At 67.8% G+C, this 111,085-nt stretch carries 103 protein-coding genes and 1 tRNA gene; 51 read left to right on the top strand and 53 right to left on the bottom strand.

Annotation, left to right across the window (positions count from 1 at the left end):
• Nucleotides 1-89: MmpS family transport accessory protein (locus BR47_RS33270; RefSeq protein ID WP_036427671.1), on the bottom strand; the 89-nt coding region annotated here is incomplete at its 3' end.
• 307 nt (nt 90-396) lie between these two features.
• On the opposite strand from BR47_RS33270, the gene BR47_RS0122560 reads away from it, so the two are divergent.
• Complete coding sequence (locus BR47_RS0122560; RefSeq protein ID WP_029105784.1) at nt 397-978, top strand: TetR/AcrR family transcriptional regulator; 582 nt, start codon at nt 397-399, stop codon at nt 976-978.
• Here the strand turns inward: BR47_RS0122560 and BR47_RS0122565 are convergent.
• Nucleotides 965-1,384 (bottom strand): nitroreductase family deazaflavin-dependent oxidoreductase, encoded by a 420-nt coding sequence (locus tag BR47_RS0122565; protein ID WP_020103868.1) that lies wholly within the window; start codon nt 1,382-1,384, stop codon nt 965-967. The two genes, BR47_RS0122560 and BR47_RS0122565, sit on opposite strands and share 14 nt — an antisense overlap.
• A gap of 149 nt (nt 1,385-1,533) precedes the next feature.
• Between BR47_RS0122565 and BR47_RS31180 the strand changes: the two genes are divergently transcribed.
• Entirely contained in the window at nt 1,534-2,940 is a 1,407-nt protein-coding gene (locus BR47_RS31180) for a PPE family protein (RefSeq protein WP_141772286.1), read from the top strand.
• Here BR47_RS31180 and BR47_RS32225 read toward each other — a convergent pair.
• On the bottom strand, nt 2,937-4,109 hold the full coding sequence (locus BR47_RS32225; protein ID WP_141772287.1) for a hypothetical protein: 1,173 nt from the start codon (nt 4,107-4,109) through the stop codon (nt 2,937-2,939). The two genes, BR47_RS31180 and BR47_RS32225, sit on opposite strands and share 4 nt — an antisense overlap.
• Nucleotides 4,110-4,536: 427 nt before the next feature.
• Here BR47_RS32225 and BR47_RS32230 point away from each other — a divergent pair, with 427 nt between their 5' ends.
• The gene (locus tag BR47_RS32230) at nt 4,537-5,403 is read left to right on the top strand and encodes a DUF732 domain-containing protein (RefSeq protein ID WP_090562925.1); all 867 of its coding nucleotides are present in this window, start codon (nt 4,537-4,539) and stop codon (nt 5,401-5,403) included.
• A gap of 90 nt (nt 5,404-5,493) precedes the next feature.
• Here the strand turns inward: BR47_RS32230 and BR47_RS0122585 are convergent, their stop codons facing one another.
• On the bottom strand, nt 5,494-6,654 hold the full coding sequence (locus BR47_RS0122585; protein WP_141772288.1) for a hypothetical protein: 1,161 nt from the start codon (nt 6,652-6,654) through the stop codon (nt 5,494-5,496).
• 416 nt (nt 6,655-7,070) lie between these two features.
• Between BR47_RS0122585 and BR47_RS0122590 the strand changes: the two genes are divergently transcribed.
• Nucleotides 7,071-7,622, top strand: coding sequence for a hypothetical protein (locus tag BR47_RS0122590; RefSeq protein WP_029120851.1), 552 nt, complete (start codon nt 7,071-7,073; stop codon nt 7,620-7,622).
• A 14-nt stretch (nt 7,623-7,636) separates the two neighbouring features.
• Here the strand turns inward: BR47_RS0122590 and BR47_RS0122595 are convergent, their stop codons facing one another.
• Entirely contained in the window at nt 7,637-8,038 is a 402-nt protein-coding gene (locus tag BR47_RS0122595) for a MerR family transcriptional regulator (protein ID WP_020103874.1), read from the bottom strand.
• A gap of 55 nt (nt 8,039-8,093) precedes the next feature.
• On the opposite strand from BR47_RS0122595, the gene BR47_RS0122600 reads away from it, so the two are divergent.
• The gene (locus BR47_RS0122600; protein WP_020103875.1) at nt 8,094-8,555 is read left to right on the top strand and encodes a PPOX class F420-dependent oxidoreductase; all 462 of its coding nucleotides are present in this window, start codon (nt 8,094-8,096) and stop codon (nt 8,553-8,555) included.
• A gap of 189 nt (nt 8,556-8,744) precedes the next feature.
• Here the strand turns inward: BR47_RS0122600 and BR47_RS0122605 are convergent, their stop codons facing one another.
• Nucleotides 8,745-9,203, bottom strand: coding sequence for an STAS domain-containing protein (locus tag BR47_RS0122605; protein ID WP_029120852.1), 459 nt, complete (start codon nt 9,201-9,203; stop codon nt 8,745-8,747).
• A 165-nt stretch (nt 9,204-9,368) separates the two neighbouring features.
• Nucleotides 9,369-10,607, bottom strand: coding sequence for a non-homologous end-joining DNA ligase (gene ligD / locus BR47_RS0122610; RefSeq protein WP_029120853.1), 1,239 nt, complete (start codon nt 10,605-10,607; stop codon nt 9,369-9,371).
• A gap of 77 nt (nt 10,608-10,684) precedes the next feature.
• Here ligD and fadD2 point away from each other — a divergent pair, with 77 nt between their 5' ends.
• A complete protein-coding gene (gene fadD2, locus BR47_RS0122615; RefSeq protein WP_029120854.1) occupies nt 10,685-12,385 on the top strand; it encodes a long-chain-fatty-acid--CoA ligase FadD2 in 1,701 nt (566 codons plus the stop codon).
• A gap of 4 nt (nt 12,386-12,389) precedes the next feature.
• Here the strand turns inward: fadD2 and BR47_RS33580 are convergent, their stop codons facing one another.
• From BR47_RS33580 to BR47_RS0122640, 5 genes are all read right to left on the bottom strand, one after another.
• Nucleotides 12,390-12,635, bottom strand: coding sequence for a hypothetical protein (locus BR47_RS33580; RefSeq protein ID WP_353582960.1), 246 nt, complete (start codon nt 12,633-12,635; stop codon nt 12,390-12,392).
• Nucleotides 12,636-12,808: 173 nt separating this feature from the next.
• Nucleotides 12,809-15,019, bottom strand: a complete 2,211-nt coding sequence (locus BR47_RS0122625; RefSeq protein WP_029120856.1) for an acyl-CoA dehydrogenase family protein — start codon at nt 15,017-15,019, stop codon at nt 12,809-12,811.
• 90 nt (nt 15,020-15,109) lie between these two features.
• Nucleotides 15,110-16,078, bottom strand: coding sequence for a 2-hydroxyacid dehydrogenase (locus BR47_RS0122630; RefSeq protein ID WP_029120857.1), 969 nt, complete (start codon nt 16,076-16,078; stop codon nt 15,110-15,112).
• The gene (locus BR47_RS0122635) at nt 16,069-17,208 is read right to left on the bottom strand and encodes an alpha/beta hydrolase (RefSeq protein ID WP_029120858.1); all 1,140 of its coding nucleotides are present in this window, start codon (nt 17,206-17,208) and stop codon (nt 16,069-16,071) included. Before BR47_RS0122635 ends, BR47_RS0122630 begins: the two co-directional genes overlap by 10 nt.
• On the bottom strand, nt 17,205-17,834 hold the full coding sequence (locus BR47_RS0122640; protein WP_029105786.1) for a TetR/AcrR family transcriptional regulator: 630 nt from the start codon (nt 17,832-17,834) through the stop codon (nt 17,205-17,207). Before BR47_RS0122640 ends, BR47_RS0122635 begins: the two co-directional genes overlap by 4 nt.
• Nucleotides 17,835-17,929: 95 nt before the next feature.
• Here BR47_RS0122640 and BR47_RS0122645 point away from each other — a divergent pair, with 95 nt between their 5' ends.
• Complete coding sequence (locus BR47_RS0122645; protein ID WP_020103884.1) at nt 17,930-18,508, top strand: VOC family protein; 579 nt, start codon at nt 17,930-17,932, stop codon at nt 18,506-18,508.
• 119 nt (nt 18,509-18,627) lie between these two features.
• Nucleotides 18,628-19,455: an MBL fold metallo-hydrolase gene (locus BR47_RS0122650; protein ID WP_029120859.1), complete on the top strand. Its 828-nt coding sequence runs from the start codon at nt 18,628-18,630 to the stop codon at nt 19,453-19,455.
• 19 nt (nt 19,456-19,474) lie between these two features.
• On the opposite strand, the gene BR47_RS0122655 is transcribed toward BR47_RS0122650, so the two are convergent.
• The 3 genes from BR47_RS0122655 to BR47_RS0122665 are packed head-to-tail and all read right to left on the bottom strand — an operon-like array spanning nt 19,475 to nt 21,778.
• On the bottom strand, nt 19,475-20,296 hold the full coding sequence (locus BR47_RS0122655) for an SAM-dependent methyltransferase (protein ID WP_036427672.1): 822 nt from the start codon (nt 20,294-20,296) through the stop codon (nt 19,475-19,477).
• A 58-nt stretch (nt 20,297-20,354) separates the two neighbouring features.
• The gene (locus BR47_RS0122660; protein WP_029120861.1) at nt 20,355-21,164 is read right to left on the bottom strand and encodes a helix-turn-helix domain-containing protein; all 810 of its coding nucleotides are present in this window, start codon (nt 21,162-21,164) and stop codon (nt 20,355-20,357) included.
• Nucleotides 21,161-21,778, bottom strand: coding sequence for a TetR/AcrR family transcriptional regulator (locus BR47_RS0122665; RefSeq protein WP_029120862.1), 618 nt, complete (start codon nt 21,776-21,778; stop codon nt 21,161-21,163). The genes BR47_RS0122660 and BR47_RS0122665 overlap by 4 nt, the downstream gene beginning before the upstream one ends.
• Nucleotides 21,779-21,855: 77 nt before the next feature.
• Between BR47_RS0122665 and BR47_RS0122670 the strand changes: the two genes are divergently transcribed.
• The 13 genes from BR47_RS0122670 to eccE all read left to right on the top strand — a co-directional run bounded on the left by BR47_RS0122670 (nt 21,856) and on the right by eccE (nt 38,550).
• The gene (locus tag BR47_RS0122670; protein ID WP_029120863.1) at nt 21,856-22,734 is read left to right on the top strand and encodes an oxygenase MpaB family protein; all 879 of its coding nucleotides are present in this window, start codon (nt 21,856-21,858) and stop codon (nt 22,732-22,734) included.
• Between the two features lie 46 nt (nt 22,735-22,780).
• On the top strand, nt 22,781-23,668 hold the full coding sequence (locus BR47_RS0122675) for a class I SAM-dependent methyltransferase (protein WP_029120864.1): 888 nt from the start codon (nt 22,781-22,783) through the stop codon (nt 23,666-23,668).
• A 317-nt stretch (nt 23,669-23,985) separates the two neighbouring features.
• Nucleotides 23,986-25,839, top strand: coding sequence for a type VII secretion AAA-ATPase EccA (eccA, locus tag BR47_RS0122680; protein ID WP_286154351.1), 1,854 nt, complete (start codon nt 23,986-23,988; stop codon nt 25,837-25,839).
• On the top strand, nt 25,836-27,425 hold the full coding sequence (gene eccB, locus BR47_RS0122685; RefSeq protein WP_029105790.1) for a type VII secretion protein EccB: 1,590 nt from the start codon (nt 25,836-25,838) through the stop codon (nt 27,423-27,425). Before eccA ends, eccB begins: the two co-directional genes overlap by 4 nt.
• Nucleotides 27,422-31,423 carry a type VII secretion protein EccC gene (locus BR47_RS0122690; protein ID WP_029120866.1) on the top strand — a complete coding sequence of 1,334 codons (4,002 nt, stop codon included), beginning with the start codon at nt 27,422-27,424 and terminating at the stop codon, nt 31,421-31,423. The genes eccB and BR47_RS0122690 overlap by 4 nt, the downstream gene beginning before the upstream one ends.
• Complete coding sequence (locus BR47_RS0122695; RefSeq protein WP_020103894.1) at nt 31,423-31,731, top strand: PE family protein; 309 nt, start codon at nt 31,423-31,425, stop codon at nt 31,729-31,731. The genes BR47_RS0122690 and BR47_RS0122695 overlap by 1 nt, the downstream gene beginning before the upstream one ends.
• A 1-nt stretch (nt 31,732) precedes the next feature.
• Nucleotides 31,733-33,274, top strand: a complete 1,542-nt coding sequence (locus BR47_RS0122700; RefSeq protein ID WP_029120867.1) for a PPE family protein — start codon at nt 31,733-31,735, stop codon at nt 33,272-33,274.
• A 61-nt stretch (nt 33,275-33,335) separates the two neighbouring features.
• On the top strand, nt 33,336-33,629 hold the full coding sequence (locus tag BR47_RS0122705) for a WXG100 family type VII secretion target (protein WP_020103896.1): 294 nt from the start codon (nt 33,336-33,338) through the stop codon (nt 33,627-33,629).
• Between the two features lie 42 nt (nt 33,630-33,671).
• Nucleotides 33,672-33,959, top strand: coding sequence for a WXG100 family type VII secretion target (locus BR47_RS0122710; RefSeq protein ID WP_029120868.1), 288 nt, complete (start codon nt 33,672-33,674; stop codon nt 33,957-33,959).
• 53 nt (nt 33,960-34,012) lie between these two features.
• Nucleotides 34,013-34,885: an ESX secretion-associated protein EspG gene (locus tag BR47_RS0122715; RefSeq protein ID WP_029120869.1), complete on the top strand. Its 873-nt coding sequence runs from the start codon at nt 34,013-34,015 to the stop codon at nt 34,883-34,885.
• Nucleotides 34,863-36,272, top strand: coding sequence for a type VII secretion integral membrane protein EccD (gene eccD, locus BR47_RS0122720; protein WP_286154352.1), 1,410 nt, complete (start codon nt 34,863-34,865; stop codon nt 36,270-36,272). Before BR47_RS0122715 ends, eccD begins: the two co-directional genes overlap by 23 nt.
• Nucleotides 36,272-37,651: a type VII secretion-associated serine protease mycosin gene (gene mycP, locus BR47_RS0122725; protein ID WP_036427673.1), complete on the top strand. Its 1,380-nt coding sequence runs from the start codon at nt 36,272-36,274 to the stop codon at nt 37,649-37,651. The genes eccD and mycP overlap by 1 nt, the downstream gene beginning before the upstream one ends.
• Nucleotides 37,648-38,550 (top strand): type VII secretion protein EccE, encoded by a 903-nt coding sequence (eccE, locus tag BR47_RS0122730; protein WP_029120872.1) that lies wholly within the window; start codon nt 37,648-37,650, stop codon nt 38,548-38,550. The genes mycP and eccE overlap by 4 nt, the downstream gene beginning before the upstream one ends.
• Before the next feature lie 21 nt (nt 38,551-38,571).
• Here eccE and BR47_RS0122735 read toward each other — a convergent pair whose 3' ends face one another.
• Nucleotides 38,572-39,807 (bottom strand): alpha/beta hydrolase family protein, encoded by a 1,236-nt coding sequence (locus BR47_RS0122735; protein ID WP_029120873.1) that lies wholly within the window; start codon nt 39,805-39,807, stop codon nt 38,572-38,574.
• Nucleotides 39,808-39,816: 9 nt separating this feature from the next.
• Nucleotides 39,817-40,716, bottom strand: a complete 900-nt coding sequence (locus BR47_RS0122740; RefSeq protein WP_029120874.1) for an amidohydrolase family protein — start codon at nt 40,714-40,716, stop codon at nt 39,817-39,819.
• A 51-nt stretch (nt 40,717-40,767) separates the two neighbouring features.
• Between BR47_RS0122740 and BR47_RS0122745 the strand changes: the two genes are divergently transcribed.
• The gene (locus BR47_RS0122745; protein WP_020103904.1) at nt 40,768-41,529 is read left to right on the top strand and encodes a trans-aconitate 2-methyltransferase; all 762 of its coding nucleotides are present in this window, start codon (nt 40,768-40,770) and stop codon (nt 41,527-41,529) included.
• 1 nt (nt 41,530) lies between these two features.
• Here the strand turns inward: BR47_RS0122745 and BR47_RS0122750 are convergent, their stop codons facing one another.
• The 8 genes from BR47_RS0122750 to BR47_RS0122785 all read right to left on the bottom strand — a co-directional run bounded on the left by BR47_RS0122750 (nt 41,531) and on the right by BR47_RS0122785 (nt 50,043).
• The gene (locus BR47_RS0122750) at nt 41,531-41,737 is read right to left on the bottom strand and encodes a hypothetical protein (protein ID WP_029120875.1); all 207 of its coding nucleotides are present in this window, start codon (nt 41,735-41,737) and stop codon (nt 41,531-41,533) included.
• A gap of 208 nt (nt 41,738-41,945) precedes the next feature.
• A complete protein-coding gene (gene cysC / locus BR47_RS0122755; RefSeq protein ID WP_020103906.1) occupies nt 41,946-43,805 on the bottom strand; it encodes an adenylyl-sulfate kinase in 1,860 nt (619 codons plus the stop codon).
• A complete protein-coding gene (gene cysD / locus BR47_RS0122760) occupies nt 43,805-44,716 on the bottom strand; it encodes a sulfate adenylyltransferase subunit CysD (protein WP_029120876.1) in 912 nt (303 codons plus the stop codon). The genes cysC and cysD overlap by 1 nt, the downstream gene beginning before the upstream one ends.
• A complete protein-coding gene (gene stf0 / locus BR47_RS0122765; RefSeq protein WP_020103908.1) occupies nt 44,713-45,513 on the bottom strand; it encodes a trehalose 2-sulfotransferase in 801 nt (266 codons plus the stop codon). The genes cysD and stf0 overlap by 4 nt, the downstream gene beginning before the upstream one ends.
• Nucleotides 45,514-45,574: 61 nt before the next feature.
• Nucleotides 45,575-46,948, bottom strand: a complete 1,374-nt coding sequence (locus tag BR47_RS0122770; RefSeq protein WP_029120877.1) for a sulfatase family protein — start codon at nt 46,946-46,948, stop codon at nt 45,575-45,577.
• Between the two features lie 100 nt (nt 46,949-47,048).
• Nucleotides 47,049-47,768, bottom strand: a complete 720-nt coding sequence (locus BR47_RS0122775; RefSeq protein ID WP_029120878.1) for an NUDIX hydrolase — start codon at nt 47,766-47,768, stop codon at nt 47,049-47,051.
• A gap of 25 nt (nt 47,769-47,793) precedes the next feature.
• Entirely contained in the window at nt 47,794-48,279 is a 486-nt protein-coding gene (locus tag BR47_RS0122780; RefSeq protein WP_020103911.1) for a hypothetical protein, read from the bottom strand.
• Between the two features lie 99 nt (nt 48,280-48,378).
• On the bottom strand, nt 48,379-50,043 hold the full coding sequence (locus BR47_RS0122785) for a purine-cytosine permease family protein (RefSeq protein ID WP_020103912.1): 1,665 nt from the start codon (nt 50,041-50,043) through the stop codon (nt 48,379-48,381).
• Nucleotides 50,044-50,141: 98 nt separating this feature from the next.
• Between BR47_RS0122785 and BR47_RS0122790 the strand changes: the two genes are divergently transcribed.
• The 5 genes from BR47_RS0122790 to BR47_RS0122810 all read left to right on the top strand — a co-directional run bounded on the left by BR47_RS0122790 (nt 50,142) and on the right by BR47_RS0122810 (nt 55,636).
• Nucleotides 50,142-50,801, top strand: a complete 660-nt coding sequence (locus BR47_RS0122790) for a phosphatase PAP2 family protein (RefSeq protein ID WP_029120879.1) — start codon at nt 50,142-50,144, stop codon at nt 50,799-50,801.
• 47 nt (nt 50,802-50,848) lie between these two features.
• Nucleotides 50,849-51,499 carry a L,D-transpeptidase family protein gene (locus BR47_RS0122795; protein WP_020103914.1) on the top strand — a complete coding sequence of 217 codons (651 nt, stop codon included), beginning with the start codon at nt 50,849-50,851 and terminating at the stop codon, nt 51,497-51,499.
• A 224-nt stretch (nt 51,500-51,723) separates the two neighbouring features.
• Nucleotides 51,724-53,658, top strand: coding sequence for an Hsp70 family protein (locus tag BR47_RS0122800; RefSeq protein ID WP_029120880.1), 1,935 nt, complete (start codon nt 51,724-51,726; stop codon nt 53,656-53,658).
• Nucleotides 53,659-54,104: 446 nt separating this feature from the next.
• The gene (locus BR47_RS31195) at nt 54,105-54,515 is read left to right on the top strand and encodes a PASTA domain-containing protein (protein ID WP_177127420.1); all 411 of its coding nucleotides are present in this window, start codon (nt 54,105-54,107) and stop codon (nt 54,513-54,515) included.
• Nucleotides 54,516-54,787: 272 nt separating this feature from the next.
• Nucleotides 54,788-55,636, top strand: coding sequence for a glycoside hydrolase family 16 protein (locus tag BR47_RS0122810; protein ID WP_029120881.1), 849 nt, complete (start codon nt 54,788-54,790; stop codon nt 55,634-55,636).
• 66 nt (nt 55,637-55,702) lie between these two features.
• On the opposite strand, the gene BR47_RS0122815 is transcribed toward BR47_RS0122810, so the two are convergent.
• From BR47_RS0122815 to BR47_RS0122830, 4 genes are all read right to left on the bottom strand, one after another.
• Nucleotides 55,703-56,566, bottom strand: coding sequence for an MT-A70 family methyltransferase (locus tag BR47_RS0122815; protein WP_081831370.1), 864 nt, complete (start codon nt 56,564-56,566; stop codon nt 55,703-55,705).
• A gap of 79 nt (nt 56,567-56,645) precedes the next feature.
• A complete protein-coding gene (locus BR47_RS0122820; RefSeq protein WP_029120883.1) occupies nt 56,646-57,386 on the bottom strand; it encodes a BglII/BstYI family type II restriction endonuclease in 741 nt (246 codons plus the stop codon).
• 21 nt (nt 57,387-57,407) lie between these two features.
• Nucleotides 57,408-57,848 (bottom strand): SRPBCC family protein, encoded by a 441-nt coding sequence (locus BR47_RS0122825; RefSeq protein WP_029120884.1) that lies wholly within the window; start codon nt 57,846-57,848, stop codon nt 57,408-57,410.
• Entirely contained in the window at nt 57,845-58,177 is a 333-nt protein-coding gene (locus BR47_RS0122830) for an ArsR/SmtB family transcription factor (protein ID WP_020103921.1), read from the bottom strand. Before BR47_RS0122830 ends, BR47_RS0122825 begins: the two co-directional genes overlap by 4 nt.
• Before the next feature lie 86 nt (nt 58,178-58,263).
• Between BR47_RS0122830 and BR47_RS0122835 the strand changes: the two genes are divergently transcribed.
• Together BR47_RS0122835 and BR47_RS0122840 are read left to right on the top strand one after the other, a co-directional pair.
• On the top strand, nt 58,264-59,022 hold the full coding sequence (locus BR47_RS0122835) for a DUF899 domain-containing protein (RefSeq protein WP_029120885.1): 759 nt from the start codon (nt 58,264-58,266) through the stop codon (nt 59,020-59,022).
• Nucleotides 59,012-59,668 carry a maleylpyruvate isomerase N-terminal domain-containing protein gene (locus BR47_RS0122840; protein ID WP_029120886.1) on the top strand — a complete coding sequence of 219 codons (657 nt, stop codon included), beginning with the start codon at nt 59,012-59,014 and terminating at the stop codon, nt 59,666-59,668. The genes BR47_RS0122835 and BR47_RS0122840 overlap by 11 nt, the downstream gene beginning before the upstream one ends.
• Here BR47_RS0122840 and BR47_RS0122845 read toward each other — a convergent pair whose 3' ends face one another.
• The 4 genes from BR47_RS0122845 to BR47_RS0122855 form a co-directional block, all read right to left on the bottom strand.
• Complete coding sequence (locus tag BR47_RS0122845; protein ID WP_029120887.1) at nt 59,669-60,358, bottom strand: TetR/AcrR family transcriptional regulator; 690 nt, start codon at nt 60,356-60,358, stop codon at nt 59,669-59,671.
• Nucleotides 60,351-61,442 (bottom strand): TIGR03857 family LLM class F420-dependent oxidoreductase, encoded by a 1,092-nt coding sequence (locus BR47_RS0122850; protein ID WP_029120888.1) that lies wholly within the window; start codon nt 61,440-61,442, stop codon nt 60,351-60,353. The genes BR47_RS0122845 and BR47_RS0122850 overlap by 8 nt, the downstream gene beginning before the upstream one ends.
• Nucleotides 61,443-61,509: 67 nt before the next feature.
• Nucleotides 61,510-61,773 (bottom strand): hypothetical protein, encoded by a 264-nt coding sequence (locus BR47_RS33280; RefSeq protein WP_141772289.1) that lies wholly within the window; start codon nt 61,771-61,773, stop codon nt 61,510-61,512.
• A gap of 45 nt (nt 61,774-61,818) precedes the next feature.
• Nucleotides 61,819-62,439 (bottom strand): TetR/AcrR family transcriptional regulator, encoded by a 621-nt coding sequence (locus BR47_RS0122855; RefSeq protein ID WP_029120889.1) that lies wholly within the window; start codon nt 62,437-62,439, stop codon nt 61,819-61,821.
• Between the two features lie 62 nt (nt 62,440-62,501).
• Between BR47_RS0122855 and BR47_RS0122860 the strand changes: the two genes are divergently transcribed.
• Nucleotides 62,502-63,140 (top strand): O-methyltransferase, encoded by a 639-nt coding sequence (locus tag BR47_RS0122860; RefSeq protein ID WP_029120890.1) that lies wholly within the window; start codon nt 62,502-62,504, stop codon nt 63,138-63,140.
• Between the two features lie 6 nt (nt 63,141-63,146).
• On the opposite strand, the gene BR47_RS0122865 is transcribed toward BR47_RS0122860, so the two are convergent.
• Entirely contained in the window at nt 63,147-63,704 is a 558-nt protein-coding gene (locus tag BR47_RS0122865) for a sugar O-acetyltransferase (protein ID WP_029120891.1), read from the bottom strand.
• A 61-nt stretch (nt 63,705-63,765) separates the two neighbouring features.
• Here BR47_RS0122865 and BR47_RS0122870 point away from each other — a divergent pair, with 61 nt between their 5' ends.
• From BR47_RS0122870 to BR47_RS0122880, 3 genes are all read left to right on the top strand, one after another.
• Nucleotides 63,766-64,014, top strand: coding sequence for an Rv2628 protein family (locus tag BR47_RS0122870; RefSeq protein ID WP_036427674.1), 249 nt, complete (start codon nt 63,766-63,768; stop codon nt 64,012-64,014).
• Between the two features lie 111 nt (nt 64,015-64,125).
• Nucleotides 64,126-65,352, top strand: coding sequence for an EstA family serine hydrolase (locus BR47_RS0122875; RefSeq protein ID WP_029120893.1), 1,227 nt, complete (start codon nt 64,126-64,128; stop codon nt 65,350-65,352).
• Between the two features lie 37 nt (nt 65,353-65,389).
• Nucleotides 65,390-65,839 (top strand): cupin domain-containing protein, encoded by a 450-nt coding sequence (locus tag BR47_RS0122880; RefSeq protein ID WP_029120894.1) that lies wholly within the window; start codon nt 65,390-65,392, stop codon nt 65,837-65,839.
• Nucleotides 65,840-65,841: 2 nt separating this feature from the next.
• Here BR47_RS0122880 and BR47_RS0122885 read toward each other — a convergent pair whose 3' ends face one another.
• Entirely contained in the window at nt 65,842-66,387 is a 546-nt protein-coding gene (locus tag BR47_RS0122885) for a pyridoxamine 5'-phosphate oxidase family protein (protein ID WP_029120895.1), read from the bottom strand.
• Between the two features lie 50 nt (nt 66,388-66,437).
• Nucleotides 66,438-67,058, bottom strand: a complete 621-nt coding sequence (locus BR47_RS0122890) for a TetR/AcrR family transcriptional regulator (protein ID WP_029120896.1) — start codon at nt 67,056-67,058, stop codon at nt 66,438-66,440.
• A 111-nt stretch (nt 67,059-67,169) separates the two neighbouring features.
• Here BR47_RS0122890 and BR47_RS0122895 point away from each other — a divergent pair, with 111 nt between their 5' ends.
• A complete protein-coding gene (locus BR47_RS0122895) occupies nt 67,170-68,342 on the top strand; it encodes an aromatic ring-hydroxylating oxygenase subunit alpha (RefSeq protein ID WP_029120897.1) in 1,173 nt (390 codons plus the stop codon).
• Between the two features lie 74 nt (nt 68,343-68,416).
• On the top strand, nt 68,417-70,150 hold the full coding sequence (locus tag BR47_RS0122900; protein ID WP_029120898.1) for an acyl-CoA dehydrogenase family protein: 1,734 nt from the start codon (nt 68,417-68,419) through the stop codon (nt 70,148-70,150).
• Here the strand turns inward: BR47_RS0122900 and BR47_RS0122905 are convergent.
• Complete coding sequence (locus BR47_RS0122905; protein ID WP_029120899.1) at nt 70,147-71,607, bottom strand: bifunctional phosphatase PAP2/diacylglycerol kinase family protein; 1,461 nt, start codon at nt 71,605-71,607, stop codon at nt 70,147-70,149. The two genes, BR47_RS0122900 and BR47_RS0122905, sit on opposite strands and share 4 nt — an antisense overlap.
• Nucleotides 71,608-71,647: 40 nt before the next feature.
• Nucleotides 71,648-71,721: transfer RNA gene (locus BR47_RS0122910), tRNA-Gly, on the bottom strand.
• Nucleotides 71,722-71,766: 45 nt separating this feature from the next.
• Between BR47_RS0122910 and dcd the strand changes: the two genes are divergently transcribed.
• Nucleotides 71,767-72,336 (top strand): dCTP deaminase, encoded by a 570-nt coding sequence (dcd, locus tag BR47_RS0122915; RefSeq protein ID WP_029105797.1) that lies wholly within the window; start codon nt 71,767-71,769, stop codon nt 72,334-72,336.
• Nucleotides 72,337-72,568: 232 nt separating this feature from the next.
• Here dcd and BR47_RS0122920 read toward each other — a convergent pair whose 3' ends face one another.
• Nucleotides 72,569-73,426, bottom strand: coding sequence for a superoxide dismutase family protein (locus BR47_RS0122920; RefSeq protein ID WP_029120900.1), 858 nt, complete (start codon nt 73,424-73,426; stop codon nt 72,569-72,571).
• A 165-nt stretch (nt 73,427-73,591) separates the two neighbouring features.
• On the opposite strand from BR47_RS0122920, the gene BR47_RS31200 reads away from it, so the two are divergent.
• The 6 genes from BR47_RS31200 to BR47_RS0122950 all read left to right on the top strand — a co-directional run bounded on the left by BR47_RS31200 (nt 73,592) and on the right by BR47_RS0122950 (nt 80,615).
• Nucleotides 73,592-74,902: an ammonium transporter gene (locus BR47_RS31200; RefSeq protein WP_036427675.1), complete on the top strand. Its 1,311-nt coding sequence runs from the start codon at nt 73,592-73,594 to the stop codon at nt 74,900-74,902.
• Between the two features lie 224 nt (nt 74,903-75,126).
• Entirely contained in the window at nt 75,127-76,689 is a 1,563-nt protein-coding gene (locus tag BR47_RS31205; protein WP_177127421.1) for a DUF7159 family protein, read from the top strand.
• Nucleotides 76,690-76,784: 95 nt separating this feature from the next.
• A complete protein-coding gene (locus BR47_RS0122935) occupies nt 76,785-78,113 on the top strand; it encodes a UDP-glucose dehydrogenase family protein (protein WP_029120901.1) in 1,329 nt (442 codons plus the stop codon).
• 54 nt (nt 78,114-78,167) lie between these two features.
• The gene (locus BR47_RS0122940) at nt 78,168-79,481 is read left to right on the top strand and encodes a cytochrome P450 (protein WP_036427676.1); all 1,314 of its coding nucleotides are present in this window, start codon (nt 78,168-78,170) and stop codon (nt 79,479-79,481) included.
• Between the two features lies 1 nt (nt 79,482).
• Nucleotides 79,483-80,232, top strand: a complete 750-nt coding sequence (locus BR47_RS0122945; protein ID WP_029120903.1) for a maleylpyruvate isomerase family mycothiol-dependent enzyme — start codon at nt 79,483-79,485, stop codon at nt 80,230-80,232.
• A 20-nt stretch (nt 80,233-80,252) separates the two neighbouring features.
• The gene (locus BR47_RS0122950; protein WP_020103952.1) at nt 80,253-80,615 is read left to right on the top strand and encodes a nuclear transport factor 2 family protein; all 363 of its coding nucleotides are present in this window, start codon (nt 80,253-80,255) and stop codon (nt 80,613-80,615) included.
• Between the two features lie 91 nt (nt 80,616-80,706).
• Here BR47_RS0122950 and BR47_RS0122955 read toward each other — a convergent pair whose 3' ends face one another.
• Both BR47_RS0122955 and BR47_RS0122960 read right to left on the bottom strand, forming a co-directional pair.
• Complete coding sequence (locus BR47_RS0122955) at nt 80,707-81,933, bottom strand: YibE/F family protein (protein WP_029120904.1); 1,227 nt, start codon at nt 81,931-81,933, stop codon at nt 80,707-80,709.
• A gap of 35 nt (nt 81,934-81,968) precedes the next feature.
• The gene (locus BR47_RS0122960) at nt 81,969-82,430 is read right to left on the bottom strand and encodes an SRPBCC family protein (RefSeq protein WP_029120905.1); all 462 of its coding nucleotides are present in this window, start codon (nt 82,428-82,430) and stop codon (nt 81,969-81,971) included.
• A gap of 36 nt (nt 82,431-82,466) precedes the next feature.
• Here BR47_RS0122960 and BR47_RS0122965 point away from each other — a divergent pair, with 36 nt between their 5' ends.
• A complete protein-coding gene (locus BR47_RS0122965; RefSeq protein WP_029120906.1) occupies nt 82,467-83,096 on the top strand; it encodes a TetR/AcrR family transcriptional regulator in 630 nt (209 codons plus the stop codon).
• A gap of 55 nt (nt 83,097-83,151) precedes the next feature.
• Here the strand turns inward: BR47_RS0122965 and BR47_RS0122970 are convergent, their stop codons facing one another.
• From BR47_RS0122970 to BR47_RS31210, 4 genes are all read right to left on the bottom strand, one after another.
• Entirely contained in the window at nt 83,152-84,435 is a 1,284-nt protein-coding gene (locus tag BR47_RS0122970; protein ID WP_029120907.1) for a pyridoxal phosphate-dependent aminotransferase, read from the bottom strand.
• Nucleotides 84,436-84,550: 115 nt separating this feature from the next.
• Nucleotides 84,551-87,439, bottom strand: a complete 2,889-nt coding sequence (locus BR47_RS0122975) for a heterodisulfide reductase-related iron-sulfur binding cluster (protein ID WP_029120908.1) — start codon at nt 87,437-87,439, stop codon at nt 84,551-84,553.
• A 212-nt stretch (nt 87,440-87,651) separates the two neighbouring features.
• Nucleotides 87,652-90,141: an isoniazid response ATPase/transcriptional regulator IniR gene (gene iniR, locus BR47_RS0122980; RefSeq protein ID WP_029120909.1), complete on the bottom strand. Its 2,490-nt coding sequence runs from the start codon at nt 90,139-90,141 to the stop codon at nt 87,652-87,654.
• Nucleotides 90,138-92,114 carry an Hsp70 family protein gene (locus BR47_RS31210; protein ID WP_036427677.1) on the bottom strand — a complete coding sequence of 659 codons (1,977 nt, stop codon included), beginning with the start codon at nt 92,112-92,114 and terminating at the stop codon, nt 90,138-90,140. Before BR47_RS31210 ends, iniR begins: the two co-directional genes overlap by 4 nt.
• A gap of 244 nt (nt 92,115-92,358) precedes the next feature.
• Between BR47_RS31210 and BR47_RS33585 the strand changes: the two genes are divergently transcribed.
• From BR47_RS33585 to BR47_RS0123015, 6 genes are all read left to right on the top strand, one after another.
• Nucleotides 92,359-92,895 (top strand): Rv0340 family IniB-related protein, encoded by a 537-nt coding sequence (locus BR47_RS33585; protein WP_029120910.1) that lies wholly within the window; start codon nt 92,359-92,361, stop codon nt 92,893-92,895.
• A gap of 256 nt (nt 92,896-93,151) precedes the next feature.
• Complete coding sequence (locus BR47_RS0122995) at nt 93,152-94,264, top strand: IniB N-terminal domain-containing protein (RefSeq protein ID WP_020103961.1); 1,113 nt, start codon at nt 93,152-93,154, stop codon at nt 94,262-94,264.
• Between the two features lie 96 nt (nt 94,265-94,360).
• Complete coding sequence (locus tag BR47_RS0123000; RefSeq protein WP_029120911.1) at nt 94,361-96,202, top strand: dynamin family protein; 1,842 nt, start codon at nt 94,361-94,363, stop codon at nt 96,200-96,202.
• Nucleotides 96,199-97,713: a dynamin family protein gene (locus tag BR47_RS0123005; RefSeq protein WP_029120912.1), complete on the top strand. Its 1,515-nt coding sequence runs from the start codon at nt 96,199-96,201 to the stop codon at nt 97,711-97,713. The genes BR47_RS0123000 and BR47_RS0123005 overlap by 4 nt, the downstream gene beginning before the upstream one ends.
• Before the next feature lie 93 nt (nt 97,714-97,806).
• The gene (locus BR47_RS0123010; protein WP_020103964.1) at nt 97,807-98,439 is read left to right on the top strand and encodes an Abi-alpha family protein; all 633 of its coding nucleotides are present in this window, start codon (nt 97,807-97,809) and stop codon (nt 98,437-98,439) included.
• Nucleotides 98,439-99,680: a DUF445 domain-containing protein gene (locus tag BR47_RS0123015; RefSeq protein WP_036421636.1), complete on the top strand. Its 1,242-nt coding sequence runs from the start codon at nt 98,439-98,441 to the stop codon at nt 99,678-99,680. The genes BR47_RS0123010 and BR47_RS0123015 overlap by 1 nt, the downstream gene beginning before the upstream one ends.
• Here the strand turns inward: BR47_RS0123015 and BR47_RS32240 are convergent.
• From BR47_RS32240 to BR47_RS0123030, 3 genes are all read right to left on the bottom strand, one after another.
• Nucleotides 99,677-100,066, bottom strand: coding sequence for a hypothetical protein (locus BR47_RS32240; protein ID WP_051634951.1), 390 nt, complete (start codon nt 100,064-100,066; stop codon nt 99,677-99,679). The genes BR47_RS0123015 and BR47_RS32240 overlap by 4 nt on opposite strands.
• 6 nt (nt 100,067-100,072) lie before the next feature.
• Nucleotides 100,073-101,002: an LLM class F420-dependent oxidoreductase gene (locus BR47_RS0123025; protein ID WP_029120913.1), complete on the bottom strand. Its 930-nt coding sequence runs from the start codon at nt 101,000-101,002 to the stop codon at nt 100,073-100,075.
• A 76-nt stretch (nt 101,003-101,078) separates the two neighbouring features.
• On the bottom strand, nt 101,079-101,630 hold the full coding sequence (locus BR47_RS0123030; RefSeq protein WP_029120914.1) for a hypothetical protein: 552 nt from the start codon (nt 101,628-101,630) through the stop codon (nt 101,079-101,081).
• 101 nt (nt 101,631-101,731) lie between these two features.
• On the opposite strand from BR47_RS0123030, the gene BR47_RS31220 reads away from it, so the two are divergent.
• Both BR47_RS31220 and BR47_RS0123040 read left to right on the top strand, forming a co-directional pair.
• Nucleotides 101,732-102,781, top strand: coding sequence for a sulfate ABC transporter substrate-binding protein (locus tag BR47_RS31220; protein WP_036427678.1), 1,050 nt, complete (start codon nt 101,732-101,734; stop codon nt 102,779-102,781).
• Nucleotides 102,778-104,535 (top strand): SulP family inorganic anion transporter, encoded by a 1,758-nt coding sequence (locus tag BR47_RS0123040; protein WP_029120915.1) that lies wholly within the window; start codon nt 102,778-102,780, stop codon nt 104,533-104,535. The genes BR47_RS31220 and BR47_RS0123040 overlap by 4 nt, the downstream gene beginning before the upstream one ends.
• A gap of 9 nt (nt 104,536-104,544) precedes the next feature.
• Here the strand turns inward: BR47_RS0123040 and BR47_RS0123045 are convergent, their stop codons facing one another.
• From BR47_RS0123045 to BR47_RS0123065, 5 genes are read right to left on the bottom strand one after another with little or no spacing between them, the layout of a single operon-like run.
• Nucleotides 104,545-104,841, bottom strand: coding sequence for a hypothetical protein (locus BR47_RS0123045; protein WP_020103971.1), 297 nt, complete (start codon nt 104,839-104,841; stop codon nt 104,545-104,547).
• Nucleotides 104,842-104,860: 19 nt separating this feature from the next.
• The gene (locus tag BR47_RS0123050) at nt 104,861-105,127 is read right to left on the bottom strand and encodes a hypothetical protein (protein ID WP_036427679.1); all 267 of its coding nucleotides are present in this window, start codon (nt 105,125-105,127) and stop codon (nt 104,861-104,863) included.
• Between the two features lie 33 nt (nt 105,128-105,160).
• On the bottom strand, nt 105,161-108,007 hold the full coding sequence (locus BR47_RS0123055) for an AMP-binding protein (RefSeq protein ID WP_036427680.1): 2,847 nt from the start codon (nt 108,005-108,007) through the stop codon (nt 105,161-105,163).
• A 53-nt stretch (nt 108,008-108,060) separates the two neighbouring features.
• The gene (locus BR47_RS0123060; protein ID WP_029120918.1) at nt 108,061-109,038 is read right to left on the bottom strand and encodes an alpha/beta hydrolase; all 978 of its coding nucleotides are present in this window, start codon (nt 109,036-109,038) and stop codon (nt 108,061-108,063) included.
• A gap of 14 nt (nt 109,039-109,052) precedes the next feature.
• The gene (locus BR47_RS0123065; protein WP_051634952.1) at nt 109,053-110,528 is read right to left on the bottom strand and encodes a flavin-containing monooxygenase; all 1,476 of its coding nucleotides are present in this window, start codon (nt 110,526-110,528) and stop codon (nt 109,053-109,055) included.
• Nucleotides 110,529-111,085: the final 557 nt, after the last annotated feature.

The following is a 111,085-nucleotide window of genomic DNA, read 5'->3' on the forward strand; positions in this document are numbered from 1 at the left end:
CGCACGCGTTGCACGGTGAAGCCGGCGACCAGGGCCACGGCGAGGATGAGCAACGGGATCCACGCCTTCTTGAGCGCATTGCCGATCACGCTGCGATCTCCTTGGTCACGCTGACCCTCCCCGTCCTTCGATTGCTCGACATGCCCTGGCGGACCGTGTGAGCTGGGGCGTTGCGCACCGCTTGTGTAGCGCCGCCACCTGTGTCACATTTCAATCTGCCGATCGGCAGACTCAGCGTATCCACCAAGGTAAACTTAGACAAGTTAAGCGAATCAATTGATGCAGGTCGGTGCCCACATCGGGGCATCCCGTGTGACGCAGGTGACGTGACCGCGAGTGCGGTGACCACGGCTACACGGCGACCGATTCGGGTCGCCGGTGAACAGGGAGCGGGGATTGGCCAAATCGGTGGGGCCACGCGGATCGGCGCGGGCACGGGTGATCGAAGCCGCCCTGGCGTTGTTTGCGGACCACGGCGTGAACGGCACATCGCTGCAGATGATCGCGGATCACCTCGGGGTCAGCAAGGCTTCCGTGTACTACCAGTTCCATTCGAAGGACGACATCGTGCTCGCCGTGATCCGGCCGGTGTTCGCCGAACTCGATCAGCTGGCCACGGCGATCGAGGCGCAAGAGAACGCGGCGGCCCGCCAGGAAGCCGCGATCACCGGATTCGTCGAGCTCGCGGTCCGGCACCGGCGCGTGACGGCCGTCTTCTATCGCGACCCGGCCATCGACACCCTGGTCAAAACCCACGAGGAGTGCAGCGCGATCAACCAGCGCCTCCGCAAGGTGCTGGGAATGGACAGCGCAGATACCGAGACCCGGGTGACCATGTCGCTGGTCACCTCGGGCGTCTACGGCAGTGCGATGGATCCCGACCTACAGGACATCCCCGACGATGAACTCCACCGCATCCTGCTGCAGTCCGCGCGGCGGCTGCTTGCGGTGGAGGAGCGGGACGCTATTCGGCGATGAAGACGGGGATCAGGCGGTCGGTCTTGGTCTGGTACTCGGCGTACGGCGGGTAGGCCTCGACGGCCCGGTCCCACCACTCCTGCCGTTCGTCGCCCTCGAGCTCACGAGTCGTCAGCTCGAAGACCTTGTCGCCGTCCTGCGCCGTGATCTGCGGGTTGGCCTTGACGTTGTGGTACCACGACGGGTGCTCGGGGGCACCGCCCTTGGACGCCACGAGGGCGTAGCGGCCGTTGTGCTCGACCCGCATCAACGGCACGAGACGCTTCTTGCCGGACTTGGCTCCGGTGGTGGTGAACAGGACCACCGGCCGATCGAGGATCTGCACCCCGTCGGTGGTGCCCTGCGCCAGAATCTGTTCGGTCTGCTTGCGCACCCAGTCGGTGGGGCTCAGTTCATGTTCGGTCACTTTGTTCCCAACGGATTGAGGAAGCCGGGTTATTCCGGTCGCGACCGATTCTTCCCGGTCTGCAGGCATCCGGGGGAGTGCTCGGCCGAAATCCCGTGGCCGCAGAGGTAGCCACCCCCAGAGTCGTTAGTTAGGTTAGCCTAAGTTGTGTGTCGACGATATGGGAGACGCTGCCGCCGGAGGTGAGTTCGGCGATGCTCTCGACCGGGCCGGGGCCCGGTTCATTGCTGGCAGCCGGCGCCGCGTGGCGGGCGTTGGCTGTCCAATATGCCGACGCCGCAACGCAATTGGCGGGGATCCTGGCAACGGTCCAGGGCGGGGCGTGGGACGGTCCGACCGCCCAGCAGTATGTGGCCGCGCATGGTCCGTTCCTCGACTGGCTGACCTCGATGAGCGCCGTTGCCGAGGCGATCGCCGAGCGGCACGACACCGTTGTCGCCGCTTATTCGGCGGCTGTCGCGGCGATGCCGACGTTGGCCGAACTCGCCGCCAATCACGCCGTGCACACCAGTCTGCTCGCGACGAATTTCCTTGGCCTCAACACCATTCCGATAGCGCTGAATGAAGCCGACTACGGCCGGATGTGGCTGCAGGCGGCCGCGACCATGCGGGTCTACGAGGGCGTCTCCACGGTAAGTCTCGAGTCGTCACCGACCGCATCGCCGGCGCCGGCCATCACGTCTGCGGAAGCCGGTGTGTCGGTCCGTGCGGCCTCGTCGGCCTCGGGCCAATTCACGTTCCGCGATCCCGCGGGCGTCGTCGTCGAGCAGATTCGAAAGCTCGTCAACGCGCTGGCCGAGTGGGCCCGCGATCTGCCGGAACCGTTGCGCAGCATCGCCACTCAGGTGTTGGACGGCGCGGCGGCGGCGGTCAACGCCAAACTCTTCAGCATCCTGACCTACTCCGTGCTGGATCCGCTCATCTACTTCGGCCCGTTCGCCGCGATACCCGCACCCGCGGCGGCTGCTGCGGCGTCCGCCGCAGCAAGCGCCGCAGCCCCGGCCGAGCCGGCTCCGGAGCTGACGCCGGGTCGGGTCGCCGAATCAGTTCCTGTGAGCGACAACCACGTTCAGGATCGCGGCGAAGTGCCGGCGGTCGGCACTGCCGCGCCGGCGGCCACTGCGTCCGCGCCCGCGCCACAATCGGGTTCGGCGCTGATCCCGTCGTCGTCCCCCGCGCCGATGGCTCCCATGCCCGACGCGCCTTACCTGTACGCCGTCGGCGTCGGCCCGGACGGGGAGGGTTCGGCGCCGACCGTGCGCGGTGCGGCCACCCAGGCGGTATCTGCGCCGGTTCAGGAACCTGTGGCGGCAAGTGCGGCCGTCGCCGAGCGTCGCGCGGCGCGACGGCGCCGGAAATCGCGGCAACACCGGCACGAGCCGATGGCGGCCGATGGCCGGATGACGCTACCCATGCCGGGCGAGCCCGAGGTCAGCGCTTCCGGCAGCCATGCCGAACTCGATGCCACGGCACGTGGGCTGGTTGGTTCGCGGGCGACGGTGCCGAGCGAGGTGGTGCGGAAGCCGATGCTGCCGTCGACCTGGGCCAGGGCCTAGTTGACGAATCGCTGGGCGCGAGCGGGCGCCGACGAGGTGGCGCGCGCCTGCCGGTATCCGACCAACCCGCCGGCGGCGGTCAGGGTGATGATGCCGGCGAATCCGGGGACGGCGACCGCCGCGACCTCGCTGAGGCCGGCGGCCCGCAGGTAGTCCGGATAGCCCGGCCGGAAGTCCTTCGCTGCGAGGAGGTGGGTCTCGGCGGCGAAGACATCCCGGGGCTGGACCGGCGGGACCGGTTTGTCGGTGGTGCCCGGAGCGCCCGGCGAGATGTCGCGCGGCAACGAATCAGCGCTCGCGGCAAAGGTTTTCGGCAGCTGGTTCGAGTTCTGCGGGAAGGCCCGGCTGTCCGGTGGCAACTGGATGGCGGGCATGCCCGGCGTGTATTGCAGGAACGGCAGGTTGGAAGCCGCCGTCGCCAACTCGCGGACGGTGGTCTCGATGGGGTTGATCAGCGCGTCGGCGAAGACGGGCAGGGCGGCAAGACCTGGAATCGGGACGGCGTCGACGACCGTCGGGATGGTGGTCTTGACGAGGTCGAGCGCGGTCAACGGAACCTGGGCCACGGCCAGCGGCAGCTGCGCCAGCGGGGGCTTGGGATCGGTCGCGACGCCGGTGTCCTGGCTGTTCTTCGTGGGTTCCGGCGTCAGGGCGGCCGACGGTTGGGGTGTCCCGTTGTTCGCCGGCGTCGGCACTGACGCGGAGAACGTCGCCGAGCCGCCGGGCGTGAGCAGCGGAGGGTTCTGGCCGGGCTTGGGCTTGACGCCCGGCACGAGGCCGGTCAGCGGTGCGCCGCCGATGATGCTGGTCGGATGCTGGATGATGCGGGTGAACTGGCCGACCATTCCGCCCAGGGTGGTTTGCAGGTTCGAGGACGAGCTGCTGCCGGTCGTGGAGCCGGTAGTCGACGATCCTGTCGTCGTCGTGGCGCCGGTGGTGCTGCCACCGGTCGTCGTGGACGTGTCCGAGCCGGTGGTCGTGCCGCCGGTCGACGAGCCCGTCGAAGTGCCGGTGGTGCTCGAGGTGCCAGTGGTCGAGCCGCCCGAGGTGCCAGTGCTGGAACTGCCGGTGTCGGTGTCGGCCAACGCCACGACGGCTTCGGGACCCAACGCCAGCAACCCCGCGGTAACGAGGCTGGAGGCGGCGAGGAGCCGCGCGTGGGGCATCACGCGGAGATCACCTCCCCTTTTCTGACCAAAGTGCAGTATGTCACACGCGTCTGACCATTACCTATGAACAAAGTAAGCCCTACTCCGGCGTCAATTGATGCGGCGTTTTCTCGACGTCCGACGGCGGGTTGAACCGGCCGTGGCGGGACCGGAACAGGTCGACGATCGGCCACTTATTGACGCCTCTTCCGATTTGTGTCAGAAGGTGTTAATGGGGCAAATGTGACTACTGGTGTTATTGAGTTGAAGCTCCCGTAAGAAAAGGAGGCAGAATTTCAGTCTGGTCTCAGAGATCAAGGTAGCGAAACGCATAGGGTTCGAACGGTTATCGGTCCGTGTTGTATTTGTGACTTTTGTAGCCCACCGTTACCGAAGTGAAACCAGTGCCCAGTGTGGCGCCGAGCACTCAGGAACAGGGAGCGTGCTGATGACCGCAACTACTGAAGTGACGTACCGCAGACGATCGGTGGCCGCCCGCCCGGGCCGGCCGAAGACCGGGAGGACACAGGTCGGCTCGGTGGATGTCATCGCGACGTCAGCCGCGGTGCTGCGGCCTGTCGTGGTGGCCGGGGCGATCGTGGCCGCCGCCCTCATGTGGGGACCGCGCGCCCAGGCCGACGTCGTCCATGACGCGCTCAATGACGTCGGTATCGGCAACAACGGACCCGTCAGCAACGCCATCGCCGAGGTGGGTACCTCGATCTGCCCGCTGCTGGTGCAGCCGGGCAGCCAGATGGCCAGCACGGCAACCCAGATGAGCGGCAACGGCGGCATCGCGCCGCCGCTTGCCGGGTTCGCCACGCAGGTTGCGATCCAGACCCAGTGCCCCGCCTTCATGACAGCACTCGCAAACGGAAACATCCCGGCGCTGATGAACGGCGGCCTGCCGGTGACACCGCCGGGGCTGCCCGCTATGCCGTCCGTCGGGTTGCCGGACCTGTCGGGCGCGACGGCCGCGGTTCCCGGCACGCTGGGGGCGGTGCCGGGCACGCTTGGTGCGGTGCCGGGCACGCTGGGCACGGCCACAACCCCCGTTTCGAGCGTCTTGGGCGCGGCCACCGCTCCGGTGCCGGGCACATTGGGTGCGGTGACGGCACCGTTGCCCGGCACGTTGGGGGCCGCGACGGCTCCGGTCTCCGGTGCGCTCGGTGCGGCGACCGCCCCGGTGGCTTCGGCGCCGGGCCTTACCGCGCCGTCGGTCGCGGTGCCCGCACCCGGTCTGTTGGCGCCCGCGACGCAGGCACCGTTGCAGCTGGCCTCGTCGCCGGTCGTCCCGGCGATTCCCGGCTACTGAGGTCTGACCCCGCCGACGGGACATCGGCGGGAGTGCATTGAGGGCTGTGGCTTCGAAAAGCCACAGCCCTCAATGTTGTTGCGCTACTTGTCAGCTGTCGTGGCTGCTGCTGCCGCCGCTGCTGCTGGTGCTCGACGCGTGCGACGCGCCGCCGCCCTCGGGCGCACGGTGCTTGCCGCCGGTCGAACCCGCGGGCACGGAGACCGAACCGCTCGCGCCTTCGGGAGCGCTGTGTTTGCCGCTCTTCGAGGACTTGTCGGCCTTCTTGGACTTGCCCGAGTCGGCCTTCGTGGACTTGTCGTCGGTCGACTTGTCGGCACCGGCCTTGTCGTCCGACTTGCTGCCGGCCTTGGTGTCCGGCTTGTCGGTGCTCTTGGTGTCGGTGTCCTTGGCGCCCGAGTCCTTGGCGTCGGTGTCCTTGGTCTCGGTCGACTTGGTGTCGGTGCCCGTGGTCTCGGTCTTCTCGTCGGTCTTGCCGGCGGGCTTGCTGGTGTCCTTGGCGTCGGTCGGGCTGTCGGTGGCGGTGCTGCCCGTCGTCTTACCGGTGTCGGTACTCGTCGGCGTCGTGCCCGGCGTGCCGGACTCGGGTGACGTCGCACCGGTGGCCTTCGGCGTCTCCGTCTCGGCGGAGGCGGGCTTGGCCGTCAGCGACAGCGTCTGGGTGGTCGGCAGCGTCGTGGTCGAGGCCAGCGTCTTCAGCGAGGTCGTGGCGGCCAACGGCGTTGCGGCCAGCGGGAACCCGGAGAAGATCGCGCCCGGCAGGGCCTGCAGTCCGGCGATGAGGGCGCCCGGCAAAGCGCTGATGCCCTTGATGATGGTGGCCGGCAGGGTGGACAGGTTCTGCAACGCGGCGATCGCGGTGTTGATCGCGGTGGTGATGAGCACCGGGATTTTCGCGGTCGTGCCGTTGAAGAAGGTGGCGTTGATCGCGTTGATGCCCTTGATGATGGCGTTCGGTGCCGCGATGAGGGTATTGACGATCGGCAGCAGCGTCTGGTTGTAGATCGCCTTGTTGATGTTGTTGAGGCCGGTGATGATCGCGTTCGGACCCTGGATCAACTGCGCGACGAACGGCCCGACGGTCTGGGCGTAGATCGCTGCGTTGAGCGTGTTGATGGCCTTGATGAACTCGTTCGGGCCGGCGATGAGGTTGTTCAGGAACGTCTGGTATGCCGTGAACGGCAGTGAGATCAGCTGGAGCAGATCGGCCGGGAAGGCGGTCAGGTAGTACTTCTCCGCGTAGGTGGACACGTGGGACACGGTGGCCACAGCGGAATGTGCCGCTTGCAGGGAGTGCGGCGCGGGCAGCGGTGCCGCGGCTCCTACCGAGGCGACGACGCACACCGAGCACATTCCGGCAACGAGAGACGAAGGCAGTGCGTTGTGCCGAACAGCGATTTGCATGATGGACCCCGGATTCAGTGAGGCAGAGCGGAATTAGGCGGTCTGAAAGTAGCGGAAACCGGCATGTGCCACTAGCTGAGCAAATTCCCTCATCGGCCGCCTGACCAGGCAATACGTGCACTATTTCCCCGCCGGGGTAAATAAATCAAGCTGAAGTTTTCCAAGAATTCATCCGGGCCCGGCCGCTGTGACGGCCACATCATTTGCCAGCGGTGCGGTGTGGGCGCTCGCCGAACCGGTCCGGGTGTGATGGGGTGGTGACGATGTCCGACTTCACATTCCGTGCTGCGGGGCTGGCTGCCGCAACCCTGACGGGTGCGGTGTTGGCGCTGGCCGGAAGCCCGTTGGCGGCAGCCGATCCCACAACGGACGCCCAGGGATTCGTCGACTCGACGGCGCGCTGCCCGACCGGCGATACCGCGGTGGCGTTCGGCAGCACCGCGTCGTCACGGGTCGCCGTCTGCAAGAGCGCCGGCGGAGAGTACCAATATCGCGGTGTCCGGATCAGCGACGGTGCGAAGCTGATCGCCACCGCGACCGCGGACGGCCGGGGCGGCTACACCGCGACGAGCGACGGCATCACCTATACCGTCACCGCGAAATCGCTTGATATCAGCGCCGGCTCGCAGTCCATCCGGTCCGAGCCGATGACGTTCTTCCGCGGCGGTGGGCCGCTGCCCGCAACCGCGCCTGCGCCGGCACCGGCGGGTACGCCGTCCACGCCGGTCACCGGAGCCCCTGCGCCCGTACCGACCACGCCGCTGCCGCCGCCGTTGCCGGCGGAGGTCGGCGGCACCCGTCAGAGCGGGCACTGACCTGACCGCAGGCGTCAGGCCGTCCGGGTGTCCCCGGGCTTGGCGGGGTGAATGCCGCAGCTGCACGCGCTGATCGACGGGCAGGTGCACTGCATGCCCCATTCGACGACCGCTCGCGCGAGATGCAGCTCGGCGATCTTGGCGTCGATCTCGGCCAGCTTGGTCTCTGCCAGGGCGCGGCTGGCCGGGCGCCCGGGGGCGTCGTCGGCGAACAGCAGCTGGATCTCATCGAGTGAGAACCCGGCGGTCTTGCACACCCGGATGACGTTGAGGCGATCGATGACGGTGTCGTCGTAGCGGCGTTGACCGCCGACCCGGGCCGGCGCCGGGATGAGACCGATCTGTTCGTAGTAGCGCAGCGTCGTCGCGGCGACGTCCGTGCGTGCCGACACTTCGCCGATGGTGAACGTGGCCATGACACTCCTGATTCGGCCTTGACTTGAAGCCAACTCTAAGTCGTTGACTGTACGCATGGCTACCAACACACAGCGATCAGACATCAGTGAATTGGGTAGGACCCGCTACGCGCTGCTCCGGAGCTACCGGCGTGACGGCGAGCCGGTCGATACGCCGATCTGGTTCGCCGTCGAGCAGGACGCGATCGTGTTCCGGACCAAGCGTGGTCCGAAAACCGCACGGCTGCGCGCACATCCGCGTGTCGAACTGACGGCGTGCGACTACCGAGGCCGAAAGCTAAGCGGCGCAACCGTATTCACAGGCACGGCGACGATCCTCGAGGGTGGGGCCGCGGCGGAGGCGAACCGGGTGTTGCACCGGCGCTACGGGTGGCAGTGGAATCTGGTGCCGCTGATCAGGATTCCGGGGGTGACTCAGGTGCACGCCGGGTTGCCGTTGCGGGAGAAGTGGCACAAGGCACGGAACCGCGGTGTCTGGGACGACAGCGCCATCGTGCGCATCGACTTCGGCTCCTGACGTTTGATCCTGTGCCCAGGTAGGAGTCAACACCGACAAAAAGCACGGTGCCGACACCAGATTGGTGTCGGCACCGTGTTGGAGGTCGAAGGTGCGGTCAGAAAGCCGGCGTCGCCATGTGCGTCTTGCGACGGTGGTGGAGCAGGGCACTCAGCCAGCGGAGATCGATCAACATGTTCAGTTCCTGTCTTACGCGGACTTCTTGGTGAGGAACGGCAGCAACCGGCGACGCTCGTACATGCTGTCCGAGAAGTGGTGCAGCGCTTCGGAGACGGAGGTTGCGGTCGGGAAGGCGGACTCTGCACCGCAGGCCAGCAGTGCGGTCGAAACCGGCTGGGATGCAATGAGGGACCACTCGTTGCCTGCTGCGATGCAGCTGTCGTTGACCTTGTCGAGCAGTTCGACGCAGGACACTGCGAACGAGGTGACCCCGCTCAGGTCCAGGATGAACGGCTTCTCTGGGAGTACGCAGCGCCGTGCCTGCGCTGCAACCAGGTCCACATCGGTTTCGTCGATGACTCCGGTGACGGTGAGTACCGTCGCCAGTTGACGGCACTGGGCGCGCACCTCGGCGTCGCCGCAGGCGACCGCCGGATTGCCATAGCGGAAAGCGGCTGTCGATGCCGAGTCGCTGGTGACCATAGCCATGTGATGCCTCCCTTCGATGTTGCCGAACGCCCGACAGCTGTGTCGTTTCTCCGGCTCGAGATCGAAGTTATGTGGCCAAGTTAAGGTACCGGGGAGTAAGTCCTAAATCATCGCTAAGAAGTGTGATTGCTTCAGCTAGCAAACATGGTCTCAGCGGGGTAACGGTCACGGTCGGCGCAACTGATGGCCCTGGTAGCCCACCCACGGCGAATAGTCGGCGATGAGTGGCTCCTGCGGCGGCCGCAATTCTTCCGGCACGTGCTGCAAATTGATCCGGATGCGGTACCAGATCGAGCTGGGTCCACGCATGCCGTCGACCAGAACATCTATGGCTTCCAGGGCAGATGCCGCCTCCGGATGCTTCGCCCGCCACTCGTCGAGCGCGGCCATCGCCTCGTCGCGCGTCTTCGTTCGAGCAACCTCGATGAGCGGCATCTGCGACGCCCGCCGCCCATCGGCGGACGTGCCACCCTCGGTTTTGTCGGTTTTGGGCATCGGACCCAGTTCTTCGGCCAACGCCAGCAACCCCTCGAGGCCGCCGGCGGCGTCGTCCATGCCGGCCCACGGGTCACCGAATTGCGCGTACCGGGCGGGCACCGTCGCCACCGTGAATTCCTCCGGACGGCAGCCGGGGACCTCGTCCCAGAACAGCGGTGTCGAGACGCGGGCGTCGGGCCGCGACCGCACCGAGTACGCCGACGCGACCGTCCGGTCTTTGGCGTTCTGGTTGAAGTCGACGAACACGCCCTGGCGTTCCTCTTTCCACCACCGGCTGGTCGCCAGTTCGGGCGCTCGCCGCTCCACCTCGCGGGCCACGGTCTGGGCGGCCAACCGCACCTGCTTGTACGGCCAGTTCCGCTCGATCCGGGCGTAGATGTGGAAACCCCGCGAGCCGGACGTCTTGGGCCAGGCCGTCAGTCCGTAGTCGGTGAGCACGTCGCGGACTACGGCTGCGACGTCGAGAATCTGCGGCCACTCGACACCCGGCATGGGGTCGAGGTCCACGCGTAGCTCGTCGGGGTGTTCCAGGTCGTCGGCCCGGACCGGATGCGGATTGAAGTCGATGCAGCCCAGGCTCACCGCCCACACCAGCCCGGCCGCCTCGTCGATGACGGCTTCCTTCGCGGAGGTGCCGGAGGCGTATTTCAGTTCGGCGACGTCGATCCAGTCGGGTCGCTTCTCCGGTGCGCGTTTCTGAAAGATCGCTTCCTGGGCAATGCCTTTCACGAACCGCTTCAGGATCATGGGCCGCCGCGCGACGCCGCGCAGCGCACCGTCGGCGACGGCGAGGTAGTAGTTGACCAGGTCGAGCTTGGTCACTCCCGGTTCCGGAAAGATCACCTTGTCCGGGTTGCTCACGACAACCTCGCGCCCGCCCACTTCGAGGGACCGCGAGTCACCCATGAAGTCATCGTAATTGGCCCGAGAATTGGGGCCGGAGTTCCGGCCGCGTTACCCGCGGTGTCACCTATGGTTGGCTCATGGCGAAGCTGACTGACCTCCCGTCGCAGGTGGCAAACAAGGTTCAGGAAACTTTGGAGAAGTCGGTCGGTAAATACGTCGACCGCGGCGCCGCCGAACTGCACTACGCCCGGAAGATGTTCGAAGCGGGTGCGCTCAAACTCGAATCGCCACAGCACATCGCCGCGATGCTCGCCGACATCGTCCGCTGGGGTGAGATCGGTATGGTCCCGGCGCTCAACGCGCGTCGTACCCCGCACCGCACCGCCGTCATCGACGACGACGGCGACATCACCTTCCAGGAGTTCGACGACGCCGTGAACGCGACGGCCAACGCGTTGCGCGCCAAGGGCATTCAGGCCGGTGAAGGCGTGGCGATCCTGGCCCGCAACCACCGGTGGTTCCTGATCTCGGTATACGGCGCGGCGCGGGTCGGCGCGCGAATCATCCTGATGAACACCGAATTCTCGGGTCCGCAGATCAAAGAGGTCTCCGAGCGCGAGGGCGCGCAGCTCATCATCTACGACGACGAATACGCCGACGCCGTCGCGTTGTCCGAGCCGCCCCTGGGCAAGTTGCGGGCGCTGGGGTACAACCCGGACAAGCCGGAACCGTCGGGCAGCATCGACGAATCCCTGGCCGATGTCATCGCCCGGACCAGCAGCCTCGCGCCGCCGAAGGTCGCCAAGCCGGCGTCCATCATCATTCTGACCAGCGGCACCACGGGAACTCCCAAGGGCGCCAACCGAAGTGCCCCGCCGTCGCTGGCCCCGGTGGGCGGCGTGCTGTCGTCGGTGCCGTTCAAATCCGGCGAGGTCACCAGCCTGCCCGCGCCGATGTTCCACGCGCTGGGCTACCTGCATTCGACCATCGCCATGCTGCTGGGCAGCACGTTGGTGTTGCGGCGCCGTTTCAAGCCGGCCACCGTGCTCGCCGACATCGAGCGGCACCGGGTCACCGCCATGGTGGTGGTGCCGGTGATGTTGTCGCGCATCCTCGACGAACTGGACAAGACGTCGCCGAAGCCGAACCTGTCGAGCCTGCGCATCGTCTTCGTGTCGGGTTCGCAGCTGGGATCCGAGCTCGCGACGCGGGCGCTCAAGGATCTGGGCCCGGTGATCTACAACCTGTACGGGTCGACCGAGATCTCGTTCGCCACCATCGCGCGTCCGCAGGATCTGTCGATCAACCCGGCGACGGTCGGCCCGGTGGTCAAGGGCGTCCGCGTGAAGATCTTCGACGACAACGGCAAGGAACTGCCGCAGGGCAGCGTCGGGCGCATCTTCGTCGGCACCACCTTCCCGTTCGAGGGGTACACCGGCGGCGGTGGCAAGGAGATCATCGACGGGATGCTGTCTTCCGGCGACGTCGGTTATTTCGACGAACGCGGACTCCTGTACGTCAGCGGCCGCGACGACGAGATGATCGTCTCCGGCGGCGAGAACGTGTTCCCCGCCGAGGTCGAGGACCTGATCAGCGGGCACCCCGAGGTGGTGGAGGCGACCGCTATCGGCGTCGACGACAAGGACTTCGGCGCGCGGCTGCGGGCCTTCGTCGTCACGACCGAGGGCGCGACGGTCAGCGAGGACGACATCAAGGCCTACGTCCGAGATCACCTGGCGCGCTACAAAGTTCCGCGCGAGGTCGTCTTCCTCGACGAGTTGCCGCGTAACCCCACCGGCAAGATCCTCAAGCGCGCGCTGCGCGACATGGACGTCTAGACACCTAGTTGTTGACGTACCAGGACAGACATGCCGGCCTGCCGCGGCACGCGATGATGGCGCCCGCGTCGGGAGCCGCGCCGCGCACCTTCGGGGTGTTCCGGTCGGGCAGGTTGCAGTTCACGACGTACGGGTTCCACGGGACAACGCCGTTGACGCACGGATCGCCCGTGGCCTGCAGCGTCGTGGTCGGGCTGCGCAGTGTCGTCGGCAGGATCGTGAACGCGATCGCGACGGCCCCGATCAACATCGGCCGTAGCATGCGCGCCGCTCGTGTAGTCGGCTCGTGCGTGGTCATGATCATCACCACCAAAATGTGCTTTCGCCTACCTCGACGGTACACCCGTACCAGTGCTGCCGATAACGCGGAAAACCCCCATTTCTATTCCGAAATGGGGGTTCCGCGGCGCTCCGGCGAGGTGCTTACGGGTCGCGGGGCAGGCCCAGCAACCGCTCGGCGATGATGTTCAGCTGCACCTCGGAAGTGCCGCCGTAGATGGTCGTCGCGCGGCCGGCCAAAAGGTATTCGTCCCACCGGCCGGAGGGCTGCTGAGGGTCACCGACGACGGCGTCGCTGCCGAATGACGCGACCCCGAATTCGGCGTAGCCCTGGCCGGTCTTCATGGACAGCAGCTTGGAGATCGCGGCGGCCGGCATCGGATCGCCACCGGCGAGCGTCAGCAGCGTCGAGCGCATGTTGAGCAGCTTGGCGGCATGGCCCTCGGCGATCAGCTTGCCGGCCTCGTGGCGCTGCAACTCGTCGAATTCGCCGCCGCGCAGGAACTCGACGAATTGGTCCAGGCTGGCCAGGAACGGCGGCTCGCTGCTGCCGATCGACACCCGCTCGTTGGTCAGGGTGTTGCGGCTGACCTCCCACCCGCGGTTCACCTCGCCGAGCACCATGTCGTCGGGGACGAACACGTCGTCGATGAAGACGGTGTTGAACATCGCGTTACCGGTGAGCTCACGCAGCGGCTTGACCTCGACACCCGGACTCTTCATGTCGAGCAGGAAGTACGTGATGCCTTGATGTTTCGGTGCATTGGGGTCGGTACGGGCCAGCAGCGCACCCCACGCGGAGAACTGGGCGCCCGTGGTCCAGATCTTCTGGCCGGTGATGCGCCAGCCGCCGTCGACCTTGACGGCCTTGGTGGTCAGGCTGGCCAGGTCGCTGCCGGCACCCGGCTCGGAGAACAGCTGGCACCAGATCATGTCGCCGCGGAACGTCGGCGGCAGGAAGTCCTGCTGCTGCTTGTTGGTACCGAACGCCACGATCGACGGGATGATCCACGCCGCGATGCCCATCTGCGGGCGCCGCACCTTTCCGGTGCTGAACTCCTGGGCGATGATGATCTGCTCGATCGGTGACGCCGCCCGGCCCCACGGCGTCGGCAGGTGCGGCTGCACCCAGCCGCCCTCGGCGATCGCGGCGTTGCGCTCCGGTCCGCTCGGAAGTGCTTTCAGCGCAGCCACTTCCGCACGAATCTCGGCGCGCAGCTTCTCGGTGTCCGGGTCCAGATCGATGTCGATGGACCGCATGCCGGAGGTGGTGGCCAGGTCCACGACCTGCCGCGGGTACTCGGCGGCGCGGCCGAACCCGGCCACCAGCGCGATGGCGTGCCGGTAGTACACGTTGGTGTCGTGCTCCCAGGTGAAGCCGATGCCGCCATGCACCTGGATGCAGTCCTGCGCACAGTGCTGGGCGGCGACGGGCGCCAGCGTGGCGGCCACCGCGGCGGCGAACAGGTAGTCGGAGTCTTGCTCTTCCCCCGTCGCTCCGCTCGCCCCGGCGTCGCCCGACGCATGCTCGTCGAGCGCGCGGGCGGCATCCCAGACCGCACCCGTGGCGCGCTCGGTCTCGGCAATCATGTTGGCGCACTTGTGCTTGATGGCCTGGAACTGTCCGATGGGCCGGCCGAACTGCTCACGGATCTTGGCGTATTCGGCGGCGGTGTCGGTGGCCCACCGTGCGACGCCGACGCATTCGGCCGACAGCAGCGTCGTGATCAAGGCCCGTGCGTGCGGGTGCGTCAGGCCGGTGAGGACGCGGTCGGCGGCCACCTCGACGGCGTCGGCGCGCACGTGCGCGACGGGATGCAGCGGGTCGACGCTCTGAACCGGGTCGATCTGCAGGGTTGCCGTGTCGAGCACGACCCACCGGTCGTCGACGGGCACCACCAGAAGGGTGGCTTGCGCGGCCGCCGGGACGGCGCGAATCTCACCGCTGACGACGAGCCCGTCGCCCTGGGTGGTGGCGGTCAGGCCTGAGGTCAAGGCGTAGGCGGCGATGGTCTCGCCGGAGGCCAGGCCGGGCAGCAGGGGCGACTTGGGGTCGTGTGCGGCGATGAGCGCACTGGCGATGGCCGACGGGACGAACGGCCCGGGGACGGCGCCATAGCCGAACTCGGCCAGGGTGATCGCGAGTTCGAGGATGCCGAAGCCCTGTCCGCCAACGGCTTCCGACAGGTGCAGGCCCTGCAGGCCCTGGTCGGCGGCGGCACTCCAGTACGGCGGTGGGTTGCTGATCGGGGTCTCGAGGGCCTCGTGCAGCACCTCGGACGGCGCGACCCGCGCCACCAGGGACCGGACCGAATCGGCCAGATCGTTGTGCTCGGATGTGATCGCGATGGGCATCGTTGCCTCCTGTGACCGGCTGCGGGCTTGTGGCGCACCCGACCAAATAACTGGTCGGTTGGTTCCGAGAGTAACCCACTTGACGGGTGTTTAGAGGTTCACTCCGTTAACCACGTTGGCCAGCTGCCGTCCGGCGGCGAGTCGCTCGCAGTTGTCCACCGCTTCGGCCAGGTAGCGGCGCATGGTGTCGGCGGTGTACCAGGTGGTGTGCGGGCTGACGACGACGTTGTCCAGGGCCAGCAGCGGATTGCCGGGATCGACGGGCTCGGTGGCGAAGACGTCGAGGCCCGCGGCCTGCAACGGCCCGTCGCGCAGGGCGGCGACCAGTGCGGGTTCGTCGATGACGGCGCCGCGTGACGTGTTGACCAGGACCGCACCCGGTTTCATCCGTCCCAGTGGGTCGGCATCGAGCAGTCCCTCGGTGTGCTCGGTGAGCGGCAGGTGCAGCGAGACGACGTCGCTGACGGCGAGCAGGTCGGGGAGCGTCCGCCAGCCGGGGTGGCCCTGTGCGCCACGGGTATTGGTGTGCACGACGGTCGCGCCCATGGCGGTGACGATGGTCTCGACCCGCTTGGCGATGTTGCCGTACCCGATCAGCCCGACGGTGCAGCTGCCGATGTCCCGGACCGTCTCGCCGAGCGTCGGGTCGGTGGGCCAGCCGTCGCCGGCGCGCGTGGCGCGGTCGAGTTCCGGCAGCCGTCGCAGGGCGGCCAGCATCAGCATGACCGTGCCCTCGGCGACCGAAGGGGCGTTGGCGCCGGGCATGTTGGCCACGGCGATGCCGAGGCGGGTCGCGGCATCGACGTCGATGGTGTTGACGCCCGCGCCCATCTTGTGGACCAGCTTGAGGCGCCGGCCCCGTTCGAGATCGTCGGCGCTGACGGGCCGCAGGACGTGCCACAGCACGTCGGCGTCCGGCAGCTCCCGGTAGAACGTCGCGTCGTCGTCCTCCGCGCAGAACCGCACATCGACCAGACCACCCAGCGGGGCAAGGAATTCGGTGACCCTCGGGCCGGGCGTGAAGTGCGCCAGCACCCGGACCGCCGGATTCACCGCCACCGCTTGGCGATCCACTTGGCGATGAGGTCGGCCTGTTCGCTGCGGGCGCCCGGGGTCGTGAAGTAGTGGTCGGAGTCGATGGCGTGCAGCGTCTTGTCCGTCGATGCCAGTGCGTCGAAGATGCGTTGCGCGTCAGAGGGATAGACGCCCGAATCCTGCTCGGCGTTGATCACCAGCGCGGGGTTGTCGATGAGGGCCAGGTGCGGCTCGGCCCGGGTCTGGGCGTGCCGCAGGCTCCACATCGTCAGCCAGCTGCGCAGCGTGCACGCGGCGGCGATGCCGTTGGCGGAGCGGTTGGCCTGGACGGGGGTGCCCGCATAGCACTGATTGGCCGGGCGCTTCGTGGGTTCGAGGGTGGGGTCGATCATGCGCAGGTCGGCCCAAGTCCGCATGACGGTGAAGGGGCGGTCCCGGAAGCCCGCGGCGCGAACGCGCGCGTACTCGGTTTCCACCCAGTCGGTGATCGCATGGTTGCGGGCGACCTGCGCGTCGCGGTATCGCTGGACGAACTCCGGGGAGAAGGGCGGGCCGTTGTGCGCGGCGAACGGGTCGAGATCGGGATCGGTTGCCAGGGCATCGGTTTCGTCGGTCACCGAGCCGTCCATCCAGTTGGTGAGTACGTCCGGTCGGCCCGGGTGGGCGGCGCTGGAGATGTAGCCGTCCGCCGGCACCAGGTCGTAGACGCCCGCGGCCGGGCGCATGCCGTCCAGCGGCGTGATGTGCGGTGAGAGCGCCTGGGCCTGGTAGGCGGCCATGAGCGAGCCGCCACCGGAATTGCCCAGCAGAACAACGGTTTCCACGCCGGCGACCTCGCGCAGCCAGCGCACCCCGACGCCGATGTCCACAAGTGCGTGATCGAGCAGGAAGCTGGATTCGTAGCCGCGGAATCGGGTGTTCCAGCCGAGGAACCCGATACCGCGGGTAGCCATGTAGTCGGCGAGATAGTGCTCGGCGAAATCGATCTGGTAGTGCGCGGCGATCATCGCCACCTTGGGTTTGCGGCCCATTCCTCGGTAGTAGATGCCCTGGCAGGGATGGCCACCGGACCCGGCGCGCAGCGCGGTCGGCGAGTCCATTCCGATGAATTCTCGGGTGACTCCCGCGGCGGACGAACTTCCGGGTTTGTTCATGTACGCGGATTCCCCTCGTGGTAGATGGTCCGGTAGAAGATGTTGGCCAGGGTGGTGACGCAGGCTTCGTCGTCTGCGGTGGTGGCGCCGTCGCCTGACAATTGGGTATAGCAGAACTGGTTCAGCATCGATACCAGAGCCACGGCAACGAGCCGCGGATTGTCATCCGGGCAGAAGCCTTGCTGCTGAGCGTGTTTGACCATCGACACGATGAGCGAGATGGGCAGCTCGCAGATTTCGGCCCAGTACTGCGCGAAATCGTCGTTGATCATCGCCAGTTGGTAGATGGCGATGACCTCGGCAAGCCGATGCCGATAGGTCTCCCAGTGGGCGGCGGCGGCCTGGTGGGAGCGTTCCCAATTGGTCAGCTCGGGGCCGGTGGCCGGCAGGGCCCGCTCGCGGGCCTCGTCGCGGAAGCGCTGTGCCCATTCATGGACCATCGCCTCTTTCGAGTCGTAGTAGTTGTAGAACGACGCGGTGGACCGGCCGGCCTCTGCGGCGATGTCCGAAATGGTGGTCGCCAGAATGCCTTTGCGGGCAATGACGGCGCGGGCGGCGCTGTCGATCGCCGCCTGCGTCTGGCGGCCCCGCACGGTGGGGAGCTGCTCGCGTGGCGCGACGGTCACGGTGGCGTCCTTCCAAAGAGTCATTGATCAAACCTAAACCTGATGTTAGATTCAGATTAGGTGATTGACCAGACCCTGTCGTCAGGAGTGGCACGATGATCAAGCCCGACAACCGCAACGCCGAATTCGAGCTGGGCGGCATCAACCATGTCGCGCTCGTCTGCGCGGACATGGCGCGGACCGTCGACTTCTACTCGGGCGTGCTGGGCATGCCGCTGGTGAAGTCGGTGGACCTGCCGGGCGACATGGGCCAGCACTTCTTCTTCGACGCCGGTAATGGTGACTGCGTGGCGTTCTTCTGGTTCGCGCAGGCACCCGACGGGGAGCCCGGCATCTCGCAGCCCGCGGCCATACCCGGGATCGGGGAGTTCGTGAGTGCCGTCGGTTCGTTGAACCACTTGGCTTTTCATGTGCCCGCGGAGAAGTTCGACGAGTACCGCAAGAGGCTCAAGGAAAAGGGCGTGCGGGTCGGCCCGGTGCTCAACCACGACGAGAGCCCGATGCAGGCGTCGGCGACGGTGCACCCCGGCGTGTACGTGCGGTCGTTCTACTTCCAGGACCCCGACGGCATCACGCTGGAATTCGCCTGCTGGACCAAGGAATTCACCGAGGCCGACGCCGTGACGGAACCGCGGACCGCCGCGGACCGGCGGCCGGCGGTCGCTCCGGCCTGACTCTGATGCCGGGGCCCGCCGTCGGTGATACGCAAGTGCATCCGGATCATCCCTGGCTGGAAGTGCTCTCGAACACTGCATCTTGATCTCAACCATGGTTGAGCTTGCAGGCTGGGTGCATGCCTACCTGGATTTGCGATGGATGTGGAGTCGAGCACGCCGACGCCGAAACGCGGCCGCCCGAGAACAGTTGTGTTTTCACCGCTGAGGTCGTTCCCATCGAGGAACGCGGACATCTGCCACCGCATGGCACCTGGACGACTCTGGAACGCCTTGCCGCGCAGCCACATCAGACCGAATACGTCGACCATGGTCGGGGTGTGCACAGCCTGCGCAGGTCACCCCGATTCGCGATCGGCCACCGGTCATATCTGGTGCAGACCGCTGCCGGCAACATGTTGTGGGACGCGCCGAGCTACCTGGACGATTCGATCGTCGGTCTGGTCAATGCGCTCGGTGGGGTCGCGGCGATCGCGGCGAGCCACCCCCACATGTTCGGCGCCCAGCTGTCCTGGAGCAAGGCGTTCGGTGGCGTGCCGGTCTACGTGAATGCTCGTGACCAGGAATGGGTTCCGGCGCCCGATCCGGTCATCGAATACTGGGACGGCGAGATCGAGCCGCTGCCGGGACTTCGGCTGGTGCACGTGGGCGGCCACATGCGGGGTAGCGCCGTGGCGGTGTGCCCGGACGGCACGCTGCTCGTCGGGGACACCATCTCGGGCGCCCTGGCCAAAGACTGGGTGTCGTTCCAGCGCATGTACCCCAAGCACTTGCCGCTGTCGGCGGCAGTGGTTCGACGTATCGTCGACCGCCTTGATGCCTACGAATACGACCGGCTCTACACCCTGGGTGGCGACGAGATCGATCACGGCGCCAAGGACGTCGTGCACCGCTCTGCCGACGCTCATATCCGCCATGTCAGCGGTGAATTCGACCACCTGACCTGACCTCACGGCGCAGGTGCGGCTACTTCGTCGCCTCGACGAAGTAGCCGCGCGGCACGTCGGGCACATCCATCGGCACCGCGGGTGCGAACCAGCGGCCCCATTCATTGCCCGGCACCGCCACGTCGGTGACGACGGCCGACCACCCGTGACGCTCCGCCAACTCACCCGGCTGGTCGGTGCCGAACAGCCATGGCGCGCCGTTGCGTGCCATCGACTGTCGTACCGCCGCGAGCAGCTGCGCGTCGAGCAGCGTCTTCCCGACGACGTCGTACAGCAGCACCGAACCGGCCGCCGACAGGGCGTCGACCCGCTCGAAGACCGTGCCGACGGCGGCTTCGTCGAGGTATTGCAGTAGGCCCTCGATCAACCACACCGTGGGCTGCCGGTCGTCAAAACCTTTGGACTGCAAGGCATCTGTCCAGTCGCCGGTGAGGTCGACGCCGACGGCAACCCGGGTGCACAACGGTTCTTCGCCTGCCAGTGCCGTGGCCTTGGCGGCGATGACCTCGGGCTGGTCCAGTTCGTAGACCGTGGTGCCATCGGGCCAGGGCAGCCGGAACGCGCGGGCGTCCATGCCCGCGGCGAGAATGACGACCTGGCGGACGGACCGTGTGCCGCGTAGCAGCGCTTCGTCCCAGAACCGGGTGCGCACCACGATCTGCCGCGTCGGCCGATCCCCGGCTTCGGCGACGGCCTCATCCAACAACCGGCGGCCCGTCTCACCGGCCAGGCGTTCGGCGAACGGATCGGTGAAAAGCCGGTCAGGGCGGCGGGATTCGTCGGCGCGGATGGCGGCGACCAGAAGGCCGGTGTTCGCGACGGCCTGTGCTCCTTCGTGCATGCCTCCATACTGCCGGTCAGCCGAGCCTGGCGCTTGGATATTTTTGCCGCCCTCGCGACTACCCCGTCAGCCCGACGTGACTGGGCAGCGCGCTGCGCCGCTGGGTGTACTGGGTCGGCGTCACCGAGGTGAACCCGCGGAACTCGCGCACGAAGTGGGGTTGATCGAAATACCCGAGAGTGGCCGCGACGTCGGCGCCGTCGCCGCTGCCGGCATCGAGCAGGCGCAGCGCGGCCTGCAGCCGCCGCACGCGCAGATAGGCCTTCGGGGTGAGTCCGATCTCGTTGCGGAATGTCGCGATCAGGCGCTTGGCGGAGAGGCCCGTCAGCTTGGCCGCCTCGGAAACCCGAAGCGACGGTTGGTGTTCGGCCGTGTGCAGGACCGGCATCAGCGTGTGGGAAATCGGCCGCAACCGGGCGAGGAGGAAGTCCTCCACGATCTCGATGCGCCGCGGCCAGCCCGGTGTCGCGATCAGTTGCTCACGCAGCAGCGCGGCATCGGCGCCCCAGAGGTCGGTCAGGTTGACGCAGGAATTCTCCAAGTCCGCCAACGGAATTCCGAAGAACGGCAGCGCGCCGCCGGGCCGGAAATGGATGGTCAGCACCGCTTCACCCGGATCGATGCGGGTCACGTACGACAGCGTGCCCGGACCGGTCAGGAATGCCGGCTCCACCGGCATTCGGGTGACGCCGTCGGCGGAGAAGAAGTCGACGCGATCGCGCCCGCCGACGTCGATCACCACGGTCGCCGCGCCGCGGGGGAGGGCCCGGCTGCGGTCGGAGGCGACGCCGCCATGCGCCCAGTAACCGAAGAAGTCGATGTGCTGGTTCAGCGGCGACCGGGGCCGGCGGAGCTGGGGTCCGTTCACCGGCGGACGGCCCGCTTGCCGAGCGTGTTCAGCAGCAGCGCCAGATGGTCGACCAATTCGTCTGGCGTGAAGGTGATTTCGCCTGACAGCCAGGCGCTCAGCGTCTGTGCGACGCCCCCTACGGCGAAATGAGTGCCGGCGCGGCGGCGGTCCCCCGCGGGCAGTTGAAGGGCGTCGCCCGCGTGCTGGCCGAGCAGCATGGCGAAGAAGGCCGTCGACTCGTTGCGTTTGCGTGCCACCACCTCGTTGGACAGCTGGGCGCTGAACAGCAGCCGGCCGACCCGGGGATCGCCGGCGATGGCGTGCACGATGTTGGCCATACCGGCGCGGCTCTGCTCGTCGGGCGGTGCGGCGGCGACCGCCGCCTGCGTCGTGGCGGCGAGGTCGGCGACCACATGATCGAAGACGGCTTCGACGAAAACGTCCTTGTCGGAGAAGCTTTCGTAGAAGTAGCGCATCGCCACGCCGGCTTCGCCGCAGATGGTCCGGACGGTGAGCTCTGGTGCCGGCGGCGTGGCACCCAATATCTCCAGTCCGGCGTCGATCAGCCGGGCCCGTCGTTGGGCCAGGCGTTCTGCCGCGTCGATCCCGCGGTACGGCCGTACCTGAGGCACCCCGCCATCTTGACACCTGCACCGTGCCGCGGGCAATATCAGGAATCAATCGTTCTCACTTTTGCGAGGAGTAACCAATGACGGTCGATCTGGTCGAGATGCCGGTCAACGCATGCGCGCCGGGCCGTCGGGTACGCCGGAATGTCCAGTACGCCGACGGATTGGTCGGTTCGGCACTGCTGGCGGGCCCGGCCAACGTCATCATGCAGCTGGCGCGGCCGGGCGTCGGTTACGGCGTCGTCGAGAGCCGGGTGGAAAGCGGCCGGACCGATCTGCACCCGATCAAGCGAGCTCGCACCACGTTCACGTATCTCGCCGTCGCGATCCTGGGGTCCGACGACCAGAAGGCGGCGTACCGCAGCGCGGTGAACACGGCGCACCGGCAGGTGTATTCGACCCGGGACAGCCCGGTGAAGTACAGCGCGATGGACAAGAACCTGCAGCTGTGGGTGGCGGCGTGCCTGTTCAAGGGCGCGCTCGACGTCTATCGCCTGGTGGTCGGCGAGTTGGACGACGAGACCGCCGAGGAGTTCTACCGGCAGGGCATGACGATGGGCACCACACTGCAGGTGACGCCGGAGATGTGGCCGGCCGACCGGGCCGCCTTCGACAAGTACTGGCAAGAGTCGCTGGACCAGGTGCACATCGACGACACGGTGCGCGAGTACCTGTATCCGATCGCCGCGGTGCGGATGAAGGGGCTGCAACTCCCCGGTCCGCTGCAGCGCTGGTTCGAGTCGTTCTCGCTCCTGCTCACCACCGGCTTTCTGCCGCAACGTTTCCGCGACGAGATGCGGTTGCCGTGGGATGCCAAGCGGCAGAAGCGCTTCAACTCGGTGATGAAGCTCGTGAAGGCGGTCAACCGGGTCCTGCCCGGACCGCTGCGGCGCTTCCCGTTCAACTGGATGCTCAGGGATCTGGACTGGCGCATCCGCACCGGGCGTCCGTTGGTCTGAATCTCGTCTCAGTCGCCGTCCATGTTGTCGGCGTACCCTCGCGCGGGTGCGGACCGACAATGACAGCTGGGACATCAATTCGAGTGTTGGATCGACTGCGGTGATGGTTGCCGCAGCACGAGCATTGGAGGCGGCGAAGCCCAATCCGCTTGTGGTGGACCAATATGCGGAGGTGTTCACCCGCGCGGTCGGCGGCGTCTGGGCCGACGTGCTGGACGGCGAGGCGCCGGAACACCCGTTGGCGACGCCCGAGTTCGGCGAACCGTTCATCAATTTCCAGGGCTCGCGAACCAAGTACTTCGACACCTACTTCCAGCGCGCCGTGGCGGCCGGCGCCCGCCAGATCGTGCTGCTGGCCGCGGGGCTCGACTCCCGCGCGTACCGCTTGGACTGGCCCGACGGCACCGTGATCTACGAGCTCGATCAGCCCCAGGTGCTCGAGTTCAAGCGGGAAGTGTTGGCCGGCAATGGGGCCGACCCGAAGGCGGAACGTCGCGAGATCGCCGTCGACCTGCGCGACGACTGGCGGACAGCGCTCACCGATGCCGGCTTCGACCCCGCGCGCCCCTCGGCGTGGATCGCCGAAGGCCTCCTGATCTATCTGCCCGCAGCAGCGCAGGACGATCTGTTCACCGGTATCGACGAGTTGTCGGCACCCGGCAGCTGGGTGGCGATCGAAGAGGGCAAGCCGATGCCCGCCGAGGTGTTCGCGGCCAAGCGTGCCGCCGGAGACGACATGGCGGAGGGCTTCTTCAAGCTGATCTACAACGAGCAGATCGCTCCCGCAGCGGATTGGTTCGGCGCGCGGGGCTGGCGAGCCGAGGCCACAGGACTCGCTGACTACTTCCGGTCGGTAGGCCGTCCGGTGCCGACGAATCCCGAAGCGGCGACCATGATCGCCTCGAACAGCCTGGTCACCGCCGTCAAGGAGTGAGCGTCGTCACCTCCTGACGCGGTGGGGTGCGTCTCGACAACTTAAGTTATGCAATGCTAACTTCGCAGTGGTTAGCTTAGGCATACTTAAGGAGATATGCGGGGACTCTAATATCCCGCGAACATCGACATGGGCACTGACACATTTGCGGTATTCGCCGCGGCGCACTTCCAGCAAGGCGCGTCCGCGCGGCGGCACAGTGCCCGTCCTTCGGCCCGTCGGGAACCAACCCGTTCCGGATGCCGACTCCTTCTTAGGGCGGCCGCCAGATGAGTGGTGGATCGTCCTCTGGCGTGTCGACGACGGAAAGGACCCACGTGCGACCGAGCACCGCGGGCAGTAACACAGTGCTCGCCGAAGTTGATGCGGCGCAGCGGGTATCACGGGTCGACCGTGACGTGTTGACCCGGTTCGCCACCGGCTGTCTTGCGCTCGGCCTGACGGTCGACGGTCGCCGTCGCCCGGCCGACCTCGACGCCGCCCTGGGCGGCTTCCTGACCTTGACGCGCATCGCCGGCGAGCACTGCGACGCCTGGACCGGCTTGGCCGCCGCGGGCGCGGCAACCCCCGACGTGGTCGAGGCCATCTGGCGGACCGTTTCGTCGGCGGGCGTATTGCAGCAGGCCCTCGACCTCGCCGACGGCGATCTGGGCTTCACCTACGACAGCGGTCTGTACCTGCAGTTCCGCGCCGCCGACCGCGACGGTTTCCAGCTGGCCTATGCCGCCACTCTCGCCGGTGCCGGCGCCTACGAAGAGGCTGACCACCTGGTGGGCGAGCTGCTCGACCGCAAGCCGGGCTGGCTGCCGGCCCGCTGGGTGCGGGTGGCCATGCATCACCGCACCCGCCGCTGGTCCGACGTCGTCCGGCAGTTGACCCCGATCGTCAACGACCCCAACCTGGACGCGAACTACGCGCATGCCGCGCGGGTGGCGCTGGGAATCGCCCTGGCGCACCTGGGCATGTTCGCTCCGGCGCTGTCGCACCTCGAGGATCCCGAGGGGCCGGTTTCCGTCGCCGCCGTGGACGGCACGTTTGTCAAGGCACTGTCGCTGCGGGCGCAGGGCGAGGACGACGAGGCCACCGACGTGCTGGCCGAGTTGTACGCCGCGCACCCCGACAATGCCGCAGCCGAACATGCGTTGACCGACACCAGCTTTGGCATCGATCCGACGACCGCCGCCAGGATCGAGGCCCGGCACAACCCGTGGGATCCCGAGACCGAGCCGACCGAGGCCGACTTCGTCGACCCGGATGCCAAGTCGCGCAAGGCTCATCTGCTCGTCGAAGCCGAGGCCGAGCTGGCCGAGTTCATCGGTCTGGAAGAGGTCAAGTATCAGGTGGCCCGGCTGAAAAGTTCTGTGGCCATGTCGATTCGGCGTCAGGAGCGCGGCCTGGCCGTGGCTCAGCGCACCAATCACCTGGTGTTCGCCGGGCCTCCCGGAACCGGTAAGACGACCATCGCCCGCGTGGTCGCCAAGATCTACTGCGGCCTGGGCCTGCTGCGCAAAGAGACGGTGCGCGAAGTGCATCGCGCCGACCTGATCGGTCAGCACATCGGTGAAACCGAGGCCAAGACCAACGCGATCATCGACAGCGCGCTCGACGGCGTGCTGTTCCTCGACGAGGCGTACGCGCTGGTGTCCACCGGTGCCAAGAACGACTTCGGTCTGGTCGCCATCGACACCCTGCTGGCCCGCATGGAGAACGACCGCAGCCGTCTGGTCGTGATCATCGCCGGTTACCGCAAGGACCTGGACATGTTCCTGGACACCAACGAAGGTCTGCGCTCGCGCTTCACCCGCAGCATCGACTTCCCGTCCTACTCGGCGACCGAACTCACCGAGATTGCGATGCGGATGGCCGAAAAGCGCGACAGCGTCTTCGAACCCGCGGCGCAGACGGAGATGGAGCAGCTGTTCGGCCACCTCGCGACGGCGACGACGCCCGACGCGGCAGGTGTCGCGCGCCGCAGCCTGGACATCGCGGGTAACGGCCGCTTCGTCCGAAACCTGGTGGAGCGCTCCGAAGAAGAACGCGAGTACCGGCTGGATCACCTTGCCGCACACGACTTCACCGACGACGAACTCATGACGATCACCGCTAGTGACGTCAGCAATTCTGCCGCGCCGTTGCTGCGTGGCCTCGGACTGGCGGTGCCTGGACAGTGAGTAGCGAAGAGCGTAAGACATTCAGCTCGCGGACTCCGGTGAACGACAACCCGGATCAGATCCACTACCGGCGCGGATTCGTCACGCGGCACCAGGTATCCGGTTGGCGATTCCTCATGCGGCGCATCGCATCTGGTGTCGCCATGCATGACACCCGGATGCTGGTCGACCCGTTGCGGACCCAGAGCCGCTCCGTTCTGGTCGGCGGGCTGGTGCTCGTCACCGGCCTGGCGGGCTGCTTCGTCTTCTCCCTGATCCGGCCCGCCGGCGTCGCGGGTAACAACGTGATCCTGGCCGACCGGGAGACCTCGGCGCTGTACGCCCGGGTGGGTGACCAACTGCACCCAGTGCTGAACCTGACGTCGGCGCGGCTCATCGCCGGGCGGCCCGACAACCCGACCCTGGTCCCGAGCGCCGAACTGGACAAGTTCCCGCGCGGAAGTCTCATCGGCATCCCGGGTGCCCCGGAACGCATGGTGCCCAACACTTCTCGTGACGCCGACTGGACCGTGTGCGACGCGGCCACCGGCGAGGTCGTCGGGGCCACCCTGATCACCGGCCCGCTCGCCGAAGGCGGATCCCGCGCGGCCGCGCTGGGCGCCAACGATGCCGTGCTGGTGCGCAACGACGGTGTCGGCTCCGCCGGCGTCAACGGCGGCAGCTGGCTGCTGTGGAACGGCAAGCGCAGCGCGGTCGACCTCAACAACCGCGCCGTGACGGCAGCACTCGGCCTGGGCGCCAACGGAACTGCGCTGCCCGCGCCCCGTGCGGTCGCCGACGGCCTGTTCAACGCGATCCCGGAATCGGCTCCGCTGGCCGCGCCGGTGATCGTCAACGCGGGCCAGCCGACGCCCTACCCGTTGCCGGTCCCGGCACCCGTCGGCGCCGTGGTCACCGCGGTCACCACCGAGGCCGCCACCGACAACGCGGTGCGCTACTACGCGGTTCTCGATGATGGCCTGCAACCGATTTCACAGGTCGTGGCCGCGATTCTGCGCAACACCGACTCGTACGGACTGGAGCAGCCGCCGCGCCTGTCCGCCGACCAGGTCGCTCGCACCCCGGTCTCCACCGCGATCAACACCGCGGCGTACCCGGAGCGCCCGCTGACCGTCGTCGACGCCGCCAAGGCGCCGCTGACCTGCGCCCGCTGGACCAAACACGATGGCGCGACGACCAATTCGCTCACCCTGCTGGCGGGCGCGACGCTGCCGCTGCCCGCCGACGCGCACACCGTGGCCCTGTCGGGACCGGCAGGTACCGCGCAGCGCGTCGCGGTCACCCCGGGCACCGGTTACTTCGTCCAGGCCACCGGCCAGGGTGGAACCCCGGCGCTGTCCGGCTACTGGATCAGCGACACCGGCGTCCGCTACGGCATCTCCACCGAGGGCGATGCCACCAATGCCAACCGGAAAACCCCTGCCGCGCTGGGACTCACCGCAGCACCGCTGCCGGTGCCGTGGTCGATCCTCAGCCAGTTCGCGCCCGGCCCGACGTTGTCGCGGAGTGACGCGTTGCAGGTCCCGGCGCTCGTGCCCAACCGGACGAGCCCGGCAGTCGAAATCGCCGTGAGGGAGAACCCGTGAGCCGTCTGATCTTCGAAGCGCGGCGCCGGCTGCCCGTCCCGGCAACCCGCGCGAGCGTCATCACCATCGAGCCGCCGCCGGAGCTGCCGCGGCTGGTGCCGCCGTCGTTGCTGCGCCGGGTGCTGCCCTACCTGATCGTCATCCTGATCGTCGGCATGATCGTCGCCCTGGTGGCCACCGGCATGCGCGTCATCTCGCCGCAGACGCTGTTCTTCCCGTTCGTGCTCCTGTTGGCCGCCACCGCGTTCTACCGCGGCTCGGACAACAAGACCCGGACCGAGGAGGTCGACGCCGAGCGCGCCGACTACCTGCGCTACCTGTCGGTGGTTCGGGACAACGTGCGCGCCCAGGCTGCCGAGCAGCGTGCCGCGCGCGAGTGGTCCCACCCCGCGCCCGACCAGCTGGCCGCCATCGCGGGTACCCGCCGCCAGTGGGAGCGCGACCCGCACGACGCCGACTACCTGGTGGTGCGTGCCGGCTTGCACGACGCCCGCCTGGAGACGGTGCTGCAGGTCAAGGACACCGCGGCCGAGATCGATCTGGAGCCGGTGTCGCACAGCGCATTACGCGGCCTGCTCGACGTGCAGCGGACGGTGCCCGCGGTGCCCGGCGGCATCGACCTGGCCAAGGTCTCGCGCATCACCGTGCTCGGCGATGCCGATGAGGTGCGGGGCGCGCTGCGGGCCTGGATCGCGCAAGCGGTGACGTGGCACGACCCGGCCCTGCTCGGGGTCGGCCTGGCCGCGGCGGACGCCGAGGCGCTGGAATCGGAGTCGTGGTCGTGGCTGAAGTGGCTGCCGCACAGCGATATTCCGGGTCAGATCGACGGTGTCGGCCCGGCGCGCTACCTCGCCGCCGGCGTCGCCGAGCTCGCCACCCTGCTGGCCGGTGAACTCAGTGACCGGCAGCCGTTCGGCGCCGCGGACACCACACCGCTGCGGCACCTGCTGATCGTCGTGGACGACCCGGACGCCGACCTCGGTGAGCTGCTGCCGCGGGCCGGCCTGGCCGGTGTCACGGTGCTGCAGCGCGGCACGGAACAGCCGGAGTACCCGGACCCCGACCGCCCGGTGCTGCGCGTGGCCAACGGCCGTATCGAGCGGTGGGCGGCGGCCGGCTGGCAGCCGTATTTCGATGTCGCCGATGACTTCTCGCCGCATGCCGCGGCACACCTGGCCCGCGGTCTCGCGCGCTGGGACTCCAACCCGAACCGGGCCCGGAGCACCGGTGCCGGACTGGCCACCTTCGGCACCCTGCTGGGCATCCCGGATGCGGCCGCGCTGGACGTCGCCGGTCTGTGGGCGCCGCGCTCGCGCGCCGAAGAGCTCCGGGTGCCCATCGGTGTCACCGCCACCGGTGAGCCGCTGATGTTCGACCTGAAGGACGAGGCCGAAGGCGGCATGGGCCCGCACGGCCTGATGATAGGTATGACGGGCTCGGGCAAGTCGCAGACCCTGATGTCGATCCTGTTGTCGCTGTTGACGACTCACTCGGCCGAGCGCCTCATCGTCATCTACGCCGACTTCAAGGGCGAGGCCGGCGCCGACATCTTCCGGGACTTCCCGCAGGTGGTCGCCGTCATCTCGAACATGGCAGAGAAGCGCTCGCTGGCCGATCGGTTCGCGGACACCCTCCGCGGTGAGGTGGCCCGGCGTGAGCAGCTGCTGATGGAGGCCGGCCGCCGCGTGCAGGGCAGCGCCTTCAACTCGGTGCTGGAGTACGAACAATCGCGGGAAAAGGCAGCCGCGGCCGGCATTGAATTGCCGCCGATCCCGACGCTGCTGGTGGTCGCCGACGAGTTCTCCCTGATGCTCGCCGACCATCCCGAATACGCCGAGCTGTTCGATTACGTTGCCCGCAAGGGCCGCTCGTTCCGCATCCACATCCTGTTCGCGTCGCAGACGCTGGACGTGGGCCGGATCAAGGACATCGACAAGAACACCTCCTACCGCATCGGTCTGAAGGTCGCGAGCCCGTCGATCAGCCGGCAGATCATCGGCGTCGAGGACGCGTACCACATCGAGGCCGGTCCGGAACACAAGGGCGAGGGCTTCCTGGTCCCCACCCCGGGCGCCGTGCCGGTCAAGTTCCGCAGCACCTACGTGGACGGCATCTATGACCCGCCACGCGCCGAGAAAGCGGTTGTGGTGCACGCGGTTCCGCAGCCGCAACTGTTCCCGGCAGGTCATGTCACGCCGGCTCCCGACACGGTGATCGTCACCGACATGGCACCCGATCTGCGGCCGCCCCGCAAGCTGGTCACCACCATCGGCGAGCAGTTGGCGCAGTACGGCCCGCAGGCGCCGCGCCTGTGGCTGGCCCCGCTCGACGAGCCGATCGCGCTGCCGGAGCTGTTGGCCGGCACCGAGATTCCCGCCGGCCACGGCCGGTGGCCGCTGGGCGAGATCGACCGGCCGTTCCAGATGCGCCGCGACCCGCTGGTGTTCGACGCCACGTCGGCCGCCGCTAACCTGGTCATCCACGGTGGGCCGAAGTCCGGTAAATCGACTGCGCTGCAGACGTTCATCCTGTCGGCGGCCGCAACCCACTCGCCGCGCGCGGTGACGTTCTACTGCCTCGACTACGGCGGCGGCGGACTGCGCTCGCTCAAGCCGCTGGCCCACGTCGGCAGCGTGGCGTCACCGCTGGAACCCGAGCGCATCCGTCGCACCTTCGGTGAGCTGGAGCAGCTGCTGGCGCACCGTCAGGCCCGCGCCGCCGCCGGTGACGGCGACCTGCGCGACGACGGTTACGGCGACGTGTTCCTGGTGATCGACAACCTGTACGCGTTCAGCCGGGACAACACCGACACCTTCAACAGCCGGAACCCGTTGCTGTCCAAGGTGACCGAATTGGTCAACAGCGGTATGGCCTACGGCATCCACGTGGTGATCACGACGCCGAACTGGCTCGAGGTGCCGCTGGCGATGCGCGACGGCCTGGGTCTGCGGCTCGAGCTCAAGCTGGCCGACTCGCGCGACAGCAATGTGCGCTTCGCCGGCAACCCGGGAGTGGCGGCCCTGTCCCGTCCCGCCGACGGTGTCCCCGCCGACCAGCCGGGCCGCGGCCTGACCATGGCGGCCGAGCACTTCCTGTTCGCCGAACCGGATCTCGGTGCGATCGCCGCCATCAACTCCCGGTACCCGGGGCAGACGGCGCCGCCCGTGCGCCTGCTGCCGACGGACCTGGCCCCGGAAACCCTTGCGCCGCTGTATCACAACCCCGAGACTGTCGTCATCGGTCAGCGCGAGCAAGACCTGGCCCCGGTAACGGTGGACTTCGCGGCCAACCCGCTGCTGATGGTGCTGGGCGACGCCAAGTCCGGCAAGACCACGCTGCTGCGGCACCTGATCCGCACGGTCCGCGACAACGCCACGCCGGAGTCGGTCGCGTTCACCGTGATCGACCGCAGGCTGCACCTGGTGGACGAGCCGTTGTTCCCGGACAACGAGTACACACCCAACGTCGACCGCGTCACCCCGGCGATGCTGGGACTGGCCGCACTGCTCGAAAAGCGCAGGCCCCCAGCGGGTCTGACGGCCGCCGAGCTGAGCGGATGGACATACCGGAACGGGCAGGGCAACCACCTGCACTACCTGATCATCGACGACGTCGACCAGATCCCGGATGCCCCCGCGGTCAGCGGTCCGTTCGTCGGCCAGCGGCCCTGGACGGCACTGCTGGGGCTGCTGTCCCAGGCGTCCGAGCTGGGTCTGCGGGTGATCGTCACCGCCCGGGCTGCCGGCTCGGCTCACGCGGTGATGACGGCTCCGTTGCTGCGCAGGCTCAATGAGCTGCAGGCGACCACCGTCATGCTGTCCGGCAACCCGCAGGACAGCGGCCGCATCCGCGGCCACCGGTTCAACCGGCTGCCGGCCGGTCGGGCCATGGTGCTCGGCGACAGCGACGAGGCCACGTACGTCCAGTTGATCAATCCGCTGGTGGCCGACCCGATCACGGGGCGGCCGACCGGAACACAACGAGGGGAGTTCCACTGATGACCTTGCGCGTCGTTCCCGAAGGACTGACCGCAGCCGGTGCCGCCGTCGAGGCGCTCACCGCTCGGCTTGCCGCGGCCCACGCCGCGGCCGCTCCCGCGGTCACCGCGGTGATCCCGCCCGCCGCGGATCCGGTGTCGTTGCAGACGGCGATCAGCCTCAGCGCCCACGGCGCCGAGCACGAGGCCGTCGCGACACAGGGCGTCACCGAACTCGGTCGGGCCGGTGGCGGTGTCACCGAAGCCGGAATCAGCTACGCGACGGGCGACGCCGAAGCCGCCGCCACGTACGTCACGGTCCTGGGCTGACATGACCGCCCCCATCTGGATGGCGCTGCCGCCGGAGGTCCATTCGACACTGCTGTCCAGTGGACCCGGTCCGGGCTCCCTGCTGGCCGCGGCGGCTGCGTGGCAGTCGCTGAGTACCGAATATGCCTCGGCCGCAGCTGAACTCACCGCGTTGTTGGGTGAGGTCCAGGCGGGGGCCTGGGAGGGTCCGAGCGCCGAGCAGTACATCGCATCCCACGCGCCGTATCTGACGTGGCTGGCCCAGGCCAGCGCCAACAGCGCGGCCAACGCGGTCCAGCACGAGACCGCCGCCGCGGCCTACACCACCGCTCTGGCCGCGATGCCGACGCTTCCCGAACTGGCCCTCAACCACGTTGTGAACGCGGCCCTGATCGCGACGAACTTCTTCGGTATCAACACGATTCCGATCGCGCTGAACGAAGCCGACTACGCCCGCATGTGGCTGCAGGCCGCGACCGTGATGGGTACGTACCAGGCGGTGTCGGGAGCGGCGGTGGCGGCGACCCCGACGACCACGCCGGCACCGATGATGCTGGCGGCCGGCGTCGGCGAGGCCGGCACCGCATCGGCCGGCGCGACGCAGGCGGGCGCCCAGCTGCAGGCGGCGGACGCCGGTTCGTCGCTCGACACGTCGAACGCGATCACCGACTATCTGTACAACTACATCAAGACGCTGCCGGGCGGCGATCTGATCTGGAAGTTCCTGCAGGACCCGCTGGGCCAGATCCAGCAGATGATCTTCGACTTCCTGACCAACCCGTCGGAGGCGCTGACCACTTGGGGGCCACTGCTTTTCGCGCTCGGGTATCAGGCGTTCTTCCAGCCAGTCGGATGGGGCACCTGGGGCGCGATGCTGTCGGCACCGTTGTGGGGGCCGGCACTGATCGCGGTCGGTCTGTCCAGCCTCGGGCTACTGGCGCTGCTGCAGCCCGACTATGTGCCGGATCCCGAAGTCGCCGATGCCTTCCCGCCGCCGCCTCAGTTGCAGGCCGCCGACCACCAGATGCCGGTCGTCAGCGTCGCCCCGACGGTGCCGGCCACCCCGGCCTCCCCGGCGAGCGCGCCTGCGCCCGCGCCGACTTCGGTCGCGGCCCCCGCACCGGCCGCACCGGCGCCGCTGATGGCGTACGCGGTGGCTGTCGACGACCCAGGCCCGGGATTCACCCCGACCCTGCGGGATGGCGCCACCGCGCCGGCACCGGCATCCGGCATCGCAGCTGCCGCCGCGGCAGCGGCCGCCGCAGCCGCCACCGAACGTCGCCGGGCCCGCCGCCGTCGCGCGGCGAAAGAGCGGGGTGTCCGCGACGAGTACATGGACATGAACTCGGAGGTCGACCCGGGCTTCGGTGATGACCCGGATCGGCGACAGGAAGTGCTGGCCTCGGCCCGCGGCGCCGGACCGATCGGCTTCAGCGGCACCGTGACCCGCCACGACCAGCAGGCGACCGGCCTGAACCGCCTGACCGGCAACGGTTTCGGTGGTGGCGTGACCGAACCCATGCTGCCCGGCAGCTGGGACACGGAAGGCGGTGCCAACCGCTGAGCCTGCGGACCAGAAGACTTGACCACCAACAGAATCCGGACGAACCCCGAGAGGAATCACTATGAGCATGCTCGACGCACACATCCCCCAGCTGGTCGCATCCGAGTCGGCCTTTTCCGCGAAGGCCGCGCTGATGCGCAGCACCATCGCCCAGGCGGAGCAGGCCGCGCAGTCGGCCCAGGGCTTCCACCAGGGTGACTCGGCCCTCGCCTTCCAGGCCGCGCACGTCCGCTTCATGGCGGTCGCCGCCAAGGTCAACGCCCTGCTCGACATCGCGCAGGCCAACCTCGGCGACGCGGCAGGCACCTACGTCGCGCAGGACACCGCCGCGGCCGGCACGTACACCTCGGTCTAGCCGCCGCACCCACACCCAGACACCTAGCAGCGAGGAGATCCCATGTCTCAGATCATGTACAACTACCCGGCGATGCTGGCCCACGCCGGTGAGATGACCGGCTACGCCGGTGCCCTGCACGCCGTCGGCCTCGACATCGCCAGCGAGCAGGCCGCCCTGGCCGGCGCCTGGCTGGGTGACACCGGAACCAGCTACCAGGCGTGGCAGGCCCAGTGGAACACCGCGATGGAAGAACTCGTCCACGCCTACCGGGCGATGGCGAGCACCCACGAGACCAACACGCTGTCGATGAGCGCACGCGACAGCGCCGAAGGCGCCAAGTGGGTTTAGGTCCAAAGGATTCGGCGCGTTCCGTGTCGCACGGCGACACGGAACGCGCCGGAATCCCGGTCTCCGCGGTCGAACTCACCGCGGAGCAAGCCTGGTTCCTCGCCGACCGTCTCGGCGCCGGGAGCTTTCCGTGGGTGCTGGCCATCACGCAGCCCTACAGCGACCCCGCCGCCAAGGACGGTTTCAATGCAGACCAGGTCACCGCGCTGACGCGGATGGGGGTGCTGTCCGCTGACGGCTCCGTCCATCCTGCTGTCGCGCAATGGATTCGGGCCGTATGCCGGCCCCGCCGCTGGCTGGAACTGCGATGGGTATCCGGATCCGGCGCCATGCTGCGCGGAATTCTCGTGCGCAGCGGCGCCCTGACCGTGGCGGTCCTGCGGAGCGAGCACCTGATGACGTGCACCGAACTGACTGTCGCATCCCCCGATGCGCTGGTACCGGTGCTCACGGCAGGGTTGTCCGGCCGCGCGCCGGCCCGGTTCGACGAATTCGCGATGCCCGCCCACATCGGGGCCAAGGCCGACGAACGACTGCGCCGCGGCGACTCGTTGGACGACGTGATGGATCACCTCGGCATTCCGCCGACCGCACATGCCGTTGTGCGGGCCGCCTTCGCGCCCGGCCGCAGCTACGTGGAGATCGTCGCCGGTGATCACCGTGACGGGCACCGGATCAGCACCGACGTCGGCGTCAGCATCGTCGACACCGCCGCCGGCCGCGTCGTCGTCGCGCCCGTCAAAGCCGCTGACGGCACTTGGATTTCACACTTCACCCCGGGCACGGACCTCGCCGTCACCGCTGCGGTGCAGCGGCTGACCGCGACACTGCCCGACGGTCCCTGGTTCCCCACGGCGAACCTGACCCGAGACTTCGAGACCTCGACTGGAGAACGGAAAGAAAATGTCCCCCAACACGTCTGGTAGTACCGCGATGCCGATTGTGCGGGTCGCGGTGCTCGCCGCCGGCGACGAGCAGGGTGGCCGCGGGCGACTCACCGACGTCGCCCTGCCGGTGGGCCTGCCCCTGCGCGAGATCGTGCCGGCGGTGCGGCGCATCGTTGCACCCGATGCGGGCACGGGCGCCGAGCTGTCACTCGCCCCGCTGGGCGGGGCGGCGTACAGCCTCGACGCCACCCTCGACACGGTCGGTGTGGTCGACGGTGACCTGCTGGCGCTGCAGCCGGTGCCCGCCGGCCCGCCGGCGCCGCGCATCGTCGAGGACATCGCCGATGCCGCGGCCATCTTCTCCGCCGCCCGCGAAAACCCCTGGGGCAACACGCACATCCGGCGTTTCGCGGCGTGGGCCGTCGTGGCCCTGACGGTGCTCGCCACCGCGCTCGCGACGCTGGTGCGGGTCCGCACCGGCCAGCCGGCCGGGCTGTTCACCGTTGTGGGCGTGGCGGTGCTGACCGTCGCGGCGGCCCTGCTGACCCGGCCCGCCATGCCGCGGCTGGCGACCGCCCTGAGCCTGGCGGCCCTGCTGCCGGTCGGCGCGGCCTTCGCGCTGGCGGTCCCCGGCCCGTCCGGTCCGGCCGGCCTGCTGCTCGGTGCGGCGGCGGTCGCGGCCTGGTCGATCGTCAGCATCACCGTCGGCGGGCAGGCCATCGCGGCCTTCACCGCCACGACCGTCCTCGGTATCGCAGGCGTGATCGTCGGTGGTGCTGCGTCGATCTGGCAGCTCGACAACACCGTGATCGGCGCTGTGCTCATCGTTTTCGCGCTGCTGGTCATGGTCCAGGCCGCGCAGCTGTCGACGCTGTGGGCCCGCTTCCCGGTGCCGAACATCCCGGCGCCGGGTGACCCGACGCCGTCGGCCCTGCCGCTGTCCGTGCTGGCCGATCTGCCGCGCCGGGTTCGTGTGTGCGACGCACACCAGACCGGCTTCCTCGCCGGTGCCGTGCTGACCCTGACCGCTGGTTCGGTGGTTCTGGTTGCGGGGGCGCACCCGTCGCCGTGGGCGTGGTACGTCGTCGGTGCCGCCGCGCTGGCGACGGCGCTTCGTGCCCGCATCTGGGACTCGGTGCCGTGCAAGGTATGGCTGCTGAGCCAGCCGTATCTCGTTGCGGCCGTGCTGCTGACGATGTTCGCCATCGGCGGCCACTACACCAACGCGTGGTGGGCCCTGGGCGTGCTCGCGGTGCTCGTGGTGGTCGGCGCGGTGGCCGCACTGAACCCTCAGGTGGCCGACCCGCAGACCTATTCGCTGCCGATGCGTCGCCTCGTCGGCTTCGCGGCGACGGCGTTGGACGCTTCGCTGATCCCGGTGCTGGCCTACCTGGTGGGTCTGTTCGCCTGGGTCATCAACCGGTGATGGTGGCCATCCGGCGCGGAATCTCCGTCCTGACAGCCGCTTTCGCCGCCACCGCCGCAGTGGTGCCGACGGCGCTGGTGCCGGCCGCCGGCGCCATCGTGCCGCCGCATGTCGACGAGCATGCGGCGCCGCCGTCGGGCAGCGTCGGTCCCGTCGCAGCGATGGGTCAGCGCGGACAGTGCGTCACCGCGGGCGTGCTGCCCGGTACCGATCCGGGCGCACCGGGTCCGGGGCACACCCTGCTCAACGTGCCGGGCGCCTGGGCGTTCAGCCGCGGTGACGGACAGACGGTGGCGGTCATCGACACCGGCGTGCATCCCGGTCCGCGGTTGCCGAATGTGGAGGCCGGCGGCGACTTCGTGGAGAACACCGACGGACTCACCGATTGCGATGGCCACGGCACTCTCGTCGCCGGACTGATCGCCGGTCAGCCGGGCGCGGACGGATTCTCCGGCGTCGCGCCGGGCGCCCGCATCCTCGCCATCCGTCAGACCTCCGAGCGGTACGCGCCCCGCGGCAACGGGGGCGACCCGGCCGCGGCGTACGCGACCATCGCCGTCGAGTCACTGGCCCGGGCCGTGGTGCATGCCGCCGACCGCGGCGCCAAGGTCATCGCCATCACGGCCGTCACCTGCCTGCCCGCCGACCGGCCGGTCGACCAGACCGAACTGGGCGCGGCACTGAAATACGCTGCGCAGGAAAAGGATGCGGTGATCGTCGCCGCCGCCGGCAATGATCGGGCCGGCCTGGCCGGCGGCCCGTCGTGCGAGGCGAACCCCCTGGACAACCCCGGGAACGCGGCCGACCCGCGCAACTGGGCCGGGGTCAAATCGGTATCCATCCCGTCCTGGTGGCAGCCGTACGTGCTGTCGGTCGGGTCGCTCGACGCCACCGGACAACCGTCGGACTTCACCACCCCCGGCCCGTGGGTCGGCATCGCGGCACCAGGTGAGAACGTCGCGTCGACGGGTGCCAACGGCCTGGCCAACGCACTGCCCAACGAACGCGGCGACCTGTTCCCGTTGCGTAGCAGCAGCTACGCGGCGGCCTACGTCGCCGGCGTCGCGGCCTTGGTGCGCAGTCGATTTCCGGCACTGAACGCGGCGGACGTGACGCACCGGCTGACGGCCACCGCGCACGGTGCCGCGCGCATGCCGTCGAACCTGGTGGGCGCCGGTGTCGTCGATCCGGTTGCGGCACTGACCTGGGACCTGCCGGCGACAACGCCGGCACCGAAATCCGTTGCGGTGGCGATGCCGCCCAAGCCGGCGCCGAAGGACACCACACCCCGGACCATCGCGTTCGCGGGTGCGGGAGTGCTGGCGATCGCCGCGCTGATCGCGCTGGTCGCGTACCGAAGAAAGGACGGCGCCCGATGACGGCCCGAATCACGTTGGCATTGCTGGCGATCATCCCGGCAGCCATGACGTACCCGTGGCACACGACGCCGCAGAAGTGGATCCTGGGCATCGCGGTCGCCGTGGTGCTACTGGTGTTCGCGTGGTGGCGCGGCATGTTTCTGACCACCATGGTCGCCCGCCGATTCGCGGTGTGGCGCCGGAACCGGCGCGGCGCCGCACATCCGGCGGCGGGTCAGGTCACGGTGGTGCTGGAAGCCGACGAATTCCCTTACGACGCACTGCCTCTCGTCGCATCCTACGTGGACCGGTACGGCGTGCGGTGCGACTCGGTACGCGTCACGGAACGCCGGCTCGACGGCGCGCGCAGCGCCTGGGTCAGCGTGACCGTGGCGGCCGCGTCGAATCTTGCTGCGCTGCAGGCGCGGTCGTCGGAGCTGCCGCTCGCGGATACCGCGGAGAAGGTGGCCCGCCGGCTGGCCGACCAGCTGCGCGAAGCCGGCGTCCTGGTCGCGGTCACTGACGCCGCGCCCACACCCAGGTCGGACGGCGCGCGCGAGACGTGGCGCGCGGTCCGTGACGACGGCTACCTGACGGCTTACGGGCTGCCCGCCGATCAGCGGCTGCCCGAATGCCTGGCCGAACTGGCCTCGACGACCGAACTGTGGACGGTGCTCGAGTTCGCTCCCGGTGCAACCATTTCCGCGGCCTGCGCGGTGCGCACGGCCAACGCTCCCGCCGCGGCGGCTGTCGCTGGCCTGGCGCGCGAGTCGGGCCGGCAGGGGCCGCTGCTCGCGGCGATGGCCCCGGCGTCGGCCGGCGGCCTCGGCACGCGCCCGGGTGTGCTGACGGCGGAGTTGCTCGCGGAGCTGTCGGGGCTCGGTGCTGACACCGCCGTCGAGTCCGCGGTGAGGGCGTAACAGCCGAGGAGCACCCCAGGGTCAACGGGCTGGGCGCACCCGGTCAGCCTGCCGGTCGCTGCCGTCGAACATGAACGGGCTCATGAACTTGGTCATGCGGCGCAGGTAGTCGGGCTGGCTGACGTGCAGGATGTGGTTGCCGGGGAACCAGTGGAAGGCACAGCGATCCCAGTGTTCCCACAGCAATTCGGACTGCTGCGGCGGAGCCAGACGGTCACCCAGACCGGCGATGATCAACCGGCGATCCCGCGGCACCAGCGGCCGGTAGTTCAGCGGTGAGTGGTACTGCCCGGCCGTGGCGACCAGGTCCTCGTCGGTGTGGGCCAACCGGTTGCTCAGCTTGACGAGCAGGTTGGCCGGAAACCACTCGTCGACCGTGCGGTCCGGTGTCACCACCGGCACGTTCGGGATGACGGCCTGGATGCGGTCGTCGACCGACGCGATCAGCGACGAGGTGTAGCCGCCCAGCGACATTCCGGTGAGGGCGATCCGATCGACCCCGGTGTGCTCCAGATAGTCCAGCACGGAACGGAAGTCGTGCACCGCCTGCGCCATGGCCTCGGCGAAGCCGGGGACGCCGTCCATGAAGAAGCCGTAGCCGCTGTACGGGGAGCCCTTCTCGGCCCGCGGCCCGTGGAACGGCAGGGTGTACAGCAGGACGTCATACCCGGACCGGAAGAACCACGGCAGCGAGAAGAACAAGCCGTTGAACAGGTAGGGCGAGCCCATGAACCCGTGGATGACGCACAGCGTGGGGCGCGGACCGTCGTCGTGCCGCCAGTGCTGGGCATGCACCACGTTGTTCCGGGTATAGCTGCGTCGGCGGTCCCGCATGCCGGGATACACGGCGTCGTAACTGCTCTGGAACCAGATGTTCTGCACCTGGCCGTGTGCGACCCACTGCGCGACGGCGCCGGCGGCACGCGTGGACACCTGCGGCGGACCGCTGGGCGCGGGGAAGCACTGCTGTGGGTCCTTGGTGGCGGCGAGTTCGGCGTAGAACCGCAGGGCGTCGGGGTCGTCACCGGCCCGGTTGCGCACCGCCGACGCTGCCATCCGCGGAAGCATGCCGGCGCTGATCACCGAGGCCAGTGCCGTGCGAAGGCCCAGGTCAGCGACGGCCGAGGAGTCGACGATCAGTTTCTGTTGCCACGTCAGGTCGGAACGGCGCGGCAGTCCGCGTGCGGTGGCATCCGCGCCCGGTACGTCGGGGACGGGGACGGGTGGGTTGAACGCATCGCCGTGCGGATTGTTCACGTTCGGATGCTAACCCCGGTTCTCGGCGCCCGTCAGCCGATCTTCCAGATCGAACAGCCTGGCGGCGTTGTGGTACAGCACTTTTCGCAGCCATTCGTCGTCCGGGGCCACCTTGGTGAGCACGTCGAGGGACTCGCCGTACCGGTACGGGATGTTGGGGAAATCGCTGCCGAACAGGACCCGGTCAGCGAGCTCACCCAGGCGCGGCAATTCGGCTGGCGGGAACGGCATGGACTCCTCGATGAACGGGGTGAACGCCATGGTGGTGTCCAGATGCACGCCGTCGAATCGTTCGCAGAGGTCCAGGAAGTCGGTGTACTCGGGCATGCCCAGGTGCGCGATGATCAGCTTCAGACCCGGGTGACGGTCCAGCACGGTGCGGATCTGGGCGGGGCCGGTGTGCGCGCCGGGCGTCGGGCCGGAACCACAGTGGATGATCACCGGGACACCGGCGTCGTCGATGGTGCCCCACACGTCGTCGAGCAGCGGATCGGCCGGGTGATAGCCGCCGACCTGCACGTGCGCCTTGAAAACCTCGGCGCCGCCGGCGATGGCCTCGGCCACGTAAGCGCCCGCGCCGGGTTCTGGGAAGAACGTCGCCGTGGACAGACAGTCGGGGGTCTGTGCGGCGAACTGCGCGGCCCACTGGTTCAGCCACGCGGCCATGTCGGGCTTGTGCGGATAGACCAGCGACGTGAACGCCAGCACCCCGAAACCGCGCAGCGTCTCCAGCCGGTGCTGCTCCTCGGTGCGGTACGTGATCGGCCAGGTGCGGCCCGTGAGCGGCCCCGCGCTGTCGAAGTACTTCCACACCTTGTCCATCACGTTCTTGGGCATGAAATGGGTGTGCACGTCGATCAGGCCGGGAAGGCCCAGCGCCTGCCAGAAGTCGCGTACTGAATCGTCCATCACCCACCAGAATGGCAGGCGCGCGTAAGCACCCGGCGGCAGGATGGGGACGTGTGGAATCCAGACACCTACCTCGCCTTCGCTGACCACCGCGGCCGGCCCTTCTACGACCTGCTCGCGCGCGTCGGTGCCCAGGCACCCCGGCGCGTGGCGGACGTCGGCTGTGGCCCCGGGAACCTGACCGCAACGCTGTCGGAGCGCTGGCCCGGCGCGGTGATCGAAGCGGTGGACAACTCACCGGAGATGGTCGAAGCGGCGCGGGCCCGCGGCGTTGACGCCCGGGTGGTGGCCGCCGCCGACTGGTCACCCGCGCCGGACACCGATGTGATGGTGAGCAACGCTGTGCTGCAATGGGTTCCGGAGCACCGCGAACTGTTGCGGCGGTGGGTCACCGAACTGCCGAAGGGCGCTTGGCTGGCCTTTCAGGTGCCCGGCAACTTCGACTCGCCGTCGCATCAGGCGGTGCGGGAGGTGGCACGGTATCCGGAGTTCACCGAGGCGCTGGCCGATATCCGGTTCCGCGAGACGAACGTGGTCGACGACCCGGCGGGCTACGCCGCGCTGCTGACCGCCGCGGGCTGCACCGTCGACGCCTGGGAGACGACGTATCTGCACCAATTATCCGGTGCCACACCGGTACTGGACTGGATCACCGGCACCGCGCTGACCGACGTCCGTTCCCGGCTCACCGACGACGCCTGGGAGCGGTACCGGCAGGCGATCATCCCGCTGCTGGCGCAGGCATACCCGCCCCAGCCCGACGGCACGACGTTCTTCCCGTTCCGCCGGATCTTCGTGGTCGCCCAGACGTGAATCAGTGAATCTGCTGGTACTGGTGCTGAATCGGGGTGCCGGGCAGGGGAGCGTTGTTCTGGTGCGCGAACATCTGGTGCACCGAGCTCGAGGTGGTGGACGGCGCCGCGTGGGCGGACGTGGCCAGGCCGATCGCGATCAGTCCGGGCGCGACGGTCAGACCGACGACGATGACGAAGTAGCTGACCCAGCGGGTGACGATGCTCATCTGAATTCTCCTGCTGCTGTGGACTTTTGATGTCGTATCCGGGGTGAACCGGTGTTGACTCAAGAGTCCCGCAACAGGGCCCGGCCGTCTGTCCACCAGCCGGCCCTCAGCAGGATGAATTCACTGTCCCCCGATTGGGGGACACCGACACGGGGATTTGTGCACGATTTTCCGCGCCGACCGCGGAAAAACGTGCACAAATCCCTGGTCAGCGGAGGTTGTTGAGCGCTCCCAGCACCTGGGCGACGAGCTTGTCGATGTCGGCGCCGGTCGTGTCGACCACGAGGTCCGGGTTCTCCGGCGGCTCGTATGGGGCGTCCACGCCGGTCAGGCCGCGCAGCTCACCGGCCTTGGCCCGGGCGTACAGGCCCTTGGGGTCGCGGCGCTCGCACTCGGTGCGCGGGGTGGACACGTAGACCTCGATGAACGGCAGCTTGGCGACGCTGCTCAGCTCGCGCGCGGTGTCGCGGTCCGACTTCAGTGGCGACACCAGCGAGGCCAGTGCCACCACTCCCGAGTCCGCCAGGAGCCGGGCCAGATGCCCCACGCGGCGGATGTTCTCGGCGCGGTCGCCCGCGGAGAACCCGAGGTCGTCGGACAGTCCGTGCCGGATGTTGTCGCCGTCGAGCAGGTAGGCCACCTGCCCACTTTCGACCAGCGCCCGCTCGACCGCGACGGCCAGCGTCGACTTGCCCGATGCCGGCAGCCCGGTGAACCAGATGGTCGCGCCCCGCTGCCCGGTCCGGGCCCACCGGTAGGACCGGTCCAATGACGAATGGTGCCAACGGATGTCGCTGCGTGAGTGGGTGCCGAGCTTCACCTCGCGCGGCTCGGTGATGGTGCCGGCGCCGACGGTGTCGTTGGACGTCTCGTCGATCAGGATGAAGGCGCCGCTCTCCCGGTTGTCGCGGTACGGGTCGGCGATGACGGTCGAGCTGGTGCGCAGCGTGACGGCGCCGATGTCGTTGAGTACCAACTCCACCGGCTGATCGATGTCGTCCAGCGTCTCGGGATCGAGCCGCGTGTGCAGCGCCTGCACCGTGGCGCGGACGGTGCGGGTGCCCTGCTTGAGTGCCAGACGGTCACCGGCCCGCAGCGGGGTCTCGGCGAACCAGCACACCGTGGCGTCGAGTTCGCGGGCCAACACCGGGATCGACGCGTTCTCGGCGCTGCTGACCAGTACGTCACCGCGGCCGACGTCGATGTCGTCGGCCAGCTCGATCGAAACCGACAGTGGGGCAACGGCTGTGGTGCGGTCGTCATCGAGGGTGTCCACGGCGGTGACGGTCGAGCTGGTGCCCGCAGGCAGGCTCAGCACGGTGTCGCCGACCTGCAGGGTGCCCGCGGTCAGCCGGCCGGTGTAGCGGCGGCGCTGTTCCGCGGTGGGCCGGGACACCCACTGGATGGGCAGCCGCAGCTTGGCCGGTTCGGGTTGTGGCGCACTGAGTTCGATGCCCTCGAGGTACTCCAGCAGTGTCGGCCCCTCGTACCACGGGGTGTTCTCCGAACGGTGCACGACGTTGTCGCCGAGCTTGGCCGCGAGCGGGATCACGGTGAGGTCAACCGCACCCAGCCGGGCGGCGACCTTACCGAGCTCGTCGTGTACCGCATCGAAGCGCGCCTGGTCGAAGTCGACCAGATCGATCTTGTTGACCGCAGCCACGAAGTGCTTGATACCCAACAGCTTTGCGATCCGCGCATGGCGCAGGGTCTGGCGCAGCACACCGGCGCGGGCGTCGACCAGCAGGATGGCCACGTGCGCGTTGGAGGCGCCGGTGAACATGTTGCGGGTGTAGCGCTCATGGCCCGGGGTGTCGGCCAGGATGTAGCTGCGGGACTCGGTGGAGAAGAAGCGGTAGGCCACATCGATGGTGATGCCCTGTTCGCGTTCGGCCCGCAGGCCGTCGGACAGGGCCGCCAGGTCGGCCACGCCGTCGTCGTCGGTGACGGCGTCCAGGTGGTCCAGCGGCAGGCTGTCGGTGTCGTGCAGCAGTCGGCCGATCAGGGTGCTCTTGCCGTCGTCGACTGAGCCCGCGGTGGCAATGCGCAGAAGTTGCCTGGTGCTCATCAGAAGTAGCCCTCTCGCTTACGGTCTTCCATCGCCGCCACCGACGTGCGGTCGTCGGCCCGGGTCTCGCCGCGTTCCGACACCGTCGCAGCGGAGATCTCGGTGATCACGCTCGCGATGTCGACGGCTTTCGACCGCACCGCGCCGGTGATGGTGAGGTCACCGACGGTGCGGTAGCGCACCCACTCGACCGCCGCCGATTCGCCGGGGCCGGGCTGGGTGTACTCGGACACGGCGAGCAGGATGCCGTCGCGCTCGAACACCTCGCGTTCGTGCGCGAAGTAGATCGACGGCAGCTCAAGGTTTTCCAGCTCGATGTAGCGCCAGATGTCCAGCTCGGTCCAGTTGGACAGCGGGAACACCCGGACCTGCTCGCCCTTGCGGATGCGGCCGTTGTACAGCGACCAGGGCTCGGGCCGCTGGGCGCGGGGGTCCCACTGACCGAACTCGTCGCGGAAGCTCAGGATGCGTTCCTTGGCGCGGGCGCGCTCTTCGTCGCGGCGGGCGCCGCCGAACGCGGCGTCGAAGCCGCCGGCTTCCAGAGCATCGAGCAGGGTGCGGGTCTGCTGCCGGTTGCGGGACGCTCCCGGGCCCGGATCGGCGACCCGGCCGGTGTCGATGCTCTCCTGCACCGACCCGACGAGCAGCTTGTGCCCGACGCCCGTCGTGCGGCGATCCCGGAAGTCGATGACCTCCGGGAAGTTGTGGCCGGTGTCGACGTGCAGCACCGGGAACGGCAGCGGGCCAGGCCGGAAAGCCTTCTCCGCCAACCGAAGCAGGACGATGGAGTCCTTGCCCGCCGAGAACAGCAGCACCGGGCGCTCGAGCTCGGCCACCACCTCGCGAATGATGTGCACGGCTTCGGCCTCGAGCAGCCGGAGCTCGTCGACCTGAGTGTCTGTGGTGCTCATACCGGCAGCCCCTCCTTTTCGGCTTCGGCGCGATAGCGCTCCACCCATTCGTCAGAACGCTGATCGGCCTGACGTTCCAGCACCGGTTTCGGTGCGAGCCTGCGGTCCTGGCCGAGCGCCTCCAGCACATCGCCGACGACCTCGGTCAGGTTGCGCCACAACACCGGATACGGCACTTCGATCCGGTTGACGTTCTCCTCGGCGAACCAGTTCTGCCAGCCCTCTTCCTGCGCCCGCAGCATCTTCACGACGTGGGCGATGGCACCGGCGTGGTACTCCGCGCGGGCGTCGCGCACCGGGTCCGGGCGGCCCCGCCACACGCGGGTCTGCACGGCACGCCAGAACGAGACCGCCTGGGACACCACGTCGGGCCGGTGGATGTGGATGAGCACCGGATCGGAGCCGATGACGTCGCGGATGGCCGCCAGCAGTCCGTCGCCGGAGCGGTCCGGCAGGTCCTTGGCTCGTCGTTGCAGCTGCGCGGTCTGGTTCCACATGAGCTTGCCGCCCCAGATTCCGTTGGGCGTGCGGCCGGCGGTCTGGATGTAGTCGCGCCAGATGGTCGCCGGCGCCAGTTCGGGCCTGCCGTCGATCAGCGGGTCGAGGAGCCGCAGGATCGACTCGTCCTCGGTATCGGCGAACCACTCGCGCGGCTGCGGGGACATGCTGCTGTGTGGCAGGTACTGGAAGAACTCCTGCGGTTCGCCGGCCACACCGGTGGCGCGCAGCGACTCGACCAGAAGCGTGCTGCCGCTGCGCTGTGATGCGAGGACCAGATAGGCCGTCGGTGCTGTCATGGCGCAGAGCCTAGCCTGCGGCGAAATCCCTTGCAGAAGGGGATTTTTCGCACAATGAGTATTAGTCTTGCGACGTCGAATCCGGGTTGATTCCGCGGTCGGAGGCCGCCGCCGAGCGGCTCGTCGCGGGGCGTCCGTGGATGCTCAGATAGGTCCCGGTGTAGCGGTCCGAGATCTGTGTCCCGGTGAATTCAGAGGGTATGACATCGCCCGTCTGCTGTCGCCAGGTGTTGAGCTTGAGGGCCAATTGCGCTGCCACCGCATGATATTCGGGCTGTACGTCGAGCAGCAGATTGTGCCGCTCGGTGGGGTCGGCGTGCAGGTCGTACAGCTCGCGGGCCGGGCGCGGATCGCCGATGGCCGGCTGCACCGCGCGGCCCGGCGGGCTGTCGGCGATGTCCCACGGCAGGTCCAAGAGCGGGCGCGATGCATAGTTCTCGATGTAACTGAAGTCTTTTGTTCGCACTGCGCGAATAGGGTCGAACGAGTCGTGGTAGGTCTTGGCGGTGTAGACCTCTTCGCGCACCACGGGCTGGGCCTCGGCCGCGGTCAGCGCCGCCGCATGCGAAAGCCCCTCGACCGCAGCCGGAACGGGCACGCCCAGAAGGTCCAGCAGCGTCGGCAGCAGGTCGACCCCACTGAACAGTTCGTCGTACACGTGCGGCGCGATGCCGGCATCGCGTGGCGGCCGCACGATCATGGCGATGCCGGTGCCGGCGTCGTACAGCGTCGACTTGGCCCGCGGCAGCGCCGGCCCGTGGTCGGTGAGGAACACGACCCACGTGTTGCGGTCCAGGCCGGCCGCCTCCAGGGCATCCAGCAGCTGCCCTACCGCGGCATCGGCGACGGCGATGGACCCGTAGAACTCGGCCAAGTCGTCCCGCACACTGTCGGTGTCGGGCAGGTAATCGGGCACGCTGACGGTGTCGCTGGGCGCGGGCTCGTAGCGCTCCCGCGGGTAGGGCCGGTGGGTCTCGAAGAACCCTGCGGTGAGCAGGAACGGCTTCTGCGGTGGTTCCTCGAGCCATCGCACCGCCCGCTCGACGACGTACTCACAGAAGGAGTTCGACACGTCGAATTCGTCGAACCCCAGGCGGGACGGGAACGATGTCTCGTGCTGCATGCCGAACAGCGCTGTGTGCCAACCGGATTCGGAGAGCAGTTGGGGTAGCGTCTGGACGCCCGCGTAGTACTCCCATCCGTGGTGCGCCAGCCCGACCAGCCCGTTGCTCTGCGGGTAGCGCCCCGTGAAGATCGAACCGCGCGACGGCGAACACAGCGGGGCGGTGGCGTGGGCCCGCGTGAAGAGGATGCCTTCGGCCGCCAGCTGGTCCAGCCGGGGACTGCTGACGTCGCGGTGGCCGTACGTCCCGAGATAGCGCCCGAGGTCGTGCCAGTGCACGAACAGCACGTTCTGGCCCGGCGTATGGGGCATGGGTCGGCTACCTCCTGGCGATCATGGTCACGAAATCAGCCATGAAACCGCGAATTGCTTTACTGTTCAACGGTTTCATGCGGCGTGATTCGTGCCCGCCTCACCGCCACGCGAACACCGGCTGCTCCAGCTCGTCGACCGGGTCCGGCCGGCCTTCCAGTCCCAGCCAGCGCAACTGCAGCAGGACCGCACCCGTGGGCGCGTGGATGAGGTCGTTGCCCAGCGGAATCTGGACCACCGGACGTTCACTCTCGGGAATGGAGATGAACCGCGGTGAGTCGGGCCGCTGCAACTGGTGCAGGCCGACGCGGTACACCGCCAGCACCTCGTCGGGCGACGGCTGCGGGTCCAGGCGCCCGCCGCCCCACACCACCACCGGTGTGATGACGTACCCGGACCGCGTCGCGTAGTCGTCGAGCAGGCCCAGGACGGATTCCTCGGGCAGCTTGATGCCGACTTCCTCGTGCAGCTCCCGCAGCGCCGCGTCCACGACCGTCTCGCCGGGATCGAGGCGCCCGCCGGGCAGGGCCCACTGCGCGGCATGCGAGTTCAGCCGGGACGTGCGGCGGCACAGCAGGAACGCGGCGCCACCGGCGACGTCGACCATGCGTCCGTCCAGGTTCTGGTCGGGCAACGGCCGTCCGCCGATCCATTCGTCGACCGGGGCCGGGTCGATGCGGTCCTCACCGCGCTCGGAGTCCACCAGCACGATGGCCACTGCGGCATGGCGCTTGCTCGGGTCGTCGACCACGCGGCGTTGGTGGCCGGCCAGGTGCGTCCCGATCTGCTCGCGCAGTGCTTCGTCGTACCGGATCGTCATCGGCCCGACGCTACGCCCCGCCGATTCAGGTGGTCGGGGGCATCCCGCACGCGACGTACACGTACTTGTTGGGGACGTCGAAGGTGAACTTGCGGGCCGGCAGCGCCGCGAGGACGTCGGCCGGCAGTGGTGCCTTGTAGCGCAGGGACATCGAGCCCTCGAAACTCGGGTCGACGGCGGCCAGGTCGGGGGCGTCCAGCAGCAGGCCGGAGTCGTCCAGTTCGGCCTGGACCATGGTGCCTGCGGCGGTGGCCCACTCGTGGTTGACGGTCTTGACGGCCTTGTTGGGCGCCGACGACAGCGTGCCGAGCAGCCGCTTCTCGGTGATGACCAGAGCGCCCACGAGGCTGCGGAGGGTGCTCTTGGCGACCTTGCCGGGTACGTGGCCGGAGAACCGGAACGTCACCGGGACGAACTCGGCGACGTGCAGCAGCCCCTCGGCCTGGAGCTGCTCACGGATGTCATCGGGCAGGTTGCCGATGCCGAGCAGCTTGCGCAGCAGTACAGCCATGTCCTCAGCGTAGATCCCGCAAGTGTGAATCCACTACGAGAAACGGCGCCGAGCGTGACTGTCGTGTCACACCCGGCGCCGGATCGTCGAATTGCTGAACTACTTCTGCGCGGGCAGGACGTGCTCTCCGGTCTTGTCCGTTGCCAGGCACAGCGAGCAGATGTAGCCGCCCTCGGCCGAGGCCAGCATGTCGGGGCGCTCGTACTCGTGGTGGCACTTCTGGCACAGCAGGTGCGCGTCGGACGGGTTGCCGTACTCGTCGTACATCGGCAGGTCGATGCCGTCGTCGGTGCGGCGCAGGTAGTACTTGCCCTTGGTCGCGATCGCGATGATGGGCGGCAGCACCACGCCGAGCCCGATCGCCACCAGCGGCGAGTAGGGCGTGAGCGCCGAGCCGAGCCCCCCGAAGAACGCCACCACCGACAGGCCCGCCGCGATCAGCATCGAGCCGAAGCCCACCGGATTGAAGGCGTACAGCATGCCGCGACGGAACTCGGGCTCCTTGGGCGACAGCTTCAGCAGGAACTTGTTGAAGACGATGTCGCTGGCCACCACCACAACCCAGGCCATGCCGCAGTTGGCGTAGAAACCCAGGATGGTGCTGAGGAAGTCGAACATGTTGGCTTCCATCAGGATCAGCGCGATCAGCAGGTTCACGCCGAGGAACACCAGGCGGCCGGGGTAGTGGTTGGTGATGCGGGTGTAGGAGTTGGTCCAGGCCAGCGAGCCCGAGTAGGCGTTGGTGACGTTGATCTTGATCTGGCTGATCACCACGAGCACCACGGCCAAGGTCATGGCGAGCCAGCCCGGCAGGAAGTTCTCGTAGATCGACAGGAACTGGTGCACCGGCTGGTTGGCGATGCCCGCGCTGTCGGCGACATTGGCGATCAGGTAGACGGCGAGGAACAGGCCGACGACCTGCTTGATGGCGCCGAAGAACACCCAGCCCGGGCCGGCCAGGAACATCCAGGTCCACCAGGAGCGCTTGTTCTCCGGGGTCTTCGGCGGCATGAACCGCAGGTAGTCGTTCTGCTCGGCGATCTGCGCGATCAGTGACAGACACACGCCGGCGGCCAGCAGCGTCGAGCCCATGTCGAAGCCCTGGATGTGGTCTTTGCCCTGGTAGGCGAAGAACTGCCCGACCGATTCGGGATGGCTGATCAGCAGGTAGACGAACGGCGCGACCATCAGGATCAGCCACAGCGGAGTGGTCCAGACCTGCAGTGTCGAGAGCACCTTCATGCCGTAGATGACGAGCGGGAAGATGATGAGTGTCGACACCGCGTAGCCGAGCCACAACGGCAGGCCCAGGCCCAATTTGAGGCCCTGGGCCATGATCGACCCCTCCAGCGCGAAGAAGATGAAGGTGAACGTCGCGAAGATGACGTTCGTGACCACCGAGCCGTAGTAGCCGAAGCCACTGCCGCGCGTCACGAGGTCGAGGTCGATGTTGTACCGGGCCGAGTAGTAGGCCACCGGGAATCCGGTCAGCAGGATGACGACCGCGAAGATCGCGATGCCCGCCAGCGCGTTGGTGGTGCCGTATGAGATGCCGATGTTGGCACCGATCGCGAAGTCGGCCAGGTAGGCGATGCCGCCCAGTGCCGAGATGCCGACCACGCGCGTCGACCATTTCCGGTAACTGCGTGGCGCAAAGCGGAGGGTGTAGTCCTCCAGGGTTTCGCGTGTCGCGGTCAACCGGTCCTGATCGACGTCCGGTACAGCGGCAGGCGTCACCGGCTCCTGGCTGAGGTCTTGGGTCATGGTTAGCGAAGCTATGGTCAGTTTGTTTCATGCCCGTGACAGTTATGTTCCGGGCGGTAGCGAATTTCCGGCGCGCGAGCGCATCCGAAAGGAGACCGGTGACGAACCGCAACCGCTGGCTGTTCGGGACCGCGGCCGTGATCGGTTACGCCCTGTTGTGGGTGGGCTGGGCTGCGCAGTGGCCCTGGGTGACGACCTTCGACACGTCGCTGCTCGCACCCTTGCACCGGTACGGCGCGGCACACCCGGGCTGGGTGCTGGGCTGGAAGTGGTTTTCCTTCATCTTCGGGCCGTGGACCTTCCGGATCATCGCGGTGGTGGTTGCGTTCGTCGCGCTCGCACGGAGACAGCGGCGCACCGCGCTCTTCCTGTTGATAGGCGTCGCTGCGACGGGCCTCGTCACCGAGGTCGCCAAGGACATCGCGCAACGGGCGCGGCCGCTGACCGCGCTGGCGCACGAACCGTCGTGGTCGTTCCCGTCGGGACACGCGCTGGGCACCATGGCCGGTGCGCTTGGGCTGTGCGCGGTGTTCCGGCTGTGGGGTGTGGCGCGGCAGCGGCTGGTCGAGGTGCTCACCGCCGTGATCGTCGTGACCGTCGGGGTGAGCCGGGTGGTGCTCAACGTGCACAACCCGACCGACGTTCTCGCGGGGTGGTTGCTGGGTGCGCTGTGGTTCCTGGTGTGCCTGCCCTTGCTCACGCCAGTGCTTGCATCTGCCGGGTCTCAAAGCCGAAGCCCTATCGTGCCCAAACCTTGACCCGCCCTGGCTTGACCTTCCAGAGGGCGGTTCTCGACCATGGACGGGTGCGCCGACTGTTCGCTTTGCTGTGTGCTGCCGCGCTGGCGGTGGCACTGGCGCCCGTCGGCAATGCGGTGGTCACTCCGTGGTTCGCCAACTCGGTGGGATCGGCCACGCAGGTGATTTCGGTTGTGGGCGTTGGTGGTTCGTCGGCCAAGATGGACGTGTACCAGCGCGGGCCCGCGGGGTGGGACGCCGTCGCGGTCGGTATCCCGGCGCACGTCGGCTCCCGGGGCATGGTCCCGCAGAGCCACGACGGCAACCTGCAGACCCCGATGGGCATCTTCACGCTGCCGTTCGCGTTCGGCACCGCCGCCAATCCCGGGACGGGTCTGCAATACGTCCAGACCACACCCGATCACTGGTGGGACGGCGACATGAAGAGCCCCACCTACAACACCATGCAGGTGTGCAAGAAGGCGCAGTGCCGCTTCGACACCGACCCCGCAAGTGGCACCGAAAACCTCGACATCACGCCCTACAAGTACGCCGTCGTCATGGGCGTCAACCCGCAACGGACGCCCGGTAACGGCGGCGCCTTCTTCGTCCACATCGGTGACGGCCCGACGGCCGGGTGCGTGGCGATCGACGAGGGCACCCTGGTGAAGATCATGCGGTGGCTTCAACCGGGAGCGCTGATCGCCGTTGCCAAGTGATCAGATATGAAGGGCAGTACCGGTTTCCAGCTTGAAATTCAGGTTTTCGAGCGGCATCGTCGCGTCGATACCGCTCATGCCGGACTGTGCAACACAACCAGCACTCAGACTCAGCAGGTTTGGTCCACAGGCTGGACACAGCGGACGAAAAGTAATCTGCGAGAACGCCGTTCGTACGTGTCCCAGGCTGCGGTAGCGCGGTTGCGCGTTAGGGTGGTGGGGTTATGAGCCACCAGCTGGGGTTGTCCATCGGGACGACCAACCTGGTCGCAGCGCGTGTCGGTGAACCGCCCATGGTGCGGCGCTCCGTGCTGCGCCTGTTCCGTGACCGCGCGCCCCAGATCGGGTTGTCCGCGGATGCCGTCGACGACGGCGTGACGCTCAGCGGCTTCGTCGAACGCGTCGGTGACCCGGTGCCGATGGTGGCGCCCGATGGCACGGCATATCACGCCGACCAGTTGGTGGCCGAGGCGTTGGACGCCCTGATCGAGGCGGCCGGCGGCGAGCCGCCGACGGGACAGCTGGCGATTTCCGTTCCGGCGCACTGGGATACCGCGACGCTGCGAGCGATGCGGACCGTGATGCGGTCCAATCCCAGCCTGGCGCCCAATGGGGTTCCGGCGCGCCTGGTGTCCGATGCGGTGGCGGCGCTGACCGCTCTGCACGCCAATCCGGGTCTGCCCGCCACCGGCACCGCCGCGCTGCTCGATTTCGGTGGCGGTGGCACCAGCATCACGCTGGCCGCGGCGGACACGTCGTTCGAGCCCATCGAGACCGTGCGGTACCCCGAATTCTCCGGTGAGGGCGTCGACCAGGCGCTGCTGTCGCACGTGCTCGACCGCGTCGGTGGCGCCGGGGGAGTGGACACCGCAGGCACCGCGGCTGTGAGTTCGCTGGAGAAGCTCCGTGAATCCTGCTGTGCGGCAAAGGAACTGTTGTCCGAGGCCGAGACGGCGACGGTGCCGGTGGACATTCCGGGCCACCAGGGCGACGTCGAGGTCACCCGCGCCGAGTTGTCCGAACTGCTCGACGAACCGCTGACCGGCGTACTGGCGGAGCTCGACGAGCTGTTGCAGCGCAACAACATTGCGTGGCGATCCGTCAGCTCGGTGGTTGCGGTCGGCGGCGGCGCGCGGATCCCGATGGTCAGCACGCGGCTCGCCGCACATCTCGAGGCGCGTGGCGGCGCGGGCATCCTGGTCACGACCCCGCAACCGGCGCTCGACGCCGCGGTGGGCGCGGCCCTGTTCGCGGTGTACGGCGCCGACGCCGACGCCAAGACCGGGATGGCGCCGGCCGCCTTGCTGGGCACCGCGCCGACCGCCGCGGTCGACGGTGGCTCTGCCACCGCGCCGGCGGCAATCCCCGAACTCGACGTGCTTACCGACACCGCGGCCGCCCGGGTGGTCAAGGCCACCGGTCCGTCATTGGCCTGGTCCGAGGACTCCGACGGTGGCGGTGACCTGCTGCCCTACACCGGTGACGACGTCTTCGGTGACACCACGACCACTCGCGCCATCGCGCAGTACGTGCCGCCGGCCGGAGCAGTGGCCACCGAGCCGTCCAAGGCCTGGCAGCGGCTGCCACTGGTGGTGTTCGGCGTCGCGATCTTCGCCGCGATCGCGGCCGTCGGCGGCGTGACCATCGCGCTGACCGGTGACCGCAAACCCGTCGCACCGCCGACCACACCGCCGCCGTCGCTGAGCGAGTCGCCGACGCCACCGCCACCGGCACCGCCGGCCGAACCGCCGCCACCCAGCACCGTCACCGTCACCAACGAGGTGCCCGCGCCGCCACCTCCACAGCCGAGTCCGACGTACCAACCGCCGGTCACCCACACTCCGGCGCCGACGCACACCACGACGACGCACGCCCCGACGACGACTCCGCCGCCGGTGACGACCACCGCCACCACGACCGAGGCGCCACCGCCGCCTCCGCCGCCATCCACGACGGAGACACCGACCTCGACGACGCCGACCATGACGACGAGCTATATCCGGCTGCCGTTCGTCCCGGTGCCGATCCCGATCCAGGTGCCCAAGGGCCCGGACCAACCGGCGGAATCTCAGCCGCCGACCAACCCGTACTACCCGGGACAGCAGCAGTACCCGTACGGGCAGTACCCACAGCAGTATCCGCAGCAATACCCGTATTGATGGGCGGTATTGCAACCGATTTGGGTGATTTAAACCCGTAATGACCTATTGACGCCAGCGTCAGAGCGTTGACGTGAACTGGAAATTAACTTGATCCCATACCACAACTGCGGCAATCTTGTTCTATGAATTCGACAAGAACTCGCGTCGGACTGGCAGGTGCCGCGGCAATGGTCGCTCTGGGGGTTCTCGGTGCAATCTCCTCTGGAGTGACCAATGGCGGCGCCGTCGCCGGCTCCGACCACGCCCCGACAAACACCGTTTTCAACAGCCCCGAGGTGCCTGATTTCAACAGCGGCGCCACGCAGACCTGGACTCCAGGAGCCACAACTGCCGCAACGATGAGCGCAGCGCCCGCAGTTAAGGCAGGATAGGGCCCCATGAAGACTGCATGGGGTGTTGCTGCGGCAACTTCGCTGGGTGCTGTGGCTTTGATGTGTAGTGGTGTGGCTTCCGCTGGCTCTGCACCCAATGTGGTCGGCCAGAAGTTCAGTGACGCGCGAACGGCACTGTCCAGCGCCGGGTTCAAGCCGCTGGTGTCCACGACGGTGGGCGACCAGCTGCAGTGGCCGAACTGCGTGGTGACCAACCAGGTTGCCCGCACGGTCTCGGCCCCGGCCAACAGTGGCGGTTCGAGCAGCAGCCAGGTTTTGCTGTCGCTGAACTGTGAGGCCGCGTACGCCACTGCGGGCAGCCCCGGCAACTCGCTGGGCAGCCCGGCGGGCTCGCAGGCCTACGCCTCCGCAGCGGCGTCGGCCGCAGCGGCTGCCTCGTCGGCATCGGCCGCAGCCGAGGCTGAGGCTGCCGCGGCCGCCGATTCAGGCCAGGTCTGGGAGGGCCAGAACGCCCCACGCTGAACCCTCGACCGGCGGTAACCGGAGGGTTTCGGTTTCTCGGCGATCTCGGATACGCGGCTGCCCGCAAGCCTGCGTATCCGATATTGCTGATCGCGGTGCTTTGGTGGGGATTCGCTGGCTGGCGTGGAGATTTGTCTGAGTGTGCGTTTTGCTGACTGCTGGCTCATGTTTGCGCGCCAGTAATGAGAATGCCGCTCTGGCAGGTGATTTCGAGCGTGTCGCAAGTTGCGTCAAGTCTGTCTGAGCGGCTTGTATATCCCACTGTGCCGGAATTGGATCGTCGAAACATGATGCGCGCGTCGGGGCTCGGCCTGCTGGCCGCCGCCGCGATGCCGTCCCCCGCCGCTCTGGCGGATCCCCAACCGGGCAGTTCGCCCACTCCGCCGCTGGCCCCGCAGCCGGCCGCGCAAACGCCCACCTACATCTTCCACGATGAGTTCGACGGCCCCGCCGGGTCGCGGCCGGACCCGGCCAAGTGGAACATCTCCCCGCAGCGCGAGACCATCAAGAACCCGGTGTTCTGGGACCGCCCGGAGAACATGGGCCAGTACCGCGACGACCGGGAGCACGTCTTCCTGGACGGCAAGGGCAACCTGGTCATCCGTGCCACGCGCGACGCCAACGGGAAATACACCAGCGGCAAGGTCTTCGGCACCTTCTGGGGTGGCATCAACACCACCTGGGAAGCCCGGATCAAGTTCAACTGCCTGACCAACGGCTGCTGGCCGGCCTGGTGGCTGTCCAACGACCACCCCGTCGTCGGCGGCGAGATCGACCTGGCCGAGTGGTACGGCAACGGTGAATGGCCGTCGGGCACCACGGTGCACGCGCGGTCGGACGGCACGTCGTTCGACACGCACCCGCACCCGATCGACGGTGGCTGGCACACCTGGCGCGTCACCTGGAACGACGCCGGTATGTCGTTCTGGCAGGACTACGCCGAAGGTATGCAGCCGTACTTCTTCGTGCCGGCGAACTCGCTGGATGACTGGCCGTTCAACCTGCCCGGTTACTCGGTGTTCCCGGTCCTGAACCTGGCCGTGTCCGGTTCTGGTGGCGGCGACCCCAAGGGTGGCAGCTACCCGGCCGAGATGCTCGTCGACTACGTGCGGGTCTGGTAAACCTCCAACAGCTGACAATGGGCCCCGCTTCGGCGGGGCCCATTCTCTTATCTATTGGGCCGCGGCTTACTGAGGGCCGCGACCCCGGAACGTGGTGCCCGCCCGCTCCAGCAGCCCGCGCACCCGGGTAATGCCGTAGCCGGTCTCCTCGGCGAGCTGGCGAATGCTCTCGCCGTTCTCGTAGCGGATGCGCAGTTCCTTGCCGATGCGTTCGGCCGTCGTCGGATCCAGCCGGACGTGCTTGGTCACCGGTGGCACGTCGATCGCGCCGCCGGCATAGCCCTTGTGAACCTGGCCGCGCGGCGTGACGTCGGCGGCGGACTCGTCGCCCCACGCCGTCCAACCCGGTTGCGGGTGCCGGGCGAACAGTTCCAGGTATGGGCCGGGGGAGCAGGCCTCGATGAATCCGTACTGCTCGTCGGGCTTACGGGAATGCTCCCGCTTGCGGGTCTCGATCATGTTGACCTGGCTGCGGGCGTGCGGCAGCGTGCGCATGCTGCCGCGTACACCGAACAGGATGATCTCGGTGACGTTGCGGAAGTAGAAGCCGACGCCGCGGCCGTCGGGCCCGCCGTCCTTGCGCCGCTTGGCCCAGATGACGTTGGAGACGTAGCGGTAGCCCCACGCTTCCATCACACGCAGCCCCTCGGGCAGCAGCGCGTTGGGCACCCACAGATACAGGTGCGAGTCACGGGCGGCGACGGTCGACACCGGGATGTCACAGATGGCGTCGAGATCGAGCGTGGAGTAGCGGTCCAGGCGCCGGTGTTCCGGTGCGACCTTGCCGGTCCGGTTGGTGAAACGCCAAGGGGGATCGGCCAATACGGTCTTCCAGCCGCCGTCGATGGTGGGCAGCGGCGGCGGCGCGGCGATATCGCGCAGGGGGGCGGCCTTCGTCTCGGCGCCGGCCTGGTCGCTGCGTTTCGCCACGTTGTCACTCCTACCTTCGAATTAGATCTTTTCGAACGGAGAAGATCTTCACGAAATCGTAGGCGATGGCACCGACAGGTCAGGCCTCCCAGAGGCCGATGTCGTCGGTTGTGTCCGGAGACTCTTGATCCGGGGCGTGGTCGGCCCAGGTGCGGGCACAGATCGCGACGGCCAGCAGCGGGCAGCCGCCGCTGTCGCCGCGCTGCATCCGCGGCCGCAGCTTTTCGGTGTTGGTGGTGGTCGTGGTGGCCAGGATGCGGCGGGCCCGCTCGTCGTCCATGCCGGCTTCGATGCCCAGCCGGTAGCCCAGGGTGCGCAGGTCGGTCTGGGTGCGGGTGATGATGACGGCGACGTCGATCAGCGCCGCGTCGTACAGCGCGCGGTAGGCGCTCAGGTCGCGATCGAGGTTGCCGTCCTTGGCATTCCACTCCACATCCAGAGCCAGCCGGTCGACGAAGTTGTCGACCTTGTAGCCCTCGTTGAACACCTCGGTGTCCTCCAGGGTGGGGTGCATTTCGCCGGCCGGCTTGTGCGGCATCTTGCGGAGCTCGAGTCGGATGCGCGTGTCCACGCGTGCCTCACGCCAGCCCTTGTTCCGGAAGGCGGTGTTGAGCCGGGCCGCGAGCTCGGTCTCCTGGCCGCCGGGCTGGACGAGATCGTCCGTGCGGAGCTGGAATTCGTGCAGGGCGGTGACGAGTTCGTCGAACCGCTGCGGGTTGGTGGCGGCCAGGATCGCGGCGGCGTTGCGGGTCTCGATGAACTCGTACCGGCCGCGGATGTGCGGCGGCAGCACGCGGGTGTACGAGTCCGTCAGATCCACGGGGCGACGGTAGCAGTGCGCTCAGCCACGCAGCACGGCCTCCAACTGTTCGGCGGTGCGCGCCCAACCGTTGTGGAAGTTGTCGTACTCGTGCGACGGCAGCAGCGAGTGCTCGATCTCCATCAGCGTCTCGCCGTCGCCGTGGGGCTCGAAGGTGACGTTGACGACGCTGGCCATGGTCGGGTCGGGCCAGTTGGAATTGCTCCACGTGAAACGGAGCAGCCGCGGGCGGTCGATCTCCAGGAAGTGCCCGATGATCAGGACGATGGTGCCGGTGGCGTCGTGGTCGACGTCGAACCGCAGCTTGCCGCCGACATGGGGTTCGACGGTGATGGCGACACACCGGGATGGGCGCGGGCACATCCAGTCCATCAACGACTCGACATCGAGCCACTCGCCGAACACCACGTCGGGGACCGCCGGCATGACGCGCTGCACGCGCACGGTCACGGGTTCTGTCATTGGCCATGTCCTTTGCGCCGCAAGCGGTCCGCGAGGGCATCCGCCCGTACCGACCAGAAATTGGATTGTTCGTTGATCCACTGCTGCGCCATGGTCAGCCCATCGGGGCGAAGGGACACCCACCGTTCGCGGCCGCGGACATCGCGTTGCACCAGGCCCGCTGATTCCAGCACGCCGATATGCCGGGACACGCCGGCGAACGTCATCGGCAGCGGGGCGGCCAGGTCGGTGATGCGGGCATCGCCTTGTCGCAGCGTCTCCAGTAGCCGGCGGCGCGTCGGATCCGCCAGGGCGGCGTACGCCCGGTCCAGCAGCTGATCTTCAACCATCTTGTTGACTATAGCGATGGATCGTGCTCTCCTGGAATAGCAATGTTCAACAACTTTGTTTAATGATTCTGTAGAGGAGAGACGCCATGCAGAAACCCGAGATCGTGTCCGCGGCCGAATGGGACGCCGCGCTGGAGAAGATGCTCGTCGCGGAGAAAGAGTGGACCCGGCGGCGGGACCAACTGGCCGCGATGCGCCGCCGTATGCCGTGGACGCCGGTGACGAAGAACTACACGTTCGTCGGCCCCGATGGCGAGCTCAGCCTCACCGACTTGTTCAGTGGCCGAAGGCAACTCGTCGTCTACCGTGCCTTCTTCGAGGAAGGTGTGAAGGGTTGGCCCGAGCATGCGTGCCGCGGGTGTTCGATGATCGCCGACAACGTCGGACATGTGGCTCATCTGAACGCGCGCGACACGACGCTGGCGTTCGCCTCGCGCGCGCCGCAGCCCGACATCGCGCGGATGACGGCCCGCATGGGCTGGAAGATGCCGTGGTATACCATCACCGACGACTTCGACGTCGACTTCGGTGTGCACGAGTGGCACGGCACCAACGCCTTCATCCGCGACGGTGACGCCGTCTACCGCACATACTTCATCAACAACCGCGGCGACGAAGCGCTCGGTACCTCCTGGAGCTATCTCGACATGACGGCGCTCGGCCGTCAGGAGAACTGGGAGGACTCCCCGCCCGGATACCCGCAGGACCCGCCCTACGAATGGTGGGACTGGCACGACACCTACGGCGAGCACCAGCCTTCACGGTGGTTCGGCGACCCCGACCCCAGTAAGCCCGACGACCCCCGTCCGCCGCGCGCAGAAGGGTGCGCCTCCTGTGAGCGATGAACCTGAACTCGCGGATCTCTACCAGCAGGCCATGGACCGCATCGTCGAGTTGGTCAGTGCGCCAGACGTTTCCGTCGATGCGCCGGTCGCTGCCTGCCCCGGATGGTCGGTGCGGGATGTGCTGGCCCATATGGCCGGCGTCGCGCAGGATTGGGCTGCGGGGCGCCGGGTCGCCCCACCCAACGATGCCCAGACGGCGGCGCAAGTGGCCCGGTTCGACGGCTGCGGCCTGGACGACATCCTGCGGGCCTGGGGTGACGCCGCCACGGAGCTACCGCGGCTCGCGCGCGAAGGCATCGCGCCGCCGCTCGGTGACATCGTTGTCCACGAACATGACATCCGGGATGCGCTCGGCCGCCCGGGTGCGAGGGATTCGGCTGCACTGCAGTGTGTTTCCGATCAACTGCTACGCAAGCTGGTGACGCCGGTGCCGGTGCGGATCATGGTCGAGGACGGTGAGTACCGGTGCGGTCCAGACGCCGAACCCGTGATCGATTTGAAGACGACGCGATTCGAAGCGCTGCGCTGGCGCACCGGACGGCGCAGCCGACATCAGATGGCGGCCATGGCGTGGTCCGGGGACCCGGCGGCGGTGCTCGATCACCTGTACATGTTCGGGCCGGCAACCGCCGATCTCGTTGAGTGACTACCGCCGCGGCTGAGTTAGCAACGCGACGACGGCGTCGGTCAGGGCCGCGCGGGCAACGTCGAGATCCGATGTGAAACCGATCTGCCGCTCGTTGCTGAGACCGCGGATCGCGGCGGGCAGCAGGCACCGCACCCGGTGCAACTGGTCCGGGTCGACGTCCAGCCCGTCCATCAGGTAGTCGAAGCCCTGAATCCAGTCGAGCTCGCGGGCCGCGAAAGCCGCTGCGGTGCGCGGATATTCGGCGGCGATGTCAGACCGTCGTGCCGGTAGTGACGTGCGCAGCGCCGTGAGAGCGCGGCCCTCGGTGGTGTCCAGGTAGTGCCAGACGGATTCGATGGCCCCTTCCACCCGTTCGCGCAGGGTGCCGCTGCGGGGCGTGTCCGGTCCGGAAGCCCAACTGCGGGAGTGGATTTCGGTGATGACCGCGACCCAGAGCCCGTCCAGGTCGGCGAACTGGTGTTGCACGGTGCCCCAGGTGACGCCCGCATCCTTGGCGATGCGGTTCGCCGACACGGGCTCGCCACCGCTGTCGGCCAGACAGCGGATGGCGACGTCGAGCAGGCGGGCCCGGGTTTCCAGGCCGCGCTTGTTCAGCTTGGTGCCGGCACCGGACTCTGTGACGACGGCCTGCCACTGCTCCCGGGCGAGGGCCGCCTGCGGGGAGTCGCGGGCCGGGCGCTCAGGCAAATCGGCCCGGATTCGCCGCGACGGCCCGGTGCAGCGTCGGCCGGTTGGCCCGGTAGGCCTCGACGACGGGCGCCAGTTCGTGCGGGCTGGCCCCGTGCATGATCACCGAATGCACGCCCAGATCATACTGGCGGGCAATGGTTTTCGCGCAGTCCTGTGGCGAGCCCTTGGCGACGGCGTCGAGCCACTCGGTGGGGATCAGCTCAGCGATCCGCTGCAGCGTCTCGAACGACGCGCTGGCGTCGATGGGTCCGGCGGTCGCCGCATCGGTGAACAGGTCGGACTGTCGGATGCGGTCCCACGTCGCGCGGTCCCAGCCGTTGGCCGAGACCAGGACGTCCGGGTAGGCCTGTAGGTAGGTCGCGAGCCGTCCGACGCCGCGCCGGATCTGGTCGTCCTCGGACAACGCGTCGGGGACGGTCGCCAGGCATGCCCAGATGCGGACGCTGTCGGGGTCCCGGCCCGCCTTCTCCGCGCCGCGGCGTACCGCGGCGACCGACTTCTCCGTCGCCTCGTCGGAGAAGAATGTATGCAGCACAACGAAATCGGCGATTTCGCCGGCCAGCTCCATCGTCTTCGGGCCGACCGCGACCAGGCCGATCGGCGGCCCGTCTTCCAGGCCGTTCACGTGGCGCAGCATGGGCCACTTCCCGGCCGGGCCCTCGTGATTGAGAATCATCTCGCCGGCCCAGAGGCGGCGCAGGATGCCGAAGAAGTCGCGCAGCCGCGCCTCGGTCACGACCGGCAGGCCGATCGCCTGCCAGTAGGGCCCCATTCCGCGGCCGAAGGCCATCGCGAACCGGCCCTCAGTCAGGGCGTGCATCGTCGACCCGATCGTCGCGGTGACCGTGGGATGCCGGGTGTGGTGATTGGTCGACGGCGCGATGCCCAAAGTCGTGCTGGCGCCTGCCACCGCGCCGCTGAGGACGCCCGCGTCTTTCACGGTGAAGCGCTCACCGATGTGGCAGGAGCCCAACCCGAGCGCCTGGGCATCCCGGGCCTCGGGCAGCACCACGCGGGTGTCCGCGGGGTGCCGGGTGACGGCGTAGTAGCCGAGCTCGTTGAGCTGGTCCTGCGTGCTCATGGTGCGCCTTTCATCGGAGACGCTTAGCACTGTTAACCATTCAGGGGGCAATTGTCAATGAGGGTTCTCAATAACTTGGAGTGTCCGCCGATGCGCCCGCCGCGTCGATGCTCGGGAACCGGGCATGCAATTGATCGATCAGAAATCTGGCCTCATCGAGGTCGCGCCGTAGCTCTCGGGCGCGCCGCCGCATCGACCGCGCCCGCTCTGACCAGGCCGTCGCATCGGGTAGGGACTCGACCCGGGCCAGCCTGGATGTGAGGTCCCAGGCATGCCTACGCAGCTCGGCGCGCAATGCCCGAGCTTGTGCCACATCGGCATCTTCAGTCACGCCGCCATATTTACATGACGGTCAATTGGTCGCATGGCCAATTGGTTAGATTGACTTCGAATCGTGGCTCAGGGCCGATGCCGACACCGCCAGGACGACGTCGACAACGGCGTCGAGGAACGCATCGTCGATCGGTTCGCCTGTCACGATCACCCGATGGTGAACCGGGCCGACGAGCCACTCGGCCAATGCGGCCACATCGGTCTCGGGGGACAGTTCATTGCGTTCGATCGCGCGGAGGAACGGTTTCTGGTCGCGCGTGCGCTGATCATCGAGGTAGCGGGAGCGAAATGTCTGTGCCAGCTCCGAATCGTGTTGGGACTGTCCGATGAGTGCGCGGTAGACAGCGCCCGCGTCATCCGTGGTCAGGAAGTGGGCGGTATCGCGCAGATGTGCGCGCAGGTCGGAGTCGAGGCTGCCGGTGTCGGGTGGCTCCAAAGCTGCGGCGGCGTCTTCGAGGAATGCGTCCATGAGGACCTCGGTCTTGGAGCCCCACCAGCGATAGACGGTCTGCTTGGCGACCCCCGCCGCCTTGGCGATGCCTTCCATGGTGACGCCGGAGAAGCCCTTCTCGACCAGTAGGTCATCGGCCGCGCGCAGTACGGCTTCCCGCGCAGCTTCACTGCGACCGTGCCGGTTCCCGTGATGCGATTGCGCGCCTGCCATGGCTCGATTGAACACCATCGTAGGCCTAGTCTAGACGCAACGTTGCGTCTACTGTAGGTCGTATGACCTCAACACTGAACCAACCGGATTACGCCTCGATCATCAATCGCCTGTTCGCCGATGCGCAGTTGGACGATCAACGGCGGCAAGGGATTTCGCCGACCGACTACGAAATTGCAGAACGTGCCGACGTGTGCCAGGACTTCTACCTCTCGGTGGCTCCCGACTCGGGCCGACTGCTGTACAGCCTGGTCCGCGCAGTGAAGCCCTCGACCATCGTGGAGTACGGGATGTCGTATGGCATCTCCACCCTGCACCTGGCCGCGGCAGTCCGCGACAACGGTGTCGGGCGGATCATCACCACGGAGATGAGTTCGCAGAAGATATCGGCGGCCCGCGCGACGTTCGCCGAGGCGGGGGTTGCTGACTTGATCACGATTCTGGAAGGCGACGCCCGCACGACCCTCGAGACCGTCACGGGCCCAGTGCAATTCGTGCTTCTCGACGGCTGGCCCGATCTGGATTTGCCGGTGTTGAAGATCTTGGAGCCGGTGTTGGCGCCCGGAGCGCTGATTCTCGGCGACAACGTCAGGCTCGACCCTGATCACGTCTACCGCGACTACGTCAACGCTCCGGGGAGCGGCTACGTGAGCGTCCCGATTCCGCTCGACAAGGGCATGGAATTGACCGTCCGGGTGTAGCCGGCCCTACAGCTCGCGGATCACCCGGGCCGGCGAGCCCACGGCCAGCACACGTGGTGGCAGGTCGCGGGTGATTACCGAACCGGCACCCACGACCGTGTCCGCGCCGATGGTGACGCCCGGGCACACGATGACGCCGCCGCCGAGCCACACGTTGTCGCCGATCGTGATCGGTTCGGCCGCCTCCCACTTGTCTCGGCGGACGTCGGGATTCAGTGGGTGGGTGGCCGTCAGCAGCTGCACGTTGGGTCCGATCTGCACATCGTCACCGATGCTGATCCGCGCGACGTCGAGAAGGATGAGCCCCCAGTTCGCGAAAGTGCGGGCGCCGATGGTGGTTTGGTAGCCGTAGTCGCACTGCAGGGGCGGACGGATTTCACTGTTCTCCCCGAAAGCGCCGAGGAGTTTGCGAAGTAGGCGGTTTCGCTGGTCGAGGTCTGTGGGGTCGAGCGCATTGATCCGGTGGGTGAGCTGTTGCGCTCGTTTCGACTCGCGGATCAGTTCGGGGTCGTCGGCAATGTAGAGGTCACCAGCGAGCATGCGGTCGCGCATCGAACGAGCCATACATCCACGTTAGGTGCTCGGCCGCGGTGAACCTTTTTGACGCCTGATTCGTTCAATTGGTATGAGCATCATCGACTTCCGCCGCCGGCGCCCCACCGCGCCGACCTTCGTGGTCGTCGACCGTCTGCACGGCCGGCGTGCCGAAGAGGTACCCGGCGAGCAGATCGCCGCCACCGTGTCGTCGTGGCTGGCCGAACTGGGGGTGGAGAGCCCGCTCATCGATGCGCTGGAGTCGGCCGCCCAGAATCAGGACTGGCCGACCGTGTACGCGCTTGGAGAGCGGCTGTCGGTCGACGTCATGGTCGCGTAGCCGAAACTTTGACCATCGCGAAGATCAACTACGTGAAGCCTCGTGCGTAAGACGGCAACGGGAATAGCATTAGGTCCGGTTCGCATCCGCTGAGTAGCGGGGAGCAAGGACATGGCGCATAAGGTCAAGGTTCCACCCGATCTGGTAGGCGGAGGCGTCGACGAGGGTTATGGCAAGGTCGCCGACGCGTTCCGTCGCAACTTCAGCGGCGGATCGGAGATTGGTGCGGCCGTCGCCGCCTTTCGTGACGGCAAGAAGGTCGTCGATTTGTGGGGCGGCTACCGTAACGGCAACACCAAGGAATCGTGGCAGCACGACACTGGCGTGATCGTGTTCTCCACGACGAAAGGTGTTGTCGCGCTGGCTATTGCGCTGGCAGTATCGCGTGGATATCTCTCGTACGACGCGCGAGTGGCCGACTATTGGCCCGAGTTCGCCCAGGCCGGCAAGGACTCGGTCACTGTGCGGCAGTTGCTGTCCTATCAAGCGGGGCTCGCTGTCATATCTCCACCCCTGACGCTGTCCGAATACGCCGATCCATCGAAGGTGTCGGAAAGGCTGGCGGCACAGGAGCCGGCCTGGAGGCCGGGAACCCGTCATGGCTATCACCCGTGGGGGTTGGGGCCGTATCTGACTGAGCTGATCCGGCGCACCGATCCCCAGGGGAGGACGTTGGCCAAGTTCTTCGCCGAGGAAATCGCTGCGCCGCTGGGGTTGGATTTCTACATCGGGCTGCCGGTATCCGTGGACCGCAGCCGTGTGGCGCACTTGCACGCCTGGTCCGTGGCGCAGATGGCTCTACATCTGCACACGCTTCCGCCCAGATTTGCCCTGGCGATGATGAATCCACGCAGTCTGACTGCACGCGCCGGCATGCCGCCCGGCGTCAAGGTGTTCGACGATTTCAATCGCGAAGAGCTGAGAGTTGTTGAGATGCCGGCAGGAAACGGCATCGGAACCGCACGGTCGATCGCGCAGCTATACGGCGACGCCGCGACGGGTGGCTCTGAGATCGGCCTATCCCCAACAACTTTCGAGGCATTGAAGAGTCCCGCGATACCTCCGACAGGCGGGGTCCGTGACAAGCTGTTGCATGTAGATACGTGCTTCTCGCTGGGCTTCTCGAAACCGCCCACTCAGCTTGTCTTCGGTTCTTCCGACCACGCGTTCGGGATGAACGGAGCAGGGGGTTCATTCGGGTTCGCCGATCCAGATACCGGCACCGGCTTCGCATATGTAACGAACAAGTTGGGCTTTCACCTCAACAGTGATCCGCGAGAACTCAGCCTTCGGCAGGCAATTTTCCGCGATGTACTCGGGACCAGATCGCAGACATAACCATGCGAACTCGCCACACGTCGCGCACAGTGAACGCATGACAAAGTTGCGCGTTGGGAATGCCTGTGCGGCACTTGGCCTGGCGATGTTGTCGGCACCCGTCGCCGGGGCGACGCCGCCCGAGGGGGACGTCGTGCGGACGGATCTCGCTCGCGGCGACACCACGGCTCCGGTCGAGATTGTCACCGGCGGCTCGCCGTCGACCCTGATCGTTCAGGGGCTGAAACTGGCGCCGGGTGCGAGCAGCGGCTGGCACACCCACCCCGGAACCGAGTATTCGGCGATCAATGCCGGCGGCGTCGTGCTGCAAACCGCTGACAACTGTGCGGGAACTGAATTCGGCAGTGGCCAAGCGGTTTTCATTCCGGCTGGAGTGCCGCATCGGGTAGCCAACGAGAATGCCGGTGCCGCCGAAGTCGTCGTCACCTACACGATGCCCGCCGACGTGCCGCTGCGCGTCGATGCCCCCGACGCCTGCGCCGGCTGAGGTCAGTCCACAGCCAGCTTCGTCGGCATCCCGTCGATGCTCGACAGGTTCTTCTGCTGCCAGTATTCGGCGACGCCCTCCGGGCCTTTCTTCTCGGCCCAGGTGTCGAGCAGCACGCGCTCGGATTCGACCGACATGAGCGGCACGCCGAAGCCGCACGACGTCTGGACCAGGTCCACGGTCATGTCATAGATCTGGCGGGCGCTGATGTGCGGCGGGAACTCGCGGTAGAGCTCGTCCCAGTCGGGGTCTTTGGGCTGGACTTCTCGGGCCGTGCCATACAGCCGCAGGATCAGGGGCTCGCGGTCGAACGAGCAGAACATCAGCGTCATCCGCGGGTTGTCGAGCAGATGCGCCGAGGTCTCATTGCCGCTGCCGGTCAGGTTCAGCCACGCCACCCGATTCGGCCTGAGGACTCGGAGGGAGTCGAGGCCCTTCGGGGAGAGATTCACCCTGCCGTCACTCGCCGCCGTCGCCACGAAGTAGATGCTCTGCGCGGCAATGAAGGTGCTGAATCTGTCAGTGATCTCCGGGAACTGCTTGGCCATAGGGGCATGGTTTCACGGCGGAGTGGAATTGGTCGACAGAGTTTCGCGCGCTACGGAGCCGTGTTGGCGACTGCGTCGTGATGCATCTGGACTGCCGGGGCGACCCAGCGATGGAGGAAGGCGCGCAATTCCTCGCCGTGCCGCTCGGGGCCGCCGGGATCCAAGATGAACGACTGCAGTGTGCGCAGCATGAACTCGACAAGCTCGTCGAGTTGCCGTCCACTGAAACCGGCTGCAGGCCAATCGACTTGAAAGCGCTCGAGGATCGATCGACCGAATGAAATCGCCGTCTCGGAGGTGGCGCCCGCGGCGAAGGCACTCGCCCTGCCGGGGTGCATGACCAAGCTCAGATAGCGATCGTTGGGGAGCTGTTCCAAGGTGTAGGCGATGCCTTCGATCACGGCATCGGTGGGGTCGGTGATCGATTGCAGGTCAGCGGCCAAGCGGTCCAGAAAGCCTTCGACAGCCGACAGCGCGGTGCCCGCCATCAGCGCGTCGAGGGTGGGGAAGTAGCGATACACCGTCTGCCGTGTAATCCCGAGTTCAGTGGCCACATCGGACACGCTCACCGAACCCCGCGCGTCGATCGACGAGCGGGCCGCGCTGACAATGCGGCGTACCGCCTCGTCGTCGTCGACGGGGATGTCACCAGACCAGCCGTGTCTGCGCATCACCGCATACTTCCATCCCGCTGCGCTTCACTGAACGCCACCGACTCTTGACCATACAACTACTGTCTGATGTATGGTCCGGATATTCCCGAACGTGAAATGAGGTCAGCGATGACGGCGATCGCCGAAGGACCGGTCAGCAATCAAGACGAGGAACTGACGAGGCGCGCCTTGCGCCATGCCGTCGACAAGACGACAGATATGGCCGACCGCGAACTGCGGGTGCCGCTGCACTACTACCGAGATCCGAAGATCACCGAAATCGAGGAGTCGCAGGTGCTGCGCCGCGTGCCGCTGGCCATCGTGCCGTCGGCCCAGATTCCCAACGTCAACGACTATGTCGTGCGCTCGGTGTTGGGTGACTCGCTACTGGTGACCCGCGACCGTGCCGGCGCCAGTCACGTGTTCCTCAACTACTGCCGCCACCGCGGCGCGAAACCGGCGTGCGGAGCCGGTAACGCCGCCCGGTTCACCTGCCCGTACCACGCGTGGAGCTACAAGAACACCGGCGAACTGTTCACCGTTCCCGGCAAGGCGGGATTCGATTCCATGGACAAGGCCGACTACGGACTTGTTGAGCTGCCGAGCCAGGAGCGACATGGCTTCATCTGGGCCGTGCTGACTGCCGGCGCTGACATCGACGTCGATGGCCATCTCGGGTCCATCGGGCCGGAACTCGCGCTGATGAACTATGCCTCATACGGCTATCACACAGAGAAAGAGTTCCAGTCCCAAGTGTCATGGAAGGGCGCCCTGGAAGCGTTCGCCGAGGGTTACCACTTCCCATTTGTCCACGGCGAGAGCGTGATTGGGCAGAACACCCTGCCCAACACCGGGGTATACGACGAGTACGGCAAGCACCATCGCATCGGCTTTCCCTTCAACTGGGTCGCCAATCTCGCCGACGACCCGTCCGGTTCATGGGACCCGCACCAGAACATGGGCGTCATCTACTGGATCTATCCCAACCTGATCCTGGCGAACAGCCCGGTCGGCGTCGAGATCATCGACATCCTGCCGGCCGGCGAACCGACCCGGTGCACGGTGCGGCACAGCTGGATGGGACGCGTGCCGGCCACCAATGATGAGATGCGGGCGGTCTACGACCAGGTGTACGAAAACGTCCACGCCGCCGTCGTAGACGAGGACTTCGCCATGCTGCCCCAGTGCGGCGAAGGTGTCCGGCACGGCCAGCACGATCACATGATCATCGGCCGCAACGAGATTGGCGTGCAACACATGATCAAGGTGTTCGCCGAGGAACTCGGTGTGGCGCTCGAATAAGGACGCGCAATTCGCCGTCCCGGGAGCGTCCGGGCGCTAGATTCGGTGCCACACCCGGACCGAAGAAGGTACCCATGCCGAACTCTAGCGGCCTGTTGCTCAACCCGAACGACTTCAACCCCCAGCAATTCGACCCGGAGACGCGGCGCCAGTTGCGCGCTTTGATCGAGTGGTTCGAGGACCGCGGCAAGGTGCGGTTGCTGCAGGACGATCTGGACGCCACCTGGGTCGCCGACTTTCTCGATTTCATCAAGCGGGAGCGGGTTTTCGCGACGTTCCTGACGCCGTCGGAGTTCGCCGACGGTGATCCGAACAAGCGCTGGGACACTTCACGCAATGCCGTGCTGAGCGAGATCCTCGGGTTCTACGGCCTCGCGTACTGGTACGCGGAGCAGGTCACCATCCTCGGCCTCGGCCCCATCTGGCAGAGCGACAACATCAAGGCCAAGGAACGGGCCGCCGCCCAACTCGAGGCGGGCGGCGTCATGGCGTTCGCGCTGTCCGAACGCGAGCACGGCGCCGACATCTACAACACCGACATGCTGCTGACGCCGACGTCCGACGAGGGCGTCGTGTTCCGGGCTTCGGGGACGAAGTACTACATCGGCAACGGCAACGTCGCCGGCATGGTGTCGGTGTTCTCGCGCCGCACCGACGTCGACGGGCCCGACGGCTACGTGTGGTTCGTCGCGGACAGCGGCCATGAGAACTACGAACTGATCGACAATGTCGTGCACGGCCAGATGTTCGTCAGCACGTTCCGGCTCAACGACTATCCGGTGCACGAGGAAGACATTCTGTGCACCGGGCCGGAGGCGTTCTCGGCGGCGCTCAACACCGTCAACGTCGGCAAGTTCAATCTGTGCAGTGGCTCGATCGGCATGTGCGAGCACGCTTTCTACGAGGCGATCACGCACGCCAACAACCGGATCCTCTACGGCAACCCGGTGACCGACTTCCCGCACGTGCGTGCGTCATTCGTCGACGTCTATGCCCGATTGGTCGCGATGAAGCTGTTCAGCGACCGCGCCATCGACTACTTCCGCAGCGCCGGCCTCGACGACCGCCGGTACCTGCTGTTCAATCCCGTCACCAAGTCGAAGGTCACCTCTGAGGGCGAACGGGTCATCACCCTGCTGTGGGATGTACTGGCCGCCAAGGGCTTCGAGAAGAACACCTACTTCAACGAGGTCAACCGCCTCATCGGCGCGCTGCCCCGGCTCGAGGGCACGGTGCACGTCAACGTCGCGCAGATCCTGAAGTTCATGCCCAACTACATGTTCAACCCGGCGAGCTACCCCGAGATCGGCACCCGCGACGACGCGGCCGACGACGTGTTCTTCTGGGCACAGGGGCCCGCGCGCGGTGCCTCCAAGGTGCAGTTCGCGGACTGGGCCCCGGTGTACGAGCGGAACCTCTCGGTGCCGAACGTGGCCCGCTTCTACGAGCAGGTGCAGGCCTTCAAGGACCTGCTGCTGACCGCGGCACCCGACGCCGATCAGCAGCGCGACCTCGACTTCGTCCTCGTTGTCGGGCACCTGTTCACGCTCGTCGTCTACGGGCAGCTGATCCTTGAGCAGGCCGAACTCACCGGGCTTGATCCGGACCTGCTGGATCAGATCTTCGACTTCCAGATCCGTGACTTCTCGTCGTATGCGGTTGCGCTGCACGGCAAGCCGAGTTCGACGGTGGCGCAACAGGAGTGGGCCTTGTCGGCGATCCGCAAGCCCGTCGTCGATGCGGCGCGTTTTGATCGGGTCTGGGACCAGGTGGCGGCGTACGACGGTGCGTACGAGATGCGGCCCTAGAGGGGACGGAACACCGGCAGTGCCCGGTACCGCACGGTGAAGCTGGCCTCGCTCAGCGCTTCTCCCACCTCGCCGTCGTGGGCGACGGGCGTCGGCCCGTCGACGGCGACGAACCGGAACTCCGGCACCTGCAGCTCGTGATAGAGCGGGCTGCGTTCGAGGCGGCCCAACAGGACGGCCGTCGCGATGCGCAGCCGGCTGAACCGTCGCCCGGTTTCGAGGATGCGGACGTCGATCAGGCCGTCGTCGAGGCGCGGCCGCACCGACGGGGCGAACCCCGACGGGAAGTACGTCGAGTTACCTAGGAAGAAGAGCTCGGTCTCAAGTGTCTTGTCGTCGTAGCTGATTCGCACCGGCGCTTCCTTGCGCAGCGTCAGATACAGCGCGTACAGCCCGGCCAGCGGTTTGCCCATCCTGCGCTCGAGCTTCTCGCGCGTTCGCACGTAGTTGGGGTAGGCGCCGATGCTGGCGGTGTTGATCACCATCTGTTTCTCGTTGAGGCACACCAGATCTACGTAGGCAGCGGAACCTCTGGCGATCGCCTCGGCGGTCCGGGCCACCGAATCGCAGCCGATGTCCTTGGCGAAGTGGTTGAACGTCCCGCCGGGGAACACGGCGAGCGGAACACCCTTCTCGACGGCGATGCCCGCTGCGCAGGCCACCGTCCCGTCGCCGCCACCGACGGCGAGCACCTCGGCGCGTTCGGCCGTCTCCCGCAGCACCGTCTCGATGTCGTCGTCCTTTTGGAGCTCCACGATTTCCATGCGCGGCAAGGCTTTCCGGGCCTCTTCGATGACCCTCTTGCCCGTCCCGTCACCGGAGGCCGGATTGATCACGAGGGCCACGCCTTCGCCCTCCGGTCGGGGCTCGGTGCGGAACCGCAACGGATCCGACGTCGGCAGGGTGGTGGCCGGGATGGTCGGGACGATGCGGGCGCCCAGGACCGCGATCGCGGCGCCGATGCCGAAGCCGGCGAACACGTCGCCGGGGTAGTGCGCACCGGTGGCCACCCGCGACAGTCCGACCAGACCGGCGAGGAGAGCCAGCGGTAGACCGACGGCTGGCGACTCCAGGCCGACGCCCACCGCGAAGGCCGCGGCGCTCGCGGAGTGCCCCGATGGCAGTGAATTGGAGGTGGGGACGCGCTTGCTCCGTCGGACCAGCGGGATGAGGGTGCGGTCCGGGCGCGGCCGTCGCCAGATCCGTTTCGCGAGCTGATTGGTGACGAGGCTCGTCACCGCGAGGCTGACGACGCCGCGTGCCGCGCCGCGACGCACCGACTGGCTGCCGAACGCGCCGAGCCCGGCGGCGATGGCGAACCACAGCTTGGAATGGTCGGCGGCCCTGGTCAGGCGGGGCATCGTGGAGTCCAGGAGTGGGCTCGGCGACTCGGCTACTGCCTCGAAGACCTCACGGTCCAGACTGCCCAGGCCCTTACCGATCGCGCGCACGTCCATGAGGCCCAAAGTATCCGCTGTGGCGGAAATTCAACCTTCGTGGAGCCGATGACGGGAATCGAACCCGCGTATTCAGCTTGGGAAGCTGATGTTCTGCCATTGAACTACATCGGCATGGTGCCGCTGCAGGATATCAACCCGGGCCGATAGGCTCCCCACGTGCTCCTCTCAGATCGCGATCTTCGGGCTGAAATCGCTGCTGGACGTCTCGGCATCGACCCGTTCGATGACGCCATGGTGCAGCCCTCCAGCGTCGACGTCCGGCTGGACAGCCTGTTCCGGGTCTTCAACAACACCCGCTACACGCACATCGACCCGGCGCAGCAGCAGGACGAGCTGACCACCCTGGTCGAGCCCGCCGATGGCGAGCCCTTCGTCCTGCACCCGGGCGAGTTCGTGCTGGGCTCGACACTCGAAACCTGCACGCTGCCACACGATCTGGCAGGTCGCCTCGAGGGTAAGAGCTCATTGGGCCGCCTCGGCCTGCTGACGCACTCCACCGCGGGCTTCATCGACCCGGGCTTCTCCGGGCACATCACGCTGGAGCTGTCGAACGTCGCCAACCTGCCGATCACCCTGTGGCCCGGCATGAAGATCGGCCAGCTCTGCCTGCTCCGCCTGACCAGCCCCGCCGAGCACCCCTACGGCAGCGACAAGGTCGGCTCCAAATACCAGGGTCAGCGCGGTCCGACGCCTTCGCGGTCGTACCTGAACTTCGTCAAGCCCTAGCCCCGTTGACTGCGAACTGACGCAGAACTTTTGCGAGTCGCGGGCTGCGTAGATTCGCAGTCAACGCCACCTGAGTGCTGAGTCCGCGGTGGAGGGGTGCGCTACTCGGCGTTTCTCGCCGTGGCCGCAGGATCAATGCACACAGGCGGCACACCGACGTTGACCTTGTATCCAGGGCGTCGCCTACTCGACCTTCTGCGCCCTCATTACAGAGTCAACGCCTAGACCAAACTCAGCCACCTGGCATCGGGTTCATCGGGCTCATCGGCCCTACCGGGCTGGGAACCGTGGTGGTGGTCGGAGTGGTCGACACCGTCGTGGAAGTAGTGGTCGTCGTCGACGGAGTCGTAGAGGTCGAAGTCGAAGTAGAAGTCGACGCGGACGTCGAAGAAGTCGCCGGCGGCGCCACCGGAACGCCCGTCGTCTCCGTGACCGTCGCGGTCGACGTCGACGGAGAAGCAGACGACGTAGAAGTAGCACCAGCAGGGGCAAGCACCGCGCATGCGACCCGTCCGCCGGCATCACCCGTCGCCAGCGTCTCGGCGTCCGGGCCAGGCGTGCCGTTGTGCGTGTAGCGCGGCGGGATGTTGGCGAAGTTGTCCGGTCCCTGGTGGATGATCAGCGCACTGCCTTCGGGTCCCTTCAGGCCGGCTTCGGTGAACGCGTCGGTGGTCGCGACGACCTTGCCTGTGCCGTCGCCGCGGACGTTCAGCGGCGTCAGGTCACCGCTCGCCGGATGGCCCGTATGCCCGGCGACCTGCAGATGGCCGCCGGCTGACGTGAAGTCGCCCTCGCACTTGCCGACGGAGTGGATGTGCATGCCGTGGCTACCCGGGGCGAGGATGCCGCCGCCGGTGGTCTCCACGGTCACCGTCGCGTAGCCGTCGGTGAAGTCGATCGAGGCGTTGGCGACGGGTCTGCCGTCGGATGTCTTGAGCACGACGTTCAGCGCGGACGGATTGGCCTGGGTCCAGGTGGTCGGCGGCGTAGAGGTCGATGACTTCGACGTGTTCTGGTTGGAATTACAGCCGGCCAGCACAAAAACGGGTGCGGTGAGCAGGGCAGCAGCTGCAGTTGTGCGCTTCAACATCTCACCCAGATACCCGGAAGCACCAGCGTCTAACCGCCGGTTGTTTCACGCGAAACCAAGCACCGAACGCCCTTGTGAGGCTGGTGTAACACGTCGGAAACGCAGTCGCCGCGCGCTGGAAACTCCGCCGATACATCCTCGTCAAGATTGTCGAAGGAGTCTCACGTGCAAGGCATCGATCCCGCCGCCACCGCCTGGCTGCTCGCCAGCACCGCCCTGGTCCTGCTGATGACCCCGGGCCTGGCCATCTTCTATGGCGGCATGGTCCGCACGACCGGCGTGCTCAACATGATCATGATGAGCTTCATCTCGATTCCACTGGTCACGGTCGCGTGGCTGGTGCTCGGGTACACGCTGGCCTTCTCGGACGGCGACGGCTTCCTCGGCAACCTCGAACACTTCGGCATGCTCGGCATCAGCCCCAGCACCACACACGGCGCCGTCCCCGAGCTGTTGTTCGCCACCTTCCAGCTGACGTTCGCCATCATCACCGCCGCCCTGATCAGCGGCGCCATCGCCGACCGCGCCAAGTTCTCGGCGTGGATGGTCTTCGTGCCGATCTGGGCGATCGTCGTCTACAGCGTCATCGCGCACTGGGTCTGGGGTCCGGACGGCTGGCTCGCCAAGATGGGTGCCCTGGACTACGCGGGCGGCCTGGTCGTCGAGATCGCGTCGGGCGCCTCAGCACTGGCGCTCGCCATCGTGTTGGGCCCGCGCATCGGCTTCAAGCAGGACGCCATGCGCCCGCACAACCTGCCGTTCGTTCTGCTCGGTGTCGGTCTGCTGTGGTTCGGTTGGTTCGGTTTCAACGCGGGCTCGGCGCTGGCGGCGAACGGCACAGCCGCCGCGATCTTCCTGAACACGCTGGTCGCGGGCTGTCTCGGCATGCTGGGCTGGCTCACCGTCGAGCAGGTGCGTGACGGCAAGCCGACGACGTTCGGCGCGGCGTCCGGCGTCGTCGCCGGCCTGGTCGCGATCACCCCGTCGTGCGGCACGGTCAACACGCTGGGCGCGCTCATCGTCGGCCTGCTGGCCGGTGTCGTCTGCTCGTTCGCGGTCGGCCTCAAGTTCAAGCTCAACTACGACGACTCACTCGACGTCGTCGGCGTGCACTTCGTCGGTGGTGTCGTCGGCGTCGTGCTGATCGGCCTGCTGGCGACGGACGTCATGACCGGCGGTGTCCGCGGCCTCTTCTACGGGGGCGGATTCGCCCAGCTCGGCAAGCAGCTGCTCGCGATGGCCGTCGTCGCCGTGTACGCCTTCACGGCGACGTTCGTGCTCGGCAAGATCATCGACAGGGTCATGGGTTTCCGGCTCAGTGCCGAGGACGAGACCGCTGGCGTCGACTTCAGCCAGCACGCCGAAACGGCCTACGCGGAGGGCGTGCACGGCCACCTGGGTACCCGCCGGCCGACCGGTTCCAGCTCGCTGACCGATCTCTTGAAGCAGCCTCGCCCGGACGCCGAGGACGCCTGAAACTGCTTAGGTCATCTACGCCGAACGCGGGTAGGGTTGAACCACCGGCATTGGCGGGACTGTGTCAGCCAGCGCCGCGGCAAGAACTGCATCGTGGCTCCACGAGCTGGGGGAATCGGTAACGACTCCGCCGTTCGCTGCGATGAAGTATCTGGTTGTGGCCTGCGCGGCAGGGGATTCTCGGTGTCGGCCTAGATAGCGTAGCGAACACTATTGGAGGGTCAGTGGACATCGTTCTGGGTGTGTCTATGACGCCAACCACGGTGCGTATGGCGCTGGTTGAGGGTGATAAGGCCGACGGCGCGATCGTCGACCACGATATTTTCGAAACGCAGACCGCGGACGGTTCAGCAACGCCGGTCGAGCAGGTTGTCAGCGCCATCCTGGGGACCCGGGAGAGCGCCGAGGAAGGCGGCCACCACCTGAAATCGGTGGGCGTCGCCTGGAGTGACCACGACGCCGCCGCGCGGTTGCGCGACGCGTTGGACGCCGCCGGCGTCAAGGACGTCATGATGGTCTCCGAGCTGCACGCCGCGGGGTCGCTGGCGCAGGCCGCGGGCCAGGCTGTCGGCTACTCGAGCACCGGTCTGCTGTTCGTCGACCGCGACACCGCGACCATGTCCGTCGTCGATGCCGACGGTGCCATCTCGAAGGTGCTGAGCCGCAGCCTGCACAGCACCGACGCCATGGCTGTCCTCGGCGACATGGCCGCCGCCGTCGCCACCGCCGACACGTCGCCGCAGGGCATGTTCGTCGTCGGCTCCGGCGTCGACGTCACCGCGGTGCAGGCGCATCTGGCCGAGCTGCTCGACATCCCGGTGAACGCCCCGGGCGACGCCGACCTGGCACTGGCCCGTGGCGCAGCCCTCGCCTCGGCCAGCGCGCCGATGTTCGACGCCGCCACCGCCGGCCTGGCCTACTCGGCCGCACCGGGTGGTGTCGCTGCCGCGGCTCCGCTGGCGGCCCCGCTGCTGACGGCCGACGAGTTCGGTTTCGACGAGCTGGGCGACGCCCCCGTGGTCGCCGATCAGGGCCGCAAGCCCTTCCTGCTGGTCGGTAGCGCGCTCACCTCGATCTTCGTCGTCGGCGTTGTGGCCCTCGCCATTTCGCTCGCGGTGAGCATCCGGCCGACGGTCGATCAACGGCCCGCGCCCGCGCAGGCCGCGATCGTGCCCAGCGCCCCGATCGTCGCACCCGCGCCGCCGCCGGCCGCCGTCCCGCCGCCCGCGTCGGCACCGGCTGCTGCCCCCGAACCGGCGCCCGAAGTGCAGGTTCAGGCCCCGCGTCACGTCGACGCGCCGCAGGTGGTCAAGGAGTCCGCGCCGCAGGTGCACGTCCCCGCGCCCGCCCCGGAGGCCCCCGCGCCGGCTCCGGCACCCGTCCCGGTGTCGATGCCTGACGTGCCGGCCGCGCCCGCGGTACCGCCGCCTGCCGCAGTACCCGACCCGGCTCCCGTGGTGCTGCCGCCGCCGGTCATCCAAATCCCCGGCCCACAGCCGCCCGCCTGGAACCCGTGGGTGCCGCGTCCGCAGCAGCCCCAGTGGAACCCGGGCAACAGCTACCCGGACTACCCGAGTCGCGGTGGCCGCGGCCACGACGACGACGGCTACCCGGGCAACTACCCCGGCAACGGCTACCCCGGAAACCAGTACCCCGGCAACGGATACCCGGGCAACCAGTACCCGGGCGGCTCGAGCGGGTACCCGGGCGACTACCCCGGTGACTCCGGCAAGAAGCCGAAGCAGCCCAAGCAGACCTGCTTCCTGATCTTCTGCCAGAAGAACTGACGCCCGTCAGGCCGGCGGCTGTTTGTCATCTGCCGTTGGCCTGACGCTCAGTGTCACTTCGCGCCGCGCTCATCACGGCTGCCTATCAAGGCAGTATGAGATGCACCGTGTTCGGTACCGGCTACCTCGGGGCGACGCATGCCGCCGGCATGGCGGAGCTCGGCCATGAGGTCCTCGGCGTCGACATCGACCCCGGCAAGATCGCGAAGCTGGCGGCCGGTGACATCCCGTTCTACGAGCCCGGGCTGCGGAAGATGCTGCGCGACAACATCGAAGCCGGGCGGCTGCACTTCACCACCGACTATGACGAGGCCGCCGAATTCGGCGACGTGCACTTCCTCGGCGTGGGCACCCCGCAGAAGAAGGGGGAGTACGCCGCCGACTTGCGGTACGTGCAGTCGGTCATCGACACCCTGGTGCCGCGGCTGCGCCGGCCCGCGGTGATCGTCGGCAAGTCCACCGTCCCGGTGGGCACCGCCGCCGAACTCGGGGCCCGGGCCCGCGAGCTCGCGCCTGCGGGCATCGACGTCGAGGTGGCGTGGAACCCGGAGTTCCTGCGCGAGGGGTTCGCCGTCAAGGACACCCTGCACCCGGACCGCATCGTCCTTGGCGTACAAGCGGATTCGCAGCGCGCCGAGGCGGCGATCCGGGAGCTGTATGCGCGCATCCTGGAGCGCGGCGTGCCGTTCCTGTTGACCGACCTGCAGACGGCGGAACTGGTCAAGGTCTCCGCGAACGCCTTCCTGGCCACCAAGATCTCGTTCATCAACGCCATCGCCGAGGTGTGCGAAGCGACCAACGCCGACGTCACCGTCCTGGCCGACGCATTGGGCTACGATCCCCGCATCGGCCGGCGATTCCTCAACGCCGGCTTGGGTTTTGGTGGTGGCTGCCTGCCCAAGGACATCCGCGCCTTCATGGCCCGCGCCGGTGAACTCGGCGCCGACCCCGCGCTGACCTTCCTGCGTGAAGTGGACAGCATCAACATGCGCCGGCGCACCCGCATGGTGGAGCTGACCACCAAGGCGTGCGGCGGCACGCTGCTGGGTGCCAACATCGCGGTGCTGGGTGCGGCGTTCAAGCCCGAGTCCGACGACGTGCGTGACTCACCCGCACTGAACGTGGCCGGCATGCTGCAGCTCAACGGCGCGGCCGTCAACGTCTACGACCCCAAGGCCATGGACAACTCCCGCCGGGTCTTCCCGACGCTGAACTACTCCACCTCCGTCCTCGAGGCCTGCGACCGCGCCGACGCCGTACTGGTCCTGACCGAATGGCAGGAGTTCCTGGACCTGGACCCCGAACAGCTCGCGGCCACCGTCCGGGTGAAAGTGATTGTCGACGGCCGCAATTGCCTCGACGTCGCGAAATGGCAGGCCGCGGGCTGGCGGGTGCACGCGCTGGGCCGCAATCTGACGCCCTGATTTCCGACTGCAGTATGTAGCCCGACCGCGCTGGGCGTGCCTAAGCTCGGCTCCATGACGCTGAGGCAACGGCTCAACTGGTTCGCGCTGCACGCCGTCATCCGCAAGCTCGCCGCATACGGCGCGCGGCATGGCGACCTCCAGGGCCGGCTCATCGCCGACCCGGCGGTGCGGACCGACCCCGGCGCGTTCGCCGACGAACTGCGCAGCCGCGGCCGGATGTACCGCGGCCGCGCGGCCTGGATCACCGCGGATCATGCTCTCGTGCACCAGATTCTGCGTTCGGATGACTTCACCGTCACGCAGATCGGCGGGACGCTGCCCGGCGCCCTCGGCTGGCTGGAGAACAAGACCACCGTCAAGGGCCGGTTGCATCCGCTGCTGCCGCCGTCGCTGCTGTCGGTCGACGGGGAGCAGCACACCCGCTACCGCAAGACCGTCTCGGCGGTGTTCACCACGCGGGCCGTCGCGGCATTGCGGGAACGGGTGCAGGAGGCCGCGAACGGGCTGATCGATGAACTGGCGGCGGGGGACACCGTCGACATCGTGCAGAGCTACTGCTCGCAGCTGCCCGTCACGGTGATCGCGGACATCCTCGGGGTGCCCGAGCATGACCGGTCGCACATCCTCGAATTCGGCGAACTGGCCGCGCCCAGCCTGGACATCGGGCTGACCTGGCAGCAGTACCTCAGCGTCGAAGACGGGCTGGACGGCTTCAACACCTGGCTGGCCACGCACCTCCGCGAGCTGCGGGCCAACCCCGGCGACAACCTCATGAGCCAGCTCATCGCCGCCAGCGACGGCGGCGCCCGGCTCAACGACGAAGAACTGCGGGCCACCGCCGGCCTGGTGCTGGCGGCCGGGTTCGAGACCACGGTGAATCTGCTGGGCAACGGCATCCGAATGTTGTTGCAGCATCCCGATCAACTGGCCCTGCTGCTGGCACAGCCCGACCTCTGGCCCACCGCCGTCGAAGAGATCCTGCGGCTCGACTCACCGGTCCAGCTGTCGGCCCGCATCGCCAAGGTGGACGTCGACATCGCCGGCTACCACGTGGGCGCCGGCGAGCCCGTCGTCGTCTACCTGGCCGGGGCCAACCGTGACCCGGCCGTCTTCCCCGACCCGCACCGCTTCGACGTCACCCGCGCCAACGCGGGCAAGCACCATTCGTTCTCCGGCGGACGGCACTTCTGCCTCGGTGCGGCACTGGCCCGCTCCGAAGGGGAAGTGGGACTGCGGACGTTCTTCGAGCGGTTCCCCGACGCGCAACTCGCGGGCCCCGGCACCCGGCGCGACACTCGCGTACTCCGGGGTTGGGCGGCATTGCCGATCGCACTCGGGCAGGCGCGCGCAGCGGTACCGTCGTGAAATGGCCTTTCGCGCAGCCCTGATCGAGGAAACCGCCGCCTTCGGCGACATCATCCGCAAAGCCGACCTGGAAACCCCGGTGCCCACCTGTCCGGGGTGGTCTCTCAAACAGCTGTTCAAACACGTCGGCCGCGGCAACCGCTGGTGCGCCCAGATCATCGCCGAGCACAGGAAGGAGCCCCTCGATCCCCGCGAGGTGCGGGACGGGAAACCGCCGGAGGACCTCGACGCTGCCATCGACTGGCTGAACGTCGGTGCGCAGGCCATCGTCGACGCCGTCGAGCACGTCGGGTCGGATGCGAAGGTGTGGACGTTCATCGGGCCCAAGCCCGCCGGGTGGTGGATTCGGCGTCGCCTCCACGAGCAGACCGTGCACCGCGCCGATGCCGCTCTGGCACTGGGCCTTCCGTTCGTGCTCGATGCCGAGCTGGCCGCCGACGGCGTCACCGAGACACTGGAACGGGTGGCGCTGATGGCGCCCGCCGGGGATCCGCCGCTGGAGCGCGGACGTTCGCTGCACCTGCACGCCGCCGAATCCGAGCTCGGCCCCACCGGCGAGTGGCTGGTGGTCAACGACGAGGACGGCCTCGGCTGGTCGCATCAGCACGCCAAAGGTGATGCGGCAGTGCGGGGTCCGGTGACCGGGCTGCTGCTCGCGGTCACCCGACGCCAGACCGTCGAGGAGGCCGGCCTCGAGGTCATCGGTGACGCGGCCGTGTGGCAGCGCTGGGTCGACCACTCGGCGTTCTGAGGTCAGGTAGGTTCGCAGACATGACGACTTCCGAGATCGCGACGGTTCTCGCCTGGATCGACGCCCTCAACGACCGTGACCTGGACACCCTGGACAAGCTGTCGAGCGGTGACATCGAGATCGGTGACGCGAACGGCGCCAGCCAGGGGCGGAATGCGTTGCGGGCCTGGGCAACCGACCTCGACGAGAAGTCGACGGTCGGCCGGATGTTCGTGCACGACGGCGTCGTGGTCGTCGAGCAGACGATCACCGGCGGCGGTGCCGATCGCGCGGCCGCGACGGCGTTCCGCGTCGTGCACGACCACGTCACCTCGGCGTTCCGCCACGACGACCTGGCATCGGCGCTCGCGGCGACCGAGCTCATCGAGTCGGACGCGGTGTAGTTTCCCGCGGCCGGTTGGCCGACTGTCTCTCCGCACAACTCGCGCTGGGACCCGTTGACGCCCCCAGATCGAACACGTGTAGGGAGACGCGTCAATCCGTAGCGTGCCGCGGGGTGGCCAGCACCGCCGCGATCGCGGTGGTCAGCGGCACCGACAGCGCCAGCGCGATGCCGCCGACTGCCGACCGGGCGATCTCGATCGCCACGCTCTCACTGGTCAGCACGTCGCCCAGCGACCGGTTGGCGACGCTGAACAACAGCAGCAGCGGCAGCGCGCTACCGGCGTACGCGAGCACCAGCGTGTAGACGGTGCTGGCGATATGGTCGCGCCCAACCCGCATGGCGCCGGTGAAGATGGCCCGCCGGGACGCGCCGTGTTCGGCCAGCTCGAAGGCCGTCGATGCCTGCGTCACGGTGACGTCGTTGAGTACACCCAGCGAGCCGATGATGAAGCCGGCGAGCAGCAGCCCGGTGATCGACACGGACCCCATGTAGGCCGCGATCTCGTTGTTCTGGTCTTCGGACAACCCGGTGAGGTGCGCCAATTCGATTGCGCCCCAGGACAACACCGCTGACAACAGCAGTGAGCTCAGGGTGCCGAGCAGGGCGGCGCTCGTGCGGAGGCTGACGCCGTGCGCCAGGTAGATCACCGCGTACAGGATCACCGACGACGCGACGAGCGCGACCGGGATGGCCGGGCCGCCGTCCCGCAGTGCCGGCAGCAGGAAGACCGTCAGCACCACGAACGCGACGGCGATCCCGACCATTGCCCGCAGCCCGCGCCAGCGGGCCACCGCGACGACCACCACGGCGAAGACGGCGGCCAGCGCGACGAGCGGCCAGGTGCGTTCGAAGTCGAAGAAGGCGTAGGTGGTGGTGCCGGAGTCGTCGACCTGGCGGGTCACCCGGATGTGGTCGCCGGCGGCGAGGTGTGGCTGGCCGGGACCGGTGCTGAACTCGAGCAGGGTGTTGGCGCCGGAATTGGGCCCGGAGTCGATGCCGATGAGCGACTGCACGCAGCTCCCCGCGCCCGGCGGGGCGGTGACCGGGGCGGACGTCAGCACCGCGCCGACCGACGGGCTGCCGCAGTTGTTCATGCCGGTCGACACGACGTGCCCGGCCTCGGTGCTCACGGCGCCGCCGTGCGCGTTCTGGAACGGCAGCGGGATGTCTACGGCCTTGCCGTGCGGCCACAGCAGGACGGCGCCGATCACCGTCGCCAGCCCGATCACCGCCAGGAGCCCGACGACGACCTTCGCGGCCAGCGGGCTGAGCGGCGCCGGGCCGGAACTGTGCGAGTGGGTATGCGAGTGCGCCACTCGAGCCAGCGTAGGGGGTCGGGCTGAGCGTTGGGTCAGGCGCGGCTGAGTGCGTCGCGCCGTTCGCCTTCGATCGCCAGCTTGGCGGACAGTGTTTTCAGGACGTACTGCACGACGGCGCGGTAACCCAGACCGACGATGCGCCAAGGGCTTTCGAACGTCCCGTGCCAGTCGATGCGGGTGCCGTCCGGCTCGGGGGTGAAGGTCACCTGCGCCTGGTAGTTCCGCACCGGGGTCTTGGAGATGATGGTGTAGCCGTGCCGCTGGCCGGGCTCGTGGATGGTCGTCTGCTCCCGCGCGGGAAACTGGGGCGTACCGACGGCGCGGACGGCCCCGACGCCACCGTCGTCGGCAGGCCCGCGGGTCTCCCAGGCCGAGTAGTTGATCAGGGGCCGCGCCCACTCGGACCAGCGGGAACCGTCCGCGACCACGTCGAACAGCGTGCTCGGTGTGGCCTGCGCACGGCGCGTGACCCGGACTTCGTAGTGGTGTGTCATGTTGACCAAGTTAACGGAACGGTGTTCTATTAAGCAATGGATTCGCCGGATTCTCCAGTGGCGCTGTCGTTTGTGCGGGCCCGCAGCCCGCAGCAGCGGGAGGACCGCCTGCGTCGGCTGACCGAGGTCGCCCGGGCCCTGCTGGACGACACCCGGGCCAGCGAGCTGACGCTCGGCGACATCGCCGCCGCGGCGGGCCTGGCCAAGTCGGGGGTGCTGCGGTACGCCGGTTCGCGGGAGGCGCTGCTGCTCCTGGTGATGTACCGCGAGCACCTGGGCTGGCTCGACGACCTGAAGGCCCAGCTGCACGACGAACGGCGCAGTCCGGCAAAGGCTTTGGCGCACTCGCTTGCGCAGCGCCCGGTGCTCTGCGACCTGATCAGCGCCGCGCCGGTGCTGATGAACCGGCTGACAGCCGAAGCGGCCGAGACGGTGCGCACGCAGGCGCGTGACGTCGAGGAGCGGCTGCGCGAGACCCTCAAGCCCCGGCTGCCGCTGGAGCGTCAGCAGCTGGTGTTGCTGACGGCCGCGATCCACGCCTTCGTGGGCGCGGTATGGGGTTGGGCGGCAATCGATTCCGCCAATCAGCCCGAACCTGGTGCCGAGCTCGAAGACACCCTCGCCGCGTTGCTGCGAACCTTCATCGCGGGCCTGAAGCAGCAGTGATTTGTGCACGATTTTCCGCGGCAGGCGCGGAAAATCGTGCACAAATCCCAGTGGATTACTGGCGGTAGCTGGCCAGGAAGTTGCCGAGGCGCTCGATGGCGGCGGCCAGGTCACGGGCCCATGGCAGCGTCACGATGCGCAGGTGATCCGGTGTGGGCCAATTGAATCCGGTGCCCTGGGTGAGCAGGATCTTCTCCTGCAGCAGCAGGTCGAGCACCAGCTGCTCGTCGTCCCGGATCTCGTGCACCTCGGGGTCCAGCCGCGGGAACGCGTAGAGCGCGCCCTCGGGCTTGACGCAGGAGACGCCGGGGATCTCGTTGAGCTTGTTCCAGGCGACGTCGCGCTGCTCGAGCAGGCGGCCGCCGGGCAGGATCAGGTCCTCGATGCTCTGGTGTCCGCCGAGCGCCACCTGAATGGCATGCTGCGCAGGCACATTCGGGCACAGCCGCATATTGGACAGCAGGCTGATGCCCTCCAGGAAGCTGGACGCGTGCTCCTTGGGGCCGGTGATGGCGAGCCAGCCGGACCGGTAGCCGGCCACGCGGTACGCCTTGGACAGGCCGTTGAACGTCAGGCACAGCATGTCGGGCGCCACGGACGCCATGGGGATGTGCTTGGCCTCGTCGTAGAGGATCTTGTCGTAGATTTCGTCGGCCAGCAGCAGCAGCTGGTGCTTGCGCGCCAGGTTCGCGATGGACTCCAGCGTCTCGCGGCTGTACACCGCGCCGGTGGGGTTGTTCGGGTTGATCACGACGATCGCCTTGGTGCGGTCGGTGATCTTCGACTCCAGGTCGGCGATGTCGGGGTTCCAGCCCTGCGTCTCGTCGCACAGGTAGTGCACCGGGGTGCCGCCGGCCAGCGCCGTCGACGCCGTCCACAGCGGGTAGTCCGGAGCCGGGATCAGCACCTGGTCGCCGTTGTCGAGCAGCGCCTGCAGCGTCATGGTGATGAGCTCGGAGACGCCGTTGCCCAGGAAGACGTCGTCGACGTCGAACCGGGGGAAGCCCTCGACCAACTCGTAGCGCGTGACCACCGCGCGGCGCGCGGACACGATGCCCTTGGAGTCGGAGTAACCCTGGGCGTAGGGGAGGGCGGCGATCATGTCGCGCATGATCACGTCCGGTGCCTCGAAGCCGAACGGCGCCGGGTTACCGATGTTGAGCTTGAGGATCCGGTGGCCCTCGGCCTCGAGCCGGGAGGCCTGCTCGTGTACCGGGCCGCGGATCTCGTAGAGGACGTCCTGCAGCTTGGTCGACTGCGCAAACGTCCGCTGATTACGCGGATGACCGCTGTGCCATGTGCGGTCAGCGGGTACCTGGTGGGTGGTCACGGTTTCCATGCTCTCATCGGTGTCGAATTCTTTTGCCCATCTGCGATCAGGGCCACATATGCCAATGGCCAGCTACGACGCTCCATGCGGCGGGTCGTAGCTGGCCATTGCGGTGTACTTCGCGTTACCGCTTACCGGGGCGCTTTGCGCCCGGACGCATGCCCAGTCCGACGACCGGCGGTTCCGGCTTGGCCTCTTCCGCCGGGGCGGCAGGTGCCGCAGCGGCAGGAGCCTCGGCGGCCGGCTCGGCAGCCGGAGCCTCAGCAGCCGGAGCGGCGGGCGCCGCCGGTGCTGCCGGAGCAGCGGCCTTCTTGGCGCCGGGGCGACGCGCGCCCGCAGCCAGACCCAGACCCTTCACCGGAGCCGCGGGAGCGGCCGGTGCGGCGGGAGCCTCGGCGGCGGGAGCAGCCTCGGTGGCCGGGGCCGGAGCGGCAGCGGCAGCCGGAGCGGCAGCCTTCTTGGCACCCGGACGCTTGGCGCCCGCGGCCAGACCCAGACCCTTGGCCGGAGCGGCAGCAGCAGGAGCCTCGGCGGCGAGAGCAGCCTCAGCAGCCGGAGCGGCAGCCGCCGGGGCGGCGGCCTTCTTGGCACCCGGACGCTTGGCGGCCATGCCCAGGCCGGTGACCGGCTTGGCGGCGGCCGGAGCGGCGGCAGCAGGTGCCTCAGCGGCCGGAGCGGCCTCGGCAGCGGGAGCCGGAGCGGCCGGAGCCGGCTTCGGGGCCTCCTTGGCCTTCTTCTCCGCGAGCGCCGCGGAAGCCTTTGCCGCCGTGCCCTTTTCGGGCAGCGTCACCTTGCTGGTGTCGAGCGAGTTCAGCAGCAGCTGAGCGACGTCGAGCACCTCGGTCTTCTCGATGCTGCGGGTCGCGGCCACGTCGTCGACGCCGTCGCTCATCATCACGCGGCAGAACGGGCAGCCGGTCGCGATCGCCGAGGCGCCGGTGTCGACGGCCTCTTCGGCGCGCTCGGTGTTGATGCGCTTGCCGATGTGCTCTTCCATCCACATGCGGGCACCACCGGCACCACAGCACAGGCCGCGGTCGGCGTGGCGGGGCATCTCGGTGAGCACGGCGCCGGCGGCACCGACCAGCTCACGCGGGGCCTCGTACTCCTTGTTGTGGCGGCCGAGGAAGCAGGGGTCGTGGTAGGTGACCTCTTGGCTGGCCGACGACACCGGGATCAGCTTCTTGTCCCGCACCAGGCGGTTCAGCAGCTGCGTGTGGTGCACGACGGTGTAGTTGGCGCCCAGCTGCGGGTACTCGCGACCGATGGTGTTGAAGCAGTGCGGGCAGGTGACGACGATCTTGCGCTTGTCGGGGTCGACGCCCTCGAACAGCTCGTTGATGGTCTCGACGTTCTGCGCGGCGAGCTGCTGGAACAGGAATTCGTTGCCGGCGCGGCGGGCCGAGTCACCGGTACAGGTCTCGCCGGTGCCCAGCACCAGGAACTTCACGCCCGCGGTGGCGAGCAGCTCGGCGACGGCCTTGGTGGTCTTCTTGGCACGGTCCTCGTAGGCGCCGGCGCAGCCGACCCAGAACAGGTACTCGAAGCCGTCGAAGCTCTCGACGTCCTGGCCGTAGACCGGGATGTCGAAGTCCAGCTCGTCGATCCAGGTGGTGCGTTCCTTCGCGTTCTGGCCCCAGGGGTTGCCCTTGAGTTCCAGGTTCTTGAACAGCACGCCCAGCTCGCCGGGGAAGTCGGACTCGACCATGACCTGGTAGCGGCGCATGTCGACGATGTGGTCGATGTGTTCGATGTCCACCGGGCACTGCTCGACGCAGGCACCGCAGTTGGTGCAGGACCACAGCACGTCGGGGTCGATGACGCCGCCCTGCTCAGCGGTGCCGACCAGCGGACGCAGCGCCTGCTCGGGGCCGGAACCCTCGATGCGCGCGAAGCCGTCCTCGGGGACGCCGTGTCCGTGCAGGCTGTCGCCCAGCTTGGCGAAGTCGACAGAACCCTCCTCGGGCATCGGCTTGCCCTCGATGATGTACGGCGCCTTGGCGAACAGGTGGTCGCGCAGGTTCATGATGACGAGCTTGGGAGACAGCGGCTTTCCGGTGTTCCACGCCGGGCACTGCGACTGGCAGCGACCGCACTCGGTACAGGTGGAGAAGTCGAGGTTGCCCTTCCAGGTGAAGTCCTCGATCTTGCCGCGGCCGAACACCGCGTCCTCGGCGGGATCGTCGAAGTCGATCTTCTCGCCCTTGTACTCCATCGGCAGCAGCGGGCCGAGGCCGTCGGGCAGGCGCTTGAAGGTGACGTTGATCGGGGCCAGACCGATGTGCAGGTGCTTGGAGTGCAGCACGATCAGCAGGAAGACCAGCATGACGCCGATGTGCGACAGCAGCGCGATGGTCTCGATCCAGACGTTGGCGGTGTGGCCCAGCGGAGCCAGCAGCGCGGCCATGCCGTCGGAGAAGAAGGCGCCGTTCTGGTACGGGAAGTGCTCGCCCAGGACGTTGACGGCGGCACCACGGAAGATCGCGTAGGTCAGGATGACCAGGAAGATCATGATGAGGATCTCCCACGCGCCACCGTTGTGCGATCCGTAGAACCGGGACTCGCGGCCGATGTTGTTGGGGTTCTTGGTCAGGCGGATGATCGCGAAGACGACGATGCCGGCCAGCACGGCCAGCGCGAAGAAGTCCTGCAGGAAGCCCAGGACGGCCCAGTGTCCGACGAACGGGATGGCGAACTTCGGGTCGAACAGGACGCCATAGGCTTCCAGGTAGACCGACGCGAGGACGAAGAAGCCCCACATGGTGAAGAAGTGCGCGATGCCGGGGATCGACCACTTGAGGAGCTTCGACTGGGCGAAGACTTCCTTGTTCTGGTTCAGGAAGCGGGTGACGAGATCGTCCTTACGGCCACGTTCGTCGCCGAGCTTCTGCCCGGAGCTGATCAGCTTGGTCAGCCACAGGATGCGCTTGGCGGCGAACCCCAGGACGATGACCGTTGCCAACAGCCCGATGACCAGTCTGGCCACGTCGAGCGTGTGTTCGAGATTCTCCACCGCGCCTCTCCCAGTTATGTAGCTACTAGCCGGTAACTTATCGAGGTTACCAACGGGTAACTTAAGCTAGATGCCTGCTCATAGTCGCATCCTGGGTAGAACGCACGCTAGCAAGGCTGTCCTAACTTGAGCTGCCGCTTTGCGCTCACTTCCTTACCCAGAATCGGCCTCCGCCAAGCGCCGATCGAGGCCTTCCTTATATAAGGGTGGTGTCAGACCTTCTCGACGAGCAGCGCCCGCAGCATCGACAGCATCTCCGACCGCGATTCGGCCCCCAACCTGCGGCGAATGCGGGCGACATGGTGCTCGACGGTCTTCGCTGAGATCAGCAGCCGGGCCCCGATGTCGCGGTACGGCATGCCCTGCAGCACCAGCTCCGCGACCTCGCGCTCGCGGTCGGACAGCCGGGTCCAGGCGGGCGTTGCGGCGGATGTGGCCCGAGCGTCACCCGAGACAGGAGGTGGTGTGGTGTTGCGCACATCTGCGCCGGAAGCGGGCTCACGCGGAATAGCGGGGGCCGCGGGCTCGATGGGATCGGCCGCCGCCTCGAGGGCCGCGTCCTGCTTGAGGTCGCGCGCCAGCTGCAGCATGGCCCCGGAGATCCGGCCGTCGGCCGAATGCAACGCGGCCTGACTGGCCAGGCGCGTGGCATCCCACGTCAGCCCGAAGCGCGCCAGCCCACGGGCGGCCGCCGTCACCTCGGCGGCATCGACGTCGCCGGCGAGGACCCGCAGCCACGCCCGGCCGGCGCCGGCGAGCGCGGTGGCGTAGGCGCCGTGCGCACCTTCGGCCCGGCTGGCTGCGGCCAGGGCCTGCCCGTGCGGGGCGACGGCCTCGGGCGCGTTGGCCAGGATGCCGGCGTGCACGCCCGCCCAGTGCAGCGGCACTGCCCAGAGCGCCGGATTGCCGGCGGCCCGCAGCAGCCCGAACGCCTCGGCCAGCGGCTGGCGCAGCTGGTCGAGCTGCTGCAACCGGGCCGCTGCGACCCACAACTCGCCGAGCGGCAGCAGGGCGTACAGGTCCAGGGAGTATTCGGCCAGCACTTCCATGGCCGCGTGCCAGTGTTTCTGCAGGGCGCCGGTGTCGCCGCTGCGCCGGGCGACGGCGGTCTGCAGCGCGGTGAACCACAGCGCGTCGCGGCGGTGCAGGTCGGCGACCTCGGTCGTGCCCAATGCCGGGACGGCGGAATCGAGTTGGCCGTCGAGCATCCGGATCCAGCCCAGCAGCAGCCGGTGGCGCAGACCCGTGAAACCCGCGTCGCCGCCGGTGCGGATGGCCCGGCCGATGACGCTGCGGGCGCGGACGGCGTCACCGCCGTGCAGGGCGACGAGGCTCAGCAGTGCGGCGGGGCTGTCCGGCGCGACGGCGTGTACGCCGTTGGTGGACCCGAGGGCCTGCGTGAGTCGCGCCATCGCGACGGCGAACGGCTGATCGAGCGTCAGCAGCATGCCCTCGGCCATACCGCGCGCCGCGCGCGCGGAAGACGTTGGCGGCAGCGAGTTCTCGGCCTGCAGGCAGACGCGGGCCAGCTCGGCATCGGCGGTGGCGACACCGACCACGGCGCCCGCCGCGGCGACGAACGGATCGGGATCGGGGCCGAGCCACCGGAACAGATCCGCGGCGTGGGCGGCGGCACCGTCGTGCATCGCGACGCTGGCCGCGATGCGCACCGCCTGGGCGCGGACGCCGGCGTCGTCGGCGGTGAGCAGTTCGTCCGCCAGGGTGCCGGCGGTGGTGCAGTCGCCGGTGACGGCAAGGGCGTCGGCGAGGTGCACGTCGGCCGGGGCGGTGCCCGCGCGGGCCGCCGCCCGGTACAGGCGGGCGGCCTGACGCGGTGCGGCGGACCCGGCGCGGTGGATCAGATCGGCCGCCAGGAGGTCGTCGACGGTGCCGTGCTCGGCCAGCTTCAGCGCCAATTCGGTTGACAGGGTGGCGGATTCGATCTGCGAGCGCAGCAGCCGGCATTCGGTCTCGCGGTGCCGCGCGGCGCCGACCAGCCGGGTGAGCGACCGGTGCAGCGTGTCGGTGAACCGCGGATGCAGCGATGCGGACAGCAGGCCGCTGGCGCGGGCCCGGTCCATCAGCACGGCCGCGTCGTCGCCGGGCAGTTGCAAGGCGGCGGCGATGTCGTCGGGCCCCAGTTCCGGGCTGAGCGAACACAACAACAACGTGTCGAGCAGGTGCTCGTCGAGCCGGCGCAGCCGTTCACTCAACGCGACGGACGCGGCCCGGACCGGATCGGCGCCCGACGCCAGCGCCGACAGCGCCGAGTACACCAGCAGCGGGATGCCGCCGGTGGCGGCGATCAGTGCGGGCACCTGCGTGCCGGGGACGCCGGCGCGGGCCAGCGCCTCGTTGATCTCGCGGGGCGTCATCGGCGCCAGCTGAATCGGCGGCTGCTGCCGGCTGAGAGTGGTGGTGAGGGCGTTGAGTGCGCGCTCGTGCGCCAACGGCTCGGCGCTGACCACCACGGTGCGGGCCGGGTCACCGGCCAGCTCGGTCAGCGTGTCCAGCTCTTCCGGGGACAGCAGTTGGGCATCGTCGATGACGATGGCCGCGTCCGGTGCCTCGCCGGGCTTGGGCACCCGCGCGAGCATCGTCGTGCCGTTGGCCCGCAACGTCTTTCGCACCGCTTCCAGCGCGGTGGTCTTGCCGCTGCCGATTCCGCCGAGCACCAGCGACGTGCCGGCCGCTGCGGTCATTGGCTGGTCGATGCCGAGGGTTGCGCGGTGATGGGCGCCGACGCGGTGGCCACCGATGCCGACGGAGCGGACCCGGTCTCCGCCGACACGGAGGCCGTCTTGGGCGGTTGCTCCACCGTGGGCTGTGTGCTGGGCGCCTGGGTCGTCGGCAGAGCCGTCGGAGTCTGTGTGCTGGGTGGCTGCGTCGTCGGCGGCTTCGTCGTGGTCGGCGGCGGCTGTGTGGTGGTGGGCGGCTGCGTCGTCGTCGGCGGCTGGGTCGTCGTCGTGGGCGGCTGCGTGGTGGTCGTGGTGGTCGGGGGTGTGGTGGTCGTCGTTGTCGTGGTCGACGGTGTGGTCGTCGTAGTCGTGGTGGTTGTCGTGGTCGTCGTCGAGCTCGTGGTCGACGAGTCGCTGGTGGTCGTCGTCGTGGTCGGCGCGTCGGTCGTGGTGGTGACCGGGTTGGTGACTGTCGAGGTCTCGACCTGGCCGTTCGGATTCGTCTGTGTCACAACGGACTTCGTGGCCTTGTAGGTGCTCGTGGTGATGGAGCCGTCGGGGCCGGTGATGGTGGTGGTGACGTCGACGGTCACCGGGCCGGACGGGGTGTCGTTGCTGGTGAGTCCGACCGCGGCCCAGCTGCCGCCGGCGACCAGGAACGCCGCCGCGGCCGCGCCGAAGATCAGCGGTGGGCGCCGGTACCAGGGGACCGGCGCCACGTCGGGCAGGTTGTCCTCTTCTTCGTGGGCGAAGTCCATCGCCGGCCGCGCGGTGGTCTCACCGTAGGGCGCGGCCTCGGCGTAGCCGGTCGCAAAGTCTGCGCCGCCGATCGCCGCGCCGGGGTCCTCGTCGTCGGACCAGGCGAGCGACGGCCCGACGGTCGAGGACGGGTTCGCGTCTGCGGGCGGCACCGGGGCGGCCATGGTCGCGGGGCCGCCCGCCCATGCCGCGGGACCGGCCGCCCAGCCCATCGTCGGGGCCATGCCCGTCGGGGCGTCGGCGCTCATGGTGCGCTGATCGACCAGCGGGGCGCCGCCGGCCGCGGTGAGCGCCGGCTGCGGTGAGGTCACCACCGGAACCCGGAAGTGCTCCGAAAGGCGTTGGGTGACAATCGGAATCGACGCGCCGCCGCCGGCGGTGGCCACGGCGGTCAGGACGCCGGCCGGAATCTGGTTGCGCTGCAGCGTTTCCTGCAGGACGGCGAGCAGCCCGGCCAGGGCCGGTTCGAGCAGCCGTTCCAGCTCGGGGCGGGTGATGCGCAGCGCCGACGCGAAGCCGGGCAGGTTTGCGTTCACCGACGTCGCCGTCTCCGACGAGAGGCGCTCCTTGGCCTGCCGGCACTGGTCGCGCAGCTGCGACAGCGAGCCGACGGCCGCGGTGCCGGCCGGATCGGCATCGGACGACTCGGTGATGCCGGCGATGACGTGGTTGAGCAGCGCCTGGTCGACGAGGTCGCCGGAGAACTCCGGGTAGCGCACCGTCTCGCCGATCTGGCTCAGCGTCGCGGCGTCGGCGATGGTCACGCTGGTGCCGCTGCCGCCGAAATCGCACAGCGCCACCACGCCGTGATCCGGCAGTCCGGACCCGGCCTTGAGGCCGGCCAGCGCCGCGGCCGCGTCGGAGACCACCGGTGCGGCGGCCAGACCCGGCTTGCCGCGCAGCGCCGCGGAGAGCGCGCCGATGGTGGACATACCCCAGTGCGCCGGAGCGGCGATGACAATCGGGGCGCCGCCGCCCGCGGTGCGGGCCATGGAGTCGAGGGCCTCGGCCAGGACGGCTTCACCGCGATGTGCCGAGCCGTCGGGCGCGATCAGGGGAATCGGGTCGCCGACGCGCTCGACGAACCCGGTCAGGACCAGCCCACCCGGTTGCGTGGGGATGCCGACTTCGGCGGGCCGGTCGGGGTACAGGGCCAGGATGGCGCGACGGCTCACCGGCGGTCGCCCGGCCGGCACGGCCACCAGATTGGTCTGGCCGATCGACAAACCGAGGCTCATAAACGTCCACTCCTTTGATGCGCTACCGGGCTCAGGCCACCCTATGCGCTGGCAGCCCGGGGTTGGGACACAATCCCCTAACGATTGGTGAATCCCTAACGGGAGTGCCCCTAACGGATGGTGTCGGGTGCTGGGGTCAGCACCGATCTCTGGGAGCTATATCGGCGATAGCATCGAAATAGTTATCAAGGGGTCTACCTGTTGTAAGACCCGAAATGTCGAATCGACGGAAGGAGTAGCTGCCGTGGCAAATCCGCTACTGGATTTCGTCATGTCGGTGGTGCGTGACCCCGACGTGGCTGCGCACTACGCCGCCGACCCCGCCGGTGCCATCGCCGACGCCAATCTCACCGGCGTCACCACGGCGGATGTCGCGCACCTGATCCCGGTGGTGTCCGAGTCCCTGGGCACAGTGTCCGCCGCGGCGGGTGGCGTGCCAACCGCCGGCTTCGACGATCCCGGCGTCAACGTCTGGACCAGCGGCGCTGCCACCGCGGCGTTCGACGCCTTCGATGCCTTCGACACGCACGTGCCGACGGTGGTGTCACCGCAGATCATTTCCGACCCTGACCTGGGAGGATTCGACGGTGGACCGGCTCTGCCCGACCACACCGCCGTCCCCGAGCTCGCGGTGTCCGACGACCTCGGCCTGCACAGCGACGTCCCGGTCGTCGATGCCGGCGAGCTGTCGGATCCGGGTGCGCTCGACTGGCACTCCGTCGATACCGCAGACCCGTCTGCCGGCGTCGAACACCACCAGGGCTTCGACTTCTTCAGCTGACCCACTCATCCCGACAAACGCCGGTGGCCGCCATGGCCACCGGCGTTTTCTGTTTCTGACCGCGCACTCAGCAAACACCCTAGCCATCCCCTAATCCCCTAATAGGGGGAGCTTGGATACCCCACTAAGTTTCATTGGGGGTAGGGGTGGTTGCCCCGTTTGCACGGCCCTTGACGGCCCCTAACGTTGTTCTCAGTTCGCCGGACAGCGGCGAGAAGAACTTCCAAAGAGCAACACCCCAACGAAAGGGACTCCAATGACCAGCCTGATCGAATTCATCATCGACCTCTTCCGCTTCCCGACCATCGCGAGCTCGTTCGTCGCGAACCCGGAGCAGACCATGCGCGACGCCGGCCTCGCCGGTGTCACCTCCGCGCAGCTCGCCTCGGTGGCCGCCAGCGCCGTCCCGGCCGGCGTGGTCCTCGGTGGCGGCGACCCGGTCGTCGGCCTGCAGAACGCGGTTTCGGACTACTACAGCATGTCCTCGCCGTTCTCCCCGCAGACCTCCTTCGCCCCCGAGTTCGCCAGCCGGAACCAGACGGACTTCGCCAGCCACAACAACGTGCCGATCGCCAGTGGCAACGACATCCCGGTGCTGAGCCCCGAGCAGCACGCCGGCGCCAACGCCCAGCAGGGTGCCTTCAACCTGGGCTTCGGTGACATCACCCTCGGTGGCAGCCACGTCCAGCAGGGCGACGGCGGTGTCAACATCGCGGGCAACAACCACGGTGACATCGCCAGCGGCAAGGGCGCCGTGCAGGGCGACGGCAACACCGTCACCAACGGCGACATCCTGACCGGCAGCCACTCGCCGGTGATCGTCGGCACCGGCAACCACGCGACCGACAACTCGCAGACCGCGGGCGGCCACATCATCCAGGGCAACTCCGGCCCGGTGGTCAACGACGTCAACACCGGTGGCGGCAACGGCGGCGGCGCGAGCGCCGGCGGCGGCCTGATCGGTGGCGGCCACGCGAGCGGCGGCAGCGGTGGCAGCGGCGGCAACATCGTGATCAACGACGGCAACACCTCGTCGACGCACGTCGGTGGCAACCAGACCACGGTCGGTGGCGACCTGGGCAGCGGCAACAAGAGCGTCATCGACGACTCGTCGCACTCCTCGACCGTCAACACCAGCCTGAACAGCGGGAACACGGCCAACACCAGCATCGGTAGCGGCAACAGCACCCACACCAACATCGGCAGCGGGAACACCACCCACACCGAGCTGAGCTCCGACAACTCGGTCCACAGCACGGTTGCCGACAACTCGGTGCACGAGGCGAGCATGAACACCTACGCACCGACCGAAACCCACACCACCACCGATTTCAGCCACACCACCCACGTCGATCCGCACATGCACTGATCGATCGCGACAAACCGTCCGGCGGGGCCACTTGCAGGCCCCGCCGGATGTTTGCGCATACCGTTAGACAGTGACAATGCAGTCGAGGAGAGCCCAGTGACGCAGCCGAACGAGGCGAACCCGCGCCCGGTCGCGGTGATCGTCGAGTTGATCGACCACACCAGCCGGATCGCAGGCCTCAACGACCGCGACGACCTGGCGCAGCGGTTGCTGGCGGCCAAGACCCGGATCAGCGATCCACAGATCCGGGTGGTCATCGCCGGACAGCTCAAGCAGGGCAAGAGCCAGTTGCTGAACTCGTTGCTGAACATGCCGGTCGCCCGCGTCGGTGACGACGAGAGCACCGTGCTCACCACCGTCGTCCACTACGGCGATGCGGCGGCCGCCGAACTCGTGCTGGCGTCCGCGCAGGAAGGGGGCGACCCGTCCGTCGTCGCCATTCCGCCCAACCAGCTGTCGGCCGATCTGCGCCACGCCCCGCAGGCGCAGGGCCGCCAGGTGCTGCGCGTCGAAGTCGCGGCGCCGAGCCCGATGCTCAAGGGCGGCCTCACCTTCGTCGACACCCCCGGCGTCGGCGGGCTGGGGCAGCCGCACCTGTCGGCGACGCTCGGCCTGTTGCCTGATGCCGACGCCCTCCTGATGGTCAGTGACACCAGTCAGGAGTTCACCGAGCCCGAGCTCACGTTCATCCGGCAGGCCCTCGAAATCTGCCCGGTGGCAACGATTGTCGCCACCAAGACCGACCTGTACCCGCACTGGCGGGAGATCGTCGCGGCCAACGCCGCGCACCTGCAGCGCGCGCGGCTGAACGTTCCGGTGGTTCCGGTGTCCTCGGCGCTGCGCACCCACGCGCTGGCGCTGAACGACAAGGAACTCAACGACGAGTCCAACTTCCCGGCGATCATCAAGTTCCTCACCGACAAGGTGCTCGGCCGCGAGAACGACCGGATCAAGGACCAGGTGGTCACCGAAATCCACGCGGCCGCAGAACATCTCACCCTGGCGGTGTCGACCGAACTGGCGGCGATCAACGACCCCGAGAAGATCGAGCGCATCAAGGCCGAGCTCGAGCAGAAGAAGGAAGACGCCCAGAATGCGTTGCAGCAGACCGCATTGTGGCAGCAGGTGCTCAACGACGGCATCGCCGACCTGACCGCCGACGTCGACCACGACCTGCGCAACCGCTTCCGCAACATCACCGCGCACACCGAGCGCATCATCGACGGCTGCGATCCCACCCAGCACTGGGCCGAGATCGGCGCCGAGCTGGAGAACGTGGTCGCCACGGCTGTCGGCGACAACTTCGTCTGGGCGCACCAGCGCGCCGAGGCCCTCGCCGCGGAGGTGGCCCGCACATTCGTCGAGGCCGGGCTGGATTCGGTCGAACTGGCCGAGGTCCGGGCCCGCGACATGGGCGCCGGGCTGGGTGAGTTCAACCCCGTGGCGCGGCTGGAGTCCGAGCCGATCCGCGCCGGGCACAAGGTCATCACCGGGATGCGCGGGTCCTACGGTGGTGTGCTGATGTTCGGCATGCTGACCTCGTTCGCCGGGCTGGGCATGTTCAACCCGCTGTCGCTGGGCGCCGGACTGGTGCTGGGCCGCAAGGCCTACAAGGAGGACATGGAGAACCGCATGCTGCGCGTGCGCGGCGAGGCGAAGATGAACGTCCGCCGGTTCGTCGACGACGTGTCGTTCGCCGTCGGCAAGGAGTCCCGCGACCGGTTGCGAAACATCCAGCGGCACTTGCGTGATCACTACCGTGGCATCGCCAATCAGACCACCCGCTCGCTCAACGAATCGCTGCAGGCAACCCTCGCGGCGGCGCAGATCGAAGCGGGCGAGCGCGACAACCGCGTGCGGGAACTGGAGCGGCAGTTGAACATTCTGCGCCAGGTCCTCGAGAACACCGTGAAACTGACTCCCGCACTCGCCCAGTGAGCACAAGCGCACGCGTCCGCGCCATCCTGGGCGGCGTCATCTCGGCCTACCGGTCCGACCCCGTCTACCAGCACCGGCCGCAGGCCCTCGCCGAGCTGGACTGGATCGGCCGCCGGCTCGATCAGCCGATCCGCATCGCCCTGGCCGGAACCCTCAAAGCCGGCAAGTCGACACTGGTGAATGCGCTTGTGGGCGAAGAGATTGCGCCCACCGACGCCACCGAGGCCACCCGCCTGGTCACCTGGTTCCGGCACGGCGCCACGCCCCGGGTCACCGCGAACCATCGGGACGGCCGCCGCACCGACGTGCCGATCACGCGCGGTGACGGGCTCACCTTCGACCTGGCGCGGTATTCCGGGGCGCAGGGCGCCGCCAACGTGGGAGACATCGTCGACCTCGACGTGCAGTGGCCCGCAGCGGAATTGGAACAGACGACCATCATCGACACGCCGGGCACCTCGTCGCTGTCACGTGACGTCTCCGACCGCACGCTGCAACTGCTGGTGCCGCGTGACGGCGTCCCGCGGGTCGACGCCGTCGTCTTCCTGCTGCGCACCCTCAACGCGCCAGACATCGCGCTGCTCAAGCAGATCGGGGAACTCGTCGGCAGCGGCTCGGGCGCCCTCGGCGTCATCGGCGTCGCGTCGCGCGCCGACGAGATCGGGGCCGGACGCATCGACGCCATGATGTCGGCCCGTGAGGTGGCCACCCGATTCACGTCGGAGCTGGACCGGACCGGCGTGTGCCAGGCCGTCGTTCCGGTGTCGGGGCTGCTGGCGCTGACCGCGCGCACCTTGCAGCAGAGCGAATTCACGGCGCTGCAGAAGCTGGCCGCCCTGGACGGTGACGGCGCGACGGCCCTGACCAAGGCCATGCTGTCTGCCGATCGCTTTGCCCGACAGGATGATTCGCTGCCGGTGGACGCCATCACCCGGGCCGCGCTGCTGGACCGGTTCGGCATGTTCGGCATCCGGATCGCGATCGCGGTGCTGCGCGCCGGCGTCACCGACTCCCAGGGGTTGGCCGACGAACTGCTGGACCGCAGCGGACTGGTGGCCCTGCGCGACGTCATCGATCAGCAGTTCGCGCAGCGCGCCGACATGCTCAAGGCGCACACCGCGTTGCGCTCGCTGCGGCGCTTCGTGGAGGCCAATCCCATCTACGCGACGCCGTTCATCCTGGCGGACGTCGATCCCCTGCTGGCCGACACGCACGCCTTCGAAGAATTGCGACTGCTCGGTCAATTACGTTCCCGGCCAACCACATTGAACGACGACGAGATGGCCTCGCTGCGCCGCATCATCGGGGGCTCGGGGACCGACGCGGCCAGCCGGCTCGGGCTGAGCAACGATGCGCCGTACGACGGCCCGCGGGCGGCGTTCGCGGCGGTGCAGCGGTGGCGCCGCCGGGCCGATCATCCGCTCAACGACCCCTTCACCGCACGCGCCTGCCGGGCCGCCGTGCGCAGTGCCGAGGCCCTGGTCGCCGACTATGCGGCGCAGGGAAGGTGAGATATTCGAGATCGTTGGCAATTTGGTACCCCGCGCGGCTACCGTTTGCGGGTGGCTCAATCGTTTGACCCTTTCGGCCTGGTAGGACGCGCGGTGGACGCCGCTCGACTCGGTCTGGACGTCTACAGCTGGACCGAGCAACAGATCGTCGGCGCGCTGCGCAAAGGCCTCAACGAACTGGAACCGGAAGACAGTGATGACGACGTCGTCTCGGCGCCCACTGAGGCGCCCGCCGAAGAGTCGCTCAACTCCAAGATGAGCCAGCTGCTGAACCGGGCGCTCGACCAGAACACCGCCGGCAGCCAGACCGAGCTGTACCACCATCTGCTCGATCAGTTGGTGGCCGACGAGGCGCGCATCGTCGGCGCCCTGTCCGACGGCTCCGTCTCGCCCTTGGTCAACGTCTACGACCGGACCCGCAAGCCGGTTCTGGAGAACGCGGCACTGGTCGGCCGGACCGCGAACGTCGCCCTCCCGCAGATGACGCCGCAGTACGTCGGGCATTTGCTGGCGCTGCGCCTCGTGGAGATCGGTCCGGAGGATTCTGCGCTGAAAACCGAGTACGAGGTGCTGATGGCTGAGACCATCGTCCTCAACGCGATCAAGGCCGCGTCTAAGGGTCCGCTGCCCGCCAAGGTGGAGAAGCTGACCTTGACGCTGTCGCCGCTGGGCCGATCGCTGTGGGCCGCCGCCACCGCGGAGGACGACCAGAACGGGTGGCGCTGATGTCCTTGACCGAGATCCTGCTCGACTTCCGCGAGCACTGGATCATCTACTTCTCCATGCCGCTGGTGGCCGCCTTCGTCGGCTGGAGCACCAAGATCGTGGCGATGGAGATGATCTACCGGCCGCTGGAGTTCAAGGGCATCGGTCCCATCGGCTGGCAGGGCATCATCCCGCGACGGGCCGGCAAGGTCGGCTCCACCACCATCGAGCTGCTCACCGCGAATCTGCTCAAACCCGAGGAACTGCTGTCCCGGATCGACGCCAAAGAGGCCGTCGAGGTGCTGCGCGAACCGCTGTCGGCGTCGATCAACGACATCGCGCGCGACGTCGCCGAGGAAATTCGTCCGGGCCTGTGGGATTCCCTGCCCGAGGCCGGGCGCCAGGCGATCCTCAACCGCATCCACTCCCAGGCGCCGCGCATCACCGAGAAGATGCTGAACGAGATGCAGTCGGACCTCAGCCGGTTCGTCGACCTGCAGTTCCTCGCGGTCACCACGCTGGTGCGCAACAAAGAGAAGCTCAACAAGCTGATGCGTGGCCTGTCCGACGACGCCATGGCGTTCGTGCGGCGCAGCGGCATCTACTTCGGCCTGATCATCGGTACCGCGCAGATGTTCGTGTGGGCCATCTTCAAACTGCCGTGGATCATGCCGGCCTTCGGCTTCGGTATCGGTCTGATCAGCGACTACATCGCACTCAACATGCTGTTCCGGCCCATCAAGCCGACGAAGTACCTGGGCTTCATCAAGTTCCAGGGGCTGCTGCACGCCCAGCGCGAGAAGATCACCGCCGACTACGCGCGCATCCTCTCCGAGGACCTGTTCGCACCGGACATCCTGTTCGACGGCATCCTCAAAGGTCCCGGCGCCGACAAGCTGTTCGCCATGATCGCGCGTGAGGTCGAGGCCGCCATCGACAACGAGATCGGCGGTTGGACCGGCACCGTCGTGAAGTTCGCGGTCGGCACGTCGAAGTACAACGCGCTGAAAGACCGGGTCGTCGATCTCGTCGTCGAGCGGCTGCCCGCCACGCTGCTGGACGCGCAGGACTACGCCATGAGCAAGATCGATCTGGAACAGACGATCATCGAGAAGATGAATCAGCTCAGCAACGAGGAGTACGAGTCGATTCTGCGGCCGGTGTTCAAGGACGACGAACCGTTGATGGTCGCCATCGGCGCCATCCTCGGTGGCTGCGTCGGTGAACTCCAGGTGCTGATGATCGAGTTCTTCACGCACTAGTGCGGGCGCGGTCCCGGCGGGTGGGTGCGCCGGGACTGGGTGATCGACGTCGACGTCTTCGGGGTGCGGCTGGTGGTCGTGCTGTCACCTGACGGCGTGGACGTGGGAGACGTCGTCGTCGTATCCGTCGTGGGCGGCACGTCGATGTCCGTGGTCGACGGAGTCACTGACGAGTAGCTGGTGGACGTCGGCGTGCTCGTGGTGACCGCCGTGGTCGACGGGTGGCCGGACTCATCCACGATGACGGGCACCGGCGGCGGCTGCGGTTGGTTGTTGTGCCGCACCAGCCACGATCCCGCGAAATACAGCAGTGCGATCGCGGCGAGCGCGGCCAGGCTGGCGCCGACGACATGCGGGGTGCGCTCGTGCCACGGCCGCTCGGTCATGGCCGGTCAGCGTAGCTGGGGAATGACCTCCGTGCTGAAGAACTCGATGTGGTCGAGGTCGGCCATGTCCAGCACCTGCAGATAGATGCGCTCGACCCCGGCCGCGACGAACGGCGCCAGCTTGTCGACGATCTCGGCCGGTGTGCCGACAGTGGGGGAGTTGCCGCGCATCTCGTCGACCTCGCGGCCGATGGCGGCGGCCCGGCGGGCGATCTCCGCCTCGTCTTTGCCCGCGCACAACACGAAAGCCGCCGAGTACGTGATGCTTTCGGGTGCCCGGCCGGCCGCGTCGACGGCCTCCCGTACCCGGCCGAACTGAGTGGTCAGGGTGTCGATGTCGACGAACGGGATGTTGAATTCGGAGGCGAACCGGGCGGCGAGCGCCGGGGTCCGCTTGGCGCCGCCGCCGCCGATGATCACCGGCGGGTGGGCCTGTGCCGGTTTGGGCAGTGCCGGAGAGTTCTTGACGGTGTAGTGCGTGCCGGCGAAGTCGAACTGCTCGCCGACCGGGGTGTCCCAGAAGCCGGTGATGATCTGCAGCTGTTCTTCCAGCCGGTCGAAGCGTTCGCCGAGGCTGGGGAACGGGATGGCGTAGGCCTCGTGCTCTTCGGCGAACCACCCGGCGCCGAGGCCCAATTCCACACGGCCCCCGCTCATTTCGTCGACCTGCGCGACGGCGATGGCGAGCGGGCCGGGGTAGCGGAACGTCGCGGAGGTGACCATGGTGCCGAGCCGGATGGTGCTCGTCTCCCGCGCGATGCCGCCGAGCGTCACCCACGAGTCGGTGGGGCCGGGCAGCCCGTCGCCGGCCATGGCCAGGTAGTGGTCGGAGCGGAAAAACGCTGAGTAGCCGAGCCTTTCGGCGGTCTGAGCGACGGCGAGCTGGTCGGCGTAGGTGGCACCCTGCTGCGGTTCGACGAATACCCGGAAGTCCATGCCGCCCAGCCTAGGCCGTCTCGCCGCACTCCTCATCGCGGCTCGTTCCTCGCCGCTTGATCGTCGTACGGCTGTGTCAGAACGCCTTCACACCCGCCGTCGAGACGAACATCCCATGGCCCGTCGCGGCATTGGCGAAGCGGGTGCCTTCGGCCCCCGCGAGGATGGTCCAACCCACCGCCGAGTACGTCTGGTAGTCCAGGGTGACGGTCGGGATGGCGCCGAGATTGCCCACCACCCAAGACAATTTGCCGTCAGTGGTGACCCGGACGCCGTTTGCGCTCTCCCCGTTGACCTTGGGTGGGTTGGTGAACGCCGACTCACAGTCGACTTCGGTCTTGCTGAGCTGGCACCGGGTCTGGCCGGACTTGGTCGCGATGAAGACGTAGCCGTTCTGCGGAGCGAGCGCCTGCGCGGTCGGCGGCGCGGCGCTCGGTGCGGGGAGGGGGCTCACCGGAACCGGGCGGATCGCCTTCTCGCTCGGTGTGGGTGTGCTGGTGGACGTGGCGGTCGACAGGCCACCGGCCGGTCCGGACTGCGGGTTCCCGGTGGTGGTGCTGTCGCAGCCGGCGAGCAGCGCGGCCGCCAGCGCAGCGGTAGCAGACATGGTGAGCCGTGTGTGGTTCATCGGCCATCAGGCTACGGGAGATCTGATCGCGCTGATCCAGACCGCTGCCCCGGCGCGTCCTGCTGCCTAACGTCGATCTTCCGTAGTGAACAGAGGTGGCGATGAGCAGAAAACACATATCCCCGCTCGGTGTGGTCGGCGTCGTCGCCATCGCGGTGGCCGGAGTTCTGATCGGGTTCAAGAACATTCACGGTTCATCGCCGGATGCACTGTTGAACGTGTCGTACGACCCGACGCGCGAGCTGTACGCGGCGCTGGACCCGCAGTTCGTCGCGGAGTACCGCAAGCAGTCCGGCGTCACGGTCGACATCGCTCAGTCGCACGGCGGATCCGGCCGGCAGGCGCGCAACGTCATCGACGGTACGTCGAAAGCCGGTGTCGTCTCGCTGGCATTGGTCAGTGACGTCGACAAGCTGGCCAAGCGCGGGCTGATCGCCAAGGACTGGCAGCACCGGCTGCCCAACAACTCGGTCCCCTATACGTCGACCATCGTGTTCGTGGTTCGCAAGGACAACCCGAAGAACGTCCACGACTGGCCTGATCTGGTCAAGGGCGATGTCTCGGTGGTGACCCCGGACCCGCGCACGTCGGGCAACGGCAAGCTCAGCGTGCTGGCCGGGTGGGGTTCGGTGACGACCCGTGGCGGCTCCGAGGCCGCGGCCCACGACTACCTGGCGGCGTTGTTCAAGCATGTCGCTGTCGCCGATGAGGGCGCGCGCGGCGCGGCCACCAGCTTCGCCGTGCAGAAGATCGGCGATGTGCACCTGACGTGGGAGAACGAAGCCATCCGGGAGGTGGCCGCGGCACCCAACGAGCTGCAGATCGTGTATCCACCGGTGAGCATCAAGGCTGAGCCCGCGGTGGCCTGGGTGGATGCGAACGTGGCCGGCAAGAAGACCGAGGTCTATGCAAAGGCCTACCTGAACTACCTGTTCACCGACCCCGCCCAGGACGTCATCGCGAAGTACGGCTACCGCTCGATCAACCCGCAGATTCAGGCCAAGTATCGGGCCCAGCTGCCGGACATCGCGCTGTTCCCGGTGTCGGCGATCGCCAAGGACTGGGACGACGCCGCCGAAAAGTTCTTCGGCGACAACGGAATCGTCGACACCATCCATATCCCTGCGCAGCGAACGGTGGTGGGATCGTGAGCCTGCTTTCGAACCTGAAGACCAACTACGACCGCACCCTCGCCCGGCGTGATCTGATCGCCGGCCTGACGGTGGCCGCCATCGCTCTCCCACAGGGCATGGCGTACGCCCTGATCGCCGGCGTCGACCCCAAATACGGTGTCTTCTCGGCCATCGTGGTGACCCTCATCGCGTCGATATTCGGCTCGTCGTCGCACCTGATCAACGGACCCACCAGCGCCATCTCACTGTTGGTGTTCAGCTCGCTGGCGTTCATCGATCCCGAGAACCGCACCGAACTGTTCGAGGCCCTGTTCCTGCTCGCGGTGCTGGTGGGCACCATCCAGATTCTGATCTCGGTGTTCAAGCTGGGTGACCTGACCCGGTACATCTCCGAGTCGGTGATCGTCGGGTTCATGGCGGCAGCCGCGTTCCTACTTGCCTTGGGCCAGTTGGGAAATGCGCTCGGCGTCAAGGACCGGGGCAACGGCAACATGCAGGTGCTGTACCGCACCTACCTCACGCTGTTCCACGGCGACGCGATCAACTACCGGGCCGTGGTGCTGAGCGCCACAGCCGTCGTCGCGGCCGTGGTGCTCCGAAAGTTGGTGCAGCGCTATGGCTGGCCGCAGATCGACATGCTTGCCGTGCTGGTCATTGCGGCGCTGATCGCCTACTTCTCGGGCTGGTCGACACCCGGGCACGGCGGCAAGACCGCGGTGTCGATCACCGGAAAGATTCCCGCCAGCCTGCCCGACTTCCACATTCCAGTGGTGCATTGGGAGTGGCTGCCGCATCTGTCGGAGGGCGCGTTGGCGGTCGCGTTCATCGGTTTGATCGAGGCGCTGTCGATCGCGAAAGCCATTGCGCACCAGACACAGCAGAAGATCGACTACAACCGGCAGATTCTGGCGGAAGGCCTGGCCAACCTCACCGGTGGCTTCTTCCAGAGCCTGCCCGGTTCGGGTTCGCTGTCGCGGTCGGCCATCAACTTCCAGGCCGGTGCGGCCACCAGGTTCTCCGGCGTCATCGCGTCGGTGGCGGTGGCCGGCGCACTGCTGCTGTTCGCGCCGCTGCTGAGTTACATCCCGAAGGCGGCGCTGGCCGGTCTGCTGTTGGTGACCGCGGTTCGCCTGGTCGATTTCCAACGACTGGTGCACACCGTCCGGGCCTCTCGTTACGACGCCGGTCTGGTGATCGTCACGGCAATCACCGGCGTGGTCGTCGACCTGGACAAGGCGGTGCTGCTCGGCGTGGCGCTGTCGATCCTGCTGTTCGTCCCGCGGGCCTCCAGGCTCAAGATCGCCGAGCTCGTGGTCACGCCGGAACGCGTGGTCCGAGAACGGGTCGGCGACGAGCCGGACAATCCGGCGGTGCTCATCTACGACATCGAAGGAGAGTTGTTCTTCGGTGCCGCACCGGAAATCGAGCACGCGCTGGACGCGCTCACCGAGCGGGTCAAGGCCGAAGGCACCCAATTCGTGGTGCTCCGGCTCAAACGTGCCCGCAACCCCGACGCGGTCGGCATCGAGCGTGTCGAGCGGTTCCTGCACGACCTGACCGAGCTCGGTGTCACCGTCCTGCTGGCCGGCGTTCGGCCCGACACCCTGGACGTCCTGAGCAACGTCGGGCTGCGCGACTGGTTCCCGGACGAGCGCATCTTCCCGGAAGAGGAGAAGGAGTTCTCGGCAACGCTCAAGGCGGTCCGCTACGCGGAGTCGCGGCTGGTCCCCAGTCGCGACGGCAGCGACGACGAGCTGTACTACCTGGTCTGACCGGACCCGCTACTGCGGCAGCAGCGGCGGACGGCAGATGTTGTTGATCGGGTCCCACCACGCGCCGTCGCGGCAGTCGAGCGGCGTCGTCGAGACCGGCGGCCGGCAGCTGTTGATGTTCGGGTCCCACCAGCCGCCCGGACAGTTCTGCACCAGCGGGGCCTGGCACCGGTTCTGCACCGGGTCCCACCAGGTGCCGTTGTCGCAGTCCGCGTTGCTGACGGCCGGCGCGATCGCTGCGGTGATGGCCATGGGTGCCAAGGCGGCCGCGGCGATGACGGCGGCACGCTGCAGAGACTTGTGCATGCCGTCAGCCTAAATGGCCTCAGTTACAAGGCAAGTCACCCGGTGTGTAGTAGGGCACCCCGGCCGGGGTGTAGCACGGCGGCCGGCCGGCGGCGGCCTGCGCGGCCGCGTCCTCCGGAGCCGCCGCGGCCACCGCCGCGTCGCCGGCGATGTTCGTGCAGCCACCCGCACTGACGTGGCGACCGCCGACGCTGCCGCACACATCGGCGTGTGCGACCGGTGCGCCGACGGCCGGCACGGCCGCGGACGCCAGCAGGAACAGCACTGCAGCAACGCTTTTCTTCATGTGAAGATTATTGACGACTTCGTCAGGCTGGTGTCAGCTTTCCTTGTAACTACCGTCGTCGGTCCGGGTGAAGTAGCGGCCGGGCGGGGGCAGCGGGTCGCGGCGCAGCGGCCCGGCGACCGGGCGGTGCCACGGCGTCATCGGCACCTCGTCGACGACGCGGACGAACGCCGGCCGTTGCGCGGCCGGCAGACTCGCGAGTGCCTCGTCCAAGTCGCCGGCGGAGACGTCCTGCCCGTCCACCAGGGACAGCGCCGCGACCGCCACTTCGGCGTCGTCGGCGGCGACGCCATAGGTGTGCACCAGGTCGACGGCGGGCAGCTTGCCGAGGGCCGCGGTGATCGGCAGGGACGCCACCACCTCGTCGGCGGTGCGGATCTGGGTGTCGACCGAGTCGATCAGCCAGTAGTCGCCGTCGGCGTCCCGGCTGACCAGGCTGCCGCTGGAGAACCAGGCGTCGCCGGCCTCGAACAGATTGCGCAGCGGCGGCGCCGACGCGGTGGTGGCCGAGCTGATCTTCACCAGCAGCAGGCCGGTCTCGTCGTCGGCGCACCGGATGGCGTAACCGTCCGCGCCCGAAACAAGTTGCTGCGCTTCGGGATCCCATCGCACGACCTCGACGGTCGCGCTGCCGGGGAGCGGTCGCCCCAGCGATCCGGGCTTGGCCGGGTTGACGTTGGCCAGGATGGCCTCGCCCTCGCTGGTGGACCAGAAGTCGAGAACACCGGCCGGCGCGAACCGGTCCAGCACGCGGCGCCACAGGCCGCGGGGCATGCCGGAGCCGACGAACAGGCGCACCGAGTGGTTGCGCTCGGCGGGCTGCGGGGCGGCGTTGACCAGCGGCCGCAGCTGCGCCCACGTGTAGCAGACGATGGTCACGCCGTAGCGGCGCACTTCCGTCCAGAACGTCGTCGGGTCCAGGTCCTTGGCCATCGCCAGCCGACTGCCGCCCGCGACCGCGCCGCCGATGCCCGTCAGCAGGCCGGAGGTGTGGTAGATCGGGTTGATGCAGTAGACGGTGTCGGAGTTGTTCAGCGTCGCCGACGTCGCGGTGCCGTATGCCGACAAACCGAAGCGGCCGTTGGTGACTCGGATGGGGCGGGGATCGTCGTCCGGGCCGCCGAAGAAGATGAACGCGAGCTCGCCGGCACGGCCCGGGTTGGGGCGGTACCAGTCGGGGATGCGCACGGCGTTGGTCTCGCCGATCTCGAGGGCTGTGAGGGTGCGGTCCCGGTTGAGGTACGGGGTGTCCAACAGGAATGTGTGCAGCGGCCGGCCGGCGAAGTCGGCCTCGGAATGTTCGGGGTCGGCGATGACGCGGTTGACCCTGCCGAGCTCGACTTCACGCGCGGTATCGGCACCGGGCCGGAGCATCACGGCGACGGCACCGATGCGGTTGAGTGCCGTCACCACCGCCAGTGACGACGGGCGCGTCCCCATCAACACACCGACGTGCTCACCGGCGCGCACGCCCGCGGCGAGCAGGCCGCGCACCACCGCGTCGATGCGGACCTTGTTCTCGCCGTAGGTGTAGCTGCGGTCCTCGTACATGAAGCTGACGTCGTTGGGCGCGTGCTGCGCCTGCTCATCGAACAAGAGTGCCAACGAGATTCGGGTGTTCGCGTCCAGTCTCCGGATGCGTGCCAACCGGGGCATCTGACGCGACACGGTGCCGAACATGCCGCGGACGTCCCCGACCGACCGTGCGACGGAGCCGGCGACCATGCGTCCGGCGTCGATCAATGCCTGGACGCCCTCGGCCGGTCCGGCCGGCGCCGCTTCGGCGGCGGCGGTCGCGGTGTCGACCTTGGTGACGTGCTCCGGCTGCGGGCCCTTGCCTTCGGCAAACCGCATCCAGTCGGCGACCAGCGGCCACGTGTGCGATGTCGCGGTACTGCCCACCACCAACCCGAAATGCCCTGCGTGCAAAGTGCTTTCGTAGATATCTGTGCGTGGTGCGGCACCCAGAATTCCGCGTACCGAGGCCGGCGGGGCGATCTCGTCAACATCGCCGACGAACGCCAGGATCGGCGAGGTGATGTCGGCGAGCGTCACCGGTCGTCCGGCGATGCTGAATCCGCCCGTCAGCATCCGGTTGTGCATCAGGAATTGCTGCAGGAATTCGGCGAGTGCCGGGCCGGGCCACGCCACCCAGCCGTCGTTCATCAGGTAGCGGCGCTGGCCTTCGCGCGGCAGCAGGGCATCGCGGTCGTGCAGAGCGGCCAGGAACTGCAGCTGGCCCGTCACCGCTTTCACGGGGTCGAGCAGCTGGAAACCCAGCCGCGTCGCCCAGCCCGGCACGGACCGGCCGCGCAGCACGTTCTCCATCACGAACCCCATGCCGGGAATCGCGATTTCGGCGGGGACACCCATCGGGGCGGTTTTGCTGAGATCGACCGGGCTGCCGAAGGTGATGACGCTGGCGATGCCGACACTGCGCCGGTACGCCGAGGTCTGGTAGCAGAACATGCCGCCCTGCGAGTAGCCGGCGAGGTGGACGCCGCCGCCGGTCAAGTTGACCATCTCATCGATGGCCGCATCGACCGCCAGCACGTGATCAGCCAGGTTGCGCTCCAGGCCGCCCGCTTCCTTCTCCGGCGAGCCGAAGTCGATGACCCAGGGGTCGATGCCGTTGTCGATCAGGGTCCGAACGCCGCTGGCCTGCGGCGATACGTCGAACACGTCGGCGGTCAGCATCAGCGGCGGCACCAGCAGCACCTGGGGACGGCCCGCCTCGCCGCTGGTTCGGTAGCGCCGCAGCTTGTGGATGCGGCCCTGGGCGACGACGTCGTACGGCGCCGGTTCTTCGCCCGTCTCCAACCCGCCGTAGCGAGCAACTTCCAGCCAGTTGCGAGTCGTCGCCACAACCCTGTCGAACATTCAGTCGGCCCTTTCGCTCAACACTCGGTGCAGATCATGCCAAGCGGACGCGTTCACCACGGCAGTTTGACCGCCAGTCTCGGTGCCGGTGGGTTGGTCGACCGCAAATGCACGTCGGTCGAACGGATCGGATCGAGGACGCGGGTCAGGAAGGTGACCTCGTCGGCGAGGACTTGCGGTTGCCACGGCTCTTCGTAGAAATCGAAATGGTCGATGGGGTACTCACACAGGTGCGCGAGGTAACCCGCCTTCTTCGCGGCCTTTTTGGCCGCATCCGGCGGTGCGATGCGGTCATTGGTGCCGACCTGCACCAGCAGCGGGCACTCCAGCTCACTGGCATGCACGGTCGGCCGGTTGAACGCGACCTCCAGCACGGTGCGGGCCGCGAACTCGTTGCGCCACGTGGGGCCGGCCAAGGCGAGGTAGGACTCCTCGGAACCCGGAGTGCTGAGCGGTGCGACGCTTCCCGGCTGTCCGGCGATCGGCAGGTAGTGGGGATTGCGGCCGAACCGGGCCCCCGCGGCATCGAACAGTCCGTGCGCCACCATGCGCGCTATGTGACCGGCACTCGTCTCTCGCACTCCCTGCACCAGGGCAGCCATCCCGTCGGTGGCTGGACACACGGATACCACCGCGGCCACCCGTTGATCTTCGGCGGCGACGGCGATGGCATGCCCGCCGGAATACGACGTGCCCCACAGCGCGATGCGGTCCCGGTCGACACCCGGCAGATTGCGGGCGGCGTCGATGGCGGCGTGGTAGTCCTGCCGTTGCTTCTTGACCGAGATGTACTGGCGTGGTTCGCCTTCCGAATCGCCGAAGCCCCGGTAGTCGAACAACACCACGTCCATGCCGGCGGCGGCGAAAGGCTCCGCGAACGCCATGAGGCCGGAGTCGCGGGTACCGCCGAAGCCGTGGGCCATGACCACACACGGCCGCCCGCTGTTGGCGGTCAGCGCGTCACTCTGCGCGGTCAGATGCGTAGCGGCACAACGCTCGCCGTGGCTGATGAAAAAGAAGTCGGTTGTCATGATCGCTCCTTCGGTCAGACCACGGACAGCGGCGCGGCGGCGGGCGTGAAGACGAGCGCAGGATCTTCGATGGGCCCGTTGCGCAGCCGCTCCTGATCCATTTCGTAGGCGTGCTTGAACGCCCATGGGCCATAGGTGCCGCCGCGTGGAAACTTCGCGACGGCCCGCTGGACGTAGCCGGACGTCATGTCCAGCAACGGAACTCGTTCCATGGTCCCGTCCTCCAGGATCGGGACCACCTTGCCGTAGCCGTGCTCGTCCATGTAGTCGAGCATCCGGCAGAAGTGCTCGCACACCAGATCGACCTTCAATGTCCAGGCGATGTTGGTGTAGCCGACGGCGAACGCGAAATTGGGCACGCCGGACAGCATCATGGCCTTGTAGACCGTGAGGTCGGGGAGATGCAGCAGGTGTCCGTCGACGCTCAGCTCGATCTTGCCGAAGGGGACCATGTTCAGTCCGGTCGCCGAGATGATGATGTCGGCAGTGAGCTCCTGTCCGGACTTCAGCAGGATGCCGTGCTTGGTGAACCGCTCGATATGGTCGGTGACGATCGAGGCCTTGCCCGTCGAGACCATCTTGAACAGATCGCCGTCGGGCACCATGGCCAGGCGTTGCTGCCACGGGTTGTACTTGGGGGTGAAGTGCGTGTCGACGTCGAAGTTCTTGGGCAGCTGTCGAGCCACGTTGGCGATCAACAACTTTCGCATCAGCTTCGGGTAGCGCATACACATCTTGAACATTCCGCGGTTCAGCGAGATGTTCTTGCGCCGGACGATCTTGTACGCCCGTTCGTGGCCGAGGACCTTGTTGAGGACGTTGGCTATCGGGTCGGACGCCGGTATCGAGAACACGTAACTAGGGGACCGCTGCAGCATGGTGACGTGTGCGGCCTTGTCGGCCATGTTCGGGATCAGCGTGACGGCCGTGGCGCCGCTACCGATGACGACGACGTTCTTGCCCGTGTAGTCCAGATCCTTCGGCCACAGTTGGGGGTGGATCACCGGGCCCTCGAAATCCTCGCGGCCGGGGAAGTCGGGGATGTACGGGTTCTCGTAGTCGTAGTACCCGGTGCCCAGGAACAGGAAGCGCGAGGTGAACGTCTCGGTGTGCCCGTCGTGGGTGGTCGTGACGGTCCAAAGTCCCTGCCGGGAGTCGAAATTCGCAGATTCCACGTGGTAGCCGAACCGGATGTGGCGGGCCAGGTCGTTCTCCTCGACCGTCTGCTGCAGGTAATCCAGGATGATGTGCCCGTCGGCGATGGACTTGCGGTGCGTCCACGGCTTGAAGCCGAAGCCGAAGGTCGGCATGTCCGAGTCGGACCTGATGCCCGGGTATTGGTGCAGGCTCCAGGTGCCGCCGATCGCGTCTCGGCCCTCCAGCACCATGAACGACGTGCCCGGGCGAAAAGTCTTGAGGTGATACGCCATTCCGATACCGGAAATCCCGGCGCCGATGACCAGGACGTCGATGGGAGCGGTGGTTGTCATGGGCACTCCTTTGCCGGTCCGGCGGGTGTACCTGACTCTAATTCCGTGCCGCGTCGTCCATGCCGGGTTTCGCAGGCCCGGCAAAGCAGCCTCGACGCTTAGGTGGGCTGGGTAAATCGGGCGGGTTTGTTGGTCCTACCTCGTCCCATCGTGGCGGTGCCGGTGGATCGTCGACGCTTAGGTGGCCTAGCTGTCCTTTGACGCTCCTGCGGCCCCGGTCGCTTCGCCCGAAGTTCTCTGGACGGGTCTGGGACCCTCGGCGGTTAGGTCGGCTCCGCAATCGTTCCGGCCCATCCCAAAGGGCTCCGGCTCCGGCCGGTCGATCCCCGACGGTTAGGGCGGCTAATCGGTCCTGCCGTCCGGCGCGGCGCCTTGGCAGGTTTCGGGGGCTCGCTGCTTGGCGTCCCGCGTTCGCGGACCGAGTTGGCTAGTTGTCCTAACCGTCGACGATCCATGCGCCTGGGGGTGGAACCCAATCCTGCTGTGGCGCTTCTGTTTAGGTGCTCTAACCGTCGACGATGAGGCGATGTCAGCAGTCGCTGATCTTGTCGGTGGGC

Source organism: Mycobacterium sp. UNC410CL29Cvi84 (genome assembly GCF_000686745.1).
GTDB lineage: Bacteria > Actinomycetota > Actinomycetes > Mycobacteriales > Mycobacteriaceae > Mycobacterium > Mycobacterium mucogenicum_B.

Coding starts and splice junctions, on each gene's coding strand:
- BR47_RS32230 (WP_090562925.1), top strand. CDS start 4,537: ATGACCGCAACTACTGAAGTGACGTACCGCAGACGATCGGTGGCCGCC.
- BR47_RS0122590 (WP_029120851.1), top strand. CDS start 7,071: ATGTCCGACTTCACATTCCGTGCTGCGGGGCTGGCTGCCGCAACCCTG.
- BR47_RS0122595 (WP_020103874.1), bottom strand. CDS start 8,038: ATGGCCACGTTCACCATCGGCGAAGTGTCGGCACGCACGGACGTCGCC.
- BR47_RS0122600 (WP_020103875.1), top strand. CDS start 8,094: ATGGCTACCAACACACAGCGATCAGACATCAGTGAATTGGGTAGGACC.
- BR47_RS0122605 (WP_029120852.1), bottom strand. CDS start 9,203: ATGGCTATGGTCACCAGCGACTCGGCATCGACAGCCGCTTTCCGCTAT.
- ligD (WP_029120853.1), bottom strand. CDS start 10,607: ATGGGTGACTCGCGGTCCCTCGAAGTGGGCGGGCGCGAGGTTGTCGTG.
- fadD2 (WP_029120854.1), top strand. CDS start 10,685: ATGGCGAAGCTGACTGACCTCCCGTCGCAGGTGGCAAACAAGGTTCAG.
- BR47_RS33580 (WP_353582960.1), bottom strand. CDS start 12,635: ATGTTGATCGGGGCCGTCGCGATCGCGTTCACGATCCTGCCGACGACA.
- BR47_RS0122625 (WP_029120856.1), bottom strand. CDS start 15,019: ATGCCCATCGCGATCACATCCGAGCACAACGATCTGGCCGATTCGGTC.
- BR47_RS0122635 (WP_029120858.1), bottom strand. CDS start 17,208: ATGAACAAACCCGGAAGTTCGTCCGCCGCGGGAGTCACCCGAGAATTC.
- BR47_RS0122645 (WP_020103884.1), top strand. CDS start 17,930: ATGATCAAGCCCGACAACCGCAACGCCGAATTCGAGCTGGGCGGCATC.
- BR47_RS0122650 (WP_029120859.1), top strand. CDS start 18,628: ATGCCTACCTGGATTTGCGATGGATGTGGAGTCGAGCACGCCGACGCC.
- BR47_RS0122655 (WP_036427672.1), bottom strand. CDS start 20,296: ATGCACGAAGGAGCACAGGCCGTCGCGAACACCGGCCTTCTGGTCGCC.
- BR47_RS0122670 (WP_029120863.1), top strand. CDS start 21,856: ATGACGGTCGATCTGGTCGAGATGCCGGTCAACGCATGCGCGCCGGGC.
- BR47_RS0122695 (WP_020103894.1), top strand. CDS start 31,423: ATGACCTTGCGCGTCGTTCCCGAAGGACTGACCGCAGCCGGTGCCGCC.
- BR47_RS0122700 (WP_029120867.1), top strand. CDS start 31,733: ATGACCGCCCCCATCTGGATGGCGCTGCCGCCGGAGGTCCATTCGACA.
- BR47_RS0122705 (WP_020103896.1), top strand. CDS start 33,336: ATGAGCATGCTCGACGCACACATCCCCCAGCTGGTCGCATCCGAGTCG.
- BR47_RS0122710 (WP_029120868.1), top strand. CDS start 33,672: ATGTCTCAGATCATGTACAACTACCCGGCGATGCTGGCCCACGCCGGT.
- eccD (WP_286154352.1), top strand. CDS start 34,863: ATGTCCCCCAACACGTCTGGTAGTACCGCGATGCCGATTGTGCGGGTC.
- mycP (WP_036427673.1), top strand. CDS start 36,272: ATGGTGGCCATCCGGCGCGGAATCTCCGTCCTGACAGCCGCTTTCGCC.
- eccE (WP_029120872.1), top strand. CDS start 37,648: ATGACGGCCCGAATCACGTTGGCATTGCTGGCGATCATCCCGGCAGCC.
- BR47_RS0122740 (WP_029120874.1), bottom strand. CDS start 40,716: ATGGACGATTCAGTACGCGACTTCTGGCAGGCGCTGGGCCTTCCCGGC.
- BR47_RS0122750 (WP_029120875.1), bottom strand. CDS start 41,737: ATGAGCATCGTCACCCGCTGGGTCAGCTACTTCGTCATCGTCGTCGGT.
- cysC (WP_020103906.1), bottom strand. CDS start 43,805: ATGAGCACCAGGCAACTTCTGCGCATTGCCACCGCGGGCTCAGTCGAC.
- cysD (WP_029120876.1), bottom strand. CDS start 44,716: ATGAGCACCACAGACACTCAGGTCGACGAGCTCCGGCTGCTCGAGGCC.
- stf0 (WP_020103908.1), bottom strand. CDS start 45,513: ATGACAGCACCGACGGCCTATCTGGTCCTCGCATCACAGCGCAGCGGC.
- BR47_RS0122770 (WP_029120877.1), bottom strand. CDS start 46,948: ATGCCCCATACGCCGGGCCAGAACGTGCTGTTCGTGCACTGGCACGAC.
- BR47_RS0122775 (WP_029120878.1), bottom strand. CDS start 47,768: ATGACGATCCGGTACGACGAAGCACTGCGCGAGCAGATCGGGACGCAC.
- BR47_RS0122780 (WP_020103911.1), bottom strand. CDS start 48,279: ATGGCTGTACTGCTGCGCAAGCTGCTCGGCATCGGCAACCTGCCCGAT.
- BR47_RS0122785 (WP_020103912.1), bottom strand. CDS start 50,043: ATGACCCAAGACCTCAGCCAGGAGCCGGTGACGCCTGCCGCTGTACCG.
- BR47_RS0122800 (WP_029120880.1), top strand. CDS start 51,724: ATGAGCCACCAGCTGGGGTTGTCCATCGGGACGACCAACCTGGTCGCA.
- BR47_RS0122825 (WP_029120884.1), bottom strand. CDS start 57,848: ATGACAGAACCCGTGACCGTGCGCGTGCAGCGCGTCATGCCGGCGGTC.
- BR47_RS0122830 (WP_020103921.1), bottom strand. CDS start 58,177: ATGGTTGAAGATCAGCTGCTGGACCGGGCGTACGCCGCCCTGGCGGAT.
- BR47_RS0122835 (WP_029120885.1), top strand. CDS start 58,264: ATGCAGAAACCCGAGATCGTGTCCGCGGCCGAATGGGACGCCGCGCTG.
- BR47_RS0122850 (WP_029120888.1), bottom strand. CDS start 61,442: ATGAGCACGCAGGACCAGCTCAACGAGCTCGGCTACTACGCCGTCACC.
- BR47_RS0122855 (WP_029120889.1), bottom strand. CDS start 62,439: ATGGCAGGCGCGCAATCGCATCACGGGAACCGGCACGGTCGCAGTGAA.
- BR47_RS0122860 (WP_029120890.1), top strand. CDS start 62,502: ATGACCTCAACACTGAACCAACCGGATTACGCCTCGATCATCAATCGC.
- BR47_RS0122865 (WP_029120891.1), bottom strand. CDS start 63,704: ATGGCTCGTTCGATGCGCGACCGCATGCTCGCTGGTGACCTCTACATT.
- BR47_RS0122870 (WP_036427674.1), top strand. CDS start 63,766: ATGAGCATCATCGACTTCCGCCGCCGGCGCCCCACCGCGCCGACCTTC.
- BR47_RS0122875 (WP_029120893.1), top strand. CDS start 64,126: ATGGCGCATAAGGTCAAGGTTCCACCCGATCTGGTAGGCGGAGGCGTC.
- BR47_RS0122880 (WP_029120894.1), top strand. CDS start 65,390: ATGACAAAGTTGCGCGTTGGGAATGCCTGTGCGGCACTTGGCCTGGCG.
- BR47_RS0122885 (WP_029120895.1), bottom strand. CDS start 66,387: ATGGCCAAGCAGTTCCCGGAGATCACTGACAGATTCAGCACCTTCATT.
- BR47_RS0122890 (WP_029120896.1), bottom strand. CDS start 67,058: ATGCGCAGACACGGCTGGTCTGGTGACATCCCCGTCGACGACGACGAG.
- BR47_RS0122895 (WP_029120897.1), top strand. CDS start 67,170: ATGACGGCGATCGCCGAAGGACCGGTCAGCAATCAAGACGAGGAACTG.
- BR47_RS0122900 (WP_029120898.1), top strand. CDS start 68,417: ATGCCGAACTCTAGCGGCCTGTTGCTCAACCCGAACGACTTCAACCCC.
- BR47_RS0122905 (WP_029120899.1), bottom strand. CDS start 71,607: ATGGACGTGCGCGCGATCGGTAAGGGCCTGGGCAGTCTGGACCGTGAG.
- BR47_RS0122920 (WP_029120900.1), bottom strand. CDS start 73,426: ATGTTGAAGCGCACAACTGCAGCTGCTGCCCTGCTCACCGCACCCGTT.
- BR47_RS0122935 (WP_029120901.1), top strand. CDS start 76,785: ATGAGATGCACCGTGTTCGGTACCGGCTACCTCGGGGCGACGCATGCC.
- BR47_RS0122940 (WP_036427676.1), top strand. CDS start 78,168: ATGACGCTGAGGCAACGGCTCAACTGGTTCGCGCTGCACGCCGTCATC.
- BR47_RS0122945 (WP_029120903.1), top strand. CDS start 79,483: ATGGCCTTTCGCGCAGCCCTGATCGAGGAAACCGCCGCCTTCGGCGAC.
- BR47_RS0122950 (WP_020103952.1), top strand. CDS start 80,253: ATGACGACTTCCGAGATCGCGACGGTTCTCGCCTGGATCGACGCCCTC.
- BR47_RS0122960 (WP_029120905.1), bottom strand. CDS start 82,430: ATGACACACCACTACGAAGTCCGGGTCACGCGCCGTGCGCAGGCCACA.
- BR47_RS0122965 (WP_029120906.1), top strand. CDS start 82,467: ATGGATTCGCCGGATTCTCCAGTGGCGCTGTCGTTTGTGCGGGCCCGC.
- BR47_RS0122970 (WP_029120907.1), bottom strand. CDS start 84,435: ATGGAAACCGTGACCACCCACCAGGTACCCGCTGACCGCACATGGCAC.
- iniR (WP_029120909.1), bottom strand. CDS start 90,141: ATGACCGCAGCGGCCGGCACGTCGCTGGTGCTCGGCGGAATCGGCAGC.
- BR47_RS31210 (WP_036427677.1), bottom strand. CDS start 92,114: ATGAGCCTCGGTTTGTCGATCGGCCAGACCAATCTGGTGGCCGTGCCG.
- BR47_RS0122995 (WP_020103961.1), top strand. CDS start 93,152: ATGACCAGCCTGATCGAATTCATCATCGACCTCTTCCGCTTCCCGACC.
- BR47_RS0123015 (WP_036421636.1), top strand. CDS start 98,439: ATGTCCTTGACCGAGATCCTGCTCGACTTCCGCGAGCACTGGATCATC.
- BR47_RS32240 (WP_051634951.1), bottom strand. CDS start 100,066: ATGACCGAGCGGCCGTGGCACGAGCGCACCCCGCATGTCGTCGGCGCC.
- BR47_RS0123025 (WP_029120913.1), bottom strand. CDS start 101,002: ATGGACTTCCGGGTATTCGTCGAACCGCAGCAGGGTGCCACCTACGCC.
- BR47_RS0123030 (WP_029120914.1), bottom strand. CDS start 101,630: ATGAACCACACACGGCTCACCATGTCTGCTACCGCTGCGCTGGCGGCC.
- BR47_RS31220 (WP_036427678.1), top strand. CDS start 101,732: ATGAGCAGAAAACACATATCCCCGCTCGGTGTGGTCGGCGTCGTCGCC.
- BR47_RS0123045 (WP_020103971.1), bottom strand. CDS start 104,841: ATGCACAAGTCTCTGCAGCGTGCCGCCGTCATCGCCGCGGCCGCCTTG.
- BR47_RS0123050 (WP_036427679.1), bottom strand. CDS start 105,127: ATGAAGAAAAGCGTTGCTGCAGTGCTGTTCCTGCTGGCGTCCGCGGCC.
- BR47_RS0123055 (WP_036427680.1), bottom strand. CDS start 108,007: ATGTTCGACAGGGTTGTGGCGACGACTCGCAACTGGCTGGAAGTTGCT.
- BR47_RS0123060 (WP_029120918.1), bottom strand. CDS start 109,038: ATGACAACCGACTTCTTTTTCATCAGCCACGGCGAGCGTTGTGCCGCT.
- BR47_RS0123065 (WP_051634952.1), bottom strand. CDS start 110,528: ATGACAACCACCGCTCCCATCGACGTCCTGGTCATCGGCGCCGGGATT.